The sequence below is a fragment of the Pseudomonas sp. P4_D7 genome (assembly GCF_056401755.1).
In genome coordinates this window covers 1-114,412 of sequence record NZ_JBFUIR010000012.1, presented here as the reverse complement: position 1 = coordinate 114,412, position 114,412 = coordinate 1, and the positions used below count along the sequence as shown (strand labels likewise).

The window sequence follows — 114,412 nt, the reverse complement described above, 5'->3', positions numbered from 1 at the left end:
TATCGATGGCCTACCTGAAAAACTTCTATGACCTGCCGACGACGTGGAGTGCGCTGGATGTTTTTCATGATTTGCAGGCGCGTCGTTACTACGTGCAGAACCTTGATAACGAAGAGGCGGAGACGGTGGATTTCGCGCAGCCGGTGCCGGAGGATGCTTATTTTATGCCGTCGGCGTTGCGGCAGCGTGGGACGCGCTGAGATAGCAGACCTGTCTATGCTTTTCTGGGGTTACAACCTGAAATCGTCGCAGCAAAAGCTTCATGGTAGCCTCCGCTGCTGCGGTTTCAGTAATGACGGAGAGCATTGTGGCAAGTTTGATCATCGACAATCTTGACCCTCAGTTCTATGAAGCGCTGAGGGTAGCGGCCGACCTCAATGGTCGATCGATGGAAGAGCAAGCGTGTGCGATTTTGAAGAACGCTCTTGAGCAGAATCAATCCACTGGCGGCTTGGGGACTGCGATCAAAGAGCGGTTCAGAAGCGTTGGCGGAGTTGAGCTGGATTTGCCTTCGCGTTGAAAGCGGGGCACGCAGTTTCACGGTATGACCACGCATCAGTAGCGCAGCCATAACGCAATCGCGGGCAAGCCCGCTCCCACACGTCATGAGTCGAACACAACATCTGTGAACGACTCAAAACCCTGTGGGAGCGGGCTTGCCCGCGATTGGTTTTTGGCTTCAGCGCGAAATCAGGATCAAACGCGGAAGTGGCTGACCATCTGCTGCAACTGACCACCCAGACGCGCCAGTTCAACACTCGACGCTGCCGTCTCATCACTCGCCGCTGCGGTCTGTTCCGACACGTCGCGTACGTTGATGATGCTGCGGCTGATCTCTTCAGCCACGGCGCTCTGCTGTTCGGCAGCAGCAGCGATCTGCTGGTTCATCGACTGGATGTTCGACACCGTGCGGGTGATGTTTTCCAGCGATGCGCCAGCCTTGCGCGTCAGCGCTACGCTGCTGTCGGTCAGCGCGCGGCTGTTGTTCATCACGGCGGAGACTTGCTGGGTGCCGTTCTGCAGACCGGCGACCAGGCCTTCGATTTCCTCGGTGGATTTCTGCGTACGCTGCGCCAGGCCACGCACTTCATCGGCGACCACGGCGAAACCACGACCGGCTTCACCGGCACGCGCGGCTTCGATCGCAGCGTTGAGGGCTAGCAGGTTGGTTTGTTCGGCAACGGCCTTGATCACGTCCATGACGCTGCCGATCTTGTCGCTTTCCTGTTGCAGCACGCTCATGGCTTCGGTCGAACGCACCACTTCGCTGGCCAGACGTTCGATCTGGGCGATGGCTTCGTTCACCACTTTGTCGCCTTCACGAGCTTCGCCGTCAGCGGCGGCGGCCGCTTGCGAAGCTTCTTCGGCATTGCGCGCAACTTCCTGCACGGTGGCGGTCATCTCGTGCATCGCGGTGGCAACCTGATCGGTCTCGACCTTCTGGCTGTTCACACCGGCGCTGGTCTGCTCGGTCACGGCCGAGAGCTCTTCAGCGGCGCTGGCGATCTGGGTGACGCCGTCGCGGATGCCGCTGATCAAGTCACGCAGGGTCACGCCCATGCGCGCGATGCCTTGTTGCAGCACGCCGAGTTCGTCGCGGCGGGTGACGGTGACGTTCTGGGTCAGGTCGCCGCTGGCGATGCGCTCGACCACGGCGAGGGTTTCTTGCAGCGGACGGGTGATCTGACGGGTGATGATCACCGCAGCAATCACGCCAACCAACAGCGCCAGCAGGGTGCTGATCAACTGGAAGGTGCGCGCCTGGGCGCTTTCGACATCGCGGCGGTCGAGTTGAATCTGGTACAGCTGCTCGCTGGTGTTGACGATCGCGGTGCCTTGATCGGTCATTTCCTTACGGGCCTGCACGGCGTCGGTGTTGGCGTTTTTGTACGCCATCAATGCGCTGCGATAGTTGACCAGTGCGGTTTCCAGTTGACGCAGGGCGTCTTGCTGAGAGTCGGCGAAATGCACGTTCAGTTGCTTGAGGCTGGCGATTGCGACATCCAGTTGGCCGACGGCTTTCTGCTCTGTTTCGGCGTTGGTGGTGGCGGTATAGCCGCGCACTTCGTAGCGCGCGAGGATGAACGCTTCCTTGGCGGCGGTGATCGCCTGGAACTGTTCGAAACGTTGCTCGCTCATGTCCATCTGCTGCACGCGTTTGCTGATCGACTCGATCTGGTTGTACGCGGTCTCGGCACTCACGCTCATGCTGTCGCGCGCGCTGTTGCCGGTGCGGTAAGCGTTGCGCATTTTGTTCAGCGAGGTCTGGTATTCAGCGATGGTCGCTGCCTGCTCCTTGAGCAGCTTGACGTTTTCCGGGCTCTTGAAGCTGTTGATCAGCTTCTGTTGTTGCGCGGCAAAACTTTCAAGGGTGGTCTGCACGTTCTGTGCGGCGGTTTCATCGCCATTGGTCAGCATGTATTGCAGGCGCACCACGCGCAGTTTGGTCAAGCCGGCATTGAGCTGGGTGATGTCGCTCATCCAGTTGCTGCGGTCGATCAGGCCACCGAGGCTGGTCCAGCCTGTCAGGGCCAGTACGCAGGTCAGGGCCAGCACCAGGCCGAAGCCCAGGCCCAGTTTCATGTTCACGCTGATGTTGCCGAACCAGCTATTCATCAAAAATCCTCCAGAAACGTTGGGTTTCTTGTCGTCGGTTAGGCTGGAAGATTGTTGTTTTTTTGAGCCAGCAAGGGTGTTAGCAGGTTTGTATCGGCCGCATTTCCCAGAGCTGAAAGGATTTTGTCCTACGGAGTTTGTAACAACGGATCCCAAGACTTTTTTCACATGGGTTTCACTGGTTGCCCACGCGCGCCTCTGTACCTTCGCCGCATCGAATAAACCCGAGATGCACAGTGGCGAGGCGGTTTTTGTGGAATTGAGACTGAGTCTGTTCGGCGTCAAACGCTCGATCGATTTGAGCTTTTTGGCGCGTTTTCGCAACACTTGGGTGGTGTTGGCGGCATCGGTATTGGTGATCCCACTGACCCTGTGGTTGCTGGCGCCGGCGGCGGTGCCGGACCTGGCCCACGGCAATGTCGCCGGTGCGCAAGCGTTGGCGACAGGTTGGGCCAAGGGCGAGATGATCGTGCTGGTGCGTCATGTCGAGCGTTGCGATCACTCCAAAGCCGCGTGCCTGAGTGGCAATGACGGCATCACCGATCGCTCGCGCAGTGTCGCGGTGGCGGTTGGTGCCCGGTTCGAACAACTGGGCCTGAACAACGCCGACATCTATAACAGCCCGTCGATGCGCACGGTGCAGACGGCCGGCTACATGTTCAATCATGCCGCCAGCGGCGACGACTGGTTGATCAACTGCCGGGGGCGCATGTTGCAGGATGCGCTGGCCCACAAGATCCCGGGGCGCAACCTGATTCTGGTGACCCACAGCGAGTGCATGGCGCAAATCGAGAAAGACCTCAAAGTTTCGGCCTCGGACATGGGTTACGGCTCGTCATTGTTTGTTTCCGCTGCCAGCCCGGCGGCTCCCAAGATGCTCGGCTTTATTGAAGCCTCCGACTGGCGCACGGTGACCACCCGATGAATTCCCGTTTCTACGCTTACAATTTTGGTATTCCGCTCGCCTGTGCGGCGCTGGTGTTCCTGATGTTCGACATGACCAAAATCGACATCGCCTTCAGCAACCTGCTGTTCGATCCGCTGACCCAGACCTTCCCGCTCGACAAAATCCACTTCTTTGAAAAGCTCACGCACAAATGGGCGCGGATCATTCCCAACTGGACGGCGGAAATCGCCCTGATCGGCGCGCTGCTATCGGTGGTCTGGCCATTGGTCAATCCGCACAAACGTCCGCGACTCGGCGCAATGCTGGAGCGCAGCAAAGTCGCGCCAGTGCTGCGATTTGCCGCTGATCACCGTAGGGATTTTCTGTTTGTGGTGGTCGCATTTGCCGTTTGCACCGGGGTGATTCACTTCCTCAAGTCCCACACCAGCGTTTACTGCCCGATCGAGACCACGCTGTACGGCGGGAAAATGGCCCACATCGAGTGGTACAGCAACTTTCAACTGTTCCATGAAGCCGGCAGTGGCCGTTGCTGGCCGGGTGGCCATGCGTCGGGCGGCTTCACCATGCTGGCGCTGTATTTCGTGGCGAGACGTTATCAATGGCGTTTTTCCAGTGCCATCTTGTGGGGCTCACTGTTGCTGGGATTGGTTTACGGCACTACTCGCGTCCTGCAAGGCTGGCACTACATGTCCCACACCTTCTGGGCCGGAATCTTCGTCTGGCTGGCGTGCTTGCTGACGGCGCTGGCTTTCTACGGGCGGGCGCGGCTGGATGTGCCGGTGCTGGGCAAGCGTGAGCAGAAAGCTTTCGGTGCTCAGCCAGAGGTATCTCTCTGAACCCGTTCGGATGAAATGAAAAACCCGCCAATCACCGGCGGGTTTTTTTATGCGGCTGCGCAGGTCTCAATAGCCGACGAAGTAATACGCCTGGCTCCCGACCATCATGGCTTTGAGCACTTTCAGTGGCGGCGCGGGCTCACTGTCACCAGCCATCACCACGACATGCGAGGGCGAGGCCGTGAGGAAATCTCGTAACTGCGCCTCGGTATCCAGCCCTTTGAGCACTTGCTGGGTATAGAAGACCGTGGCGCCACCGAGTCGCTCGTTGGCCTGAAACAGTGCGACTTGATGCCCGGCGGTTTGCAGCGTCTGAATCTCTGCACTCAACGGCAGGAACGAAAGCTTTTTGTCGGCATGAGGCAACGCCCACTGCGCGGCGGCTAGGTAACTGCCGATCACCAGCGTGAGCACACCGACTGCCAGTGTCTGACGCTGCCTGGCGATTCGGCCTACGAATCCATTACCGGATTCATACTGCTTCAAGCGCTCGAACAGCACGCCTGCATACTCCGCTGCGATCACCGCGGCGGCCGGTGTCATCGACATCAGGTACACCGTGCGTTTGCTCGACGCCAACGTCAGCATGATGAACTGCTCCACGATCCATAGGCTGAAAAACAGCAGGTAACGGTTGGCCTTCAGTTGTTTGCGGAAATGCCAGAGCCCCAGGTACACCAGAATGTTCCACGGCAGAAAGGCTTCCGGCAGTTTGGCGAGGTAGTAGTAGAACGGTTCGTAGTGCCCGGCCTCGACGAATGATCCGCTGAAGCGCCCGACGCTGTTGGTCAGCAGCACCTCTTTGACGGCCTGTGCGCCGCCGTGCTGGAAGAGGATGACGAGCCAGATCAGCAGCGGAATCAAACCGAGCAGGGTCAGGAAACCCGGTCGCAGCCAGTCCGCAAGTTTCAGGCGCTTGTCCATCAGATTGTCGGCCAGCAGATAGGCAAAAATCACCACTCCCGGCATCGCCAGCCCCAGCACACCTTTGCTCAACGTGGCGATGGCGATCCCGACGACAAACAGCAGCGAGTTGCCCAGAGTCGATGCCCGCTGCGCCTGATAAAAGGCCAGCAGTGCGGTGGTCACGCCGAGGGCGAGTAATGCATCCTCGCCGACGCCGCGCACATTGCTCCAATAACTGGCCATGGTCGCGAGCAGAATGCCTGCGGTCCAGGCAATCATTTTCGGTCGCTCGAAACGCCGTAACATGCCGTACAGCAGCATCACACTGAGCAAACCGGCAACCGCCGACGCCAGCCGCACGGCCCACGGTGAAACACCGAACACGCGCATGGCGCCAGCATCCAGCCACAGGCTCAGCGGTGGTTTTTCCAGAAACGGTTCGCCGAACAAGCGAGGCGTCACCCAGTCGTCGTCCAAGTGCATCTCCATAGCGATGCCGGCGACGCGGGCCTCGGTGGAACCTTGCAATTGATGGTTGCCCAGCGCGAAGAAAAACAGCAGGGCGGCAAGCAGAAACAGCGAAGTGACGGCACGCGACATAGGGTTCAGGCAACCGAAAGGGGCGGGAGGCCTGAGCATACGTCGGCAATCCTTAACAAATTGTGAAACTCACGCCAAAGGTTTCGACCAGCGCTTTTCCGGTGTCTCGAACCTTGAATTGACCCGCGCCGTCAGCACGTGATCCTGCCAGCGCCCGGCAATGTTCAGATACGCCTTGGCGTAACCCTCACGTTCGAAGCCCAGGCGCTCCAGCAAGCGTGCACTGCGTTCGTTGCCGGGAATGTAGTTGGCCATGATCCGGTGCAGGTTCTGGGTATCGAACATGTAAGCGATGCCAGCCTCCAGCGCTTCCTGCATCAAGCCCTGACCCTGTTGGGCCTCGTCGATGTGATAACCCAGATAACACGCCTGAAAGGCACCACGAATGATGCCGCTGAAGTTGCAGGCGCCGATCATCTGCTGGCCGTCCGGGGTCAGCAGCGCGAAATGCATGGCCAGCCCGGCCTCGAATGCGCTGGCCTGCACGTCGAGGCGCCGGCGAATTTGCTCGGTGGAAAAATATTCAGTGGTGCGGATCGGCGACCATGGCGCCAGGTGGCGCAGGTTGCGTCGGTAGAACTCGCTTTCAAGCTCGGCCTGCTCCGGTGCAAGTATCGCGAGCGTCAGGCGTTGGCAGGGCAGGGTCAACAGCGGCATCGGGCGCTCCGGAATGGGGTATCTTCCGGCAGAGTCGCGCAATCATCGGGGTTACGGCAAGTCGTGGCGACGCAGGGGCTTTGTTTCAGGCAAAAAAAAGCCCGCAGGAGCGCGGGCGAACCGTAGTTTCTTGAATGAGCGAGCGGACTGTACAAGGGTTGGCCGCGCAGCTGCAGTGAAGAAAAATTCATCTCGATGGGCGGCGCCAATGCAGTCCGATGCGCAACCGAGCGCCGGGGTTTCGCCCGTCAATGGCGGGTTTCAGGCCCGGTAGTGTTCAGCGGTTTCTGCGGATCCAGATTGTCCCGTGCCCGACAAATCAGGATCTCGGCCAGTGCGCTCAATTGCTTCATGGCCACCGCCACATGACGTTTCGAGCCGTCGAACTCATCGGCAAAGGTTGCGCTGATGGCCGCTAGGGAATCGAGGATCTCACTGGCGTGGGTGAGCAGGGTCAGGGTGTCGACATCGTCGCGCACCCTGATGAGCTGATTGAGCGGGATGCTACGGCGCCGCTTGTGCGCTTCGCTGCGTGCGCTGGTATTCGATTGCGGGTGGGTGCTGGACGCTGGCGCATCGGACGGTGCCGGGCCAACCAGCGAAAGGCGGGGGATTTTCTTCATGACGTAGCTCCGTGGAGTGAACATTCACTGCAATTGCGGCTGCCAAACCGTCCGCTGGATGGCAGTGGTCGTGGAGCGTAACGCCCTGAGGAACTGTGCACCAGTTCATCAAAGTCGACGCGTGTTGCGGGAATTTTCCTAGGACGTTCGATGTGGGAAGGAGGGCGTGGCGGCAAAACCAATGGCAATCACGGTGATCACGGACGTCATTTCAAGGCAGGTGATCAGCAGCAAAGTCAGCCTCTGACCGCGCGCGCAACTGCCCCTTGCGACAGGCCGTCTGGAAGCGTTCGAAATCACGTTCGTTTTGCGCGGTGTAATGTTGCGCGTACTTCAACAGCGCATCCGCCAGCGCATCGCCTTTGCCGATGTAGCCACTGATCTGCGCAGCGAGGCCGGAGGCCTTGGCATGTGCCCGGGCGAGGGCGCGGCCGCAAACGCGACCATAAGCGGCAAAGGTTTCAGCGTCGAAGTTTTCCAGTTCGGCGGAGATCTTCATGTCGCGTAATTGCCGCACGTAGAATTGCCGACCGCTGGGGCCGGTCGTCCAGCCCAGAAACAGGTCGCTGGCCGCCTGCATCAGGCGCTGCCCCTCGACCACGCGCTGCCCTTCATGGCGTACCCGCGCTTTGCTTTTGACGTAGTCGGCGAGCACCGAACGCCGGGCTTCCTTGAATTGCAGGAACAGCGGGAACTCCTGATCGTCCGTCAGCAGCGCCACCAGACAACGCGTGCCGACACTGCCGACGCCCACCACTTTGAACGCCAGATCCTGCACGTGAAACCGCGACAACAACTCGCGGCGGTCGGGTTGCAACGTGCTGCGATACTCGCGCATGAACGTGTCGAAGAGCGGCCGCCAGTCCGCGAGCCGCAGCCAGTCATCCTCGGCATCCAGCAGCGTGGTGTTTTTGTGCAGGTGAAAAATTTCCGGCAGGTCATCGCGAATGATCAGACGCCCGTGGGCATCGCGCTCGCTGATTTTCGGCAGCAGCTCGGCGTGTGTGCGCCGTTCGGCCTTCTCGATGGCGCGCTCCACATGTTCAAGGGTACTTTTGCGTGCCTGCGCCAGCAGGTCGTTGTAGCTGATCGACTCGTACCAGTTTTCCAGCACGCTCTGCTCGGCGCACTCCAGCAGCGTGGTCTGATAGGCACCGACCATTTCACGGCACACCTGTTCCTCGACCGATTCGCCGTGGCGCAAGTCACGGGCGGCCACCACGAAACTTGCCGCGAGACGCTTCAGATCCCACTCCCACGGCCCGGGATGTGCTTCGTCGAAATCGTTGACGCTGAACAGCAGATTTCGCTCAGGCGTGGCGAAACCGCCGAAATTCATCAGGTGGCAGTCACCACAGATGGGCAAGTTCAGGCCCATGTTCGCCGTGCCCGCCAGATCGTGCGCCTGCAACAAGGCATTGCCGCGAAAGAACGTGAACGGCGACACCAGCATGCGCCCGTAACGCAGTTCGACCAGCGACGCGACGCGGCCCTGGCTGGAGGCCTTGATCAACGGAATCGGGTCACGGTTCATTTTGCCGGTGGATGCCTGAGCGCTGCGCGAGCACTGCTTGCGGGCGTCCTTGCCTTGTTGCATGCGGTCTTTGAGAGAGGTCATTGGGGCTCGGTGTGGCGGAGGGGGCGCTGTGAGTGTAGAAGCGCTTTTGGGGTTTATCCGCTGGCGTGAGTCCGGTGACAATCCCCATCTCGATGTTCGCAACATAGAGGCTGTGTCGCCCCAGCGCCCTGGATTGCGCGGATCAAATGTTGCTGGAGGGGCGTGTGTGCTTGAAGGAGAGGGGATCCTTCAGGGAACGGTTCACATAATTCTCACCTGAGTTTTGCCATGATCGTTGCCAATATTTCATCAGCCCGAGCGAGTGATCCCTTCATGAATGTGAGCGTGCTCTACGCGTTGGTTGCAGCAGCGTTGTTTGGCGCCAGCACGCCACTCGCCAAGCTGCTGGGGGTACAGATTTCACCGATTCTATTGGCCGGATTGCTCTATCTGGGTAGCGGTCTGGGTTTGACCGTCCTGCGTTTTGCCCGCGATCGAGGCTGGCAGCGGTCCGGACTCGGAGCCGGCGAATGGCCGTGGCTGGTCGGAGCCATCGGCTTCGGCGGCGTGCTGGCGCCAGTGGCATTGATGTTCGGTTTGACCAGAACGTCCGGTGCGAGCGCGTCACTGATGCTCAACCTCGAATCAGTGCTCACGGCACTGCTGGCGTGGGTAGTGTTCAAGGAAAATGCCGATCGGCGAATCGTGATCGGCATGCTCGCCATCGTGGCCGGCGGTGTCGTGTTGTCCTGGCCGCAAGAGACCGTGTCGGCGCAGGACTGGACAGGCCCGCTGGCCGTCGCCTTCGCCTGCTTTTGCTGGGCCATCGACAATAACCTCACGCGGAAAGTCTCTGCCTCGGACGCACTGTTCATCGCCGGCAGCAAAGGCCTGGTCGCCGGTCTGGTCAACTGCGGCCTGGCCTTGCTCATCGGCACGCAAATGCCTGCGGCCACCACGCTGGTGCCCATCCTGCTGGTCGGATTTCTCGGCTACGGCGTCAGCTTGGTGATGTTCGTCCTCGCCCTGCGCGGGCTGGGCAGTGCACGCACCGGCGCATACTTTTCCACCGCACCGTTTCTGGGCGCAGCTATATCGATTCTGCTGCTGGGCGAGTCGGTATCGCTGATGTTCCTGCTCGCCGCAGCGTTAATGGGCGTGGGGGTATGGATTCACCTGATGGAGAACCATGCTCATGAGCATCAGCACGAATTGCTCGAGCATGATCATCGCCACACCCACGACGAGCATCATCAGCATACGCACGGGTTTGAATGGGATGGAACGGAGCCGCACAGTCATCCGCATGTGCATACGCCGATGCGGCATAGCCATGCGCATTTTCCGGATGTGCATCATCGGCATGAGCATTGATTGAATGTCTGAAGTCTGGCGATTGATATCATTGTGATATCATTTTTTGTCTTCAGTCTTTCATTCGAGTCATTCCATGAAACCCTTTTTCCTGCTGCCCCTTGTGACCCTGTTTTCTGCTTTCAGCGTTGCCGCTCCACCCTCACCGGTAGCGTCGTTTGCCGCTTGTGACGATCACTCACTGGCCGTTGTGCAATCACCTTTGATCAAGGATCTGGTGCCGAGCTCCGTCGAAAATGGCCAGATCAAATTGTCCGGCGGCACCAAGAGCGACATGGGCCAGCGCTGGATGTTTGCCAAGCCAGTCGAGATCGATGGCATGTCGTTGACCGGTTTTTACGCCGAAGACATGGACCTGATGGGCACGCGCATCATTAGTTGGGGCTTCTACGCCAAGCAGACGCCGAACGAACTTCACACTCAACTGGAAAAAGCGGGCGGCCCACGCCTGGACATGTCGCAGGGACTCTACGCTCGCGCGGAAATCTGGTCCCATGGCAAATCCAGCTGGCAGCCGGAAGATCCTGCCGCCACTGCCGGTAAGCTGGTGGTCGACAGTGCCGAGCGGGTGTTCTTGATCGAACCGGCTCCGGAAGAGCTGAGTGCTGGGAGTAAGGGGATGTTTACGTGCTCGATTCAAGGGAAGGTTAATGAGGCGATGCTTAAGTCTAGTCGTCCGGATTTGGTTAGTGTTGTTCGTTGATTGTTCAGGAATGTGGGTATGGAAAAGGACGACATTGTGTCGTCCTTTTTCGTAGCGTTTTCGAGATAGTCGAGCCTGATCAATTGCAGACTACGGTCTTGCGTGCCCGGTTTGGCTTATGCCCTGATGCGACAAAGCCCGCACTTTGGCGGGCTTTGTCGTTGAGAGTTGGTGGGCCGGGGTAATTTGAATTGATCGGGTATCTAACTGATTTTATGGGGCAAATTCAGTTGGATTGTTTCTATTGGAATACTTTATGGAATACCTTTGCTCGAGCATTTTGTGGGGAACACTATTGTATCGGCTCAGGTTGAGGTCAGCTTTTCAAGCATCCGGGAGCATCGGGTCGTTCATAGGGGTAGAACAGGGTCTCTGTCGTAACGCTTTTGAGGCCCTGTTTTGGCAGCTGTAATGTTCGAAAAGCAACTCCAGACTTGTCACATCTTTGTAGTTGGAGTAGATACAGCATGTCTTCCGACTCGGCGACCTGGCACCCCTCGTACTGATCAAGATTTGCATAGACCACACGACGCTTAACACATTCCGATGCCTGCTTCATCGCTGCAGAGCGGCCATCGTTTGAGGGCAACCTCACCAACAAGAACCAAGCAAAAATCAGCAGGCCGGCGATTATGCAGATCGATCCAACGCATACTGCAATCCCTCGGTTTTCGATCGCACGCTTGAGAACATGGGCAATCCATTTTGGGGGTGGCTGGAACTCGCCCGGCAGTTCTCTAGTTTTTTCCAGTAGAAGTAAGAGAAAAGCGACGATTCCGACTAGGGCCATGCCAAAAGCCAAAGCCCCAATGTAAGACCCAAATCTGGCAGCTCCGTAAGCAAGGATTTCCTGAGCGCCGATGCCCAAGCGTTCGATAGCAACATCCATCGTCAGGTAATACTTCTCAAGGTAAGCGTACCCGCTGAGCGTGAATGCTCCGATCATGCTAGCGATGAGTAGAGTGGCTTCGATGCGCAGGTATGTCCTGAGTCGTTTTGGGCTTGCGTCTTGCGTTGCCATGTCGGTCAAGCTGGCATTCCTGAAAAAGAGGTTAGAGAAAATTGTACCTCAGGCTTTTCATCAATCGAACGAGTGGCTGCCAACAGGTGTTTTAGATCTGCGCCTGACCGATCGAGAGGGTGCAGGCTCAGGTATCTAATGTCTGCCTCTGGCCGAAAGCGGTCGGCAGCACTAGGCCAAAAGCTGTCACTAATGATTAAGCTAAAGGCCGGCTTTAGCCGGTCCCGATTGAGCGAAACGAACGATCTGAACCAGGTGTCAGGGAATGTCATCGGGAGCTGGCTCTTTTAGGCTACCGCGCACCGAGCAAATATTATTTCGGGTAATGATGCTGAGTTTGAAAATTCTCAGATATATCCAGCGCCAAGTTATTGGGAGCATGGAGCGAAGCAGGCGGCGAGCGGGAGCTATCGGCAAAAGTAAGAGCCAGAAGATGCTGATAACAATACCTATGAAGAGGCCGATAGGCATCAAAAAAACTTGCGCAAGATCTTGGAGGAACTGGAGTATAGAAAAGGATCGCTCATAAGTATGGTGTTTCAGTAATGCATCGGAAATAACGTTGGTGCCAATTGCTCCTGATACGAATGGCAGCATGTAGGCGAATACTAGGTTGTAACGCTCAAGCCGAGATAGTACATCTTGTGACACATTACCTGAAGCTTCCAGTTCCCTACATCGCTCCAACATATCGAGAAAAGTAATGTGTCCAAAGACGCCGATACCAATAAAGCAAAGCCCAAGCGCAAATACGACCGGGCGCGTAAGACTAAAGCTAATCAGAAAGTTGAATAGGCAGAATAAACACATTGCAAGGCATGCTGAAATAACAAGCAAAATGGGTGGGGAGAATAGAAAGTCAAGATTCATGGGTATGTGCCTAAGAGTGTTTAGATAGTCTTCTTGATTGATGCATCAGTGGAGCGGGTGGTATAACCCCTTACTTTAGGCTTGGTCATTAGTATCGAGATGTGAGCTATTGCATTGCTTGCAGATGGTTCTGAGCTTACTACCGTTAGAAGATTTCACACCAATGATAGGCCCAGAATTGATTCCCATAGGCAAAATCGCCTCAGACCGAACCAACATGTTCAGTCGCTTGAACTAGGCGTGGGCGAGTGCGCTGGGGATACCAGTCGATCTAGTTGAAGGACTGGTAGAAATTTCAGATAACGCGACCTACCGAGTAGCCAGGGGAAAATCTGCGAAAGGATCTGGTGACGGTGGGCTTGGTTCGCTTTTCAGAAGGGCTAGCTACCTCTGCAAATCGGCTACCAAGGTCTACGGAGGCAGTCAGCATGGGTTTGGTTGCAATAGGGGGTGACGGTTTGGGTTCCCGACGCCGACGTAGAGCTGTCTGATTGGCTGGTAACAACAGCCAATCGACTGCTTTTCTCCCGCCCCGCAGCATTTAGTTRCCTGCCCACACCTTGCTTGGTAAACTCCCGGAATTTGGCGTGTACAAGACGCCGCCGCAGTCAAAAGGAATTTCCATGTCCGCCCTTGCCAGCCTGCTTGATAGTTATCGCAATGCTTCTGTAACAGAGCGCGAGAAAGGCACCTATTTCGAAGAGTTGATCTGCACGTACCTGCGCAACGAAGCCAAATATCGTGATTTGTACGAGCAGGTTTGGACTTATTCGGATTGGGCAAAGGAACACGGTGGTGACGGACGTGATACCGGTATCGACCTGGTTGCCAGGACTCAGGGGACCAAAGAATTTCATGCAATCCAATGCAAGCTGTACGCAACTAACTATCGCGTGCAGAAAGGCGATTTAGACAGTTTTTTCACCGCGTCCGGACAGAAACCATTCACTCACAGCATCATCGTGACTACCACGAACAATTGGTCTGAGCATGCAGACAATGCTTTGTTGAATCGTCATCAGACAGTTAACAAAATTGACCTGCAAGCCTTAGAAGACAGTCAAATCGATTGGGCGAAATACAAACCAAATCGGGTAGCGGCTCTCAAGGCCAAGAAGTCCCTTCGCGATCATCAAAAGCGTGCTCTGTCATCTGTTGCCATCGGCTTACAAGACGCAGACCGGGGCAAGCTGATCATGGCGTGCGGCACCGGTAAAACCTTTACCAGTCTCAAAATCGCCGAGCAATTAGCTGGCGCGGGCAAGCGCGTGCTATTTCTGGTCCCTAGCCTGTCCCTTCTGTCGCAAACCTTGACTGAGTGGACGCAAGAGAGTGAAGTACCTCTCCACAGTTTTGCTGTGTGCTCTGACAGCGACGTAGGTAAGAAGCGCAAAAAAGACGATGACGTCGTACAAACTTTTGCTCACGAGCTACGCTACCCGGCCACTACAAATCCAGCGCGTCTAGCGGCAGAGATGCTCAAGCGTCACGACGATCAGCACATGAGCGTTGTGTTCAGCACCTATCACTCCATTGCCGTCATTARCGACGCACAGCACCAGTTCGGTCTGGCAGATTTCGATCTGATCGTCTGCGACGAAGCCCACCGGACCACCGGGGCCACCTTCGATGATGACGAGAGTGCATTCGTTAAAGTCCACAACGCTGACTTCATACGCAGTGCCAAGCGCCTTTACATGACCGCCACCCCTCGTATCTATGGCGAGTTGGCGAAGGCCAGTGCTGAAAAAGATAACGTAGCTCTGTGCTCCATGGACGACGTAAGCCTGTACGGAAAAGAGTTGTTCGTCATCACCTTCAGCGAGGCGGTTAAGGCGGAGCTGTTGGTAGATTACAAGGTGTTGGTGCTGGCCATGGATGAAAAGCACATCAGCAGCCGCCTGCAAAAACTGCTGGCCGATGATGACAACCAAATCAAGCTGGAAGACGCAGCCAAATTAGTTGGCTGCTGGAAGGCTCTGAGCAAACAAGACACCCGCGAAGATCTTGTCGACGATGGTGACCCAATGCGCCGTGCCGTGGCTTTCTGCCAGGTGATCGAGTACCAAAAATTCGCCAAGACGCACAAGGTCAGCTCCAAAAATATCGCCAACATGTTTAAGCAGGTGGTTGAAGAGTACAAAGCCAGCAACCCGGACAACGATGATGCCGCTGCCAGCCTCATCTGCGAAGCTTCCCACGTTGATGGCGGTATGACAGCCGGTCAGAAAGAAGACGAGCTCAATTGGCTGAAGTCGGAGGTGCCCGATAACACCTGTCGAATTCTAAGCAATGTTCGCTGTCTGTCCGAAGGTGTAGACGTGCCTGCTCTAGACGCAGTGCTGTTCCTCACTCCGCGCAATTCACAAGTTGACGTTGTGCAATCGGTTGGCCGCGTCATGCGGAAAGCAGAAGGCAAGAAGCGTGGCTATGTGATTCTGCCGGTAGTCATTCCCTTCGGTGTGGCACCTGAGGAAGCGCTCAACGACAACAAGACTTACAAGGTCGTCTGGCAAGTGCTGCAAGCCTTGCGCTCACACGACGACCGCTTTGACGCCATGATCAACAAAGTCGACCTGATTGGTGGTGACCCCTCTAAAATGGAAGTCATCGCCGTTACAGAAAAACTCAACAAAAAAATAGACCGAGGTAACTCCGGTCAAGACAACGGCAAGAATACCTATGGTATTGGCGAGGCGCATGGCAAATATGACCATGGGCCGAAGCCTGAACAATTCGGGTTGGAGTTTGAGATTGGTGAAATCGAGCGCGCCATTTACGCCAAGGTGGTGCAGAAGTGCGGCAATCGCAGCCACTGGGAGGTCTGGGCCAATGACATTGCCGAGATTGCTCGCACCCACATTGTGCGCATCACCAGCATCATCGAAGACGAGGCCAACGTCCGAGAGCGCGAAGCGTTCTTTAGTTTTGCCGGTGAGCTTCGCGACGACTTGAACGACAGCATTGGCGACAGCGAAGTAATTGAGATGCTCGCCCAGCACCTGATCACGAAGCCTGTCTTTGACGCACTATTTAAAGATTACAGTTTTGCCAGCAACAACCCCATGTCCTGCGCCATGCAAAATGTCTTGGACGTGTTGCAAGAGCACCGCCTGGATAAAGAAGCTGACACCCTCCAGCGCTTCTACGACAGTGTGAAAATGCGCGCCGATGGCATCAACAACGCCGAAGGTAAACAGAAGATTATTGTTGAGCTGTATGACAAGTTTTTCCGTAACGCCTTCCCGCGTATGACCGAGCGGTTGGGTATCGTTTATACCCCGGTGGAAGTGGTTGATTTCATCATTCACAGCGTAAACGATATCCTCCAAAGTGAGTTCGGCCAAACACTCGGCAGTGACGGTGTGCACATCATCGACCCTTTCACCGGTACTGGCACTTTCGTTACCCGTCTGCTGCAAAGTGGTTTGATCAGCAAAGAGCAGCTACGGAACAAATACCAAGGACAAATACACGCTAACGAAATCGTGCTTCTGGCTTATTACATTGCCGCAATAAATATTGAAGCCGTTTACCACAGTATTGTCGGGGGAGACTACAAACCCTTCGAAGGAATCTGTTTAACCGATACCTTCCAGCTCTACGAAAAAGACGATCTAGTGAGTGAGCTGCTTGTGGATAACAGCTCCCGGCGGACTCGCCAGAAAGCGTTGGATATCCGGGTGATCATTGGCAATCCACCGTACTCTTCAGGCGACAAAGAAGACAACAATAATAAGAACGTAAAGTATCCAATTCTTGATAGTCGTATATCAGATACCTACGTATACAAATCCACTAAGAAAATGGGAAAGAGTAAAATATACGACAGCTATATTCGCGCCATTCGCTGGGCTTCTGATCGCATCGGCGACAGCGGTGTGATTGGCTTTGTCACCAATGCCGGCTTTACGGACTCGAACTCAGCAGACGGTTTGCGTAAATGTTTGGCGGAGGAGTTCAGTAGTGTGCACGTATTTCATTTGCGTGGTAATCAGCGCACCTCAGGCGACCTATCTCGCAAGGAAGGCGGCAAAATATTTGGTAGCGGTAGCCGCGCTCCGATTGCCATCTCGTTGCTGGTCAAAAATCCATCCGCAAAACAACAAGGACACATTTATTGGCATGACATTGGCGACTACCTGAGCCAAGCCGAAAAATTGGATAGAATCAAACAATTCAAAAGTATTTCAGGTATTACCGCTGCTAACGCTTGGCAGCTCATTACTCCCGATGCACATGGCGATTGGGTTAATCAGCGCGATAACAGCTTTGTCGAGTACATTGTTCTTGGTGATAAAAAGAACGAAAGTGCTAAGACGATATTTGAGATATTTTCAATGGGGGTTAAATCCAATCGCGATGACTGGGTTTATAACAGTTCCAAGATAAGGCTCGAAAAAAATATCACCAAAATGATTTCATTTTATAATGAGGAAGTCTCTAGGTATCATCGTGATGGAGAGGTTAATGTCAGTGTCGAGCAATTTGTATCTAGGGATAAAACCAAGATAAAGTGGACAACTGATATTCTGGGGGAACTAGAGAAAGGCGATAAGCACTCAATTCAAAAAGAGAGTATAGTTTTCAGTTTGTATCGTCCATTTTCAAAGCAGTGGGTATATTCCAACAAGAGTTGGAATTGGACTCGACACTTAATGCCGCGCATATTTCCTGACGCGACGGTGAGTAACCGGGTCATTTGTGTTACTGGCCAAGGAGCGACAAAAGGCTTTAGCGCTTTAATTACAGACACATTGCCTGATCTAGAAGTGATATCGAAAGGCCAATGCTTCCCGCTCTACCTTTATGACGGCTCACAAGGCAAAGCCAAAACCAGCAAAGCAGTTCCGGGCTTGCTTGACACGCCAGCAGAATCTAACTCTAGTAGCCGCCGCGATGCCATCACCGACGAGGGGCTTGCACACTTTTGCGTGGCGTATCCTGGCGAGGTCCTTAGCAAGGAGGATCTTTTCTATTATGTCTATGGCCTCCTGCATTCGCCGGAGTATCGCGAAAAGTACGCAGACAACCTGAGTAAGGAATTGCCTCGCATCCCCGCAGTAAAAGCCGCGAGTGACTTCTGGGCCTACTCCAGGGCTGGCCGCTCACTGGCTGATTTGCATCTGGGTTATGAAACCGTACCCATGTACCCCGCCAGCGTCCAGAGCAGCGCTAGCGCCGATAGTGACTATCGTGTTGACGAAATGAAGTACGGCAAGCGGGGCAAAGACAAAGACCTCAGTACCCTGTATTACAACGCCAAAATCACCGTCACTGGTATTCCACTGCAAGCCTATGATTACATCGTCAACGGCAAACCAGCTCTAGATTGGGTCGTCGAACGCCAATGCGTAAACACCTACAAAGACAGCGGGATTATCAACGACGCCAATGAGTGGGCAATTGAGACTATGAAAAATCCTAAATACCCATTGGAACTGTTTTTGCGTGTGGTTACTGTTAGTTTGGAAACCATGAAAATTGTAGAAGCTTTGCCTCCGCTGGATATTTAAATATATTCGCTTTTTAAATGGCTCGTTTTCTCTAGCTAGAGAAAACGAGCCAGCTAATCTGGCGTTATTTAGAGCAGCGCTTACAGAACATGGTTTATGGCGTTAATATGTCATGGAGGAAAAATGCCTCAGTCAATTGAGAATACAATTCAGGTATTGGAAGAGCTAAGTCGTTGTGAACCGCGAAAAATACAGCGAACGGGTATAGAAAGAAAGGCGCAATGGGTCGCTAATTGGTGTCTTGCCTGTTCTTTCTTTTTTCTTATTGTTAGCGGAGGGTTTGTCTTTTTTTATGATGTTAGACCGCCTTCTGTATACGCTCAGATATTTGTATTAGTGATGAGCTCTATCTCAATGCTGTTGGCTATTATTACTTTGATTGCGCCAATGGTAGCCTCTTTGTTACTTGCTTTTCGGTGGAAAAAATTAGCATTCGAAGGGTTGTGTGATGATATTCGTCATGAGCAGGCAATGGCTGATCGTTTAGCTGATTATGAATCTGCTGCTTTGAAAGATGCACATTTTTGGTTAAGTCGAAAAGTTAGACGCATCAGTGAGCGAACAGGCCGCTTTTTTGGCGAGAAGACTGCCGCGATTGGTCTATTGGCTACTGTGTATTCATTTACTGCTGAGTTCGGTGGTTTTGAATGGATTTCCCGAACTATGAGTGCAGGTCTTCAGGCTGGTAACGTAGGCAATACTATATTGTTAGGTGTRGGTGCGTTCTTGTTTGGCATGTCTATTGGATCTATCCTGATGGGGTATGTTGCCTCCCGTTATCGGTATCAGATTGAAATAATTGAGTTGGTTGATAGGTAGCGTTGAAGGGAAGCTGATTTGTCAGCTTGTATAGCCGGACACTTCAGTTAGGTCACGGTAAAACTCCATAACCTCACGCGGCTGGACAATTTGGTAGCGGTTGGATACTACGGACAGCGGAGCCTTGGTGTCGGAACGGTACAGTACTTTTTGTTCTGGGAATGAGTGAATACTGCCCATATGGCCGATGGCGTCGGCTTTGAAGTGGACGGGGCTTTCCTGGATCTGCCAGTCTATACCGGCTTCACGCTGCCAGATCTCGATAGGTTGTTTTTGCGTCAGTTGACTGCCGAGGCCATGCCACGGAGTCGCACCAACTTAAGCCATTTGTTCGATTTGATGAGCCATGATTACGATTCCTTAGGATGCGAGCCGGCATAAAGGCCACGCATCGCGTGGCCCCGTCCGGACGTATTAAAAGAGAGAAGTGGGAAACGGTTTAAGTAGGGAGGTTGAAACGATGCCCACAGATCAGGCAGAGGTTGTGGGCGAGTACATGTCGGTCAAGCTTGTCGCCGAGTTGAGCGCCTAATGCGCAACCGCCAGCTCCGCCAAAAAGCCCGCCAGAAACGGCCCCGAGAGTAGCGCCTAACGGGCCGGAAACTGCGCCCAAGGTGGTCCCGCCTGACCGCCAGCCAGTGCTGCACTGACGCAGCGTGCTGCACCGCCGACTGTACCGAGGACCGCTGTAATTTTCATGGCTTGGTGTAAGGAAGAAATTTTGAGCGACTTACAACGAGGGCACTGCAATGACATGGTTTGAGGCTCCATGGTGTGGATGTCATACCAGTGATGTAGTGCTGAATTTTTTTCGAGTTAACTTCGGCATGTTCGGCGGTTAATTGCTTGTTACTGGGTAATACTTTGCCGAAATACCTAGTCTCGAGGAGATATCTGAAGAGAGATGACCATAGGAGATACATCTACGTTACGGCTACACACGTCCTTTACACTCCGCAGGATGAAGGCGATGATGCTGAAAAGCTATTAAGACAGCCATCATTGGTGGCGCTAGTGCATAGGGAGCATGCCTTGACCATATCGGCTGGTGCCTCAGAGCTGCTGCTTGTGGCAAACAAACCTGGCCTCACTGAAACAGGAGGAGGTCACGGAGCTAAAGGCGTGGACTTTCAGCGCTGGTGGGCGGTGCTCAGGATGGTGGAAATGGAGCAGGCGAACGAGTTGGACTTCTTGCTCCTTTTCGAGGCAGTGCAGGATGTCACGGAGCTGGACTCAGTACGTACTCCCACACGCGCTCGTGTATATCAGGTGAAAAAGAAGGACCGTGGAGAGTGGTCTTGGTCCGTTCTCACCGGGACAACTGCCCCTCCCAAAAAGAAAAGTTCGACAGTGGTATCGAAGGCAGCAGCACCAACGTTTACAAAGGTCCCTGACAGCGCTCTAGGAAAGCTTCAGCTCAGTCTTGCTGCCTTTAATAACCTGTCCGTCGAGGCTTATTTCATTTCAAATGCCGGATGTGACATTCCCCTTGCAGCTGGAGGGAATGCGGCTACGTCTATGCCTTGCTCGCTTGCAGATTTCGCTCCTGAGCATTCGAAGTTGTTGGCTCAAGCTCTGCATTCGCTTAGTGCGGATGGGGCGCCTGCGCCGGACTTGACGAAGCTCAAACTGAAGAGAGTCGCTATTCATCCCGATGAGCCTAGCAGCTACGTCATCAAATCCGCTCTGGAGCTATTGACGCAGCGGAGCCCTCTTCATGCAGGCCAAGCTGCATCGTTCGTAGAATCTCTTGTAACGAAGATTTCTCCTCTGGGTCGTCACACTGATACTTGCGCATCTTTCGGTGATCTCGTCGAGCAGCGTGGGTTCGCAAGGCACGAATTTATTTCTGCACTGGGTGCACTGGAGACCATTCCAGATCACTCTGCATATCTGAATGACTGGCTCGTACAGCTGCAAAGCGAAGGTATGGATTTCATGATGGTGACCGCCATTCGCGCGCAAGCAGCGCGTGTTGTACGTGAGCAACTCACAGGCGCGACGCTGCCAATTGTTCAAAGTCTTCATGACTTTTGTGATATTTGGCTGGACGCTAACGTGCGTGGCTCGGGTCTTCGACTGTACTTCGAGGCGGGTTTAGTTGCGCTGAAAAAGGATTTCAGCAGCTTTCGTGATGCTGAACTTTTGGCGCGCTTTGCAATGAGGGCTATAAAAAAATGCGTGGACCCGAACTGAGATTCCTCGTCCGTAGCTTGAGAACTAAGAACTATGAAAAGCTTGCGATTCGAAAACATCTGGTTGCTCTCACACCGCGACAAGAAAGCGAGGCATGTGAGCTTCCACCCAAAGAAAAATCTGCTGAGGGGACGGAATCACACTGGCAAGACGAGTCTCATTCGGAGCATCTTTGAGACGCTTGGCGCCAAGCCACAGGGGAAGCTGGAGTCGTGGGATGAAAATACCGCATCTCTCCTTGAGTTTTCTGTCGATGGATGCCACTTCTTTGCGCTGCATCAGAATGGACGGCGCGCGCTGTTCAACGCCAATCGAGAGATGATTGTCGCGACCTCAAAATTCGGGGAGTGGTCTCAGGCCTTCTGCAATGTCACTGAATTCAATCTGGTGTTCACCGATAAGAAGGAGTCGGCTATTCAGCCAGCCGACCCTGCATGTTTCTTCCTACCCTTCTACGTAAATCAGGATGGCAGCTGGCAATCTGAGTGGAACACGTTTGGCGGGCTTAAAAGATTTAGCTCTCCTTGGAGCGCAATCTTGGAGTACTTCACAGGCGTGTGTCCGCCCGAGTATTACAGGGCTAAAGCCGAGAGAGCTCAAGAATCTAAAGCGCTTGAGGAGTCTCGACGAGAGTACAAGCTCCTGGAGCGTACTATAGAGCGGTTTAGCCGAACGCTGCCCTTATTCGGTCCCAAGCTCAACCCCGAGAACTTTGCCAATGAAATTGCTCTGCTGACCAAAGAGGTTACTGAGCTTAATGAACGGCAAGAGATACTTCGAAGTGCTGCTGTAAGGGAGCAAGATTTACTCTCCAGTCTAGAGCAACAGATTCGATTGGCCGATGAAGCTCTCGCGGCATATGACAATGATGCCAAGTACTTACGAGCTGGAAATTCGGAGCCCCTGATTTGCCCAACTTGCAATGCCGAGCACACAAAATCGTTTCTGGACTTGCTCAATTTTGCTGAAGATGCGCGCGTGCTCCGGGAGCTCGCAGGGCGTCTGAGGGACGACGCAAGCGAAGTGCGATATCGGTGCAGCACTGCGTCGGCCAGGCTCAGCACGGTAAACGAAAACTATAAGCGTATTTCTGTATTGTTGGATACGCGCAAGGGGGCGCTCAAGTTTGAAGATGTAGTGGGAAGTCTGGGGGCTGAAAGCGCGTTCGCCGCGTTTGAAGCAGAGCGCCAGCTTCTGCAGGAGGCAATTGATAAGACGCTGGGAGTAATCGACTCTCTAGATGAAAAAATGAAGTTGCTTCGTGCTCCAAAAAAAACGCGGGCGATATTGGAAGATTTTAGATCCCATTACATGACTGGGCGTGTCGCTCTACAGCTTCCCCCTGTAGATGTATCGAAGATGAAGCTTACCGGGCGTCCAGATCTATCTGGAAGCGGTGGTCCTCGGTCAATTTTGGCTTACTACGCCGCATTGTGGCAAACCTGCCAAGGCGTGATGGGGACTTTTGACGTACCGGTCGTAATCGACTCGCCGAACCAGCAGGCCCAGGATGATTTTAACCTGCCTGCTGTGCTTCAGTTTATTGCTAAAGACTTACCAGATGGAATGCAGCTGATTGTAGGTTTAGAGACCGAAACGGACTTCCCCTTCGACAGGGAGATCCACTTGGACGTGAAGTATTCGATGCTGCGGGAAGACCATTGGGCTGAGACCGAGCGCATTGTCGAACCGTTACTCGAAAAGATGTACGTCATGATGGAGTCCGACGTAGAGGAGGTCTAATAATTGCCGTGCGGAGAGTTGCTACTCTGCACGTCTCAGAGCCTTTGGTTTTGTTAGCCACTGGATCTAATTTCAGCGAATAGAAACGACTTTTCTGTCCCGATTTTCATTGATAGCTGACACAGACAGGTTGCCGGTTGCTGCTTCCTGGATATGGTTACTCCACCAAGCCATCATCGGGCGTCGGCGCTCGATGTAATCCGCCCGGTTATAGGCGCTGCGAACCTCGTCTTTATCGACGTGGGCAAGCGCTACTTCGATCAGCTCTGGCTCCCAACCGTGTTCGTTGAGGATAGTACTGGCCATGGAGCGCAAACCGTGACTCACCAATCTACCGTCAAATCCCATACGTTTCAGGGCCATATTTGCCGTCTGACTCTTGGAATGATCCCGTGGTTCTCTGTCGGCTGGAAACACGTATTCTCTGTGGCCGCTGTAGGGCTTTATCGTCTCCAGCAGAGCGAGTGCGTTTTCGGTCAGTGGTATGACGTGCGCACGTCGCTTCTTCATACGCTCCGCTGGGATCGCCCAGATTTTCTTTTCTAGATCGATGTCAGCCCAAGATGTCGTAGCGGCTTCTGTGGGGCGAGTCATCGTGTGAAGTTGCCATTCGATCAGGCAGCGCGTTGTTCTTTTTATGCTCGCGTTGGCGATGGCGACCATCAGTTCTGGCAGTTCTTCAGGGCGGAGGGCTGCCATATTCTGCTTTTTCGGTTTCTTAAAAACGGCCCGAATGTCGGTGAGTGGATTAGCAAAGATCATTCCCTAGTTCACGCCGTAGGTTATGATCTCGTTAAGTCGTTGGGTCAGTCGCTTCACTGTCTCCAGGCTACCTTTGGTTTCCGAAGGACGCAGCAGTTGGATGACCCTCGGGGCATTGATCTGCGGGATAGGTGTTGTTCCAAGTGACGGAAAGACATGTAGCGCGAGCAAGCGCCAGATGTCTTCGGCGTAAGCTTGAGTCACAGAATCCTTTTTCAGTTCAAACCAAGCAGACGCCACGTTCTCGAATGTGTGCTCGGTTGCCTGCCTTTTTGTTTGCTCTAGTGCACTACGTTGTTCTTTCGGGTCGATACCCTGGGCGAGAAGTTCCCCCGCTTCGACCGTCTTCTTCCTGGCTTGAGCGAGTGAGAGTTCTGGGTAGGTACCGAGTCCCATATTGATGCGATTTTTGGTGATCGGCTGGCGGTAGTTGAAATTCCATAACGTAGAGCCATTGGCCCTCACGCGCAGCTGTAAGCCGTCTCCATCGCTGAGGACATCCTTGCCTTTCGGTTTACCGCTTTGAGCTGGCGATCAGAGAGGCGGGTGGCTTGGGCGCACATGAGGTGTTCCGTGAGATCAATTGGTATTCCAAAAATTACCACTGAAGGGCTTGGAATACCCGATGTCGTAGATTGTGCTGGACGTCTATGGACGCCATCAGACCGTAAAGCCTTGATTTTACTGGATTTCAGGCACAAAAAAAGACGTCCGTGGACGTCTTTAGATGATGAAGTGGTGGAGCCGGGGGGATTTGAACCCCCGTCCGCCAGTACTCCGCTGTCGGTACTACATGCGTAGCCGTTTCTATTAAGTTAACCCTCAGCGACCCGAAGGGCAGGGTGCTTTGGGCGAGTTGTGTAAGTTTTAGCCGCTTCGTCCACAACGTACTGCACGGCGATTCTGTTCTATATGACAATCATTTTGGGTTTACAGACATCCCCTGATGATTGCTGGACCCGAAGGTACCAGGAGCATTGTCAGCTGCAATTAAGCAGCGAGAGCAACACCGTATTGGTCGTCATTGGCAACTATAAGTAGTTGCAACAGTGGATTTACGACTTCTGTTACCAAGTCGGCATGCACCTAAAGTTTCGCAACCGGCGTCGAATCCTAAACGGCCCCGAACTCATTGCTCAGTACATCTGTTTGAGCAACAAGCGTGTGCAGTGTACGCCAATCGGCCTGCAAGGCCAACCCGAAGGTTGGCCGGGACGCTGATCAGTTGTTGGTGCCGGTGGATTTGCGCAGTTCCACGATGGTTTGCGAGGTTTCCGCAATGCAATCGTCGATTTTGCCTTGAGCCTTCAGTGCCTTGGCCTTGGCCACACTGGTTTCAGCGCGCTGAGTCAGTTCAGGATTCGCTGACAGCTGCCCCTTGCCATTCTCAATGGTTTGAATATTGGCATCACACAGGTCGGCAGGCTTGCCGTCAGCAAACGAAGCGGACGCCATCATCGATGCAGTAACGAACAGACCTAACAGTACAGAACGTTTCATGTGTATCTCCTTGAACCGAGTGGGTCCAGACTTCGCTGGCCGTCAGGACGGGCAACCGTATGGAAGAAAAACCCCGATCAGCCGGGGTTATTCTGTGGACTACAGTCGAACTCAAGGGTTCTATTTTTCTTCAGCAGGCCTTCGCCCGGGTCACGCGATCCACCAGATAGACCAGCCCGTGGTAGTCAATTCCGCCATGTTGCGTCAGACCGATCTCACAAGTCCGACTGGTGGAAATCCCTTCGCTGCAATGCTGCACGGCATCCTTGAGCGTGCGCAGCGAATGGCTGTTCAGCTCCGGCGTGGTAAAGCCCTTGTCGCCGGCAAACCCACAGCAGTGAATGCCTTCCGGAATCACCACGTTGTTGCTGCACTTGCGCGCCAGATCGATCAGCGCCTGACTTTCGCCCAGATGCTGAGTGCTGCACGTTACGTGCACAGCAATCGGTGCTTCTTGTGGAGTGAAGTCCAGTCGATCAAGCAGATGCGTACGGATGAAGCGCACCGGGTCGTACAGATCCAGACGGTTTTCTCCTACGTCCTGCACCAGTCGCAACGTGCACGGGCTGGTGTCGCAGTAGATCGGATCGAGTCCGCCGCGACTCGCATGCAGCAGTGCGCTGATCAACTCTTGGCGTTTGTGTTCGGCCTGTTCGGTGTAGCCTTTTGAGGCGAAGGGCTGGCCGCAGCAGAGATTGTCCTGATTGTCCGGGAATACCACTTGGTAACCGGCCTTTTCCAGCAAGCCACGGGTTTTGTCGTACAGCGACATTTGCTCTTTATCACCGGCTGCCGGGCCCATCACTCGCGATACACACGCGGCCAGATAGACCACACGCGGGCGTTCGTCCGAGACGCTGGGGCTGAAGCGAATGGCCTTCTCCGGTTGCGGCATTGCATTCGTCCACAACGGCACCTGGCCTTTGGACAGGCGCGTAATGGTTGCCGAAAGTTTCGCCAGACGCGGCGCGCCGAGCATCATTCGTGCGCCGTTGGCCACATGCAGGGTGAAGCGCGCGCCTTGCAGGGTCTTGGCGAAATTTCCTTCGATCCAGTCAGCGGTTTTCTGATGCGTGGCGTGTCGGCCACGCAGTTTTTTCACCAGCTCACCGGTATTGATGCCTACAGGGCAACGTTGCGCGCACAGACCGGTCGCGGCGCAGGTGTCGATGCCTTGGTACTCGTAGGCTTTTTCCAGTTCGGTGGTGTCGACACCTGCACGTTTTTTCGCCTGAATATCGCGCCAGATGACGATGCGCTGGCGCGGGCTCAGGGTCAGGCCTTTCGACGGGCAGACCGGTTCGCAGAAGCCGCACTCGATGCACTTATCGACAATCTCGTCGGCTGCTGGCAGCGGCTTCAGGTGCTTGAGGTGGATCTGCGGATCTTCGCTGAGCACCACGTCGGGATTGAGAATGCCGTTCGGGTCGAGCAGACGTTTGAGCTGCCACATCAGTTGATAGGCGTCGCTGCCCCATTCCAGTTCCACGAATGGCGCCATGTTGCGCCCGGTGCCGTGTTCAGCCTTTAACGAGCCGCCGAACTCCACCGCCACCAGTTGCGCGACGTCGTCCATGAACGCTTGATAGCGTGCGACTTCTTCCGGGTTGTTGAAGCCTTGGGTGAAGACGAAGTGCAGATTGCCTTCCAGCGCGTGTCCGAAAAGGATCGCTTCGTCGTAGGCATGTTTGTCGAACAGCTCGATGAGGCGATTGACGCCGATGGCCAGTTGTTCGACCGGGAAGGTCACGTCTTCGATGATCACCGTGGTGCCGGTTTTGCGTACGGCGCCGACGGCGGGGAAGGTGTCCTTGCGGATCGCCCAGAGCTTGGCGTTCTCGGCAGGGTCTTCGGTAAAGTCGACCTGCTTCTCCACTGGGAAGCCGCTGAGCGACGCCATGATCTGCGCCATTTGCTCCTGCAGCAAAGTGGACGATGCGGCGCGGGATTCGATCAGCAGCGCGCAGGCATTATTCGACAGCTGTTGTACGAAAGCGGGCATGCCCGGTTTGTCTTGCACCGAGCGCAGGCTGCGCCGATCCAGCAGTTCTACGGCGGACACCGGTTGGCTTTTCAGCACGGTGACGGCGTTGCAGCAGGTTTCCACATCCGGGAATACGATCAGCGCCGAGGCCTTGTTCGGGTGGTCGATCACCGTGTTGTAAGTCACCGCGCTGATAAAGCCGAGGGTGCCTTCGGAACCGACCAGCAGGTGGCTCAAGATATCCACAGGCTCATCGAAATCCACCAAGGCATTCAGCGACAGCCCGGTGGTATTTTTCAGACGGTATTTGTGGCGAATTCTTGCAGCCAGTTCGGCGTTTGCGCGGGTTTCGCGTCCCAACGTCGCCAGGCGTTCGAGCAGATCACCGTGGCTGGCGTGAAACGTTGCAACACTGGCAGCGTCTTCGGTATCCAGACGTGTGCCATCGGCCAGCACCAAGCGAATCCCGGCCAGCGTGTGATAGGTGTTTTGCGCGGTGCCGCAGCACATGCCGCTGGCATTGTTAGCGACGATGCCGCCAATCTTGCAGGCGTTGATCGACGCCGGATCCGGGCCGATCTTGCGCCCGAACGGTGCCAGCCAAGCGTTGGCTTGTGCGCCAATCACTCCCGGTTGCAGGCGAATCTGCATGCCTTGGCCGCGAATCTCGCGGGCGTTCCAGTTATCCCCAAGCACGATCAAAACAGAATCGCTGATCGCCTGACCGGAGAGGCTGGTGCCCGCCGCACGGAAGGTCACTGGAACATGGTCGCGCTGAGCCAGTTTTAGCAGCGCCACCACTTCATCTTCGGACTCGACGCGGATTACCAGCTTCGGGATCAGTCGATAAAAACTGGCATCCGTACCAAAGGCCAGAGTCGATAACGGGTCATCAAAACGGCGTTCGGCTGGAATCAGTTGTTGCGCATCACGCAGGAAATTCACCGGAAGCGTCATTGGTCCTCCAGGATCAGCACCACGAGGTCTTTCGGGCCGTGGGCGCCGTAAGCCAGCACTTGCTCGATGTCCGCTGTTTTCGACGGGCCGGACACCAGCAACGCATTGGTCGGCATGCCCTGGGCCCACACGAATTCCTCTTGCACCTGATAGAAGTTGTCACGGATTTCGCTGGCCTTGAGCAGGGCGAAATGTACCGGCGGTACCAGGCTCATCAACCGCGGTTCTTCGCGGGTTGGCCAGAGGATCAAGCTGCCGGTGGCGGCGATGGCACCGAGGGTGCCGGTGAGGCTGGCCGGGGTGTCGTTGAACAGTTCGGCTTTCCACTCTTCCATCGGCCGGTCGTAGGATTTCAGTATCGGTAGATCAGGATTGTTCGCCCAATGCTGTGTGATTTTCTGCCCGTGCGCTGTCGTCGGCGCGATCAACAAACTCGGCAACTGGCGGTCGCGCAACAATTGTGCGAGCAACGCCGGCCATTCTGCGTTGGAGGTCAGGTGGATTTCGGTGTGCACCGCTTCCATCAATTTGCGCAGTTGCGGGATGCGTTGTTCGGCGCTGTAGGTGTAAGGCTGCGTCACCAGATCGACATCGAAGTTGTCGGCAATCGGTGTGGCGCCAGTCAGACTTTTCCGCAGTTTGCCGAGGATATTTTGCTTGGCGCTCATCAGCGGTCTCCCTGTTTGGCCAGATGCTCGCGGGCCATGTCGTGCAGTGAGCGGGCAGCGGGTTTCGGCGCGCTGTGGTTTTGTGTCCACGGGCCGACATTGCTCGGGGTCAGGGCACGCAGGCGCGTGGCGAAGAAGCCGAACAATCGATACAAGGTCGGCGAGCTGTTGAGCCTGGCCCAGGCGTTCCAGATGAAACGTTCCTTGCGCGAATACTTGCTGCCCTGACCGCGCATCACTTGATTCGGGCTGTCCGGGGCTTTGACGTTCTCTTCGCGCAGGCGCCGCAGGATTGCCGGGATCGGAATTTTTACCGGGCAGACTTCACCGCAGGCACCGCACAGCGACGAAGCGCTCGGGTGATCGGGGACTTTGGCCAGACCGACCATGTGCGGGGTGATGATTTTGCCGATCGGTCCCGGGTACACCTCGCCATAGGTGTGGCCACCGACGCGGGTGTAGACCGGGCAATGGTTCATGCAGGCGCCGCAGCGGATGCAGTTCAAGGTCTGACGCAATTCACTGTCGGCGAAAGCCTGGCTGCGACCGTTGTCGAGCAGCACCAGGTGCACTTCCTGCGGGCCGTCGAGTTCGTGCTCCTTGCGCGGGCCGGAGATCATGTTGACGTAAGTGGTGATCGGAATGCCCAGCGCCGAACGCGTCAGCAGTGACAGCAACGGCACCACGTCGCGTAGGTTTTCCACGACTTTTTCGATGCCGGTGACGGCGATGTGCACCGGCGGCACGGTGGTGGTCATGCGCCCGTTGCCTTCGTTTTCCACCAGCAGCAGGGTGCCGGTTTCGGCGACGGCGAAGTTGACACCGGAGACGCCGATGTCCGCTTCAAAGAATTTCTGCCGCAGGACCCTGCGACCGATCTGAATGAGTTGGTCAACGTCCTTGGTGTATTCCACGCCAAGTTTGTCGTGGAACAAGGACGCGACCTGACCGGCATTCTTGTGGATCGCCGGCATAATGATGTGTGAAGGCTTCTCGTGGTCGAGCTGGACGATGTATTCCCCCATATCGGACTCCAGACATTCAATGTCCCGAGCCTCGAGGAAATGGTTCATCTCCATCTCTTCGCTGACCATCGATTTGCCCTTGATCACTTGCCGCGCCTCGTGAGCGCGGATGATCGATAAGACGATGCCATTGGCCTCGTCCACCGTTTCCGCCCAGTGCACTGTCACACCGTTGCGGGTCAGGTTCTGTTCCAGTTGCTCGAGCAGGTCGGGCAGCTTGGACAGCGCGCGGGCCTTGATCGAATTGCCCAGTGCGCGCAAATGTTCTCTTTCGTGGGCATCACTGAAAGCGGCTGCCCGCTTGACCATCAGTGAGTCCATGGCAGTGCGGAAATTGTTCCGTAGCTGCTGATCGCCCAAGGCATTGTGTGCCCGGGTGCGGAAATCTTCTTCTACGGCGACCGTAGGAATAATCGCGGAAGTGCTCATTGCGCACCTCCGGTTCGTTGCCACAAGAAGCTCGCGAGATGTTGCCCGCGCAGCGCTTCTTTTTGTTTCTCCAATGCGCCGTTGATGTTCATCAAACAGCCACAGTCGGCGCTTAACACCTTGTGCGCGCCTGAATCCTTCAGCGCTTGGGTCTTGTCAGCCACCATCGCGCCGGAAATGTCTGGCATACGGACGCTGAATGTCCCGCCGAAGCCACAGCATTCGCTTTCGTGGTCGTGGTTGACCCGTTCCACGTTGCTCAACTGCGCCAACAACTCGCGGCCGTGCAGGTGGGTGTTCATTTCCCGCCGTGCCGAACACGAAGTGTGCAGCGCGACTTTGACCGGTTCGCCGCTGTCCTTGAGCTGCACCTTGCAGACGAACAGCAGAAACTCGGCCAGTTCATAGGTGCGGGCCGCGAGGGCCTGAACCTGTTTTAACGTCTCCGGCTCGTCCTTGAACAAGTCGGCGTAATGCTCACGCAGCATGCCGGCGCAGGAACCCGACGGCACCACTACCGGATAATCCCCGGCAAACAGCGCCAGTTGCGAGCGCGCTACCGTCCGCGCCTGCTCGGTGTAACCCGAGGTGTAGGCCGGTTGGCCGCAGCAACTTTGCCCTTGCGGATACTCGACCCGGATCCCTTCGCGCTCCAGCAAGTGGATCGCGTCCATCCCGGCTTCGGGGTAGAACAGGTCGACCACACACGTGCCGAACAGGTAGACCCGCGACGGTTTCTCGCTGGGGTATTGCCGAGGTTCGGGCAGTGGCGGTGCCACGCGGGTCGCGTTTGGCACAGCGTTGTAAAAAAGCTCGCTCATCAGGCGTGTCTCCGGGTGGGCCCGGTTATCCGTCTGTGGCGGCTGCTGAATATAAAGAGCGTTGCTTTCAGCAGCCTTACAGACCGGGTTGTGAATTGCTGACGCCGGCATCACGAACCGGCGTCGGTTTTTTCTGTGTTTCTTGTAGGTTTAGTGCACCAGCATGCCGGTGAACCAGTAGGCCTGAGCCAGGGTGATCAAACCGACAATCGTTGCAAAGAATAGGCTGTGCTTGAGGGTGAAGCGGAACAGATCCGACTCCTTGCCCACCAGACCGGTCGCGGCGCAGGCCACGGCGATCGATTGTGGCGAGATCATCTTGCCGGTCACGCCGCCACTGGTGTTCGCCGCCACGAGCAAGGTGTCGTTGACGCCGATCTGGTGCGCAGTGGTTGCTTGCAACGAACTGAACAGGGCGTTGGATGAAGTATCCGAACCGGTGAGGAATACGCCCAGCCAGCCGAGGAACGGTGAGAAGAACGGGAACGCGGCGCCGGTCGCTGCCAATACCAGCGCCATGGTCGAAGACATGCCGGAGTAGTTGGTGACGAAAGCGAACGCCAGCACCATGCCGATCGACAGGATGGGCCAGCGCAGTTCGTAGAAGGTCTCTTTCAAAGTGGTCAGACCAGTTTTGAAGTTTATCTTCAAGACCAGCATCGAGATCAGCGCGGAGAAGAAAATCGCCGTGCCGGTCGCGGAAATCGGGTCGAGTTTGAACACTGCTGGAATGGCGGTAGGGGTGGCCACGATCGGTGCGGTTTTGATCACCAGTTGATCAAGGTGCGGAATCGCGAAATTGAACACCCAGCTGTACATCGAACCGCCAGCGGCGAACATCGCTTTGAAAGGCTTCAGCGTCCAGATGGTCACCAGCACGGTGAGGATCAGGAACGGCGACCAGGCTTTGAAAATTTCCCCGAGGCTGTAAGGCGACGCTACGGTGGTGCGCTTTTGGCCGAAACCGCCGACGCTGGCGGTGATCGCTGCGCTCGATGTGGCGCCGGCGATTTGCGCGCCTGCGGTGCGTTTGGGCTGCCAGATTTTCAGGAACAGGGTCAGCGATATCAGGCTGGCCAGCGCCGAGGTGATGTCCGGCAATTCTGGCCCAATGAAGTTCGAGGTGAAGTACTGGGTGATGGCGAAGCTCAGGCCCGCAACCAACGCTGCCGGCCAGGTTTCACGTACGCCGCGCAGACCGTCCATCATGAACACCAGCCAGAACGGCACGAACAGCGACAGCAACGGCAGTTGGCGACCGGTCATGGCGCCGATCTTGAACGCGTCGATACCGGTGACTTGGCCGGCGACGATGATCGGGATCCCCAGTGCACCGAACGCTACCGGTGCGGTGTTGGCGATCAGGCACAAGCCAGCGGCGTACAGGGGGTTGAAGCCCAGTCCGACCAGCAACGCGGCAGTAATCGCCACGGGTGCGCCGAAACCGGCGGCACCTTCCAGGAACGCTCCGAAGCAGAAACCGATCAGCAGCACTTGCAGGCGCTGGTCGTCAGTAATCGATAACACCGAGCTGCGAATGACCTCGAACTGACCACTTTTGACCGTCAGTTTGTAGAGGAACACCGCCGCGACAATGATCCAGGCAATCGGCCACAGACCGTAGGCGAAGCCATATCCGGCAGCGGCGAAGGCCATGTCGACCGGCATCTGGAACGCGAAGATCGCCACGGCAATCGACAGGGCGAGGGTGATGCTCCCGGCCACATGGCCCTTGAGACGGAACACCGCCAATGCGAGGAAAAAGAACACGATGGGAATGACGGCCGCGAGTGCGGACACGCCGAGACTGCCGAGCGGGCTGTAGAGCTGTTGCCAGGTTTGCATATGGGGTGGCCCCTAATTGTTGTTGGTCAGGCACTGTCAGCGTTCTTGGATAATTGGTAAGACCAATTTACAATCGCTGTTGGCTAGGGTAAAAGCCTTGGTGTCGGTGTGTCAATTTGTCGCCCTGAAACTTTTGTCGAACAAGCGGTGCAGATCGCATCTGATCTGGTTTGCGCAAGTGGTGTCTGGTAGGTGTCGGCAAGGCGCCGATAGGCCAGAATAGAGAGCCCGGCGAGCGGTCGGGATCGTGGAGAAATGAGTTATGGGGTTTGATCAGATACGTCAGCGCCGTTTGTCTGACGATATTGTCGAGCGACTTGAGGGGATGATCCTTGAGGGCACGCTGAAGTCCGGTGAGCGGTTGCCGGCGGAGCGCACGCTGGCAGAACAATTTGGCGTATCACGGCCGTCGCTGCGCGAAGCGATTCAGAAACTGGCGGCCAAAGGTCTGCTGGTCAGTCGTCAGGGCGGCGGCAACTATGTCGTGGAAAGCCTCGGCTCGACGTTCAGTGATCCGCTGCTGCAGTTGCTCGAAAGCAATCCTGAAGCACAGCGCGATCTACTGGAGTTTCGGCATACTTTGGAGGCATCGTGCGCCTATTACGCCGCATTGCGCGCCACCGATGTCGATCGTGAGCGACTGACCGCCGCGTTTGAAGAGCTGCAGGACTGCTATTCGCGGCACGATGAAGTCAGTCGGGCGGAGGAGGGCGCGGCGGATGCGAAATTCCACCTGGCGATTGCCGAGGCCAGCCATAACGCCGTGCTGTTGCACACCATTCGCGGGCTGTTCGATCTGCTCAAGCGTAACGTCGTCACCAACATCGGCGGCATGTACAAGCAGCGCACGGAAACTCGCGACATGCTGATTACCCAGCATCGGGAATTGTATCTGGCGATTATTGAAGGTCGCGCGGAGCAGGCGCGAGAAGTCTCCAGCCGACATATCTTGTATGTGCAGGAAGTGCTGGAAGAGGTGCGGCAAGAGGTTCAGCGCATGGCCCGGGCGGAGCGGCGCAAGGGGATGTGATCAGTTGTTTTTGTGTTGATGCTGCAATAGCTTTCGCGAGCAAGCTCGCTCCCACATTGAAATGCATTCCAAGGTGGGAGCGACGGTGCGACGATTCGACCTGCTCGCGAATACGCTTTAAAGGCAGAAGAAATTAATCTTCCTTGCCCTTGTTGCGCACGGCACGCTGCAGTTCGCGACCGGCGTCGCGCTCGCGCTCGGTATCGCGCTTGTCGTATTCCTTCTTGCCCTTGCCCAGAGCAATTTCGCACTTGACCATGTGCTTGCTCCAGTACCAGGACAGGCAGACGCAGGCGTAACCCTTTTGCTGCACGGCGGCGGCGAGCTTTTCCAGCTCGCGGCGGTTGAGCAGCAATTTGCGTGTGCGCACCGGGTCAGCGATGACGTGGGTGCTTGCGGTCATCAGAGGCGTGATGTGGCTGCCGAGCAACCATGCTTCGCCATCCTTGAGCAGGACATAGCTGTCGACCAGCTGTAGCTTGCTTGCCCGCAGACTTTTTACTTCCCAGCCGGCCAGGACCAGACCAGCCTCGAACTTGTGCTCGATGAAGTAATCGTGTCGCGCCTTTTTATTCTGCGCGATGGTCCCTGTTGGGTGTTTCTTCTGTTTAGCCATAGGGGCGGCATTATATGGAGATAAACCGCCGTCGGCTACGGTGATGCTGCGTGCTTGAGCAGGTTGAGTGAATCCCGGACAATGCGGCCTCTTTTTCTAACGCTTGGGCGTGATAAACGATGTCGACAGACAAGGTTTCTGTCCACGGCAGTTGGGCTAGCCGCTGGGTATTCATACTCGCCGCGACCGGTTCGGCCGTGGGACTGGGTAGTATCTGGAAGTTCCCCTACATGGTCGGGGTCTACGGCGGCGGCGCCTTTGTGCTGATGTTTCTGGCGTGCATCGCGCTGATCGGCATCCCGGTCATGCTCGCTGAAACCCTGATCGGCCGGCGCGCCCGCCAGAGTCCGGCGAACGCCTTGAAGGTGCTGGCGCTGGAAGCCGGGCACTCGGGCAAATGGTCGTGGGGCGCATTTGCCGGGATGATCACAGCGTTGTTGATCCTGTCTTTCTATAGTGTGGTCGGCGGCTGGTCGCTGGACTACATTGTCGATATGGGTCGCGGCGACTTCCAGGGCGCCACAGCCGATCAGGTCGGCGCTTATTTCGGCAATGTCATCTCCAATCCATGGCGTCTGACACTTTGGCATACGATTTTCATGCTGCTGTCGGCCTTCGTCATCGCCAAGGGCGTGGTCGCCGGGCTTGAGCGCAGCCTGCGCATCATGATGCCGCTGCTGTTCGTGATGATTCTGGTGTTGCTGGGTTACAGCATGACCACCGGGCATTTCATGGAGGGCGTGCATTTCATGTTCGACTTCCACCCGGAAAAAGTCCTCGACGGCTTGTTGCCGGCCATGGGGCACGCGTTCTTCTCGCTGAGCGTCGGTGTCGGTTCGATCATGATCTACGGTGCTTATATGCCGAAGAGCTCATCGTTGTCGGGCACCGTTGTCGGTGTGGCGCTGCTCGATACCTTTGTTTCGCTGATCGCCGGTCTGGCCTTGTTCCCGATTGTATTTGCCGGAGGCCTGAACCCTAGCGAAGGACCGGGGCTGATGTTCGTCAGTCTGCCATTTGCCTTTGGTAATGTGGCGTTCGGGCAGTTGATGGGCGTGGTGTTCTTTGTGCTGGTGGCGATCGCTGCCTGGAGCTCGGCGATCTCCCTTCTGGAACCGATGGTTGCCTACTTGGTTGAGCGCACCAAAGTCAGCCGCGCGTGGGTGACTTTCTGGCTTGCCTTCACTTGCTGGTTCGTCGGTCTGGGCACGGTGTTCTCCTTCAATATCTGGAAGGAAGCCAAATTTTTCGTGAACGAAGGCGGGATGTTCCATCTCTACCAATGGGGTGCGCAGAGCGGTCTGGACTTCTTTGGTGTGATCGATTTCTTCACCTCACGGATCATGCTGCCGCTCGGTGGCTTGTGTTTCGTGCTGTTTGCCGGATGGGTGATGGGGCGTGAAGCGGTACGCGACGAGTTGTCGATCCGCAATCCGCTACTGTTCGCCCTGTCTTTGTTCTTGATGCGCTACGTGGCGCCCATCGGCATTCTTGTAGTGTTTGCCGCTCAGCTCTGGAAGTAACGCTCACATGACGACACATATTCAACGATCGGCGTTGCTGCCGTACCCGGCGCAATTTCTCTATGACCTGGTCAACGACGTGGCGCGCTACCCGGAATTTCTGCCGTGGTGCTCCTCGGCGGAAGTGCTGGAAAGCTCGCCGGAGCATATGCGCGCCAGTGTTGGCGTAGCCAAGGGCGGGCTCAGTCAGCATTTCGTGACGCGTAATACGCTGGTGCCGGGGCAGTCGATTGAAATGAACCTGGAAGAAGGCCCGTTCAATCAGTTGCACGGTGTGTGGGTGTTCAAGGTGTTGAACGAGAAGGCCTGCAAGATCAGTCTGGATCTGTCGTTCGATTACGCCGGACCGCTGGTGCGCGCGACGCTGGGGCCGCTGTTCAATCAGGCGGCCAATACGCTGGTGGACGCGTTCTGTCAGCGCGCCAAGCAGATGCATGGTTGAGCCGGTGATCGAGGTAGAGGTGGTATACGCGGCGGTGGATCGTCAGGTATTGCGCTCGTTCAGCGTCAATGAAGGTGCGACGGTGCGGGCTGCGGTGCTTGCGTCGGGTATCGCTAGCGAGTTTCCCGAGTTGAATCTGGCGGAGTGCCCGCTGGGCATCTTTGGCAAAGTGGTTGCTGACCCGGACTCGCGGGTTATTCATGCAGGGGAGCGCATCGAGATTTACCGCCCATTGCTTGCCGATCCGAAAGAGGTTCGGCGCTTGCGAGCGGCCAAGGCTGCCGAGGCCAAAGCGCGAAACGCGTAAAAAGCCAAATCGCAGGCAATAAAAAACCCGGAATTTCCGGGTTTTTTATTGCGTCGCAAATTATTGCGGCGAGGTGTCCAGCGGCTCTGGTGTTGGAACCGGAACGGTTTCCACACCATCGACGTCCTTCTGGATCTGATCCAGCAAGGAACCTGGCTTGACCGGTTTTTCCGGTTTTGGCTTCTCGGCGTTTTCAGCAGGAGCGGTCACGGTCGTGCCATTGTCCTTGCCGAGAATGGCTTCGTCACGGCTTACGCCCGGCATAAAGTCACCGGACAGGCTGACAAGCTGGTCGTTTGAGTTGAAAATAACGCTGATGCGTTCCTGTTGGCGTTCACCGCCACCCGGTTGCAGGCTGTACAGATAATCCCAGCGATCGGCATGGAACGTGTCGACAAGCAGAGGGTTACCCATGATAAACCGTACTTGCGGCCGGGTCATTCCCGGGCGTAACTGGTCTATCATGTCCTGCGTGACGACATTGCCCTGCTGGATGTCGATTTTGTAAACCCCGGGGAATGAACAACCGGCGAGTGCGAGCAGTCCCACAAAGGTGAAACTGGTTAGCAAGAGCTTGGTGTTTTGCATCGGTGGGCGACTTCCACTATCTTGGCTGGGACAACGTAAACGCCGATCATACCCGCATTAAGAGAAGCTGCGAAGCAGCATCGCGAGAAAGCTGACCATGGTTGAAAATAGCGAACTACGCAAAGCCGGCCTCAAAGTGACCCTGCCACGGGTCAAGATCCTGCAAATGCTCGACTCTACAGAGCAGCGTCACATGAGTGCCGAGGACGTCTACAAGGCGTTGATGGAGGCTGGTGAGGACGTCGGTCTGGCCACGGTTTACCGTGTTCTGACCCAGTTCGAAGCGGCTGGCCTCGTTGTCCGTCACAACTTCGACGGCGGCCATGCGGTATTCGAATTGGCCGACGGTGGCCACCACGACCATATGGTCAACGTGGAAACCGGTGAAGTCGTCGAATTCGTCAGCCCGGAAATCGAAAAGCTCCAGAAGGCAATTGCCGAGGAGCACGGTGTTGATCTGGTAGATCACAATCTGGTGCTGTACGTGCGCAAGAAAAAGTAAGCATGTCGCGCGAATTTCACATTCGCGAAACGAACGAAGGCGACCCAAGGGTCGCCTTCGTGCTTTCTGTCATTGCTAAACCTTGGCAGTGACCACCATTTTTTTCGCGTGGGCCAGGGATTCCTTGGTCAGATCGATGCCGCCGAGCATCCGTGCCACTTCTTCTATACGGTCATTCTTGCTCAGTTTGGAAACGGCAGTGTGCGTCGCCTCTTCACCGCGCACCTTGTGCACGAACAGATGCTGATGGCCTTGCGCGGCCACTTGCGGCAAGTGCGTGACAGTCAGTACCTGGCCGCGATCGCCGAGACGGCGCAACAGTTGGCCGACAATTTCTGCGGTCGGGCCACCGATGCCGACGTCCACTTCGTCGAATACCAGCGTCGGAACACGGGATGTCTGTGCGGTGATGACCTGAATCGCCAGGCTGATCCGTGACAGCTCACCGCCGGAAGCGACTTTCGCCAGCGCCTTCAGCGGCTGGCCCGGGTTGGCGCTGACCAGCAATTCGACCTGTTCCAGCCCGTTGGGCAATAACTCGTCGCTGCTGTTGGCCTTCAATTCGATGGTGAATCGTCCCCCCGGCATGCCCAGTCGCTGAATTTCCTGCTCAACAGCACTGGCGAGACTGCCGGCAGCCTGATGACGCAAATCGCTCAGTTCTCGGGCTTTCTCCTGATAGTGGCGGGCGTAGGAGGCCAGTTCTTCACCCAGGCGCTCAATGGATTCGTCATTGGCGTTGAGGGTTTCGATCTCATCCAGCAGTTTCTGCTGCATTTCGCCGACTTCGGTGGGTTGAATCCGGTGTTTGCGCGCCAGGGTATAAATAGCGTCGAGACGTTCTTCCAGATATTGCAGGCGCGCCGGATCGGCATCGAAGTTATCGAGGAAGCGATTGAGTTCGCCAACGGCTTCTTCGACCTGAATCTGTGCGCTGGTGAGCAAACTGCTCGCTTCGCCCAGTGCGCCAACGGAATTGTTCACGCTCGACAGGCGATTGAGGCTGGCAGTCAGTGCATTCAATACATTGCCGGAATCGCTTTCGCTGCATTGTTCGACCACTTGCCGACAAATGCCCAGCAAGGTTTCGGCGTTGGTCAGGTTTTTGTGTTCCTGCTCAAGTTGCTCCAGCTCGTTATCACCGAGGCCGAGGTTTTCCAGCTCTTCAAGTTGATAGCTCAGCAATTGATGGCGGGCGCGTTGTTCGTCGCCGGAATTGGAGAGGCGCTCCAGCTCCTGGCGAGTCTGGCGCCAGCGCTGGGCGGCGAGCTGAACCTGGCGGGCCAGGTCGGTAGCGCCGGCGTACTCGTCCAGCAGGCGGCGGTGAGTATCGGTTTTCAGCAGGGACTGGTGTTCATGCTGGCTATGGATATCGATCAACAACTCGCCCAATGACTTGAGGTCGCCGAGCGGGCAGGGGGTGCCGTTGATGTAGCCGCGTGAACGACCTTCGGAGGTGATCACCCGGCGCAGAATGCACGGGCCGTCGGTCTCCAGGTCGCGCTCGGCCAGCCATGCGCTGGCTTCAGGGATGTCCGCGAGATCGAAGGTCGCGAGGATGTCGGCCTTGTCGGCGCCGGGGCGCACCACGCCGCTGTCGGCACGATCGCCGAGGGTCAGGCCCAGCGCGTCGAGCATGATCGACTTGCCGGCGCCGGTTTCACCCGTGATCACGCTCATCCCGCGATCAAGTTCGAGATCGAGATGTTCAACGATGGCGTAGTTATGTACGGACAGGTGCACCAGCATAAAGGCCGCTCCCAAGCAAAAGGTCTGGTTATTTATACAGTGTTTTGTTTCGCGCTGACAATGCCCTCCCTTAGGTCGATTTGCTTGAACCGAAAATCTGCTTAGCGCATTGAGGAATGAAGATTCGACACTTTTTTGTAGGGTTAATGTTTGAAGGCCCTTGAAGCCTGATTTTGCGGCCCCATATATCGGGGCAGAAGCGCGAGTCAGGCTCGCGGACGAAATTGAAAGGAGAATTCTATGGCTGACGAACAGACAGTAGATACGCAAAACCCAGAAGCCAATCAGGCGCCCGAAGGTTCGGGTGATGACCTGGCGACCCGTGTACAAGTGCTCGAAGAGCAATTGGCCGCCGCGCAGGATCAATCTCTGCGTGTTGCTGCCGATCTGCAGAACGTCCGTCGCCGTGCCGAGCAGGATGTCGAGAAGGCGCACAAGTTTGCCCTGGAAAAATTCGCTGGCGACCTGTTGCCGATCGTCGACAGCCTGGAGCGCGGCCTCGAGCTGTCGAACCCGGACGACGAAAGCATTCGTCCGATGCGCGAAGGCATCGAGCTGACGCTGAAAATGTTCCATGACACCCTCAAGCGTTATCAGCTGGAAGCGATCGATCCGCACGGCGAACCGTTCAACGCCGTTCAGCATCAGGCGATGGCCATGCAAGAAAGCGCCGACGTAGAACCGAACAGCGTTCTGAAGGTGTTCCAGAAGGGCTACCAGCTCAACGGTCGCCTGCTGCGTCCGGCCATGGTTGTGGTCAGCAAGGCGCCTGCGCCAATTTCGCCTTCGATTGACGAGAAGGCTTGAAATTAGCCGCAAGGCCCCCATTTAGAAGTCAAGCGTTTAAGTATTACCGCAGTCAGCCACCACTGCTGCGGCAAAAAAATCCAAAGTTTCGGGAGAGTTAACATGGGCAAAATTATCGGTATCGACCTGGGGACCACCAACTCCTGCGTCTCCGTGCTGGAAAACGGCAAAGCAAAAGTTATTGAAAACGCTGAAGGCGCGCGTACCACGCCGTCGATCATCGCTTACGCCAACGATGGCGAAATTCTGGTAGGTCAGTCGGCCAAGCGTCAGGCTGTGACCAACCCGCACAACACCCTGTACGCAGTAAAGCGTCTGATCGGTCGTCGTTTCGACGAAGAAGTTGTGCAGAAAGACATCCAGATGGTCCCTTACAAGATCGTCAAGGCTGACAACAACGACGCCTGGGTTGAAGTGAACGGCCAGAAAATGGCACCGCCACAAATCTCGGCTGAAATTCTGAAGAAGATGAAGAAGACCGCCGAAGACTACCTCGGCGAGACCGTGACCGAAGCGGTGATCACCGTTCCGGCCTACTTCAACGACAGCCAGCGTCAGGCGACCAAAGACGCCGGCCGCATCGCTGGTCTGGACGTAAAACGCATCATCAACGAACCGACCGCAGCTGCTCTGGCTTACGGTATGGACAAGGCCAAGGGCGATCACACCGTGATCGTTTATGACCTGGGTGGCGGTACTTTCGACGTTTCCGTGATCGAGATCGCTGAAGTTGATGGCGAGCACCAGTTCGAAGTTCTGGCCACCAACGGTGACACGTTCCTCGGCGGTGAAGACTTTGACATTCGTCTGATCGACTACCTCGTTGACGAATTCAAGAAAGAAAGCGGCATGAACCTCAAAGGTGACCCGCTGGCCATGCAGCGCCTGAAAGAAGCCGCTGAGAAAGCCAAGATCGAGCTGTCGTCCGCTCAGTCGACCGACGTCAACCTGCCGTACATCACTGCAGACGCGACCGGTCCTAAGCACCTGAACGTGAAGATCTCGCGTGCCAAGCTCGAAGCACTGGTTGAAGACCTGGTTCAGCGCACCATCGAACCTTGCCGCATCGCCATGAAAGACGCCGGTCTGGACGTTGGCGCGATCAACGACGTGATTCTGGTCGGTGGTCAGACCCGTATGCCGCTGGTACAGAAGCTGGTTACCGATTTCTTCGGTAAAGAAGCTCGTAAAGACGTTAACCCGGACGAAGCTGTTGCCATGGGTGCTGCGATTCAGGGCGCCGTGCTGGCCGGTGACGTGAAAGACGTTCTGCTGCTCGACGTCAGCCCGCTGACCCTGGGTATCGAAACCATGGGTGGCGTGATGACCGCGCTGATCGAGAAAAACACCACGATTCCTACCAAGAAATCGCAAGTGTTCTCGACTGCTGACGACAACCAGGGCGCTGTGACCATTCACGTTCTGCAGGGCGAGCGTAAGCAAGCCACTCAGAACAAGTCCCTGGGCAAGTTCGACCTGGCCGACATTCCACCTGCTCCACGTGGCGTGCCGCAGATCGAAGTGACCTTCGACATCGACGCTAACGGCATCCTGCACGTTGGTGCGAAAGACAAGGCTACCGGCAAGACCCAGTCGATCGTGATCAAGGCCAACTCCGGTCTGTCCGACGAAGAAATCGAGCGCATGGTGCGTGACGCCGAAGCCAACGCTGAGGAAGACCGCAAGTTCGAAGAACTGGCCGCTGCCCGTAACCAGGGTGACGCACTGGTTCACTCGACTCGCAAGATGATTGCTGACGCGGGCGACAAAGTCACTGCCGAAGAGAAGACTGCGATCGAAGCTGCTGTGGTTGCTCTGGAAGCCGCTGTCAAAGGCGACGACAAGGCTGCCATCGAAGCCAAGGTTGAAGAGCTGTCGAAAGTCTCCGCTCCGGTTGCTCAGAAGATGTACGCCGAACAGGCTCAGCCAGCTGATGGCGCAGCCCCGCAAGGCGAATCGGCTGAGAAGGCTGACGACGTTGTCGATGCAGAGTTCGAAGAAGTCAAAGACCACAAGTAAGTTGTTGGTCGGCCGGTTGACTGCCTTTAGGCAGTGACTGGTAGGATGTCGCCGCGCGGGAGCTAGCTCCCGCGTTGGCGTATCTGGAATACGCGAATTTTTACAGCATGCGACAAGGTTCGGATGTTGGCGGTATGGCCGGGAATGCTCCTGCTTTTCGCGCCGCAAGTACCGCAAGAAACAAAGACCAGGATCGTTGAATTGACGTGAGTTGGGTCCKGGCCTGTATTGGGGCTCAACGAGTTTGGCGATCCTCAGGAGGGGTTTGCCGAACGTCCTCAAGAGTGCAGAAGACTTATGGCAAAGCGTGACTATTACGAAGTGTTGGGTGTTGAGCGTGGCTCAAGCGATGCGGACCTGAAGAAGGCTTACCGTCGTCTGGCGATGAAGCACCACCCGGACCGTAATCCCGATGACAAAGCATCGGAAGAAATGTTCAAAGAGGCCAACGAGGCCTATGAAGTGCTGTCCGACTCGAGCAAGCGTGCGGCGTACGATCAGTACGGCCATGCCGGCGTCGACCCGAGCATGGGTGGCGGTGGCGCCGGTTTCGGCGGTCAGAACTTCTCGGACATCTTCGGTGATGTCTTCAGTGATTTCTTCGGTGGCGGTCGCGGCGGTTCCCGTGGCGGCGCTCAGCGTGGCAGCGACTTGCGCTACACCCTGGAACTGAATCTGGAAGAAGCGGTGCGCGGCACGTCGGTGAATATCCGTGTTCCGACACTGGTCAACTGCAAGCCGTGCGATGGCTCGGGCGCCAAGAAAGGCTCCTCTCCATCGACGTGCCCGACTTGCGGCGGCATCGGTCAGGTGCGCATGCAGCAGGGCTTCTTCTCGGTGCAGCAAACCTGCCCGCGTTGCCATGGTCAGGGCAAGATCATTTCCGATCCGTGCGATTCCTGCCACGGTGACGGTCGCGTTGAAGAGTACAAAACCCTGTCGGTCAAAGTGCCGGCCGGCGTCGATACCGGTGACCGCATTCGTCTGTCCGGCGAAGGCGAAGCGGGTACGCAGGGCGGCCCGACGGGCGACCTGTATGTGGTTATCAATGTCCGCGAGCACGACATCTTCCAGCGCGATGGCAAGCATCTGTTCTGCGAAGTGCCGATCAGCTTCGTCGACGCAGCACTGGGCGGCGAACTGGAAATCCCTACCCTCGACGGTCGCGTCAAACTGAAAATCCCTGAAGGCACTCAGACCGGCAAGCAGTTCCGTGTACGCGGCAAAGGCGTGGCGCCGGTGCGTGGCGGCGGTGCAGGCGATCTGATGTGCCGCGTTGCGGTCGAAACGCCGGTCAATCTGAACCGTCGTCAGCGCGAACTGCTGGAAGAATTCCGCAGCTCGCTGGCCGACGACAATAGCCACTCGCCGAAAACCACCGGTTGGTTCGACGGCGTGAAGCGCTTCTTCGGCGATCTGTAAGGAGTCGGCATGCGACGTATAGCTGTGATGGGCGCTGCTGGGCGCATGGGTAAGATTCTGGTCGAGGCCGTGCAGCAGCGCGCGCCGCTGACCGGTTTGACTGCCGCCGTGGTTCGTCCTGGCAGCACGCTGATCGGCGTCGATGCGGGGGAGCTGGCCTCGCTGGGGCGTATCGGTGTGCCGCTGTCCGGGCATATCGAAGCCGTGGCTGAAGAGTTCGATGTGTTGATCGACTTCACGCTGCCGGAAGTGATGCTGAAAAACCTCGCGTTCTGCCGCAAGGCCGGCAAGGCCATGGTCATTGGTACCACCGGGCTGGACGCGGCGCAGAAGCAGTTGCTGGCCGACGCGGGCAAAGATATTCCGATCGTGTTCGCGGCCAACTTCAGTGTCGGTGTCAATCTGTCGCTGAAGCTGCTCGACATGGCGGCGCGCGTGCTGGGTGATGATGCGGATATCGAAATCATCGAAGCCCATCACCGGCACAAGATCGATGCGCCGTCAGGTACGGCGTTGCGCATGGGTGAAGTGATTGCCAGTGCGCTGGATCGTGATTTACAGAAAGTCGCGGTGTACGGTCGTGAGGGTCATACCGGCGCTCGTGAGCGTGAAACCATCGGTTTTGCCACTGTGCGTGGTGGTGATGTGGTCGGTGATCACACCGTGTTGTTCGCCTGCGAAGGTGAGCGCCTGGAGATCACGCACAAGGCGTCTAGCCGTATGACGTTCGCCAAGGGCGCGGTGCGTGCGGCGCTGTGGCTGGATGGTCGCGAGCCGGGTCTGTACGACATGCAAGACGTGCTCGACCTGCGTTGATACACTGCTGAACCCGGCGCAAACGCCCTGTTTGCGCTGGTTTTTCTCCGCTCGGCGACGACCTGTCGCATTCTCCGGCCTTTTCGGCTCTTTAGCGGTGGACCAAAAAAGGCTTTTTCTGTAAGCTACAGCTTTAGTGTGTCCACTAAAAGCGCGCAGAATAATTCRGYGAAGAAGCGGGGTGACGTGTCCATACGTCACTCCGCTTTTTTACAACCTGCGATCGCCCTTTCATGCGTTATTTACGGGAGGTCTTCTTGACTAAGCCAGCCATACTTGCCCTTGCTGATGGCAGCATTTTTCGCGGCGAAGCCATTGGTGCCGACGGTCAAACCGTTGGTGAGGTGGTGTTCAACACCGCAATGACCGGCTATCAGGAAATCCTTACCGATCCTTCCTACGCCCAACAGATCGTTACCCTGACTTACCCGCACATCGGCAACACCGGCACCACGCCGGAAGATGCCGAGTCCGACCGCGTCTGGTCCGCTGGCCTGGTTATTCGCGACCTGCCGCTGGTAGCGAGCAACTGGCGTAACACGATGTCCCTGTCCGATTACCTGAAAGCCAACAACGTTGTGGCAATCGCCGGTATCGACACCCGTCGCCTGACCCGCATCCTGCGTGAAAAAGGCRCACAGAACGGCTGCATCATGGCCGGCGACAACATCTCCGAAGAAGCGGCCATCGCCGCTGCGCAAGGTTTCCCGGGCCTGAAGGGCATGGATCTGGCGAAAGTCGTCAGCACCAAGACCCAATACGAATGGCGCTCGACTGTCTGGGATCTGAAAACCGACAGCCACGCGACCATCGACGCTTCCGAGCTGCCATACCACGTGGTTGCCTATGACTACGGCGTCAAGGTCAACATCCTGCGCATGCTGGTCGAGCGCGGCTGCCGCGTCACCGTGGTGCCTGCCCAGACTCCAGCCGCTGATGTGCTGGCACTGAAGCCGGACGGCGTGTTCCTGTCCAACGGCCCTGGTGATCCGGAGCCTTGCGACTACGCGATCAAGGCGATCAAGGAAGTCCTGGAAACCGAAATTCCGGTATTCGGTATCTGCCTCGGTCACCAACTGCTGGCTCTGGCCTCCGGCGCCAAGACCCTGAAAATGGGCCACGGCCACCACGGTGCTAACCACCCAGTGCAGGATCTGGACACTGGCGTCGTGATGATCACCAGCCAGAACCACGGTTTCGCGGTAGACGAAGAAACCTTGCCAGCCAACGTGCGTGCGATCCACAAATCGCTGTTCGACGGCACCCTGCAAGGCATCGAGCGCACCGACAAGAGCGCGTTCAGCTTCCAGGGTCACCCTGAAGCGAGCCCGGGCCCGAACGACGTCGCGCCACTGTTCGACCGCTTCATCAACGAGATGGCCAAGCGACGCTAAGCGTTCGCCTTGAGACTGTAGAGAGAAGCCCTCGAGGGCGGCCCCGACACCGGTGGCCCCCTTGAGACTTCAGAAATCGATCAAGACGGCTTGCCGACTGACCTGCGGATTTGAGTGACAAACCCATGCCAAAACGTACAGACATTAAAAGCATCCTGATTCTCGGCGCTGGCCCGATCGTTATCGGCCAGGCCTGCGAATTCGACTACTCCGGCGCCCAGGCCTGTAAAGCTCTGCGCGAAGAGGGTTACCGCGTCATCCTGGTGAACTCCAACCCGGCCACCATCATGACCGACCCGGACATGGCCGACGCGACCTACATCGAGCCGATCAAGTGGCAGACCGTTGCCAAGATCATCGAAAAAGAGCGTCCGGACGCGGTGCTGCCAACCATGGGCGGCCAGACTGCTCTGAACTGCGCCCTGGATCTGGAGCGCGAAGGCGTTCTGGAGAAGTTCGGCGTAGAGATGATCGGCGCCAACGCTGACACCATCGACAAGGCTGAAGACCGTTCGCGTTTCGACAAGGCGATGAAGTCCATCGGCCTGGCGTGCCCGCGTTCCGGTATCGCCCACAGCATGGAAGAAGCCAACGCGGTTCTCGAAACCCTGGGCTTCCCGTGCATCATCCGTCCGTCCTTCACCATGGGCGGCACCGGTGGCGGTATCGCGTACAACCGTGAAGAGTTCGAAGAAATCTGCGCCCGTGGTCTGGACCTGTCGCCGACCAAAGAGCTGCTGATCGACGAATCGCTGATCGGCTGGAAAGAATATGAAATGGAAGTTGTCCGCGACAAAAAGGACAACTGCATCATCGTCTGCTCGATCGAAAACTTCGACCCGATGGGCGTGCACACCGGTGACTCGATCACCGTAGCTCCTGCGCAAACCCTGACCGACAAGGAATACCAGATCCTGCGTAACGCCTCGCTGGCGGTACTGCGCGAGATCGGCGTCGAGACTGGCGGTTCCAACGTTCAATTCGGTATCTGCCCGAACACCGGCCGTATGGTCGTGATCGAAATGAACCCGCGTGTATCGCGTTCCTCGGCACTGGCTTCGAAAGCCACCGGTTTCCCGATCGCTAAAGTCGCGGCCAAACTGGCTGTGGGTTACACCCTCGACGAACTGTCGAACGACATCACCGGCGGCAAGACCCCAGCGTCCTTCGAACCGTCGATCGACTACGTCGTCACCAAGCTGCCACGCTTCGCCTTCGAGAAGTTCGCCAAGGCTGACGCACGCCTGACCACGCAAATGAAGTCGGTCGGTGAAGTCATGGCCATCGGCCGTACCTTCCAGGAATCCCTGCAGAAAGCCCTGCGCGGTCTGGAAGTCGGCGTTTGCGGTCTGGACGAGAAGCTCGACCTGAGCAACCCGGAAAGCATGAGCGTGCTCAAGCGCGAACTGACCGTGCCGGGCGCCGAGCGTATCTGGTACGTGGCAGATGCTTTCCGCGCTGGCCTGTCGGTCGAAGACATCTTCGGCATGAACATGATCGACCCGTGGTTCCTGGTGCAGATCGAAGATCTGATCAAGGAAGAAGAGAAGGTCAAGACCCTCGGTCTGTCCGCTATCGACCGCGACCTGATGTTCAAGCTCAAGCGCAAAGGCTTCTCCGATCAGCGTCTGGCCAAACTGTTGGGCGTGACCGAGAAGAACCTGCGCACTCATCGCCAGAAGCTGGAAGTGTTCCCGGTCTACAAGCGCGTTGACACCTGCGCCGCCGAGTTCGCCACTGACACCGCTTACCTCTACTCCACCTACGAGGAAGAGTGTGAAGCTGCGCCGTCGGGTCGCGACAAGATCATGATTCTGGGCGGTGGTCCGAACCGTATCGGCCAGGGCATCGAGTTCGACTACTGCTGCGTTCACGCTGCTCTCGCCCTGCGCGAAGACGGCTACGAAACCATCATGGTCAACTGCAACCCGGAAACCGTTTCCACCGACTACGACACTTCCGACCGTCTGTACTTCGAACCGGTAACTCTGGAAGACGTGCTGGAAATCTGCCGCGTCGAGAAGCCGAAAGGCGTGATCGTCCAGTACGGCGGCCAGACTCCGCTGAAACTGGCTCGTGCGCTGGAAGCCGCTGGCGTGCCGATCATCGGCACCAGCCCGGACGCCATCGACCGCGCTGAAGATCGTGAGCGTTTCCAGCAAATGGTTGAGCGCCTGAATCTGCGTCAGCCGCCAAACGCCACTGTGCGCAGCGAAGACGAAGCTGTTCGTGCTGCCGCGAAGATCGGTTATCCGCTGGTAGTGCGCCCGTCCTATGTACTGGGCGGCCGTGCGATGGAAATCGTTTACAAGGAAGACGAGCTCAAGCGTTACCTGCGTGACGCGGTGCAAGTGTCCAACGACAGCCCTGTGCTGCTCGACCACTTCCTCAACTGCGCCATCGAAATGGACGTGGATGCGGTCTGTGACGGCAAAGACGTGGTGATCGGCGCGATCATGCAGCACATCGAACAGGCTGGCGTTCACTCCGGTGACTCCGCGTGCTCGCTGCCGCCGTACTCGCTGCCGGCGCACATCCAGGACGAGATGCGCGAACAGGTCAAGAAAATGGCTCTGGAACTGGGCGTTGTCGGCCTGATGAACGTGCAGTTGGCGCTGCAAGGCGAAGACATCTACGTCATCGAAGTCAACCCGCGAGCTTCCCGTACCGTACCGTTCGTATCGAAGTGCATCGGTGTCTCCCTGGCGATGATCGCTGCCCGCGTGATGGCCGGTAAGACCCTGAAAGAAATCGGCTTCACCAAAGAAATCATCCCGAACTTCTATAGCGTGAAAGAGGCGGTGTTCCCGTTCGCCAAGTTCCCTGGCGTTGACCCGATTCTCGGCCCAGAGATGAAGTCGACCGGTGAAGTGATGGGCGTCGGCGACACCTTCGGTGAAGCATTCGCCAAAGCCCAGATGGGCGCCAGCGAAGTGCTGCCGACTGGCGGTACAGCATTCATCAGCGTGCGTGACGACGACAAGCCACTGGTTGCAGGCGTGGCCCGCGATCTGATCAACTTGGGCTTCGAAGTGGTAGCCACTGCCGGCACTGCCAAGCTGATCGAAGCCGCAGGTCTGAAAGTGCGCCGTGTGAACAAGGTGACCGAGGGTCGTCCGCACGTGGTCGACATGATCAAGAATGACGAAGTCACCCTGATCATCAACACCACTGAAGGTCGTCAGTCGATCGCTGATTCGTACTCCATTCGTCGTAATGCCTTGCAGCACAAGATTTACTGCACAACCACTATTGCTGCTGGCGAAGCTATCTGTGAAGCGCTGAAGTTCGGTCCTGAAAAAACCGTGCGCCGCTTGCAGGATCTACACGCAGGATTGAAGGCATGATCAAATACCCAATGACCGTCCAGGGCGCCAAAGCCCTGGAAGAAGAACACGCTCACCTGACCAAGGTCGTCCGTCCGAAGCTCAGCCAGGACATTGGTACGGCTCGCGAGTTGGGTGACTTGAAGGAAAACGCTGAATACCATGCTGCCCGCGAACAGCAAGGCATGGTCGAGGCGCGGATTCGTGATATCGAAGGCCGGATTCAGAATCAGGTCATCATCGATGTCACGACCATCCCGCACACCGGCAAAGTGATTTTCGGTACCACCGTCGAAATCGCCAATGTCGAGACTGACGAAAGCGTCACTTACCACATCGTGGGTGAGGATGAGGCTGACTTCAAACTTGGCAAGATTTCGGTCGGCTCGCCTTTGGCCCGTGCCTTGATTGGCAAGGAAGAGGGCGATGTGGTCGCCGTGAAAACGCCAAGCGGCGTGATCGAGTACGAGATTGTCGAAGTCCGTCACATCTGAAAAAGGGCGCCCGCTGCATGCGGGCGCCATGCTTTGGCAGCTGACCCAGATGCTTTGGGTTGGCGGTCTATGGCTGATTCATCTCGGTTTGCAGCCGGCGTTGGGCAAGATTGGCCTGGCACCGCTGCTGATCGATGAGGTGGCCAGTGCATTTGAAGTGCTGGTGGTAGGTTTTGCCGCCGTATGCGTTATTTTTCAGGCTTTGGTGCTGGTACAGGCCGAGGGCCTTGTCAGTCTATGGCGAGATTTTCGCGGTCAGGTGCTGCTGATGGCGTTGTATGCGTGTGCGATGTTTGTCGCAGTGCGTGTCGGCTGGCCGGATGCGCAGCGCTGGCAGGTCTTCAGTTATCTGGTTCTGGGTTTTTCCGGGCTGGTGCTGGTGATGCAGCCGGTGCCGGGATGGAGTGGCAGGGTGCGCGAAGCACACCCTTGACCCTTGTCATCACTTGAAGCGATGAACGTTCGACAGCTGCTTGTTGACGCTGAAGTTCTTGCGGTAAACCAGTGCCATCTTGCCGATGACCTGTACCAGGTCCGCTTTGCCGACCTTGCACAGTTCTGCGATATGCGCCAGGCGCGACTCGCGATCGAGGATGTTGAGCTTGATCTTGATCAGCTCGTGGTCCGCCAAAGCGCGTTCAAGTTCGGCTAAAACACCTTCAGTCAAACCGTTGTCAGCCACCGTCAAAACCGGTTTCAGGTGGTGGCCAATGGATTTGTACTGTTTCTTCTGCTCTGGAGTGAGCGGCATAATCTGACCCTTTCGTCTGGATTCTGTAAAATGGCGGCCATTTTACCCGAGGGCTCGTGGATCCGCCCAATTAATCACGACCCTAATCATCGAGGTGCCCAATGGCGCGTTCCAAGACAAGCCTTGGTTGGCTGAAACGACATGTCAACGATCCCTATGTGAAGCAAGCACAGAAGGATGGCTACCGCTCGCGTGCGAGCTACAAACTTCTGGAGATCCAGGAGAAATACAAGCTGATTCGTCCCGGTATGAGCGTTGTCGACCTGGGTGCGGCGCCCGGTGGCTGGTCGCAGGTGACTAGCCGGCTGATCGGTGGTCAGGGGCGTCTGATCGCCTCGGACATCCTGGAAATGGACAGCATTCCGGACGTGACTTTCATTCAGGGCGATTTCACCGAGGACGAAGTGCTCGGGCGGATTCTCGAAGCCGTGGGTAATTCGCAGGTGGACCTTGTGATTTCCGATATGGCCCCCAATATGAGTGGTACGCCTGAAGTGGATATGCCGAAAGCCATGTTCCTTTGCGAGTTGGCGCTTGATCTGGCGGAACGGATCCTCAAGCCGGGTGGAAATTTTGTGATCAAGATTTTTCAGGGCGAAGGGTTTGATGTTTACCTGAAGGACGCTCGCAAAAAGTTCGACAAGATCCAGATGATCAAACCAGACTCCTCTCGTGGCAGCTCACGTGAGCAATACATGCTGGCTTGGGGTTACCGCGGTCGTAGCGAGTAAAACGAGGTTTTTTGGTGGGGTGATAGGTTTTTCGTATTTCGCTCCGCGTGCATAAGCGAATATTGTGTAGAAAGTGTTTCACAAAGGGTTACAGACGGCGCCTGCCAGAGTTGTAGGTAATGTAGTAAGTTAGGCCGGTGAATATCATGCGAAGCGCGCGCCAGTAGCGGAGCTTGCTTCAGAGGGTAGTTAATTGAACGATATGGCAAAGAATCTGATCCTGTGGTTGATCATCGCGGCTGTCCTGGTGACGGTGATGAACAACTTCTCCAGCCCTAACGAGCCGCAGACCCTCAACTATTCCGACTTCATCCAGCAGGTCAAGGATGGCAAGGTCGAGCGCGTAGCCGTTGATGGTTATGTGATTACCGGCAAGCGCAATGATGGCGATAGCTTCAAGACCATTCGTCCGGCAATCCAGGACAATGGCCTGATCGGCGACCTGGTCGACAACCACGTTGTGGTTGAAGGCAAGCAGCCTGAGCAGCAAAGCATCTGGACTCAATTGCTGGTAGCCAGCTTCCCGATCCTGGTGATCATCGCGGTGTTCATGTTCTTCATGCGCCAGATGCAGGGCGGAGCCGGCGGCAAGGGCGGACCGATGAGCTTCGGCAAGAGCAAGGCGCGCCTGCTCTCCGAAGATCAGGTGAAAACCACTCTGGCTGACGTTGCCGGTTGCGACGAAGCCAAGGAAGAAGTCGGCGAGCTGGTTGAATTCCTCCGTGACCCGGGCAAGTTCCAGCGCCTGGGCGGTCGTATTCCTCGCGGTGTGCTGATGGTCGGTCCTCCGGGTACCGGTAAAACCTTGCTGGCCAAGGCGATTGCCGGCGAAGCCAAGGTTCCGTTCTTCACCATTTCCGGTTCTGACTTCGTCGAGATGTTCGTCGGTGTCGGTGCCAGCCGTGTTCGCGACATGTTCGAGCAGGCCAAGAAGCACGCTCCTTGCATCATCTTCATCGACGAAATCGACGCCGTCGGTCGCCATCGTGGCGCCGGCATGGGTGGCGGTCACGATGAGCGTGAGCAGACCCTCAACCAGTTGCTGGTTGAGATGGACGGCTTCGAAATGAACGATGGCATCATTGTTATCGCTGCAACCAACCGCCCAGACGTCCTCGACCCTGCGCTGCTGCGTCCGGGCCGTTTCGACCGTCAGGTTGTCGTTGGTCTGCCAGATATCCGTGGTCGTGAGCAAATCCTCAAAGTACACATGCGCAAAGTGCCAATGGGTGACGACGTCGCTCCGGCCGTTATCGCGCGTGGTACTCCGGGGTTCTCCGGTGCTGACCTGGCCAACCTGGTCAACGAAGCGTCTTTGTTCGCTGCACGTAGCGGCAAGCGCATCGTCGAAATGAAAGAGTTCGAACTGGCCAAAGACAAGATCATGATGGGCGCCGAGCGCAAATCCATGGTCATGTCCGAGAAAGAGAAACAGAACACCGCTTATCACGAAGCTGGCCACGCCATTGTCGGTCGCGTCGTGCCTGAGCATGATCCGGTCTACAAGGTATCGATCATTCCGCGCGGTCGTGCGCTGGGTGTGACCATGTTCCTGCCGGAAGAAGATCGTTACAGTCTGTCCAAGCGTGCGCTGATCAGCCAGATCTGCTCGCTGTACGGTGGCCGTATCGCTGAGGAAATGACCCTCGGTTTCGACGGTGTGACCACCGGCGCTTCCAACGACATTATGCGTGCTAGTCAGATTGCGCGGAACATGGTCACCAAGTGGGGCCTGTCGGAAAAACTCGGTCCGTTGATGTACGCCGAAGAAGAGGGTGAAGTGTTCCTCGGTCGCGGCGGTGGCGGTCAAGCTGCCAGCTTCTCCGGTGAGACAGCCAAGCTGATCGACTCCGAAGTGCGCAGCATCATTGATCAGTGCTACGGCACGGCCAAACAGATTCTCACGGACAACCGTGACAAGCTTGATGCGATGGCTGATGCGTTGATGAAGTATGAAACGATCGATGCTGAACAGATCGACGACATCATGGCGGGACGTACACCACGCGAGCCACGTGATTGGTCGGGGGGCACTGGTACACCACCACCTCCGGTGGTTCGTGACGAGCGTCCGGAAACACCGATTGGCGGTCCGGCTGCTGACGTTTAAGGTTTGAAATGACTTCTGTACAGTCCCTGACCCGGTTGCCTTGCGGCAACCGGGTTCTTGATTTGGCCCAGACGCATGTCATGGGTATTCTCAATGTCACCCCTGATTCTTTCTCCGACGGCGGCCAATACAGCCAGCTCGATGCGGCTTTGCGCCACGCCGAGGCTATGGTTGCAGCGGGTGCGACGCTGATTGATGTCGGTGGCGAGTCCACTCGCCCAGGCGCGCGCGCAGTGTCACCGCTCGAAGAGCTTGAGCGTGTGGCGCCGATCGTCGAGCTGATCAATCGCGAGTTGGATGTGATCATTTCGGTGGACACTTCTACGCCAGCCGTTATGCGCGAAACCGCACGATTGGGTGCCGGGTTGATCAACGATGTGCGGTCACTGCGGCGCGATGGCGCGCTGGATGCGGCGGCGGCTACGGGTTTGCCGGTGTGTCTCATGCATATGCTCGGTGAGCCTGGAGACATGCAGGACAATCCGCAGTATCAGGATGTCACGCGCGAAGTCGGTGATTTTCTAGCCGAGCGCATGGCGCAGTGTGCGGCGGCCGGTATTCCTGAGGGGCGGATCATTCTTGACCCGGGTTTCGGTTTCGCCAAAACCCTGCAGCACAACCTAAGCTTGTTCAAGCACATGGAAGCCCTCCATGCGTTGGGCCGGCCACTGCTTGTCGGTGTTTCCCGAAAAAGCATGATCGGGCAGGCCTTGAATCGTCCTGTCGGCGAGCGGCTGCATGGTGGTCTGGCACTGGCGGCGCTGGCATCGGTGAAGGGGGCGCGTATATTGCGCGTCCATGATGTAGCGGAAACGGTAGACGTGGTGCGCATGATCGCGGCCGTGGAATCAGCCGAATAAGAATGATGGAGCAGTTATGAGCAAGAAATACTTTGGTACTGACGGCATTCGTGGTCGAGTCGGTGAATACCCGATTACTCCTGACTTCATGCTCAAGCTCGGCTGGGCTGCCGGCATGGCGTTCCGCAAAATGGGCGCTTGCAAGGTGCTGGTCGGCAAGGACACGCGGATTTCCGGTTATATGTTCGAGTCGGCACTTGAGGCTGGTCTGACATCGGCGGGGGCTGATGTGATGTTGCTGGGTCCTATGCCGACGCCGGCCATTGCCTATCTGTCGCGTACGTTTCAGGCTGAGGCCGGTATCGTGATCAGTGCCTCGCACAATCCGCATGACGATAACGGCATCAAGTTCTTCTCCGGTAAAGGCACCAAGCTGCCGGATGAGCTGGAGCTGATGATTGAAGAGCTGCTCGATGCCCCGATGACTGTGGTCGAGTCGAGCAAGATCGGCAAAGTGTCGCGAATCAACGATGCATCAGGTCGCTACATTGAGTTCTGCAAAAGCAGTGTGCCAACCGGAACCAGTTTTTCCGGTCTCAAGATCGTTATCGACTGTGCGCACGGTGCGACCTATAAGGTGGCTCCGAGTGTCTTCCGCGAGTTGGGGGCAGAAGTCGTCGTGCTGTCAGCGCAGCCAAACGGTCTGAATATCAATGAAAACTGCGGCTCGACCCATATGGGTCAGTTGCAGGCTGCGGTGCTCGCCGAGCATGCCGACCTGGGTATCGCTTTCGATGGTGATGGTGATCGGGTGCTGATGGTCGATCACACTGGCGCCATCGTCGATGGTGATGAATTGCTGTTTATCATCGCTCGTGATCTGCATGAGCGGGGCAAATTGCAGGGCGGTGTCGTTGGTACCCTGATGAGTAATCTGGGGCTGGAACTCGCGCTGGCGGATCTTTCGATTCCATTTATTCGTGCCAATGTCGGCGACCGTTACGTGATTGCCGAGTTGCTTGAACGCAACTGGCTGGTCGGCGGAGAAAACTCGGGGCATATCGTTTGCTTCAATCACACCACGACCGGTGATGCGATCATCGCTGCGTTGCAGGTGCTGATGGCGCTGAAGACCCGTAATGAAGGTTTGGCGCAAACCCGCCAGGCATTGCGCAAGTGCCCTCAGGTACTGATCAATGTGCGTTTTGGTGGTGGCGAAAGTCCGCTGGAGCACCCGGCTGTCAAGGAGGCCAGTGCGCGCGTCACCCAGGCAATGGCGGGACGCGGGCGCGTGCTTTTGCGCAAGTCCGGGACAGAGCCTCTGGTGCGGGTAATGGTCGAAGGCGAGGATGAAACCCAGGTTCGCAACTACGCCGAAGAGCTGGCAAAACTGGTAACTGAAGTTTCTGCCTGATACGGCTTGCAAGCCATGATTGTGTTGGGTAACATCTGCGCCCACTTTGACCGACGAGGTACAGCATGCGTCGCCCTATGGTAGCTGGTAACTGGAAGATGCACGGTACCCGCGCCAGCGTCGCTGAGCTGATCAACGGCCTTCGTCATCTGGCCTTGCCAAGCGGTGTTGATGTCGCGGTATTCCCGCCTTGCTTGTATATCAATCAAGTGATTGACGGCTTGAAAGGCAAATCGATTTCGGTCGGTGCGCAGAATTCTGCGGTGGAATCCATGCAAGGTGCATTGACCGGTGAGATTGCACCGAGTCAGTTGGTGGATGCAGGTTGTTCCCTTGTGCTTGTCGGGCACTCCGAACGCCGCCAGATAATGGGCGAGCGAGACGGGATGCTGAATCGCAAGTTTGCAGCGGCACAGGCATGTGGCTTGATTCCGGTGTTGTGTATAGGGGAAACCCTCGAGCAACGCGAAGCTGGAAAAACTCTTGAGGTTGTCGGGCGTCAGCTGGGCAGCATCATCGAGGAGCTGGGTGTAGGTGCTTTTGCCAAAACAGTCATCGCTTACGAGCCTGTCTGGGCCATTGGTACCGGACTGACTGCAACGCCTCAACAGGCTCAGGATGTGCATAAAGCCATTCGCGAGCAGTTGGCGGCAGAGAATTCTGAAGTCGCACGAGGTGTGCGCCTTCTATACGGCGGCAGCGTGAAGGCGGCCAATGCGGTCGAACTGTTCGGCATGCCGGATATCGATGGGGGGCTCATTGGTGGAGCTTCCCTGAATGCAGATGAGTTCGGTGCGATCTGTCGCGCCGCGGGAAACTGAAAAAATGCTGGAAACAGTCGTAGTCGTTTTTCATCTGCTGGGTGCATTGGGCGTAGTTGCTCTGGTTTTGCTGCAGCAGGGTAAGGGTGCGGACGCTGGCGCGTCTTTCGGAGCAGGTGCTTCAAATACTGTGTTCGGAAGCCAAGGTTCCTCTACCTTTCTTAGTAAGTTTACTGCTATACTTGCCGCCGGTTTCTTCATAACCAGCTTGGGGTTAGGTTACTTTGCTAAAGAGAAGGCTCATCAGCTGACTCAGGCAGGTCTCCCAAATCCAGCAGTGTTGGAAGTGCCTAAGCAACAACAACCGGCTTCTGATGATGTCCCGGTGCTTCAAGAGCAAAAGTCGGCTACTCCAGCGACTGACGTACCTCCAGCTCAAGAGCAGAAGTAAGAAGGGTTTCAACGTAGTTTTGCCGAGGTGGTGGAATTGGTAGACACGCAACCTTGAGGTGGTTGTGCCCATAGGGTGTAGGGGTTCGAGTCCCCTTCTCGGTACCAATTAGTCAGGAGAGCCCGCTGTTGCGGGCTTTCTTGCAGGTGGAAGGTTACATTGACCCTATAAGGGATCGGTCGTATACTTCCGCCCCAGCTTTGTCGCGGGGTGGAGCAGTCTGGTAGCTCGTCGGGCTCATAACCCGAAGGTCGTCGGTTCAAATCCGGCCCCCGCAACCAGTTTAAGGAGCCCCTTTTAAGGGGCTTTTTGTTAGCTGGACACTTTCAACGCCGCTGTTCGACGGCGTTTCAAGGATGGGCGTTAAGCCCATTTTTTTATTTTGCAAAGCATGCACATATCATGCACTAGGGGGTTCAGGTGTCGAGCAAGCTAGAAGAGTTGCAGGCCTTGCTGGCCCCGGTGGTCGTGGCCCTGGGCTATGAATGCTGGGGTATCGAGTTTTCGGCTCAGGGTCGTCACTCGATGTTGCGCGTTTATATCGATAAAGAGGGTGGCGTGCTGGTGGACGATTGCGCCATTGTCAGCCGTCAGATCAGCGGTGTACTGGATGTTGAAGATCCAATTTCCGTTGAATACACCCTCGAAGTTTCCTCGCCTGGCATGGAGCGCCCACTGTTCACTCTTGAGCAGTTTGCAAAATTTGCCGGTGAACAAGTGAAGATCAAGCTGCGCTCGCCTTTTGAAGGTCGACGCAACTTTCAGGGCCTTCTGCGCGGTGTAGAAGAACAGGATGTCGTGGTGCAGGTAGACGACCATGAGTTCCTGTTGCCGATCGATATGATCGACAAGGCCAACATTATTCCCAGTTTTGACTGAGACGCGGATCCCGCGGATCCAATGGCTTGCGAAAGGCGAGGCGTACGATGAGCAAAGAAGTACTGCTGGTTGTTGAGTCGGTATCCAATGAAAAGGGCGTACCGGCAAGCGTAATTTTTGAAGCGCTGGAGCTGGCTCTGGCCACTGCTACCAAAAAGCGTTTTGAAGACGAAGTAGACCTGCGTGTGGAGATTAATCGCCACACCGGTTCTTACGAAACTTTCCGTCGCTGGACGGTCGTTGAAGAGAATGATCTCGACGATCCGGCCATCGAAACCTGGCCAACCAAGGTTGCTGAAACGCATCCTGGCGCCAAGGTTGGCGACGTCGTTGAAGAAAAGATCGAATCCATCGAGTTCGGCCGCATCGCTGCACAGACTGCCAAGCAGGTCATCGTGCAGAAAGTTCGCGAAGCCGAGCGCGCTCAAGTGGTCGACGCCTATCGCGAGCGCCTGGGAGAAATCATCTCCGGCACCGTGAAAAAAGTCACCCGCGACAACGTGATCGTCGATCTGGGTAACAACGCTGAAGCGTTGCTGGCCCGTGAAGACATCATTTCTCGCGAAACTTTCCGTGTCGGCGTGCGCCTGCGTGCGCTGCTCAAGGAAATCCGCACCGAGAACCGCGGCCCGCAGCTGATCCTGTCGCGTACCGCGCCGGAAATGCTGATCGAGCTGTTCCGCATCGAAGTGCCGGAAATTGCCGAAGGCCTGATCGAAGTAATGGCAGCGTCCCGTGATCCGGGTTCGCGCGCCAAGATCGCCGTCCGCTCCAAGGACAAACGCATCGACCCGCAGGGCGCTTGCATTGGTATGCGCGGTTCGCGCGTCCAGGCAGTGTCGGGCGAGTTGGGCGGTGAGCGTGTTGATATCGTCCTGTGGGATGACAACCCGGCTCAGTTCGTGATCAACGCCATGTCCCCGGCTGAGGTTGCGGCAATTATCGTTGAMGAAGATGCCCATGCAATGGACATCGCCGTTGGCGCAGACAATCTGGCTCAGGCCATCGGTCGAGGTGGTCAGAACGTGCGTCTGGCGAGCCAGTTGACTGGCTGGACCCTGAACGTGATGACCGAATCGGACATCCAGGCTAAGCAGCAAGCAGAAACCGGCGACATCCTGCGCAACTTCATCGACGAGCTGGAAGTCGACGAAGAACTGGCTCAGGTGCTGGTAGATGAAGGCTTCACCAGCCTGGAAGAGATTGCCTACGTACCGTTGGAAGAAATGCTCAACATCGACGGCTTTGACGAAGATATCGTCAACGAGCTTCGCGCTCGTGCCAAGGATCGTTTGTTGACCAAAGCCATCGCTACTGAGGAAAAGCTGGCAGACGCCCATCCGGCCGAAGACCTGCTCTCGCTTGAGGGTATGGACAAGGATTTGGCGATGGAACTGGCGGTGCGCGGCGTAATTACCCGCGAAGACCTGGCCGAGCAGTCTATTGACGACCTGCTCGACATCGACGGCATTGACGATGATCGTGCCGGCAAGTTGATCATGGCCGCCCGAGCCCACTGGTTCGAGTAATTAGGCGCGGCCTGAGGAGAGAAGTGCATGACGCAAGTCACGGTGAAACAACTGGCCGATGAGGTCAAAACACCGGTAGAGCGCCTGTTGCAGCAGATGCGTGAGGCAGGTCTGCCGCACACCGCCGCCGAAGAAAATGTGACTGACAGTGAGAAGCAGTCCCTGCTGACTCACTTGAAAAGCAGCCACAAGGCGAAAGTGGAAGAACCACGCAAGATCACGCTGCAGCGTAAAACCACCAGCACCCTGCGTGTTGCTGGCAGCAAAAGCATCAGCGTTGAAGTCCGCAAGAAGAAAGTTTTCGTACAGCGCAGCCCGGAAGAAATCGAAGCCGAGCGCAAGCGTGAACTGGATGAGCGTCGCGCAGTAGAAAATGCTGCCCGTCAGAAGGCTGAAGAAGAAGCCAAGCAACGCGCCGAAGTAGAAGCGCGTAATCAGCCTGCTGCTGCGCAGAACGCTACCAGTGACGCCGTTGCGGCGCCGGCTGCAGTTGCCGAACCTGTTCGCGAAAGCGCACCGGTGGTTGCCGCTGCTCCAGCTCCGTCTGCTGACGTTCGCAACAAGCAGAACGAACAGCGCCGTCCGGACAAGCCACGTGCTGACGATAACAATCGTCGCAGCGGTGGCGGTGATGGCGAGCGCAAAAACGCTCCGCATCGCGCCTCGGTCAAAGAAAAAGCGCCGGCTCCACGCGTGGCACCACGCACTACCGACGAAGAAAGCGATGGCTTCCGTCGTGGTGGTCGCGGCAAGGCCAAGCTGAAGAAGCGCAACGCACACGGTTTCCAGAGCCCAACCGGCCCTGTCGTGCGTGATGTGCAGATCGGCGAGACCATCACTGTTGGCGATCTTGCCAATCAGATGTCGGTCAAGGCTGCTGAAATCATCAAGTTCATGTTCAAACTGGGTACTCCAGCGACCATCAACCAGGTGCTTGATCAGGAAACTGCTCAACTGGTAGCCGAAGAACTGGGCCACAAAGTGACCCTGGTCAGCGACACCGCCCTGGAAGATTCCCTGGCCGAGTCCCTGAAGTTTGAAGGTGAGTCGTTCTCCCGTGCGCCAGTCGTGACCGTAATGGRCCACGTTGACCACGGTAAAACGTCCCTGCTCGACTACATCCGTCGTGCCAAGGTAGCTGCTGGCGAAGCCGGCGGTATTACTCAGCACATCGGTGCATACCACGTTGAAACCGAACGCGGCATGGTCACTTTCCTCGACACCCCGGGTCACGCCGCGTTTACCGCAATGCGTGCTCGTGGTGCCAAGGCGACCGACATCGTGATCCTGGTGGTTGCAGCGGACGACGGCGTGATGCCGCAGACCATTGAAGCTGTTCAGCACGCTGTAGCGGCTGGCGTTCCACTGGTTGTAGCCGTGAACAAAATCGACAAGCCGGGCGCCGATCTCGATCGCATCCGTAGCGAACTGTCGGTTCACGGCGTGACTTCCGAAGAGTGGGGCGGTGATACGCCGTTCGTTCCGGTTTCGGCGAAAGTCGGTACTGGCGTGGACGAGTTGCTTGAAGCCGTTCTGCTGCAAGCTGAAGTTCTCGAACTGAAAGCAACTCCATCGGCTCCTGGCCGTGGCGTTGTGGTTGAATCGCGTCTCGACAAAGGTCGTGGCCCGGTGGCAACCGTTCTGGTTCAAGACGGTACCCTGCGCCAAGGCGACATGGTTCTGGTCGGTTCGAACTATGGCCGCGTGCGTGCCATGCTCGACGAGAACGGCAAGCCAATCAAAGAAGCCGGTCCATCCATCCCTGTCGAGATCCTCGGCCTGGACGGTACCCCGGACGCTGGCGACGAGATGAGCGTGGTTGCTGACGAGAAGAAAGCCCGTGAAGTGGCTCTGTTCCGTCAAGGCAAGTTCCGCGAAGTCAAACTGGCTCGCGCTCACGCCGGCAAGCTGGAAAACATCTTCGAAAACATGGGTCAGGCCGAGAAGAAGACGCTCAACATCGTCCTCAAATCCGACGTCCGTGGTTCGCTGGAAGCGTTGAACGGTGCCTTGAATGGCCTGGGCAACGACGAAGTACAAGTGCGTGTAGTCGGCGGCGGCGTTGGTGGTATCACCGAATCCGACGCTAACCTGGCACTGGCTTCCAACGCTGTACTGTTCGGCTTCAACGTGCGTGCCGATGCTGGCGCACGGAAGATCGTCGAGCAGGAAGGTCTGGACATGCGTTACTACAACGTGATCTACGACATCATCGAAGACGTCAAGAAAGCCCTGACCGGCATGCTCGGCAGCGATGTTCGCGAGAACATCCTGGGTGTGGCCGAAGTGCGTGACGTGTTCCGTTCGCCGAAGTTTGGCGCGATCGCAGGCTGCATGGTGATCGAAGGTGTTGTGCACCGTAACCGTCCGATCCGTGTACTGCGTGAAGACATCGTTATCTTCGAAGGCGAGCTGGAATCCCTGCGCCGCTTCAAGGATGACGCTTCCGAAGTACGTGCCGGCATGGAATGCGGTATCGGCGTGAAGAGCTACAACGACGTCAAAGTCGGCGACAAGATCGAAGTCTTCGAGAAGGTTCAGGTTGCTCGCAGCCTCTAACTCGCACACTTCAGGAGCCGTGATGGGCTGCCGTACTCAACGGTGCGGCGCATCACCCGGACTCTAAACGCAACGCCCGGTCTGGCTTTTGTCAGGCCGGGCGTTTGCCGCTTTCAGACCTTGCGGGTTTCACCGCAGGGCAGTAACAGGTAACAAATCATGGCAAAAGAATACAGCCGTACCCAACGTATCGGCGATCAGATGCAGCGTGAGCTGGCCCAACTGATCCGTCGCGAAGTCAAAGATCCACGCGTGGGTCTGGTCACCATTACCGCTGTGGAAGTCAGCCGTGACGTCGGTCACGCCAAGATTTTCATTACCGTGATGGGCCAGGACAATGCTGAAGATATCGCGCAAAGCATCAAGGTGCTCAACGCCGCCGCAGGTTTCCTGCGCATGCAGCTGGCCCGTGAAATGAAACTGCGCAGCGTGCCGCAATTGCACTTCCACTACGACGAATCCGTCGTGCGTGGTGCGCACCTGTCGGCGCTGATCGAGCGTGCCGTGGCTGAAGACAATCAGCATCCGGTCGTTGCTGAACCTGAAGACACCAAGGAGTAATTCGGTGGCTCAGGTCAAACGTATCCGTCGTAATGTCAGCGGCATCATCTTGCTCGACAAACCGTTGGGGTTCACCTCCAACGCTGCGTTGCAGAAGGTCCGCTGGCTGCTCAATGCCGAGAAGGCCGGTCACACCGGTAGCCTAGACCCACTGGCCACCGGCGTTTTGCCGTTGTGCTTCGGTGAGGCCACCAAGTTCTCGCAATACCTGCTCGATTCCGACAAGGGTTATGAAACCCTGGCGCAACTGGGCAAGACCACCACCACGGCAGATGCCGAAGGTGAGGTTTTGCAGGAGCGCCCGGTGACCGTTGGTCGCGCCGATGTCGAAGCGGTTCTGCCGAAATTTCGCGGGCAAATCAGTCAGATACCGCCGATGTACTCGGCGCTCAAGCGTGATGGCCAGCCGCTGTATAAGCTGGCTCGTGCAGGCGAAGTAGTGGAGCGCGAACCGCGTTCTGTTACTATTGCGCGCTTGGAATTACTGGCCTTCGAAGGCGATACTGCGCGTCTTGCGGTGGATTGCAGCAAGGGCACCTATATTCGCACCCTGGTGGAGGATATCGGTGAGCAACTCGGTTGTGGTGCGTACGTCGCTGAATTGCGTCGTACCCAGGCCGGGCCTTTCACCCTGGCGCAGACGGTTACCCTCGAAGAGCTTGAAGCAGTACATGCCGAAGGCGGCAACGAAGCGGTTGATCGCTTCCTGATGCCATCGGACAGCGGCCTGCTGGATTGGCCGTTGCTGCACTTCTCGGAAGCGAGTGCGTTCTACTGGCTCAACGGCCAGCCGGTACGTGCCCCGGATGCTCCGAAGTTCGGCATGGTACGGGTACAGGATCACAATGGTCGCTTCATCGGTATCGGTGAAGTGAGCGAAGACGGGCGCATTGCACCACGTCGACTGATTCGGTCGGAATGACCGAAACCGGTCTGTGTCAAAGCAGGCTGGCGAGGGTGGCTGTTAACAGGCACGGTCACTACTCATTTATAGATACAGGGATTTGTCCCTGGCCTGTTGAAGCTGTTTCCCTGAAACAGTTTCCTGATAAAAAGGATTGCCTCATGGCTCTCGACGTTCAAGAAAAAGCTCAAATCGTTGCTGACTACCAGCAAGCTGTTGGTGACACTGGTTCGCCAGAAGTGCAAGTTGCACTGCTGACCCACAACATCAACAAGCTGCAAGGTCACTTCAAGGCCAACGGTAAAGATCACCACTCCCGTCGTGGTCTGATCCGCATGGTAAACCAGCGTCGCAAGCTGCTGGACTACCTGAAAGGCAAGGATCTGGGTCGTTATCAGACTCTGATCGGTCGCCTGGGTCTGCGTCGCTAATCAGCGATTGCGCTATGAGGTTGGTTGTCTGTCGGACGTCTGCGGTTTACCGCTGGCGGCTTGCAGGCTCCCAGCCTCAAGTTTTATCTGGATACACGTTTTACCCCGGACAACGGTTGGGCCGATTCCCGACATTGCCCAAGAATTCGCAAGAAACCAGTTCCCCCAAGAGCCACAAAGAAGGTAGGACACCGTGAACCCGGTAATCAAAAAATTCCAGTTCGGTCAATCGACCGTTACCCTCGAGACTGGCCGTATCGCCCGTCAGGCCTCCGGCGCAGTATTGGTCACCGTTGACGACGACGTCAGCGTATTGGTGACTGTAGTCGGCGCAAAACAAGCCGATCCGGGCAAGGGCTTCTTCCCTCTGTCCGTTCACTACCAGGAAAAGACTTACGCTGCCGGTAAGATCCCTGGTGGTTTCTTCAAGCGTGAAGGCCGTCCTTCCGAGAAAGAAACCCTGACTTCCCGACTGATCGACCGTCCGATCCGTCCACTGTTCCCTGAAGGCTTCATGAACGAAGTGCAGGTTGTCTGCACCGTCGTTTCCACCAGCAAGAAAACCGATCCGGACATCGCTGCGATGATCGGTACCTCGGCTGCCCTGGCCATCTCGGGCATTCCGTTCGACGGCCCGATCGGCGCCGCTCGTGTAGCTTTCCACGAAAGCACCGGCTACCTGCTGAACCCGACTTACGAGCAGCAAGCTGCTTCGAGCCTGGACATGGTCGTTGCCGGTACTTCCGACGCCGTACTGATGGTTGAATCGGAAGCCAAAGAGCTGACCGAAGACCAGATGCTGGGCGCGGTACTGTTTGCTCACGACGAGTTCCAGGTGGTGATCAACGCCGTTAAAGAACTGGCTGCCGAAGCTGCCAAGCCGACCTGGACCTGGGCGCCTGCGCCAGAAGCCACCGAACTGCTGGGCGCTATCCGTGCCGAGTTCGGCGAAGCGATCTCCCAGGCTTACACCATCACCGTCAAGGCCGACCGTTACGCGCGTCTGGGCGAGCTGAAGGATCAAGTCGTTGCCAAGCTGTCCGGTGAAGAAGGCCAGCCTTCGTCCAGCGAAGTCAAAGCCGCTTTCGGCGAAATCGAATACCGCACCGTTCGCGAAAACATCGTTAACGGCAAGCCACGTATCGACGGTCGCGACACCAAAACCGTACGTCCGCTGAACATCGAAGTCGGCGTTCTGCCGAAGACTCACGGTTCGGCGCTGTTCACCCGTGGTGAAACCCAGGCTCTGGTCGTTGCAACACTGGGTACTGCCCGTGACGCACAACTGCTGGACACCCTGGAAGGCGAGAAAAAAGACCCGTTCATGCTGCACTACAACTTCCCTCCGTTCTCGGTGGGCGAGTGTGGTCGCATGGGTGGTGCTGGTCGTCGTGAAATCGGTCACGGCCGTCTGGCCCGTCGTTCGGTTTCGGCCATGCTGCCAGCCGCTGACGTGTTCCCGTACACCATCCGTGTAGTTTCGGAAATCACCGAATCCAACGGTTCGAGCTCGATGGCTTCCGTTTGCGGCGCTTCCCTGGCCCTGATGGATGCTGGTGTGCCGATGAAGGCGCCGGTTGCCGGTATCGCCATGGGTCTGGTTAAAGAAGGCGAGAAGTTCGCCGTCCTGACCGACATCCTTGGTGACGAAGACCACCTGGGCGACATGGACTTCAAAGTAGCCGGTACCGCCAAAGGCGTTACTGCGCTGCAGATGGACATCAAGATCAAGGGCATCACCGAAGAGATCATGGAAATCGCTCTGGGCCAAGCCCTGGAAGCGCGCCTGAACATCCTCGGTCAGATGAACCAGATCATCGGCCAGTCGCGTACCGAACTGTCGGCCAACGCTCCGACCATGATCGCGATGAAAATCGACACCGACAAGATCCGTGATGTTATCGGTAAAGGTGGCGCGACCATCCGTGCGATCTGCGAAGAAACCAAGGCTTCGATCGACATCGAAGACGACGGTTCGATCAAGATCTTCGGCGAAACCAAGGAAGCGGCTGAAGCAGCACGTCAGCGCGTTCTGGGTATCACCGCTGAAGCCGAGATCGGCAAGATCTACGTCGGCAAGGTTGAGCGCATCGTCGACTTCGGCGCATTCGTCAACATCCTGCYGGGCAAGGACGGTCTGGTGCACATCTCGATGCTGAGCGACGCTCGCGTAGAGAAAGTGACCGACATCCTGAAAGAAGGCCAGGAAGTGGAAGTGCTGGTACTGGACGTGGACAACCGCGGCCGTATCAAGCTGTCCATCAAAGACGTGGCAGCGGCCAAGGCTTCGGGCGTTTAATCACCCCCAGGCTTTAGCGCAATGAAAATGCCCCGCCGTGAAAACGGCGGGGCATTTTTTTGTCTGCCAGAAAAGGTCAAGGTACAAAGTTGCCGGAGCCCGAGACCGGTGCTAGGTTTAGCCCACCGCCCGTGTAGCTCAGCCGGTAGAGCAGCGCACTCGTAACGCGAAGGTCGCAGGTTCGATTCCTGTCTCGGGCACCACCTTCTTGATCACTCTCACTTATCCCCATGTGGATTTATGTTCCGCAGGTCAGCTTTTTGTGGGAGAGATGTAAAGACCCGTGTAATTCGTCATGCAAACGTCCTATATTCGGTGCCTGCATGAGCATCGCTTAGCAGTTTTCAGATGATCCCGAATGGTTCCGAAGGCCGGTCAATCCGCGTCAGAGAGATCCTTGATGATCCAGATCCATCCTCCATTCCTAAGATCAGCGAGAACGCCATGACCGAATTAACTCAAGAGCAACGTCACGAACAGGCGCTGGAAAAGTACATTCTGGACGTACCGGACCTGAAGGAAGAGATCAAGGATCTCAGTCCCGATGATCAGAAAGATCAGATTCAGTGGGCCTTCGAAGACGAGGCCGAAGCCCAGGGCCTGCAGCCGTGGGAGCTGACACTCAAGTACACGAGCACGCCGGAGGAGTTCGAGGCACAGCGCCTTGTTCTGCACAAAGAGGCGGCCGAAGTGCTGGGTGTCGAGTGGGACGAGTACTGCGAGATGAATAATCTGGTGGTCTGAAACAAAAACGCCAGCCTCAACCGGGCTGGCGTTTTTTATTGCGTGAAACCTTCAGAGGCTCAAGCGCATTGACAGATCCACCGCTTTGACATCCTTGGTCATCGCACCGATCGAGATGTAATCCACTCCGGTTTCGGCGATCGGCAGCAGCGTGCTTTCGTTGATGCCACCACTGGCCTCCAGCTTCGCCTTGCCGCCATTCAGGCGCACGGCTTCGCGCATGTCATCCAGGCTCAGCTCGTCGAGCATGATGATGTCGGCGCCGGCGGCCAGTGCCTCCTTCAGCTCCCCCAGACTTTCCACTTCGACTTCCACCGGTTTGCCCGGCGCGATCTTGTGCGCGGCGGCAATGGCTTGTGGAATGCCACCGCTGGCGGCGATGTGGTTTTCCTTGATCAGGAACGCGTCGTACAGACCGATGCGATGGTTGTGGCAGCCACCGCAGGTCACCGCGTATTTCTGCGCCAGACGCAGGCCTGGCAGGGTTTTGCGGGTGTCGAGCAGTTTGACCTGGGTAGTACCGACGAAATCGGCCAGGTATTGCGCGCGAGTCGCCACACCCGACAGCAGTTGCAAGAAGTTCAGCGCACTGCGTTCCCCGGTCAGCAGCGAACGGGCCGGCCCTTCCAGATGAAACAGCGGCTGATTGGGTTTCACCCGCTCGCCATCGACCACTTGCCAGTGCACCGCAACCCGTGGATCGAGCTGACGAAACACGGCATCGACCCACGCCGTGCCGCAGATGACGGCGGCATCGCGGGTGATGATGGTGGCTTTGGCCAGACGTTCGGCCGGGATCAGTTGCGCGGTGATGTCGCCGCTGCCGATGTCTTCGAGCAACGCACGGCGCACGTTGGCTTCGATTTCGGCGGTCAAATCGGCGAGACGTAGATTCGGCATAACGGGCTCCACAAACAAAGTGGTTCGATTATAGGGGCATGGCGCGAGCCAACCCAAGGCGAGAACGCGCGTGCTTGCCTGCATCCGGTCGATTTTCTTTGAGTAAAACGCGCCCGGACAGGGTCATTGAGAGGGCATAGGGGAAACCCTGACGACTATGGCGCCGTGGGCAAGTTATGAAAGATAATCCGCCTTGCATTTGACGTCATAGCTTTGACGTGCAATGCGGCCGAAGTTGTTGAGACCTGTGGGAGCGAGCTTGCTCGCGAAAGCGCAGTGTCAGTCACCAACCATGTCACTGACAGATCGCCTTCGCGAGCAAGCTCGCTCCCACAGGAGGCTTATGTTGCAAGTGACCGAACGAATCACCGTTTAAGGAGGCTTGGATGCACAACGACGGGAAAGTGGTGCCTTTGCACAAGGGCGCTACCGATCAGGCGAATCACTCGCCGCTCGCCCGCCTGCCTGTGATTCTGCTTCAGGTTCGCGACAAGGCTGCCCAGCAACTGCGCCACGGCTTGCAGGAGCTGTTCGATAACGCTGACGACACGCTGTTCGAAATGGCCGACCGTGCGCGCAACGATGTCGAGCAGAATATCTTTTTCGAAGCCATGCGCGACTTGCGCCTCAAGCGCAAAAACATCGAGCGTGGCTTCCTTGAGCAATTTTTCGAAGCCTTCGTCGGCCTGACGCAATACGATCCCACGCACAACACGCTGCCGCACGCCCTGATCTACGACGAGCTGGCACCGCGCAGCGACGACATGGAGCGCAGCGTGGCGGTCGAGACCATGGTCGGTCGCGTGCTCAAGCGTGACGGCTTCGCCCTCGATCAACTGACCGCGCGCCTTAACGCGCTGCTCGGCAACACCCTCGACGATCAGCACAACCCGCTCGGCCCGGCGCGGCTCTGCGAGTTTTTCCTCCAGGCCGGGCGTAATCTGGGCGTGGAAATCAAGGTCAAGCTGATCCTGCTCAAACTGTTCGAGCGCTATGTATTGGCCGACACCGAGCAGCTTTACGCCGAAGCCAATCAATTGTTGCTCGCCACCGGTGTGTTGCCCGAGTTGAAAGCGGCCCCTGCACGTCGCGCAATTGATCGTGCGATCGCCAATGTGCACAGCGAGGAACGCGACGACACGCTGCCCGTCGACGAAGGCGTGCAGGAGGTTTTCGCCGCGTTGCAGCAGTTGCTCGCGCAGGTGCGCGGCAGTGTCGCGCCGACGCTGGAACCCAGCGTCGCGGCGCAACCGATTTCCTCCCGCGACCTGTTGCGTCTGCTCTCGCACTTGCAACAGTACGTGCCGGCGCTGGCGGCGCAGGATGACTTTGATCTGCGCAATCAGCTCGAACAACTGTTGACCCGGGTCAGCGTCAGAAGCGGCAAATCGCGGATCGTCGGCGATGCGGACGAAGACGTGATCAACCTGATCGCGATGGTCTTTGACTGCATTCTTGAAGACCGCAATGTGCCGGATTCGCTCAAGGCGCTGATCGCCCGGTTGCAGATCCCGATGCTCAAGGTCGCGGTACTCGACAAGAGTTTCTTCAGCCGCAGCACCCATCCGGCGCGGCGCCTGCTCAACGAAATCGCCGCGGCGGCCATGGGCTGGGGCGATTGCGACGGTGAGGCACGCGACAGCTTGTACCTGCGTATCGAACAAGTGGTGCAGCGCCTGCTCAACGATTTCGTCGACGACCCGGCGATTTTCTCCGAGTTGCTGGCTGACTTTCTCGCCTTCACCAGCGATGAACGCCGCCGCAGCGAACTGCTTGAACAGCGCCTGCGTGACGCCGAAGAGGGGCGAGCGAAAACCGAACTGGCGCGGCGCCGGGTCGAACGCGCGTTGAATCAAGCGCTGCTGGGCAAGACCCTGCCGCCGACCGTGGTCACCTTCGTCCAGGACGCCTGGAGCAAAGTACTGCTGCTGACGTGCCTTAAACATGGCGATCAGTCCGCTGAATGGCAGGCCGATGTGCAGACCATGGAGCAGTTGATCTGGAGTGTGCAGCGCCATGACGACGCTGAATCCAGCCTGCGCTTGCTGGCGCTGGTGCCGGGCTTGCTCAAGGCACTGCGTGATGGTCTGAGCAGTTCGGCGTTCGATCCGTTCGCCACCAGCGAGTTTTTCAGTGAGCTGGAAGCCTTGCATGTGCGGGTGCTGGAGCGCTCCGAGCAGGCCGAGCAGGCTTTGCCCATGGTGGAGGTGTCGCAACAGATCATCCTGCAAACCGCTGATGAAGGCAGCGCGGCGTTGACCTCGGTACGTTTGCCTCACGACGCCGTCGGTCTGCGCCAGGTCGAGCAACTGCGTCTTGGCAATTGGGTGGCGTTTCAGGAAGACGATGAAAACAGTCTGCGCTGCAAACTCGCGGCCATCATCGAAGTCACCGGCAAGTATGTATTTGTCGATCGCACCGGGATGAAGGTGCTGGAGCGCAGCCGCATTGCACTGGCCTTGGAATTCGAGCGCGGAGCGGTGCGTACGCTGGACGACACCTTGTTGTTCGATCGCGCGCTGGAGTCGGTGCTGGGCAATCTGCGACGACTCAATCACGGCAAGTGATCGCGCGTCGGGGGCCGATCACGGCATACTGGGCGCCAACACAGTCGGCGTTGAAGGAATCGGTATGCAGTTGGATCCCGCTAGCGGGTGGTGTCACGGGGTGCAGGTCTGCCCATCGCCCAACTTCAATGAGCGCCCAGCGGGCGAAATTTCCCTGTTGGTCATCCACAACATCAGCCTGCCGCCGGCGCAGTTCGCCACGGGCAAGGTGCAGGAATTTTTCCAGAATCGTCTGGATGTCACCGAACATCCCTATTTTGCAGGGATTGCTGACCTGCGCGTCTCGGCGCATTTTCTGATTGAACGTGACGGCAAGGTCACCCAGTTTGTCTCCTGTCTTGAGCGCGCGTGGCATGCCGGCGTGTCGGTCTTCGATGGACGGGAAACCTGTAACGATTTTTCCGTGGGCATCGAGCTTGAAGGCACCGATGATCTGCCGTTCACCGACGCGCAGTATCAGGCGTTGACGGCGTTGACCCGCCAGTTGCAAAGCGCATTTCCGGCCATCACCGGCGCCCGCATTTGTGGGCACAGCGACATAGCACCCGGGCGTAAGACCGATCCTGGCCCGGCATTCGACTGGGCGCGTTACCGCGCGGCCCTGGCACAAGAGGAAGGACAATGAGTTTTCTGGTGTTACTGCTGGCGTTGTGGATCGAGAAGTTTTCGGCCCTGCGTCATCGGGTTCAACGCGATGGCGGATGGATCCGCGAACTGAACAAACTCGAAACCAGCACGCGCCTGGCCAGACAGCCTTGGCTGGTGCTGACGATTCTGGTGCTGTTCCCGGTGGCGCTGTTGGCGTTGTTGCTCTTGGTACTGGAGCCTGTGGCCTACGGCTTGCTGGCGTTGCCGGTGCATTTGCTGGTGGTGATTTACAGCCTGGGGCGCGGCGATTTGCTCGGCGGTCTCGGGCCATTCCGTGATGCCTGGCGGCGTGAAGATCTGCAAGCCGCAGCGCATGTGGCCAAGCGCGATCTGGATATCTGCGCCGACAGCGGCGAGCAGTTGCTTGAAAGCGTGCAGGGGCATCTGCTGTGGCAGGCCTATCAGAGCTTTTTTGCGGTGATATTCTGGTATTTCGTGCTCGGCCCGGTGGCGGCTTTGGCGTATCGCCTGTTGGCGCTGGCGCAGGAGCACGGCCAGAACCCGGCGCTGGTCGAGCGCGCCGCGCAACTGCGGCATGCCTTTGACTGGCTGCCGGTACGCTTGCTGGCGGCGAGTCTGGCGCTGGTCGGCAACTTTGTCGCGGTCAGCCGGGTAATGCTGCATGAACTGCTGAACTGGAACATCAGCGCTGCACAATTGATCAACCGGGTCGGTCTGGCGGCGGGGGAGATTCCACCTCCCGTGGTCGGTCCGGACGGCATCAACACCCTCGATTGCCTGTGGGAATTGCTCTTGCGCGCGGCGGTGCTGTGGTACGCCGGGTTTGCCTTGTGGACCGTCTTGATCCACTGATTTCATTGATTTAAACAAAGATCCGAAGATCGCAGCCTGCGGCCGCTCCTACACAGGGATTGTGTATTTCCTGAAGGAGCTGCCGCAGGCTGCGAGGTTTTTTCGTTAACCTTAAGTTACAAAACCTCCCTCCGATTTGAGCTATACAGAGATGGCGCTCGATAGTGGCTATCTGCTGTCGCCCCGCGCCTGCCAATAAAAACAAGAAAAACCAAGGGAGACTTCCAGTGAAGAGCTTGCTCTATCCCGCCGTCTCGCTGATGAACCGTCTGAGCTTCGGCATGAAGTTCAGCCTGATCAGCGTGCTGTTTCTGGTGCCGATGCTGGTGACCAATTTTTATCTGGTGCGCGATTCCTATCGCGAATTCCAGGGCACTCGGGTCGAGCTGCAAAGCCTTGATCTGCTGGGCAGTAGCCTGGCCCTGCGTCGGGATCTGGAAACGCTCAACAATCTGGTACAGATCAACGTCACCCTCGGCCAGTCCGGCAAGGCCGGGAATATCGAGGCGCAGATCACTACGCTCGAACAAGCGGTTATGGCACGCCTGCAAGGGCTGACGGCGATGACCGACGATCCCGAGCAGATTCAGGTCTTCGATGGTAAACGCGACGAAATGATTGCCGCGTTCAAGGCCCAGCAAGCGGAAAACTCACTGCAGAGCAAAAGCGCGTTGATCAGCAAAGTGCTCGCCAGTGCGCAGATTTTCAGCCAGATCATCACCAGTCAGGCCGGCCTGAGCCGCGACAACCAGAGCGATATCCGTCAGCTCAGCGAACTGGTCACCCTGATCACCCCGACCGTCACGCAAACCCTTGGCGAAGGTCGGGCCATGGGCTCGTATTCATTGGGCCAGGGTTTTCTCAACAGTTCTTCGAGTACGCGTTTCGATGAGTTGCTGGTGCAGATCGAAAAACTCCAGGCTGAGTACGGTCTGAAGCTGCAGGACGCCCTCGGCTCGAGCAAAGCCGCGCGGGATACCCTCAGCACGGCGGCCGACAGCAGCAAGGCCTCGCTGAAACAGGCCAGCGAACTGTTCGAGGAACAGGTGGTGATGGCCGACACCCTCGATGCGCCTTGGCAGGCGTTTTACGATCAGGTCACCGCGCTGATCGACAGGACTTACCAGCTCAACGACGCCACGTTGACATTTCTCGACACGCAATTGCAGCAGCGTCTGGCGCAGAACCGCACACACATGGTCTTGCAGGCGGTGGCGCTGTCGGTGGTGTTCGTGCTGATTTTCTATCTCTACGGCGGTTTCTACGCCTCGACCCGCACCACACTGAAACGCCTCGGGGCGATGATGGACAAGGTCGCGGCCGGCGACATGACGGTCAACTTCAAAGCCAATAGCCGCGATGAGCTGGGCGAGTTGGGCGAAGTCTTCAATGGCACGGTGAGGAAGATTCACGACTTGATCGAGCGTGTAGGTCTGACTGTCGCTGAGGTCGAGCGCCAGGCCGGGCAGGTTGAAAACGTCTCTGCGCAGAGCAATCAGGCGGTCGCCGGGCAACGCACGCAGATCGAGCAAGTGGCAACGGCGATGAACCAGATGTCGGCGACTTCACTGGAGGTGGCGCGCAGTGCGGCGGCAGCGGTGAGCAGCGCCCATAGCGTCAATGACGAGACCATCAGTGGCCGTGGCCTGGTCGAGTCGCAGCAGGGCAGCATTGCTGCGCTGGCCAGCGAAATCGACCAGTCGGTGTTGGTGATCAACCAGTTAGCCAGCGACAGCCAGGCGATCAGTCGTGTACTGGAAGTGATCAAGAGTATTGCCGAACAAACCAACCTGCTGGCGCTCAACGCCGCGATCGAAGCCGCCCGTGCCGGCGAGCAGGGACGCGGTTTTGCCGTGGTCGCCGACGAAGTGCGCACGCTGGCCAAACGCACTCAGCAATCAACTGAAGAAATCGAACAGATGATCGCCAAACTGCACGGCGGTGTCGGCGCGGCCGTGAAGGCCATGGGCGTCAGCCATCAGATGGCCAATGGCACGGTCGGGCAGTCGGAAAAGGTCCAGCAGGCGCTGGAAAACATCCTTGGTGCGGTCGGCATGATCGTCGATCAGAACCAGCAGATCGCCGCTGCGGTTGAACAGCAAACGGCGGTGGCCCACGACATCGATCAGAACATCGTCGAGATCAACCGCGCCGGCGAGCGCACGGCGCAAGGTGCGCATCAGACCGAAGACGCCAGCCGGGCGCTGTCAGCCCAGGTCGTTGAGCTTAAACAACTGATCAGCGCGTTCCGCGTCTGAGGCACGCACGAAAAACTGTGGGAGCCTGCTCGCGAATGCAATCTGTCAGTGACATCTCTGTCACCTGACACACCGCCTTCGCGAGCAGGCTCGCTCCCACAGGGTTTGGGTTTTGTCAGAACCCTTTGTAGTACTTCTTCACTTCCGGCCGTAAGCCCAATCCTGTTTCCCTCCAGGCTCTGGCATTTCCCCATCAATGAGCCAGTATCCATACCCAATCGTTCGCGTAGAGGAGGTCGCTCATGTCTGCCGCAACCTTGGGGGTTCTGGGCCGTTGCGCTCATTGCCAGACCACGCTGCTGCTCAAACCCTGGCAGCTCAATGCCATCTCGATCAATGAACCGTTTACCTGCGAGCATTGCCAGAAAGCGCTCGAGCTGCGATGCCCGCAACAGATCAAGCGCTTCAAGTCGCTCGACTCACTGGCGCTGCTGCGTTTCAGTGCTTCGTTGACGGTGTGCACCGCGCTGCTGGTGGCGCTGGTGATGGAATGGGTGGGACTGCTTAGCGTCACTGAGCAACTGAACGCGTCACTGATCACGATCTTTGTGTACTTCGTGGTCGTCCGTTACGCGCGCCAGCGGCAACACCTGACGCTGATTCTGGAGGCGGCCAAGGCGCACGCCGACTGATTACCAGCCGAATACTTCGCAGCTGTTGGCGGTACTGGCCGTGGCCAGTTGTTGCGGGCTGATATTCATCAGTCCGGCCAGCGCCTCGCAGATCGCCGGCAAGTGCGCCGGGCTGTTGCGCTGACCGGGAAACATGACAGGTGCCATGTCCGGTGAATCGGTTTCCAGCACAATCGAATCCAGTGGCAGTTCCGCCAGCACCCGATGCATGCGCAACGCTTGTGGCCAGGTCGGTGCGCCGCCGAGGCCCAGTTTGAAACCGAGTTTGATGTATTCCCGCGCCTCTTCACGGCTGCCGGCAAAGGCGTGGATGATCCCCGCGCGTTTGAGCTTGAAGCGCTTGAGCGTCGCGATCACCGCCGCGTGGCTGCGTCGCACATGGATCAGCGCCGGCAACTGAAAGTCTGCGGCCAGTTGCAGTTGCGCCTCGAACAGCGCCTGTTGCCGCTCGCGGTCGAGGGTTTCGATGAAGTAATCCAGACCGATCTCGCCCACCGCACACAATTGCCGATGACCGCGCAATCGCGTCAGCCAATCACCGAGCGCCGATAAATCTTCGGGTCGATGCTGATCGAGATACACCGGGTGCAGACCGAATGCCGCGTACAAATCGACATCGCTCTGCACCAGATCCCACACCCGTTGCCAATTGCCCTCATAGACGCCCAAAACCACCATCCGCCGCACCCCGAGGGCGCGGCTTTCGGCGAGCAACGCTAAGCGATCGGCGTCGAAGTCGGGGAAGTCGAGGTGGGTGTGGCTGTCGATCAGCTCCACGGTTCAGTCCCGGTGAATACGTTGCTTGAAGGTTCGCGCGATGGCCTGCACGCCGGGCTTGTACTCCGACTGCTCGACCGCCGCCAGGGCCAGTTCCAGCGCCTTGTCGGCGATCAACTGGTGCTGCTGGGCCATGGCATTGACCGGCAGCGGCAGGAAATCCAGCAACTGCGTGTCACCGAAGGTGCCGAGGCGCAGCGGCCGCGATTTCAGCGGGAAGTCATGCAGCGCATCGAACACGCCTTGCAGCAGCACGTAGGACGTTGTCACCAGCGCATCCGGCAAATGTCCCAAACGCTGCAGGAGTTCTTCCATCAATTGCTTGCCGCATTCGCGACTGAAGGATTCGGCGTGTTCGACCAGCACTTCGCCTTTGAAGTCGACTAGCGCCTCTTCGAAACCGGCGGCACGCTCCTGGCTGATGCTCAGTTCCGGGCGCGCACCGAGCAGCACGATCTGCTTCGGTTGCGGATCGAGCAGGCTCTGGGTCAGGTGCAGGCTGGCTTCGCGGTCGTCACTGATCACCGAGCAGAAATGCTCGGGTTCCATGACCCGGTCGATGGCGATGATCGGCAGACCTTTGGCCTGCAACTGCCGATAACTGTCATCGCCGGCCGGAAGGCAACTGGCGACGATCAGCGCATCGCAGCGGCGCGCCTTGAACAGTTGCAGCAACTGCCGCTCGCTGTCTGGCGCATCGTCGGAGCTGGCGATCAGCAACTGATAGCCGCGTGCTCGCGCACCTTGCTCGAGCAGCTTGGCGATCCGCGCGTAACTGGGGTTTTCCAGATCCGGCAGAATAAAGCCCAGCGTGCGCGTGTGCCGACTGCGCAGCCCGGCCGCTTGTGGGTTTGGCGTAAAGCCGTGCAGATCGACCACTGCGCGCACCCGCTCGACGGTGGCGGTGCTGATGCGTTGCTGTTCGGCCTTGCCGTTGATGACGTAGCTGGCGGTGGTCACGGACACTCCGGCCAACCGCGCGATATCACTGAGTTTCAACCCGGGATTTCCTTGTTTTTTCGAGCTTGCCGCGACATTTTCGCCAATCCTACCCGATTAGGGCAGGCGACTATTGTCGCAGCGCATCCGACAAGTTGGACTTCAAGGATGGGACATTATCGAGTAACGTGCCGATCAATCTAGATTAAACGTTTCAGCAAGCGTATTTTCTACGTTTTAGACGTCTTTGGCCGGTTCTGCCGTGAAACCGCCAAAACTGCCGCTGAAAAGCAAAGCGGTAAAGCGCCTAAGCTGCAAACCATCCAAAACAATACCTGGCACTCATAAAGCGCCAAAAAGGAGATCGCATGCTCGAGCTCACTATAGAGCAGATATCCATGGGCCAATCGGCTGTGGATAAACCCGCTGCCCTGCAACTACTCGCCAATCACCTGGTGGCCGATGGTCTGGTTGCTGACGGTTACCTCGCTGGATTGCAGGCACGGGAAGCCCAGGGCTCGACCTTTCTCGGTCAAGGTATTGCCATTCCCCACGGAACGCCGCAAACCCGTGATCAGGTGTTCGCCACTGGCGTGCGCCTGATGCAGTTCCCGGAAGGCGTGGATTGGGGCGATGGCCAGATCGTTTATCTGGCCATCGGCATCGCCGCCAAATCCGACGAACACCTGCGCCTGCTGCAACTGCTGACCCGCGCCCTCGGCGAGACCGATCTGGGCCAGGCTCTGCGTCGTGCCAGTTCCCCCGAAGCGCTGCTGAAATTGCTGCAAGGCGCACCGCAAGAGCTGGCGCTGGATGCACAGATGATTGGCCTCGGCGTGTCGGCTGACGATTTCGAAGAACTGGTCTGGCGTGGCGCGCGTCTGTTGCGTCAGGCCGATTGTGTGAGCAACGGTTTTGCCGGTGTGTTGCAACAAGTCGAAGCGCTGCCGCTGGGCGATGGCCTGTGGTGGCTGCACAGCGAGCAGACCGTGAAGCGTCCGGGCCTGGCGTTCGTGACGCCGGACAAACCGATGCGCTACCTCGGTCAGCCGCTCAGCGGTCTGTTCTGTCTGGCCAGCCTTGGCGAAGCGCATCAGGCGTTGCTTGAACGTCTTTGCGCGTTGCTGATTGAAGGTCGCGGCCATGAGCTGGGCCGCGCCACCAGCAGCCGTAAAGTCCTTGAAGTGCTCGGCGGTGAATTGCCCGCCGATTGGCCGAGCGCACGCATTGCCCTGGCCAACGCCCATGGTTTACACGCGCGCCCGGCGAAGATCCTTGCGCAACTGGCGAAGAGTTTTGATGGCGAAATTCGTGTGCGCATCGTCGACGGCCAGGACAGCGCCGTGTCGGTGAAGAGCTTGAGCAAACTGCTCAGCCTCGGCGCCCGTCGCGGTCAGGTGTTGGAGTTGATCGCGGAACCGAGCATCGCCGCTGACGCCTTGCCGGCACTCTTGGCCGCGATCGAAGAAGGCCTTGGCGAAGAAGTCGAGCCGCTGCCAGCCGTAAGCCAGCAGCGCGAGGTCATTGCCGACATCGCCGAAGTGCTGATCGCCCCGGCGTCCGGCGCTCAGTTGCAGGCGATCCCGGCAGCCCCTGGCATTGCCATCGGGCCTGCGCATATTCAGGTTCAGCAAACCATCGATTACCCGCTGCGCGGCGAGTCTGCCGCCGTTGAGCGCGAACGTCTCAAGCAAGCGCTCAGCGACGTGCGCGGTGACATTCAGGGCCTGATCGAACGCAGCAAAGCCAAAGCCATCCGCGAGATCTTTATCACCCATCAGGAAATGCTCGACGATCCGGAACTCACCGATGAAGTCGACACCCGCCTCAAGCAAGGCGAAAGCGCCGAAGCGGCGTGGATGGCGGTGATCGAAGCGGCGGCCAAACAACAGGAATCGCTACACGACGCGTTGCTCGCCGAACGGGCGGCGGACCTGCGTGACGTCGGTCGTCGCGTGTTGGCGCAACTGTGTGGCGTGCAAACTCCGAGCGAGCCTGAGCAACCGTACATTCTGGTGATGGACGAGGTCGGTCCGTCCGATGTCGCACGGCTGGATCCGGTGCGCGTGGCGGGGATTCTCACCGCGCGCGGCGGCGCCACGGCGCACAGTGCAATCGTTGCGCGTGCTCTCGGGATTCCAGCGCTGGTCGGCGCTGGCGCAGCGGTGTTGTTGCTGGCGCCGGGCACACCGTTGCTGCTCGACGGCCAACGCGGTCGCCTGCACGTCGACGCCGATGCGGCGACCCTGCAACGCGCCACCGAAGAACGCGACACCCGTGAGCAACGCTTGAAAATTGCCGCCGAACAACGCCATCAACCGGCACACACCACCGATGGTCACGCGGTCGAAGTGTTCGCCAACATCGGCGAAAGCGCGGGCGTGATCAGTGCGGTGGAGCAGGGCGCCGAAGGCATTGGCCTGCTGCGTACCGAACTGATTTTCATGGCCCACCCGCAAGCGCCGGACGAGGCCACGCAAGAAGCCGAATACCGCCGCGTTCTTGATGGTCTCGCCGGTCGACCGCTGGTGGTGCGCACGCTGGACGTCGGCGGCGACAAACCGCTGCCGTATTGGCCGATCGCCAAGGAAGAAAACCCGTTCCTCGGCGTACGCGGTATTCGCCTGACCTTGCAGCGTCCGCAGATCATGGAAGCGCAATTGCGCGCCTTGCTGCGTTCGGCGGACAACCGTCCGCTGCGGATCATGTTCCCGATGGTTGGCAGCGTCGAAGAGTGGCGTCAGGCCCGCGACATGACTGAACGTCTGCGCCTGGAAATCCCGGTTGCTGATCTGCAACTGGGGATCATGATTGAAGTGCCGTCCGCCGCTCTGCTCGCGCCGGTATTGGCCAAGGAAGTCGACTTCTTCAGTGTCGGCACCAACGACCTGACCCAGTACACACTGGCCATCGACCGTGGTCACCCGACCCTGTCGGCGCAGGCGGATGGCTTGCACCCGGCGGTGCTGCAACTGATCGACATCACCGTGCGCGCGGCCCATGCCCACGGCAAATGGGTCGGCGTCTGCGGTGAGCTGGCGGCAGATCCGCTGGCGGTGCCGGTGCTGGTCGGCCTCGGTGTCGATGAACTCAGCGTTTCCGGTCGCAGCATTGCCGAAGTCAAGGCGCGCATCCGCGAACTCAGCCTGACCCAGGCGCAAACCCTTGCTCAACACGCCCTGGCCGTGGGCAGCGCGAACGAAGTGCGCGCATTAGTGGAGGCCCTGTAATGGCCAAGATTCTTACCCTGACCCTCAATCCGGCGCTCGACCTCACCGTCGAACTGCCACGCCTGGAGGCGGGTCAGGTCAATCGCAGCGACGAGATGCACACCCACGCTGCCGGCAAAGGCGTGAATGTTGCGCAAGTGCTGGCCGACCTCGGCCATCAACTGACGGTCAGCGGCTTTCTCGGCGAAGACAATCTGCAAGCGTTCGAAACCCTGTTCGCCAAGCGTGGTTTTGTCGACGCGTTTATCCGCGTGCCGGGCGAGACGCGCAGCAACATCAAAGTCGCTGAACAGAGTGGCCGCATCACCGACATCAACGGCCCTGGACCGGTGGTCGATGCCGCCGCGCAGCAAGCGTTGCTCGATCGACTGGTGCAGATTGCACCGGGTCACGATGCGGTAGTGGTAGCTGGCAGTTTGCCGCGTGGCGTGACGGCGCAGTGGTTGCGCGAGTTGATCGAACGGCTCAATCAGCTCGGTCTGAAAGTCGCTCTCGACAGCAGCGGCGCAGCACTGCGCGAAGCTTTGAAAGCCAGTCCATGGCTGATCAAACCGAACACCGAAGAACTCGCCGACGCGCTCGGTTGCGACGTGGTTTCCCACGCGGCGGAAGCGCAAGCAGCGGCGCGCTTGCATGCGCAAGGCATCGAGCACGTGGTGATCTCTCACGGTGCTGATGGCGTGAACTGGTTCAGCGTCGGTTCGGCACTGCACGCCACGCCGCCTAAGGTCAGCGTCGCCAGCACGGTCGGTGCCGGTGATTCGTTGCTGGCCGGCATGCTCCACGGTTTGCTCAGCGCCGACACACCTGAACAAACCCTGCGCACGGCCACCGCAATTGCGGCGATGGCGGTGACCCAGATCGGTTTTGGCATCAACGACGCGGCGCAACTGGCGCAGCTCGAACAGGGCGTGCGCGTGCGTCCCCTGACAGAACAATAAGAGGGTTTGTCATGAAATTAGCCATTGTTACGGCTTGCCCGAACGGCATGGTCACCAGTGTGCTGTGCGCGCGTCTGCTCGATGCGGCCGCGCAGCGTCAGGGCTGGAGCACCAGCGTTGAAGTGGTCGATGCGGCGCACCCTGAGCGCGAATTGTCGGCGGCGACCATTGCCGCGGCCGAATGGGTTTTGCTGGTCGCCACAGGCGCGATCGACATGACGCGTTTTGTCGGCAAACGGGTTTTCCAGATTGCTCCGGCGCAGGCATTGCAAGATGTCGAGGCGGTGCTGCGTCGTGGTGCTGAAGAGGCAGAAGTTTACGTTGCCAGTGAGGCTGAGCCGGCGACTGATGCGCCGCGTGCACCGCGCATCGTCGCCATCACTGCCTGCCCGACCGGTGTCGCGCACACCTTCATGGCCGCCGAAGCCTTGCAGCAAACCGCTAAGCGCCTGGGCTATGACTTGCAAGTCGAAACCCAAGGCTCGGTGGGCGCGAAAACCCCGTTGAGCGCAGTGGCGATTGCCGACGCAGACGTGGTGTTGCTGGCGGCGGATATCGAAGTCGCCACCGAGCGTTTTGCCGGCAAGAAGATCTATCGCTGCAGCACCGGGATCGCCTTGAAGCAGTCCGAAGCCACGCTGAAAAAAGCCTTGGCCGAAGGTGCAGTGGAAAGCGCCGCGAGTGACGGCCAGGCACCGGCCAGGCAAGAGAAAACCGGCATCTATAAACACCTGCTGACCGGCGTGTCATTCATGTTGCCGATGGTCGTGGCCGGCGGTTTGATGATCGCGCTGTCGTTCGTCTTCGGCATCACCGCGTTCAAGGAAGAAGGCACGTTGGCCGCTGCGCTGATGCAGATCGGCGGTGAGACGGCGTTCAAGTTGATGGTGCCGCTGCTGGCCGGTTACATCGCTTACTCGATCGCCGACCGTCCGGGCTTGGCGCCGGGGATGATTGGTGGTTTGCTTGCCAGTACGCTGGGCGCCGGGTTTATCGGCGGCATCATCGCCGGGTTTATCGCCGGTTATGCGGCCAAGGCTATCAGTCGATATGTCGCCTTGCCGCAAAGTCTCGAAGCGCTGAAACCGATTCTGATCATCCCGTTGTTTGCCAGCCTGATCAGCGGTCTGGTGATGATTTACGTGGTCGGTAAACCGGTCGCCGGCATGCTCGGTGCGCTCACGCATTTCCTCGACAGCATGGGCACCACCAACGCGATTCTGCTCGGTGTGCTGCTCGGTGGCATGATGTGCGTCGACCTTGGCGGGCCGATCAACAAAGCCGCGTACGCGTTCTCGGTAGGTCTGCTGGCGTCGCAGAGTTATGCACCGATGGCCGCGACCATGGCCGCAGGGATGGTGCCGCCGATTGGTCTGGGCATCGCCACATTCATTGCGCGGCGCAAATTCGCCCAGACTGAACGCGAGGCCGGCAAGGCTGCCTTCGTGCTGGGGCTGTGCTTCATCTCCGAAGGGGCGATTCCGTTTGCCGCGAAAGATCCGTTGCGGGTGATTCCGGCGAGCATCGCTGGTGGCGCGCTGACAGGTGCATTGTCGATGTACTTCGGCTGCAAACTGATGGCGCCGCACGGTGGCTTGTTTGTGCTGGCGATTCCGAATGCGATCAATCATGCGTTGCTGTATTTGTTGGCGATTGTCGCGGGGAGCCTCTTGACCGCCGTTGTCTATGCGACGGTCAAACGCCCGGAAGCCGTTGAGCTGGCGCTGGAACCGGCGAAGGCTTAACTGGCACCACAAAACCCTGTGGGAGCGAGCTTGCTCGCGAAAGCGGTGTGTCATCGAAGAAGATTTCGACTGATAGCACGCATTCGCGAGCAAGCTCGCTCCCACATGGGTTGTGTGGTGTGTCTGGTGTCATTTCCGAGTCATGTGAGCGTGCTTAAGTTTTCCTTTTTTCAGGGAGAACACCATGAGCGATTTCAACCCCGGTCGCCGGCGTGTCATGCAAGTCGTTGGTGCCGGTCTGCTGATGCCAAGCCTGGCGCCGGCGGTGATTGCGTCGGTCAAGGATCGCCCGCAGTTGACCGACGGCGTGCAGTCCGGCGATCTGCAAGGCGACCGCGCGATGATCTGGAGCCGCAGCGATCGCCCCGCGCATATGGTGGTCGAGTGGGACACCCGCAGCCAGTTTCGTCACCCGCGCCGGGTGGTCTCGGCGCTGGCCGATGCCCGCAGCGACTTCACCGCCCGCGTTGAACTGACCGGGCTGCCCGCCGATCAGGCGATTTTCTATCGGGTGTATTTCAAGGACGCGCGCACCGGCGTCGCCAGCGAACCGTGGTTGGGTCACCTGCGCAGCGCTCCGACGGCGCGGCGCAATATTCGTTTCGTCTGGAGCGGCGACACCGTCGGCCAGGGCTTCGGCATCAACCCGGACATCGGCGGCATGCGCATCTATGAAGCCATGCGTCTGCGCCTGCCGGACTTCTTTATCCACAGCGGCGACACCATCTACGCCRACGGCCCGGTACCCGCGCAGCTCACCACGGAAAACGGTCGCATCTGGCGCAACCTCACCACCGAAGCCAAGAGCAAAGTCGCGCAGACCCTCGACGATTATCGCGGCAATTACCGCTACAACCTGATGGACGAAAACATTCGCCGCTTCAACGCCGAGGTGCCGCAGATCTGGCAGTGGGACGACCATGAAGTGGTCAACAACTGGTCGCCGGGCAAGCAGCTTGATGAGCGCTACCAGGAGAAAGATATCCACACCCTGGTCGGGCGTGCACGCAAGGCGTGGCTGGAATATTCACCGATGCGTTTGCAGGCCGCTGACGGTGGCGGGCGGATTTATCGCAAGTTGAGTTATGGGCCGATGCTCGATGTGTTCGTGCTCGACATGCGCAGTTATCGCGGCGCCAATGACGACAACCTCGGCGCGGCGAAACCGTTCCTGGGGCGTGAGCAACTGAACTGGCTCAAGCGCGGCTTGAAGAAATCCAAAGCCCAGTGGAAGGTCATTGCCGCCGACATGCCGATCGGTCTGGGCGTGCCGGATGGTGAGGTCAGTCCGGGTGTGGCGCGTTGGGAAGCGGTGGCTAACGGTGATCCGGGACCTGCGCAGGGGCGCGAGCTGGAAGTTGCCGAATTGCTCGGCTATCTGCGTGCGCAGCAGGTGCGCAATTTTGTCTTCCTCACGGCAGATGTGCATTACTGCGCGGCGCATCACTATCACCCGGATCGGGCGGCGTTTCAGGATTTCGAACCGTTCTGGGAGTTTGTCGCCGGGCCGCTGAACGCCGGGAGTTTCGGGCCTAATCCACTGGATAAAACCTTTGGCCCGGAGGTTGTTTTCGAGAAGGCGCCGCCGGCGCAAAACACTTCGCCGTTTGCCGGGTTTCAGTTTTTTGGCGAGGTGAATATTGAAGGGGGGAGTGGGGAGATGAGCGTGGTGTTGCGGGATTTGAATGGGGTGGCGGTTTTTGAACAGAAGTTGCAGCCGGTTTGAAGATCAAAAGCTAACCCTCATCGGAACGCCGCCCGCCCAGCCCTCTCCCAGAGGGAGAGGGGGCCGACCGTGGTGTCTGAAGAGGTACGTCGACCTGAAAGACCGTATCGATTATGAGATTGGATACAAAGCCTTTCTCGATTATGGATTCGGTGAAGCACGTTCAGGTCGGCGTATTGCGTGAATCTCCCCCAATCAGTCCCCTCTCCCTCCGGGAGAGGGTTAGGGTGAGGGGCTTTTAATAGACGTCGCGGCGATAGCGGCCCTGTTCGATCAGGCGTTCGACTTCGGCGCTGCCGAGGATGTCATTGAGCACCTGATCAACCCCCGAAGCCATCCCCTGCAAGCTGCCACAGATATAAATCACCGCCCCGTCCGCCAGCCATTTCTTCAACTCTGCAGCCGACTCACGCAAGCGATCCTGCACATAAACCTTCTCAGCCTGATCCCGCGAAAACGCCAGATCCAGCCGTTCCAGATCACCATTGATCAACCACTCTTCCAGCTCCGCGCGGCAGAGGAAATCGTGCTCACGATTGCGCTCGCCAAACAGCAGCCACTGGCGCTGCTGACCATCGGCAATCCGCGCCTTGAGCAAGCTGCGCAACCCGGCTAGCCCGGTGCCGTTACCCAGCAGAATCATCGGTACGGGTTCGTTCGGCAGATGGAAACCACTGTTGCGTCGAACCCGCAGGCTGATGCTGCCGCCCACGGGCGCATGCTCGGTCAGCCAGCCAGAGCCGATGCCCAAGGTGCCGTCGGCATGCTTTTCCTGGCGCACGATCAACTCCAGCACGCCGTCGGCGGCAATCGAGGCGATCGAGTATTCGCGCATGGCCAGCGGCACCATCGCGTCGACCAGCGATTGCGCATGCAGACCGACCAGATGTGCACGGTGCTCGGGCAATTGCCGCGAGGCCAGCGCGACTTCCAGCGGCTCGTCGAGGCCGTTGATTTTCACGGTGGTTTCGCCACGAATGCCGAGGCCGTCGAGGAAATGCTCGATGGCCCACGGGCAGTTGCGCGGCAGTATTTCGACCAGATCACCGGCCAGCCAGCTGCTGGTGTTTGGTGCGCTCAGGCCTAATAGATAAACCGGTGAACCGCTGCTGTCCGGGTTCATCAGTTCGCGGCGTACCAGCGTCCAGTTGTCGTAACTCGGTGCTTGCCAGGTATCCACGGGCGCTTGCCCGGTGAGCAGGCCAAGTTGGGTTTGCCAATGGCGCAGGGCATAGGGATCACCGCTGTCGACTTCGACCGGCGCGAACAATGTCTTGCCGCCGTGCTCCGCCAACCATTGGTGCAGGCGTTTGGCGAAACCACAGAAGTGCTGATATTGACGATCGCCGAGACCGAGCACCGAGTAATTCAGACTGTCGAGGGTTGCCGCTTTGCCCAGCACTTTGCGCTCGAATCCGCGCGCGCTGTCCGGCGCTTCGCCGTCGCCGAACGTGCTCACCACAAACAGCGCGTTGTTCGATTCACGCAGATCCTGCTCGCTGACATTCGCCAGCGGCTGCACTTTCACCGGCAGTCCGGCAGCCTGCAATTGGCCGGCGGTCTGCCATGCCAGTTGCTCGGCGAAACCGCTCTGGCTGGCGAAGCCGATCAGCCATGCCGACGCATCGCCGGCCGGTTGAACGAGGCCTTTACGTGCATCCTTGATCTGCTTTTTCTTGCGGCGGCGGTCGAGGTACAGCAGCCAGCCGGTGATGAAGAACAGCGGCATGCACACTGCCGCGAGGGTAATGATGATCCGTCCGACCAGGCCGAAATAGCTGCCGACGTGCAGCGCATAAATGCTGGTCAGCAGTTGCGCCTTGAAGCTCTTGTCGGCGTAACGGTCGACGCGTGTGACCAGGCCCGTGGCCGGGTCGAGAGTGATCTGGTTCAACGCGCGATCGTGCGGCGAGCTGTCGAGCAGGTAGAACACGGTCGCCGGTTGGCCAGCGATGGCCGGCATGCGGATGTTGTACGCGGCCAGACCCGGGCCGGCGGCGCTGTAGATGCTGCTCCACATCGCCGCGTAATCGGCTGTCGGCGCAGGGCCTTCCGGTGCCGGGCCACGACCACCGCGCACGCGCTCGTTTTGTGGTGCGTCGGAAAGCAGCTTGGTCAGGCCTTTGTTGTACCACTCGTATGACCACGACAACCCGGTCAGTGCCAGCAGCAGATACACCAACAAGCACCATGTACCGGCTACCGAATGCAGGTCCCAATTGAAGGCGCGGCCCTTTTTCTTCCAGTCCAGCGTTAGCCACACGCGCCACCTGTTCCACTGCCGTGGCCAGCGCAGGTATAGGCCGGAGAGGCAGAAAAACAGCAGGATCAGCGTGCAAGCGCCAGTGATGTTGCGCCCGGTATCGCCCATGGCGAGGAAACGGTGCAGTTGCAGCATCAGGCCGAAGAAATTCTGGCCGACCGCGTCGCCCATGAACTCGGCGGTGTACGGATCGAAGTAGCGCATCTCGCCGCGACGTTCACCCTTGGGCGGGGTGAAGAACACTTTCGCCGCGTTGCCGCTGTCGGTTTCGACCCAGAGCATCGAGACTTTTTTGCCGGATGTGGCTTCGATACGCTCGACCAGTTCGACGGGCGGCAAGACACCGGCGACTTGTTTTTCCACCTGCAGGACGGAGGGATTCAGCGCCCGCAGGATTTCGTCCTGAAATGAATAGGCCGCGCCGGTGATGCCCATCAACGCCAGCACCAGGCCTGCGGTGATGCCAAAAAACCAGTGCAACTGGAACAGGGTTTTCTTCAACACGTCACTCGCCGTCCATTCGGAAATTGTCTTCACGGCGCGCATTATGCCGTGGGTTATCGAGAAGCGTTCTTTATTACGCACAAAAGCCCCGTTCAATGGAATGAACGGGGCCAAGCCTTGCGGCGCATACCTTGTGGGAGCGAGCCTGCTCGCGAAGGCGTCGTGTCAGTCAGCCTCTACTTGACTGACCCAGCGCTTTCGCGAGCAAGCTCGCTCCCACAGGTTTCCACATCGGTCAGAAGTGGAAGTTGGTGCTCAACAGTGCCGTACGGCCCGCCGCCTGGTTGGCGAAGTGGGTCGAGAAGGCTTTGTCGTAGTAGGTTTCGTTGGTCAGGTTCTGCACGTTGAGTTGCAGGTCGACGTTCTTGGTCAGTTTGTACGCAGCCATCGCGTCGTAGCGAACATACGAGTCAACCATGGTGGTGTTGGCCACGCTGCCGTACACGTCGTCGACGTAGAACGCGCCGCCACCGATGGTCAGCTTCGGCGTGACCTGGTAAGTGGTCCACAGGCTGGCGCTGTTTTTCGGCGTGTTAGGCAGTTCGTTGCCGTCGTTGGCCTTGCCCAGCGGGCCGCCGTCGACTTGTTCGCTGTCCATGAAGGCGTAACCGGCGAACACTTGCCACTTGTCAGTGATCTTGCCGCTGGCCGAGAGCTCGACACCTTGCACGCGGGTCTTGCCGGCGTTTTCGTACGACGTGGTGTCGACTTGCACACGAGCGTTTTCTTTCTCGGTGCGGAAGATGTCAGCGGTCAGCGACAGGCGATCGTTGAGCAGATCCCACTTGGTGCCGATTTCATAGTTCTTGGTGGTTTCCGGCTCCATGTCGCTGCTCAGCAGGTTGCCGCTGCGATCCGGGGTGCCGCCCAACGGGTTGCCTTCCTGACCTTCGCCCAAGGTGTTGCCCGGTGGCGTGGCCGAGGTGGCGTAGGAGGCGTAGATGCTGCCGTTTTCCGCAGGCTTGTAGACGACGCCGAACTGACCGGTGACGAACTCGCTGGTGTCATCGCCCTTGGACGTGGTGGTGCCAGCGGCGTTGTAGGTCTTGTAGTCGGTGTCGAAGTGGTCGTAACGCAGGCCCATGTTCACCAGCCACTGCTCATTCAGTTCCAGCGTATCGAACACATACAGCGCGTAGGTGTTGGCCTGGGTGTCGGTGCCGGCGTAGTTACGCGAAATCGCGCCGTTCCACGGATCGTTCGGGTTCGGGTTCGACAGCGAGGTGCAGTTGTAGTTACTCGACGCGCCGATCATCGACGGCGTGCAGTTACTGCTCGCGGCCACATTAGTGGTGCGCGGCGTGGTGTCGGTGTTGACGTTGTACGAAGACTTCTGGCTTTCCTCACGGGTGTATTCAACGCCGGTGGAGAAGCTGTTCTTGAAGCCGGCGACGTAGAAATTGCCGAACAGGTCAGTCTGGTTGGTGGTGGTCTCGGTGTTGCTCACCCGAGTGTTGGCACGACGCCAGACCGTGCCGTTGTTGACGTTGCCCTTGCTGTCGTCAGGTTGGGTCAGGATGTAATCCTGCATGCTGGTGCCGTGACGCAGGGTGTTCTTGATCGTCAGCGAATCGCTCAGGTCATGCTCGATGGCGAAGGTCGCGGTGTCGGTGCGGCCCTTGCGGAAGTCGCGATCCAGACCGTAGAAATTGCTGTGGTCACCGCCAGCGTAAGGCTTGTCCGGATTGGACTTGGTGCGTGCAGCGGAGCCGCCGGCCGGAATGGTGTACGGCACGCCCGAGTCCGGGGTGTCGTTGCTTTCGAGATGGTAGTAGTCGAGGTTGACGCGGGTGTCGGTGCCCAGGCCAAACGCCAGGGACGGGGCGATACCCCAGCGGTCGTAATCGACTTTGTCGCGACCGGCGACATTGCTCTCGTGGCTCATCAGGTTCAGACGGCCGGCGGCGGTGTCGCTGAACTGGTAGTTGCCGTCGAGGGTATAGCGCTGGGTCTGGTCGGAACCCCAAGTGAAACCACCGTCGAACGAGTTGCCCAAGTGCGCTTTCTTGCTCACCAGGTTGATGCTGCCGCCCGCTGCGCCGCGACCACCGATGGCGGAGTTCGGGCCCTTGCTGACTTCAATGTTTTCCACGGCGAAGATTTCGCGGCTTTGCGAACCGGTGTCGCGCACGCCGTCGAGGTAGGTGTCGCCCTGGGCGTCGAAACCACGAATGAACGGACGGTCGCCCTGTGGGTTGCCGCCTTCACCGGCGCCGAAGGTAATGCCCGGCACGGTGCGCAGCGCGTCCTGCATGTTCAGGGCGCCGGTGTCTTTGAGTACTTGTTGCGGAATAACGGTGACCGAGCGCGGCGTGTCGACCAGCGGCGCGGTGTACTTGGGCGAGGAGGCTTTTTCGACCTGATAGGACGTCGAATCCTGGGCTTCGCCGGTGATGGCGGTGGCGTCCAGGGCGATGGCATTGCCGGAGGCTTTGCTGTCGGTTTTTTCAGCGGCGAACACCATCTGGCCAGCGGAACCGGCGGTGATTGCCACACCGATTGCAGAGGCGAGCAGACGTGGTGAACTGACCGGTAATTGTGCGTGTTGACGTGCCATTTTTATTCCCCTCCCCAAGGATTTGAGGCCGCGGAATATAGGGTAAACAGTTATTCGTATCAATTGCGAAACATTGTTATTCGCACTGAATTTACATTCTTTACAATTTAACCTTACGGTTTTTGCCAGTTCATTCGTCTCTCGGGTTTTACACAGTCAATAAGAATCAATACCATTGCCGCCTCTTTGCCATCAGGTGACATCGCCATGCTGCTGCACATCCCCGGACTGTTCGCAAAAGACGAAGTGCAGCGCATTCGTGAGGCGCTAGAGCAGGCCGATTGGGCCGATGGCAAGATCACCGCCGGCTTTCAGTCGGCCAAGGCGAAGCACAATTTGCAGCTGCCCGAAGGCCATCCGCTGGCCAAAGAGATCGGCGCAGCGATGCTGGAACGTTTGTGGAAAAACCCACTGTTCATGTCCGCCGCGTTGCCGCACAAAGTCTTCCCGCCGTTAGTGAACTGTTACACGGCCGGTGGCAGTTTCGATTTCCACATCGATAACGCCGTGCGCCAACCCAAGGGCAGCATCGAGCGGGTGCGCACCGATCTGTCGGCGACGCTGTTCTTCAGCGAGCTCGAGGATTACGACGGCGGCGAGCTGGAGATCCAGGACACCTTCGGCACGCAACGGGTGAAGTTGCCGGCCGGCGACATGGTTTTGTACCCCGGCACCAGCCTGCATAAGGTCAACGCGGTCACGCGTGGCGCGCGTTATGCGTCGTTCTTCTGGACACAAAGTCTGGTGCGTGAAGATAGCCAGCGCGCGCTGTTGTTCGAGATGGACGGGGCGATTCAGCAATTGACTCAAGATCTGCCTGATCACCCGTCACTGATTCGCCTCACCGGCACGTATCACAACTTGCTCCGTCGCTGGGTCGAGGTATGAGTTTTCAACTGCGTCGGGAAGAAGTCCTCGACGGCGAACAACTTAGCGCCATGCTTGCCGAAAGCCCGGCCCGTGCTGCGCAGGCGATTTTGTTGGCGGCGGGTGAGGGCGAAATAGAGGCGCAGGCGTTGCTTGGGCAAATCCTGCTCGACGGCCAAGGCATCGCCCAGGATCAAGCGCTGGCGCTGCGCTGGTTCGGCATCGCTGCCGGGCGTGGGCACCTGATGGCGCGCAACATGCTCGGGCGTTGTCATGAGCATGGTTGGGGTTGCGCGGCGGATGCGTCGGTTGCTGCGCAGCATTATCGGATTGCAGCGGAGGCCGGACTGGATTGGGCGATGTACAACCTCGCCAATCTGCTGGCGACCGGGCGCGGTGTGGCGGTGGATCATCTGCAAGCGCTGGCGCTGTATCGCCGCGCGGCTGAACTGGGCCATGCGAAATCGATGAATCTGCTGGGGCGGTATCTGGAAGAAGGGCTGGTGTGCCCGGCGGATCCGTTGGCGGCGCGTGAGTGCTATCGGCGCTCGGCTGAGGGTGGGGATTTTCGTGGGCAATTCAGTTTCGCTGCAGTTTTAGCGGATGAGGGGCGGATTGATGAGGCGGTCGATTGGCTTGAGAGAGCTTTGGCCGGCGGCAATCTGAATTTTCTGCGGGTGGCGAGTCAGACGCTGTCAGGTGCGACAGATCCCAGGATTCAGGGGATGGCTGCTCAGTTCGCGCTTCGATGCACAGACTTGCAGCGCGTCTGAATTCGCAAAGCCCTCACCCTAGCCCTCTCCCAGGGGGAGAGGGGACTGACCGCGTCGTTCTGGCGCTATACATCGACCTGAGATATCCAGTCGAACTCAATTTTGAAAAGCTTACACATCGGCTCCCTCTCCCTCGGGAGAGGGCTGGGGTGAGGGGCCTCGGTYTCAAGTACCCGGCAAAACTTCAAGCCGAACGCACAGACACAAAAAAGCCCATGACACGTCATGGGCTTTTTGCATTACGGCTTCAGCGCTTACACGTAAAACGACTTCAACGGCGGGAAGCCATTGAACTCAACCGCGCTGTAACTGGTGGTGTACGCACCGGTCGACAGCCAGTACAGACGATCACCGATCGCCAGGTTCAACGGCAGACCGTACTTGTAGTTCTCGTACATGATGTCGGCGCTGTCGCAAGTCGGGCCGGCGATGACCACTTCTTCCATCTCGCCTTTTTTCTCGGTCCAGATCGGGAACTTGATCGCTTCGTCCATGGTTTCGATCAGGCCGGAGAACTTGCCCACATCGGTATACACCCAACGCTCGACGGCGGTGCGCGACTTGCGTGCAACCAGTACCACTTCGCTGACCAGAATACCGGCGTTGGCAATCAACGAGCGGCCCGGCTCGAGAATGATTTCCGGCAGGTCATCACCGAAGTCTTCCTTGAGGAAGCGGATGATTTCTTCGGCGTAGGTTTCCAGGCTGTTGGTGCGGGTGATGTAGTTGGCCGGGAAGCCACCGCCCATGTTGATCAGCTTCAGGTGGATGCCGTCTTCTTCTTTGAGACGCTCGAAAATCACTTTGACCTTGGCGATCGCCGCGTCCCAGACGCTGATGTCGCGTTGCTGCGAGCCGACGTGGAACGAGATGCCGTAAGGCACCAGACCGAGGTCGCGAGCGAGGATCAGCAGGTCCATGGCCATGTCGGTCTGGCAGCCGAATTTGCGCGACAGTGGCCAGTCAGCCGTGGTCGAGCCTTCGGTGAGGATGCGCACATAGACTTTCGAACCCGGGGCCGCCTTGGCGATGTTGCGCAGGTCAGCTTCGGAGTCGGTGGAGAACAGACGCACGCCCTTCTCGTAGAAGTAGCGGATGTCCTTGGATTTCTTGATGGTGTTGCCGTAGCTGATACGGTCCGGGCTGACGCCACGATCCATTACCTTGTCCAGCTCATAGATCGAGGCGATGTCGAAGCTCGAACCTTTTTCTTTGAGCAGGTCGATGATCTCGACGGCCGGGTTGGCCTTGACCGCGTAGTAGACCTTGGCGAATTCGAAACCGGCGCGCAGGTCATCGTAGGCCTGGGCGATCATCGCGGTGTCGATCACCACGAACGGGGTTTCCTGTTTGTCGGCGAACGCCTTCATTTTGTCGAATGTAGCGCGCGCGAAATAGTCTTCGACCTGGATCGACATGCTGGGAACTCCTACTGGCAAACTAAGTTAAACAATGGGTGCAAATGAACGCCCTCCGTATCCCCACTTTGGTTCGCCTACTTCCCAAGGCATGTCGCCGAAAGCAAAAAGGCCACGGGTGGTTTTACCCTTGGCCTTGCTGTCTCGTCGTCAGTACTTGAGCCGGATGGATCGTTTCCAGCATGGACGTTCGGCGCGAACTTTAGGGCGTGAGGGGCGTGAGATCAACTAAAAATGTCGCGTTTTTGCACGCTTCTGACGTACGTCGCGTTCATCACTCTTTGTAGCCGACCGAGATGACGGGCAGATGTTCCCCGGGAATTTTCCAGTGTTAAAAATACCTGCACGTTCGTGGATTTTGTCGGCGAAGTCGTGGGTAAGTGTGATGGCGGCAACTTCGGCGACGTTGGCCGCGAGAGGAAGGATTGAGGGGGATTTTGGTTGTTTGGAAGGCTGTCCAGAGCATGCTGCCTGGTTCTCAGGTGTTGAGATTCTTTTCCGCCTGATGAGTGAAGAAAAAATCACCCGGATCCTGTGGGAGCGAGCTTGCTCGCGAAGGCATTTTCACAGTCGACATCGTTGTTGACTGATATTGCGCTTTCGCGAGCAAGCTCGCTCCCACAGGTTGTGTATTTTTTAGGCGACTACCGCTTCAGCCGGCGAGACGATATTGGTCTTCATCCCGCGCGAACGACCCGAACTCAGATAAGCCGCGATCGACTCCTGCGTCACCTCGCCAAGGAACACCCGCTCGGCATCCATCACCGGCAGCCACGAACGGTTGAACTCGTACATCCGCGACAGCAGGATGCGCAAATGCTCGTCGTACGCGGCGGTGGCATTGAACTCACGCAGGAACTGCGCGCACGTACCGGTCTGACGGTGCAGATCGCGACGACGCACATAACCCAGCGCCTTGTTCTCGGCACAGGTGACCACCACGTAGCGACGGTCATGCTCATCCATCAATTCCAGCGCATCGGCCACCGGGGTTTCCGGGCTCACCGATGGCGCGTTGTCCGCCGCATCTTCAGCCTTCACCAACAGCAGGCGCTTGAGCGTGCTGTCCTGGCCGACGAAGTTGCTGACAAAATCGTCCGCCGGATGCGCCAGCAGCGTGTCCGGGTGATCGATCTGCAGCAGTTTGCCGGCGCGGAAGATCGCGATCTTGTCGCCGAGTTTGATCGCTTCGTCGATGTCGTGGCTGACCATGATCACGGTCTTGTTCAGCGCGCGCTGCATTTCGAAGAACTCGTTCTGGATCATCTCGCGGTTGATCGGGTCGACCGCACCGAACGGCTCGTCCATCAACAATAACGGTGCATCCGCCGCCAGTGCGCGGATCACACCGATGCGCTGTTGCTGACCACCGGACAATTCGCGCGGATAGCGATGCAGATACTGCTTGGGCTCCAGCTTGATCATGCTCATCAATTCGCGGGCGCGGTCGTGGCATTTCTGTTTGTCCCAGCCGAGCAGTTTCGGCACGACCACGATGTTCTCTTCGATGGTCATGTTCGGGAACAGGCCGATCTGCTGGATCACGTAGCCAATGTTGCGACGCAGGGTCACTTCGTCGAGATCGGTGGTGTCTTCGCCGTTGATGAGGATCTTGCCCGAAGTCGGTTTGATCAGGCGGTTGATCATCTTCAGCGTGGTGCTTTTGCCACAACCCGAGGGCCCGAGGAACACGCAGATTTCGCCTTCATTGACGGTCAGGCTTACCGAATCCACAGCTTTGACGTCTTTGCCGTTGCTTTGGAAGGTCTTGCTGAGATTTTGAAGTTCGATCATTTCAGGAGTCCTTTTGGAGTCAGCGAGCGTTGCAGCCACTGCAAAACGAGGTCGGCGAAAATCGCCAGAAGACTGACCAGCAGCGCGCCGACGATCAGCATCGACATGTCACTGCGGCTGATGGAAGCGAGGATCAACACACCGAGGCCGCCGGCGCCGATGGTCGCGGCGATGGTCATCACGCCGATGTTCATCACCACGGCGGTGCGTACGCCGGCGAGGATCACTGGCACCGCAATCGGCAACTCGACCATGCGCAGGCGCTGGCCGAAGGTCATGCCGATGCCGCGTGCTGCTTCACGGATGCCCGGTTCCACGCCAGTGAGGGCGAGGTAGGTGTTGCGCATGATCGGCAGCAGTGAATAAAGGAACACGGCGGTGATCGCCGGCATCGGCCCGAGGCCCTGGCCGAACTTGGAGTAGAACGGCAACAGCAGACCGAACAGGGCAATCGACGGCACGGTCAGCAGCACCGTGGCGCTGGCCTGCAACGGCCCGGCAAGGGTCGGAAAGCGGGTCATCAGAATGCCCAGCGGCACGCCAACGACAATCGCCAGGGTCACGGCGATGCCGACCAGGGTGATGTGCTGCCAGGTCAGGTGCATCACCTGCTGCCAGTCGAGGTGGGAAAAGGCGTTCAGAAATTCCATGACTTTTCCTCCTTAATCAAGTGGGTGCTGGCGCAGAAAATCGGCGGCCACTTTCGATGGGCTCTCGTGATCGACGTCGACCCGCGCGTTGAGCTGGCGCATGGTTTCGTCATCGAACAGTTCGGCTAATGGCTTGAGTTGCTCGGCCAGTTGCGGGTGCGCGTCGAGGTAAGCCTGACGCACCACCGGTGCGGCGGTGTAGTCGGGGAAGTAATGCTTGTCGTCTTCCAGCAGTTTCAGGCCGAAGGCGTTGAGGCGACCGTCGGTGGTGTAGACCAGACCGGCGAACACCTGACCGTTGCGCAATGCCGTGTAAACCAGCCCGGCATCCATCTGGCGGATATTTTTGCGGGTCAGGTTCATGCCGTAGAGATCGACCATGCCGATCAGACCGTCGGAGCGGTTGGCAAACTCGGTGTCCAGCGCCACCAGATGATTGGTCTTGGCCTCGGCGCGCAGCACTTCGTTCAACTGGCTGATGTTGTTGATCTGCGGATATTCCTCGGCGACCTTTTCAGGGAGGGCGAGGGCGTAGGTGTTGCTGAATTTCGACGGGGTCAGCCAGACCAGGCCTTTTTTCGCGTCGAGTTCTTTTACCCGGGCGTAGGACTGGGCGCTGTCGAGTTTTTCAGTGACATGGTTGTAGGCCACCAGCGACACGCCGGTGTATTCCCAAAGCATGTCCAGTTGTCCGCTTTCGTGGGCGCTGCGGGCGAGGTTGCTGCCCAGACCGCCGGTAATCTGCGCGTCGTAACCTTTGCTGCGCAGGTATTGCGCGGTGATTTCGGCGAGCAGGGTTTGCTCAGTGAAGACTCGGGCGCCGAGGCGGATAACCGGTTTTTCAGCGGCTTGGGCGACACCTGCGAACAGCAGGATGCAGCCCACTATCAATCCCAAAGACGAGCTAAATCGTTTCATAAATATTCCTTCGCAAAAGCCTTAAGACGGGCGCAAACCGCGTTCCAGCCAGAGACGGCTGGCGAGGGTGACGACGCCATCGAGCAGCAAGGCCAGCAGCGCGGTGCACGCGGCGCCGAGCAGCAGTTGCGGCTGATTGTTCAGGGCGATGCCAGGGAAAATCAGGCTGCCGAGGCTGTTGGCGCCGATCAGGAACGCCAGCGGCGCGGTGCCGACGTTGATTGCCAGCGCCACGCGCACACCACCGACGATGATCGGCACGGCGTTGGGCAATTCGACTTTCCACAGCACCTGGCGCGGGGTCATGCCGATGCCGACGGCCGCTTCTTTCAGCGAACCCTGGACATTTTTCAGGCCTTCGTAGGTGTTGCGCACAATCGGCAGCAACGAAGCGAGGAATAAAGCAAAGATCGCCGGGCCACTGCCAATGCCGAGGACGCCCAGAGCAATCGCGAGCACGGCCAGCGGCGGCACGGTGTTACCGATATTGAAAATCTGCATGAAGCGTTCAGCGCGACCGACCATGGTCGGACGACTGAGGAAGATGCCGGCGGGGATGCCCACGACAAGGGCGGCCAGCATTGAAGCGAGGACGAGAATCAGATGAGCTTGCAGGTAAAACAACAAATCGTCGCGGTAGTGTTCGATCGTGTTGATGCCGATCCAGTGGACCAGCAGGGCCAGGAGCGCGATCACCACCGCACCTCCCATCAGCCCTTTGCCATAGCGGATAGCCACAGGCGGACTCCTTTTTTTGTAGTCGGCGAACGCCCTCCCGTGTGGCATGCCATACATGGCTGCCGGGAATAAACGTTCGCGAGAAGCAGCTCCCTCAGCACCGGCAAAAAGCGGTCTGAAAGCGAGCCATGAGCGCAGCCTCGTCAGGCTAACTTGCTGATTTTTCAGCCCCTGACGAAAATTCGTAACAGGGGATGGACGTCTCCGGGCTTTAAAAGGTTCCCATCTGCGGCAGCATTTGGCCACCCTTAATGTGCTCAACGGTTCGGTTATTGCATCGAGTTGGGCTATAATCGCGGCCCTTTTTTGAATCACCGCCAGGCGATTTCCCATGACCAACCAGGCCGCCGAAGTCGCGAAACGCCGCACTTTCGCCATTATTTCCCACCCCGATGCCGGTAAAACCACGATCACCGAAAAGCTCCTGTTGATGGGCAAGGCGATTGCAGTGGCCGGTACGGTGAAATCCCGTAAATCCGATCGCCATGCGACATCCGACTGGATGGAGATGGAGAAGCAACGGGGTATTTCCATTACCACGTCGGTCATGCAGTTCCCGTATCGCGAGCACATGATCAACCTGCTCGACACCCCGGGCCACGAAGACTTCTCCGAAGATACCTACCGCACCTTGACGGCGGTGGACTCGGCATTGATGGTCCTCGACGGCGGTAAAGGTGTCGAGCCACGGACCATTGCGCTGATGGACGTCTGCCGTCTGCGTGACACGCCGATCGTCAGCTTCATCAACAAACTCGACCGTGACATCCGCGACCCGATCGAACTGCTCGACGAGATCGAAGCCGTTCTGAAGATCAAGGCTGCGCCGATCACCTGGCCGATCGGTTGCTACCGTGACTTCAAGGGCGTGTACCACCTGGCTGACGACTACATCATTGTCTACACCGCCGGTCACGGTCACGAACGCACCGAAACCAAAATCATCGAGAAGCTCGATTCCGACGAAGCCCGCGCGCATCTGGGCGACGAGTACGACCGCTTCATCGAACAGCTGGAACTGGTTCAAGGCGCCTGCCACGAATTCAACCAGCAGGAATTCCTCGACGGTCAACTGACCCCGGTGTTCTTCGGTACGGCACTGGGCAACTTCGGTGTTGACCATGTACTCGACGCCGTCGTTGATTGGGCGCCGCGTCCGCTGGCCCGTGTCGCTAACGAGCGTACCGTTGAGCCGGTGGAAGAGAAGTTCTCGGGCTTCATCTTCAAGATCCAGGCGAACATGGACCCGAAACACCGCGACCGTATCGCCTTCATGCGCATTTGCTCCGGCAAGTACGAGAAAGGCATGAAGATGCGCCATGTGCGTACCGGCAAGGACGTGCGCATCGGCGATGCCCTGACGTTCTTCTCCTCCGAGCGGGAACAGCTTGAAGAAGCCTTTGCCGGCGACATCATTGGTTTGCACAACCACGGCACGATCCAGATTGGCGATACCTTCAGTGAAGGTGAAACCCTCGGTTTCACCGGTATTCCGCACTTTGCGCCGGAGCTGTTCCGTCGTGTGCGTCTGCGTGATCCGCTGAAGTCCAAGCAGTTGCGTCAGGGTCTGCAGCAACTGGCTGAAGAGGGCGCGACGCAGGTGTTTTTCCCGGAGCGCAGCAACGACATCATTCTGGGCGCCGTGGGTGTACTGCAGTTTGATGTGGTCGCCAGCCGTTTGAAGGAGGAATACAAGGTTGAGTGCTCGTACGAGCCGATTACTGTGTATTCCGCGCGCTGGATTGAATGCAGCGACAAGAAGAAGCTTGAGGAGTTTTCCAACAAGGCTGTGGAGAACCTGGCGGTCGATGGCGGTGGTCACCTGACTTACCTTGCGCCGACTCGGGTTAATCTGGCGTTGATGGAAGAGCGTTGGCCGGATGTGAAATTCCGTGCGACGCGTGAGCATCATTAAGTTCTGAATTGGTTTGTCCGAAGCCCTCTAGGTGTATGCCTAGGGGGCTTTTTTTGTTTGGTTGGTTTTGGGGGTATATCCGTTTCTGCGGGTGTTGCTGATTACGGTTTCGCCCTTACGGCGACTCACTTTTTTTACAAACGCCTAAAAAAAGTAAGCAAAAAAACGCTTGCTCCTACGTACGGCCCGCTCGCTGGGGCTCGGGGTTCCTTCGCTGCGGGATCGATCCGGGCGCAGCGCCTACGGTTTGCTTCGCTGCACCTCCTCTCGCTGTGTTTGGCTGCGCCAAACGGTCGCTGCGCTCTCTCGCCCGGATCAATCCCTCCACTCAGCCTTCCGACGTCGCCCTACAGATCAAGATCAAGATCAAGATCAAAAGCAGGCGAGCTGACACTCGGCCTATTGAGTGGTGAAGAGCACGGCGTGGTCGGCTTTGGATTTGTGTTGGATTTGCCCCTCACCCCAGCCCTCTCCCGAGGGAGAGGGGGCCGATTTGTGTGTTTTTCAAAGCCTCAGTTCGACGCGGTATCGCACGTCGGCGTAGCTCTCCCAAACACTGCGGTCAGTCCCCTCTCCCTCCGGGAGAGGGTTAGGGTGAGGGGCTTTTGATCTTCGGAACGGTTTTAACGCGCGCAATGGCTGTAGGACGACTCGGTTTTTTGTGGTCTCGATGTTCTTGAACGCGACAACCCGCCTGCTGGCCGTTAGTGTTCCAGCTCCACGCAAGTCGCTTTGAGAGGTCAATGGAATGACGAGTCGGCTGACTCACCTGCTACGGCTGAACGGCTATTTCGGCGTGATGGCCTGGGTGCTCGCGGCGCTGTTGTTCATCAATCGCTTGAGCAGCATGGTCAAGCTGTTCATGGCGTTGTACCTGCGTCAGGAACTGGGGCTGGCGATCGAGACGGTTGGCTGGTTGCTGTCGGCGTACGGCGCGGGTTTGCTGCTGGGGTCGATGCTCGGTGGCTGGCTCAGTGATCATGTGCGCACGGCGCGGCTGACGGCAACGCTGTTCTTTATTTCGGTGTGGGTGCTGATCCTGCTGGGGCTGGTGACGCAGGTGCCTTTGCTCGCTGCATTACTGTTGCTTAGTGGGATGATCGATGGGGCCATCCGCACGCTGCATCAGCGGCTGATCATGGAGTATTGCGAGGTGACGCAGCGCTCGCGGGCGCAGGCGTTGAGTCGGGTTGCGCGCAACCTTGGGATGGCCGCCGCCGGTGTGGCGGGCGGGGTGTTGGCGCAGACCGATTTTCGCTGGGTGTTTTTCGGCAGCGCGGCGATGACGTTGTTGGCGCTGCTCTGGTTTGTTCGTACCACGTGGCAGCGTCCGGTGCTGATCAATGAAGAGTCATCGATAGTCGGCGCCGGTGGTCCGGGTGTGCCGTATCGCGACAAACCGTTTCTCTGGTTGCTGGCAGCGACGGCCGTGCTCGGCATCGCGTTCGACACGGTCTACAGCACGCTGGGCAATTACCTGCGTGATTACTATCACTTGAGCACCGAGGCGATCGGCTGGCAGTTCGGGCTCAATGCGTTGTTGGTGATCGCCCTGCAGATTCCGCTGTCGCACTGGGGCGAGCGTTGGGGGATGCGCCGGCAAATGCTGCTCGGCAGTGTGTTGCTGGCCTGCGGACTCGGTATGTTGCCGTTCGGCTCCGGGCTGTTTTACGTCTGCCTGTCGACGCTGATCTGGACCTTGGGCGAGGCCTTTTTCATGCCGCCGCTGAATGTGCTGGCCATGCGTTTTGCCCAAGGCGGTAAAAGCGGTCAGTACTTCGGCCTGTTCTTTATGAGCTGGAGCGCCAGTGCGCTGTTGTCACCGGTACTCAGTGGCCAGTTGTACGGTCATTTCGGCGGCCACAGTGTGTGGCTGGCGAGTGCGCTGATGGTGTTGATTTCCATGCCGTTGACGTGGCAGGCCACGCGATCACGCGGCGGCGCTTAGCTGTTGCGGCTATGAGCATTATTCGAAAACTGTCTTTCCATGAAGGGCATTTCTGCCTGCTCCTTAGCGTCCTATCTGGTGAACCCGATGGATCGGAACTAGATTTCACACAGCGCCAGTCAGGCACGAATGTCTCACCTGAAAATGGATGGAGTCAGCTATGAAAAGCAGGTTGCTACGGGTTTTATTGCTGTTGAAAGTGATGGTCATGCTGTCCCTCGGCACCGCGACGGCCTGGGCCGAGTGCGAGGATCACGATTCCCAGGCCTTCAACGGCCAGGTCGGGCACAGCGGCTTGATGCTGGCCAAGTCTGAGTCCGAGCCGGGCGATCAGGACCAGGGCGGCAGCGCCGATGATGACGACTCGACCACTGATGAGCCGGACACTGATGATCCGGATGACGAAGGCGATGGCCAGACGTAAATCGCAGACAAAAGAAAACCCCTTCTGCCTCGACTGATGCGCAATCGGGGGGGAAGGGGTTTGGTTAACACGTCACTTTCTTTGAAATGCGATCCCTGTGGAAGCGAGCTTGCTCGCGAAAGCGGTGTATCAGGCGACATCTATGTTGAATGATTCAATGCCTTCGCGAGCAAGCTCGCTCCCACAGTGTTTTGTATCGCTCTCCAGTTTTGCTTACGCCGCGCCGTCGAGGAACTGCTCGGCGTAGTGGCAAGCCACCTGTCGGCTATCGAGCTGGCGCAAGGCTGGTTCTTCAGTGCTGCAACGCTCGGTCGCGTACGGGCAGCGCTTGTGGAAAGCGCAGCCCGGTGGCGGGTTCAGCGGGTTAGGCAGTTCGCCGACGATCTTGATTTTCGGCTTGTTCGGGTCCGGGTGAATGGTCGGGGTCGCCGACAGCAGCGCCTGGGTATATGGGTGCAACGGACGCTCGTAAATGTCGTTCTTCGGACCCAGTTCCACCGGGCGACCGAGATACATCACCATCACGTCGTCGGCCACGTGTTGCACCACCGCAAGGTTGTGCGAGATGAACACGTACGCAGTGTTGAACTCCTGCTGCAGATCCATGAACAGGTTCAGCACCTGCGCCTGAATCGACACGTCCAGTGCCGAGGTCGGTTCATCCGCCACCAGCACTTTCGGTTGCAGCATCATCGCGCGAGCCAGGGCGATACGCTGACGCTGACCGCCGGAGAACATGTGCGGATAGCGCTGGTAGTGCTCAGGGCGCAAGCCGACCTGCTTCATCATCGCCTGGACTTTCTCGCGACGCTCGGCGGCGGAGAGGTTGGTGTTGATCAGCAGCGGTTCGCCGAGCTGGTCACCGACTTTCTGCCGTGGGTTCAACGACGCGTATGGGCTTTGAAAGACCATCTGCACGTCTTTGCGCAGTTGCTTGCGCTGGGCCTTGTCGGCGCCGGCGACTTCCTGGCCGGCGATTTTCAAGGATCCGGAAGAAGGGTCTTCAATCAGCGTCAACGCACGGGCGAGGGTGGATTTGCCGCAGCCCGACTCGCCAACTACGGCGAGGGTCTTGCCGGCTTCCAGTTCGAACGACACGCCGTTGAGGGCGCGCACGGTCGCATGGCCCTTGAACAGGCCACGGGAAACTTCGTAGTGACGGGTCAGGTCGCGGGCGGTAAGTACGACGGCCATTACGCCACCTCCTGGTTCAGCGGGAAGAAGCAGCGGGCGAGGCTGTGGCTTTTCGGATCAAGGCCTGGACGCTGCGCGCGGCAGCTGTCCTGCACGTACGGGCAGCGCGGCGACAGCAGGCAGCCCTGCGGACGATCGTAGCGGCCCGGGACGATGCCCGGCAGGGTCGACAGGCGTGCGGCGCCGAGGCTGTGCTCGGGAATCGCCTTGAGCAGCGCTTCGCTGTACGGGTGCGCCGGGATGTCGAACAGTTGCGGCACCTGACCGACTTCAACGGCTTGCCCTGCGTACATCACGCAGACGCGCTGGGCGGTTTCGGCCACGACCGCGAGGTCGTGGGTGATCAGCACCAGGCCCATGTTCTGTTCTTTCTGCAACGCCAATAGCAGATCCATGATCTGCGCCTGAATCGTTACGTCCAGAGCAGTGGTCGGTTCGTCGGCGATCAGCAGTTTCGGTTCGCCGGCAATCGCCATGGCGATCGCAACGCGCTGGCTCATACCGCCGGACAGTTGATGCGGGTAGGCGTCCATACGGCTGGCGGCGCCCGGGATTTCGACTTTTTCCAGCAGTTCGATCGCACGTTTGCGCGCTTGCTTGCCGGACATTTTCAGGTGCAGACGCAGCACTTCTTCGATCTGGAAACCGACGGTGTAGCTCGGGTTCAGCGCGGTCATCGGGTCCTGAAAGACCATCGACAAGTCTTTGCCGACGATTTGCCGACGCTGACGGTTGCTCAGCTTGAGCATGTCTTTGCCGTCAAAGCTGAGCGAGTCGGCGGTGACGATGCCGGGGTGCTCGATCAGGCCCATCAGCGCCATCATGGTCACGGATTTACCCGAACCCGACTCGCCAACGATGGCCAGTACTTCGCCTTTGTCGACTTTCAGGTCGAGGCCATCGACCACCGGGGTCGCGGTCTTGTCGCCGAAGCGAACGTTGAGATTCTTGATTTCTAGCAGTGACATGGGAATCTCCTCAGGCGGCGTTCTTGAGTTTCGGGTCCAGCGCATCGCGCAGACCGTCGCCCATCAAGTTGATTGCCAGCACGCTGAGCAAAATGGTCAAACCAGGCAGGCTCACCACCCACCAGGCGCGTTCGATGTAGTCACGGGCCGAGGCCAGCATGGTGCCCCACTCAGGGGTTGGCGGTTGTACGCCAAGGCCGAGGAAGCCCAACGCTGCGGCATCGAGAATCGCCGACGAGAAGCTCAGGGTCGCCTGCACGATCAGCGGCGCCATGCAGTTGGGCAGCACGGTGATGAACATCAGACGTGGCAGACCGGCACCGGCCAGGCGCGCGGCGGTCACGTAGTCGCGGTTCAGTTCGCCCATCACGGCCGCACGGGTCAGACGCACATAGGACGGCAGCGAAACCACAGCGATAGCGATCACGGTGTTGATCAGGCCAGGGCCGAGGATGGCGACAATCGCCACCGCCAGCAGCAGCGACGGCAGGGCCAGCATGATGTCCATCAGACGCATGATGGTCGGGCCAATCATCTTCGGGAAGAAACCGGCGAACAGACCGAGCAGGATCCCCGGAATCAGCGACATCACCACCGACGACAAACCGATCAGCAGCGACAGGCGCGAACCCTGGATCAGACGCGACAGCAGGTCACGACCCAGTTCATCGGTGCCGAGCAGGAATTGCATCTGCCCGCYTTCCAGCCACGCCGGCGGCGTCAGCAGGAAGTCGCGGTATTGCTCGCTCGGGTTATGCGGCGCAACCCACGGCGCGAACAGCGCGCAGAAGATGATCAGCAGCATGAACATGAGGCCGGCAACTGCGCCCTTGTTCTTCGAGAAGGCTTGCCAGAATTCTTTGTACGGCGACGGGTACAGCAGACTTTGATCCGCGTTGGCGGCGGTGGCTACTGAGGATGTTGGAGTGCTCATGGTTATTGACCTCAGCGCTGATGACGGATGCGTGGGTTGGCAAAGCCGTAGAGGATGTCCACTACGAAGTTGACCAGAATCACCAGGCAGGCGATTAACAGGATGCCGTTTTGCACAACCGGGTAGTCCCGGGCGCCGATGGCTTCGATCAGCCATTTACCGATGCCGGGCCAGGAGAAAATCGTTTCGGTCAGAACCGCACCGGCCAGCAGGGTGCCGACTTGCAGGCCGACCACGGTGAGTACCGGAATCAGTGCGTTACGCAGACCGTGCACGAACACCACGCGCGACGGCGACAGGCCTTTGGCCCTGGCGGTGCGGATGTAGTCTTCACGCAGCACTTCGAGCATCGACGAACGGGTCATTCGCGCGATCACCGCCAGCGGAATGGTGCCGAGGACGATGGCCGGCAGGATCAGGTGATGCAGGGCATCGAAGAAGGCGCCAACGTCATCGGCCAGCAGCGTGTCGATCAGCATGAAACCAGTGCGCGGCTCGATGTCATAGAGCAGGTCGATGCGCCCGGAAACCGGGGTCCAGCCCAGGCTCACCGAGAAGAACATGATCAGGATCAGGCCCCACCAGAAGATCGGCATCGAATACCCCGCGAGGGAGATCCCCATCACCCCGTGGTCGAACAGAGATCCTCGCTTGAGTGCCGCGATCACCCCGGCCAGAAGCCCGAGAATGCCGGCGAACAGCAGGGCGGCCATGGACAGTTCCAGGGTCGCCGGGAAAAGGGAGGTGAACTCGGTCCATACGCTTTCACGCGTGCGCAGGGATTCGCCGAGATCGCCGTGAGCCAGTTTGCCGATGTAGTCCAGGTACTGGGCATACAGCGGCTTGTTCAGACCTAGGCGTTCCATTGCCTGAGCGTGCATTTCGGGGTCGACCCGACGTTCGCCCATCATCACTTCCACGGGGTCGCCCGGAATCATGCGAATCAACGCGAAAGTCAGCAAGGTGATGCCGAAAAACGTGGGGATCAACAACCCCAGTCGGCGGGCAATAAAACTAAACATCGTGTGTGGTACCTCATCAGCCGGTTAGGCGTGCCCGGCATCCCTGGGGTCAGGGACGCCGGGAGTTTCTTATCTACTTCACCTGGGTAGTGGCGAAGTTATTAGTGGTGAGAGGGCTGATGTGATAGCCCTCTACGTTGTTACGCATTGCAGTAAACATCCTGGTGTGGGCCATGCTGATCCATGGCTGATCCTGATTAAACAGCACTTGCGCCTGTTCGTAGAGCTTTGCGCGTTCGGCCGGATCTACTTTAGCCCGTGCTTCATCCAGCAGTGCCTGGAATTTCTCGTTGCACCAGCGAGCGTAGTTCTCGCCATTTTTTGCCGCTTCGCAACTGAGCATAGGCGTCAGGAAGTTATCCGGGTCGCCGTTGTCGCCCGCCCATCCGGCCGAGACCATATCGTGTTCGCCGGCCTTGGCGCGTTTAAGCATTTCGCCCCATTCCATCACGCGAATGTCGATCTTGATCCCGACTTTCGCCAGGTCAGCCTGCATCATTTGCGCGCCGAGCATCGGGTTGGGGTTGGTCGGACCGCCACCGTTGCGGGTAAACAGGGTAAACACGGTGCCCTCCGGAACCCCGGCTTCCTTGAGCAGCTTGCGGGCGGCATCGAGGTCACGTGGCGGGTTCTTCAGGTCGTGGTTATAGCCGAGCAGGGTCGGCGGGTACGGGTTGACCGCGACCGACGCATTGCCTTTGCCGAACAGCGCGTTGACATAGGCTTCCTTGTCAAAGGCGATATCGATGGCTTTGCGCACGCGCACGTCACTCATGTACTTGTGCTGGGTGTTCATGGCGACGTACGAGACGGTCATCGCGTCGAGCTCATCGACTTTCAGGTTGCTGTCTTTCTTGATGCTCGGGATGTCATCCGGTTTCGGATACAGGGCGATCTGGCACTCGTTGGCCTTGAGCTTCTGCAGGCGCACGTTGTTGTCGGTGGCGATCGCCAGGATCAGCGCGTCAGCCGGCGCCTTGCCACGGAAGTAATCCGGGTTGGCCTTGAAACGCACCTGCGCGTCTTTTGCATAACGCTGGAAGATGAACGGGCCGGTGCCGATCGGCTTGTTGTTCAAGTCACCTGTCTTGTTGGCCTTGAGCAATTGGTCGGCGTATTCGGCCGGGTAGATCGAGGAGAACGCCATCGCGATATCGGCCAGGAACGGCGCTTCGCGGCGGGTCAGGGTGAACTTGACCGTGTTGTCGTCGACTTTCTCGACATTCTTCAGCAGTTCCTTGAAACCCATGCTTTCAAAGTACGGGAAGCCCACGCTCGACAGTTTGTGCCACGGGTGATTCGGGTCCAGTTGACGCTGGAAGCTCCAGACCACGTCGTCGGCGTTCATGTCGCGGGTCGGCTTGAAATATTCGGTGGTGTGAAACTTGACGCCTTTGCGCAGGTGGAACGTGTAGGTCAGGCCGTCTTCGCTGATGTCCCAGGACTCGGCGAGTGCCGGGATCACTTCAGTGGTTCCGGGCTTGAAGTCAGCCAGGCGGTTGAAGATGGTTTCGGCCACAGCGTCCGCCGTGACTGCAGTTGTGTACTGGACCATATCGAAGCCTTCCGGGCTGGCTTCGGTGCAGACCACCAAGGGTTTGGCCGAGACGCCAACAGCGACACTCAGCAACGCAGCCGCGATGGCCGCACGTAGGGGAAGCATTTTCATCGATAACCCTCTGCAATCGGTTGAAGACAAAAAGCCGAACGGCCGACTCATCATGAGTCAGCCGTCGGCTGGCGTTTTTACAGGATGTTGAATGGAATCGTGGTCACGAGACGGAACTCGTTGATGTTGCCGTCAGCCTGATGCTCGCTGGCGCGGTGCGTGGTGTAAGTCGCCCGGATTGCGGTGGCTTTGAGCGGGCCGCTTTGCACGGCGTAGGAAGCGCCGATGCCGTATTCGTAGTGAGTTTCGCCGTCCATCAGGCTCAGATCGCCGCGCTTGGCGCCCGGGTCGGTGTAGGCAGTGCCACGGTAGTGAGTACCGTCGATGCCCCAGCCGCGAGCCTGGTAGATGTTGAACTTCAGGCCTGGCACACCGTATTCGGCCATGTTGATGCCGTAAGCGATCTGGAAGGACTTCTCGTTCGGGCCGTTGAAGTCCGACAGCAGGGAGTTGGCCAGGTAGATGCCGTTGGTTTCATGCAGGTAGTCGAAGTAGGTGTCGCCATTCACTTCCTGGTACGAGAAAGTCAGGCTGTGAGCCTGGTGCGCCAGACCCAGCGACAGCGAGTAGGTATCGTTGTCGATCTCGCCCATCAGCTTTTTGCCTTCATCGACGGTCTTGTAGTAGTTCAGACCGGTGGTCAGGCTCAGCACCTGGCTGTCACCCAGTTCGTGGGTGGCGCCGAAGTAGTACTGATTCCAGAAGTCTTCGACGTTGGAGCCGTACAGGCTGGTTTTCAGACTTTTGAACGGCTGGTAGTTGACGCCAGCGATGTAGACCTTGTCGGTCTCAACGCCAGTGGCCGAGTACTCGGTGCGGAATTTCGACAGGCTCTGCTCGGTACGTGGCGAAACACGGTCGAAGCCACCCAGGTCGAACGACAGGTTGTTGAACTCTTCGCTGTGCAGGGTAATACCTTCAAAACTCGAAGGCAGCGGACGGTTGCCGATGACGTCAACGATCGGCGTGCTGAAGTTCTGGCGACCGGCGGTCAGTGTGGTGTTGGAGACACGCAGCTTGACGTTGGCCAGACCCAGTTTGCTCCATTGGTCGACAGCGTCGCCGTCGGAGTGCGCCAGGGTGCGGTTGGAACCGCCGGCGATGTCCTTGCGGTCACGGTCCAGGACAATTGCGTTGTAAGCGGCGACTTCAGTGCTGACGCCAACGGTGCCTTGGGTAAAGCCCGAGGTGTAGTTGACGATGGTGCCCTGAACCCAGTTGATACGACGCGGGGTCGGTGTCTTGACCACTGGCGAAGTGTTCTTGTCGCTGTTTTTCACGTAGCTGAAACGGTCATCACGACGCTTCAGCTCATTGGCGTACCAGTTACGGGTTGTGCCGCCCAGGCTTTGTCCATCGATAAAGCCTTTGGCCTCGCTTTGGGCGCTACTGCCGGCCAATGTGGTAGGGACGAACTCCTGACTTGCAGGTTCTGCGTACGCCGTGGCGGTGACGCTGCTGATGGCCAGGGCCAGTATCGCGGTGCTGCTCAGTTTCATGGGTGAAGCTCCTTTACTTTCTTTTTATGCCGGCTTTTTTTGGTATGCCGGTTATTGGTTTAGAACTCGTTCACACATCGCAAACGTTTGCCAGAAGCCGGATTGGCGAATTTCGGCAAAGCGCTTGCGTGAGGGGCTAGACAGCGCCCCCCAGCATTGCGGCTAATCGTCTGGTTTAATCGATACCGACACCCGAGAACACGTTGCGACCGAACGGGCTGACTTTGAAACCCTCGATCCTGGCGCTTAACGGTTGGTTGACCGTCGAGTGGGCGAYAGGCGTGATCGGCACTTGCTGTTTAAGCAATTGCTGAGCCTGTTTGTAGAGCACGGTGCGTTGGTCACGGTCGGTGACGACCTTGGCCTCTTTGATCAGCTTGTCGTAAGCCGGATCGCACCACATGGAATAGTTGTTGCCGCCAATGGCATCGCAGCTGTACAGCGTGCCGAGCCAGTTGTCCGGATCCCCGTTGTCACCGGTCCAGCCGATCAGGCTGACGTCGTGCTCGCCGTTCTTGGTGCGCTTGATGTACTCGCCCCATTCGTAGCTGACGATTTTCACTTTCAGACCGATCTTGGCCCAGTCAGCCTGGAGCATTTCGGCCATCAGTTTGGCGTTCGGGTTGTACGGGCGCTGCACCGGCATCGCCCACAGGGTGATCTCGGTGCCTTCTTTGACACCGGCAGCCTTGAGCAGCTCTTTGGCTTTTTCCGGGTTATAGGCGGCGTCTTTGATGCTGTCGTCGTAGGACCACTGGGTCGGCGGCATGGCATTCACGGCCAGTTGGCCGGCGCCCTGATAAACAGCGTTGAGAATCCCTTGTTTATTCACCGCCATGTCCAGCGCCTGACGCACTTCGAGCTGGTCGAATGGCTTGTGGCGAACGTTGTAGGCGATGTAGCCGAGGTTGAAACCCGGCTTGGAGATCAATTGCAGTTTCGAATCGGCCTTCAGCGCTTCAACATCGGCAGGGCGCGGGTGCAGGGTGATCTGGCACTCGCCGGCCTTGAGCTTCTGCACGCGCACCGAGGCGTCGGTGTTGATCGCAAAGATCAGATTATCGAGTTTGACTCGGCTCGGATCCCAGTAATGTTGATTACCGGTGTAACGAATGTTCGAGTCTTTCTGATAACTCTTGAACACGAACGGCCCGGTGCCGATCGGTTTCTGGTTGATGTCGCTTGGCTTGCCTTCGGCCAGCAGCTTGTCGGCGTATTCGGCGGACAGGATGGCGGCGAAGCTCATGGCGATGTTCTGGATGAACGCGGCGTCGACGCTGTTGAGCGTGAACTCCACGGTCAGCGGCCCGGTCTTCTCGACCTTGGCGATGTTCTTGTTCAGGCTCATCCCGTTGAAATACGGGAACTCGGTTGGATAAGCCTTACGGAAAGGTTGTTGCGCATCGAGCATGCGATTAAACGTGAACAGCACGTCGTCGGAGTTGAAATCGCGAGTTGGCTTGAAGTACGGCGTTGTATGAAATTTCACACCTTCACGCAGGTGAAAGGTGTACTTGAGACCATCCTCGGAAATGTCCCACTTGGTCGCCAGACCGGGTACGACATTGGTCGCGCCTTTTTCGAACTCGACGAGACGGTTGTAGATCGGTTCGGCGGCGTCGTTATCGGTCGCTGTTGTGTACTGCGCGGTATCGAAACCGGCCGGGCTGCCTTCAGAGCAGAACACCAGGCTTTTGCTGGCGGCGAAACTGGCGGACGAGGCGGCCAACAGGCCGGCACCCAGCAATGCGGAATAAATCAAGGTATGGCGCATGACGCTCCCTCTTTTTTTAGTGTTGTTCAATGCACCGTCACCTCATCCAGAGACGTTTTGGTTGCATCGAGCTCAATCCAGTACGTACGGCAAACCGGTGGCCCACGCAGACACTGGTCAGTACCCGACGGTAGGGGCCGCGGTTCTGGCAGTAAATGCGTAAATGCCTTAAATCTCGTAGGAAAAGGCGACGCGTCCTATACCTCTGCGGTAATCCGCAGCGGAATTGGTTGTAGGCAATTTCCTAACTTCTCGGCAGGTAAAACAACGGCGACGTTATAAACGTCGCCGCTGCAGTGCCTTATTTGCTGACGCTGACGCCGTAGAAGGAGTTCAAGCCGAATGGGCTGATCTTGAAATCCTGCACGTTGGCGCGCATGGGTTGGTACACCGTCGAGTGAGCGATAGGTGTCATCGGGACTGCATCTTTGAGGACGTGTTGCGCCTCTTTGTACAGTTCGGTGCGCTTGGCCTGGTCGGTTGTACGCTTGGCTTCTTTGACGAGGCCGTCGAACTTCTTGTCGCACCACTTGGAGAAGTTGTTGCCGCTGAGCGAGTCGCAACCGAACAGCACGTTCAGCCAGTTGTCCGGATCACCATTGTCACCGCTCCAGCCAATGATCATGGCCTGGTTCTCGCCACCTTTGGAACGCTTGATGTACTCGCCCCATTCGTAGCTGGTGATCTTCACTTTCAAGCCGATCTTGGCCCAGTCGGACTGGAGCATTTCAGCCATCAGTTTGGCGTTCGGGTTGTACGGACGCTGCACCGGCATCGCCCACAGAACGATTTCGGTACCTTCCTTGACGCCAGCTTCCTTCAGCAGTTGCTTGGCTTTCTCAGGATCGTACTTGGCGTCTTTGATGGTGGTGTCGTAAGACCACTGGGTCGGCGGCATGGCGTTGACCGCCAGTTGGCCTGCGCCCTGGTAAACCGAATCAATGATTTGCGGCTTGTTGACGGCCATGTCCAGCGCCTGACGGACGCGCAGATCAGCCAGTGGGTTGGCTTCGTTGCTGCCCTTGACCTTGTCCATCACGTTGTAGGCGATGTAACCCAGGTTGAAACCAGCCTGGTCAGGCATCTTCAGGGTCTTGTCTTCTTTCAGCGCTTTCAGATCGGCCGGACGCGGGAACAGGGTGACCTGGCACTCGTTCTTTTTCAGCTTCTGAATACGTACCGACGGGTCAGTGGTGATGGCGAAGATCAGGTTGTCGATCTTCACATCCTCAGGCTTCCAGTAATCCTTGTTGCCGGTGTAACGGATGTTGGAGTCTTTCTGATAGCTCTTGAACACGAACGGACCAGTGCCGATCGGCTTCTGGTTGATGTCGGCAGCCTTGCCTTCTTTCAGCAGCTGCGCTGCGTATTCGGCGGACTGTACCGAGGCGAAGCTCATGGCCATGTTCTGGATGAACGCCGCGTCGACTTCTTTCAGAGTGAACTTGACGGTGTGGTCGTCGACTTTATCGATCTTGGTGATGTTGGTGTCCATCCCCATGTCGGTGAAGTACGGGAATTCGGTCGGGTACGCCTTACGGAACGGGTCATCCTTGTTAATCATGCGATTGAAGGTGAATAGCACGTCGTCGGCGTTGAACTCACGAGTCGGCTTGAAATACGGGGTGGTGTGGAACTTGACGCCTTCACGCAGGTGGAAGGTGTAAGTCAGGCCGTCATCGGAGATGTCCCACTTGGTCGCCAGACCAGGAATCACGGCGGTGCCGCCGCGCTCGAACTGGGTAAGACGGTTGAACATGGTTTCGGCTGAGGCGTCGAAGTCGGTTCCGGTGGTGTACTGGCCTGGGTCGAAACCGGCCGGGCTGCCTTCGGAGCAGAACACCAGGTTAGTCGCAGCGGATGCGAAAGGTGCGGAGGCTAACAAGCCTGCGCCGACTAAAAACGGAATGACCGCGTGTTTAAGCATGTTGGCCTCATGATTTGTTGTCATTTTTTAGTTGTGAGGTACGACCTCGTGAGTCGTGCCTGCGGATACTTATGCAGGGGCCATACCCATTGCAAGATCCAGAACGACTGCCGGCCACAAAGCGTGGCACGAACGTACCTTAATGTCGCATCTGTGTAACTTCTGACGCATTTGACCGTTTGCGGGTGGTTTTTACGGTGCAAATGAAGCCCCAAAACGGTGCACTGGTCACGTTGTGCGCGCCGCCTTGGGGCTTGGTGTTACTTATTTATACCCACGCCATAGAAGGGGGTAAGACCGAACGGGCTGATCCGGAAGTCAGTGACTTCCTTGCGCAGCGGCTGGAACACCGTGGAGTTGGCAATCGGTGTGATCGGCACCTGCTGTTTGAGGATCAGTTGCGCCTGTTGATACAGTTTTACCCGTTGATCTTTGTCGGTGTCCAACTTGGCCTGTTGCACCAGTTTGTCGTAGGCCGGATCGCACCATTTGGCGTAGTTGCTGCCTTTTACCGCCGCGCAGCTGTAGAGCACGCCCAGCCAGTTGTCCGGGTCACCGTTGTCACCTGTCCAACCATAAATCATGGCGTCGTGTTCGCCATTTTTCGCGCGTTTGATGTACTCGCCCCATTCGTAGCTGACGATGTTGGCCTTGATGCCTATTTTTTCCCAATCCTGCTGGATCATCTGCGCCGACATCCGCGCATTCGGGTTTGAGGCGCGTTGCACTGTCATCGCCCAAAGGTTGATGGTTGTACCCGGCGCAACCCCTGCTTCTTTCAGTAGCACCCGTGCTTTTGCCGGGTCGTAGGGAGCGTCCTTGATGTTCGGGTCATACGACCATTGCGCCGGCGGCAAGGCGTTTTGGGCCAGCTGGCCGGCGCTTTGGTAGACGGCTTTGATGATTGCCGGTTTGTCGATGGCCATGTCCAGCGCCTGCCGCACCTTGAGCTGGTCGAGTGGCGCGTGGGTGGTGTTATAGGCGAGGAAGCCGAGGTTGAAACCGGCCTGCTTGAGCACACGCAAGTTCGGGTCTTTTTCCATCACTTCGATATCGGCCGGGCGTGGGTAGCCGCTGACCTGGCATTCGCCGGCCTTGAGTTTTTGCAGGCGCACGGCGGCGTCCGGGGTGATCGAGAAAATCAGGTTGTCGATCTTCACGTCTTCGGGTTTCCAGTAGGCCGTGTTGGCGGCGTAGCGGATTTGCGAGTCCTTTTGGTAGCGCTTGAACACGAACGGGCCGGTGCCGATCGGTTTCTGGTTGAGGTCGGCGGCTTTGCCTTCCTTCAACAGTTGCGCGGCGTATTCGGCTGATTGCACCGAGGCGAAGCTCATGGCGAGGTTTTGCACGAACGCGGCGTCGACGTTGTTGAGGTTGAAGCGCACGGTTTGCTCGTCGAGTTTTTCTAACGATTTGATTGTGGTGTTGAGGCCCATGTCGGTGAAGTAGGGGGATTCGGCGGGGTAGGCCTTGCGGAAGGCGTTATCCGGGTCGAGGAGGCGCTGGAAGGTGAAGAGCACGTCGTCGGCGTTGAAGTCTCGGGTCGGTTTGAAGTAGTCGGTGGTGTGGAATTTTACGTTTTGGCGTAGGTGGAAGGTGTATTGCAGGCCGTCGCTGGAGACGTCCCATTTTGTCGCCAGGCCGGGTTCGATGTCGGTGCCGCCGCGTTTGAATTGGGTGAGGCGGTTGAAGACGGTTTCGGCGGAGGCGTCGAAGTCGGTGCCGCTGGTGTATTGGCTGGGGTCGAAGCCTGCGGGGCTGGCTTCGGAGCAGTAGACCAGGGTTGTGGCGGCGTTTGCCAGCGGGGCTATGGTTGTTAGTGCGAGGGTGATTAATAGTGGTTTTAGAGTGAATCTTGGCATGGAGTCCCCGCGGAGATTGGAGGTGGTGGTTTTTTGAGGGTAGCGGGGATTTGGGGGTGTTCGGAAATATCGTTTTTCCTGTTGGAGTGTCTATCTCGGTATATGTAGGGGCTTTTTTGGGTACATATCCGTTGCTGCGGTAACGTCTGCTTAGGGTTTCGCCCTGACGGCGACTCACTTTTTTTCAAACGCCAAAAAAAGTAAGCAAAAAACGCTTGCTCCTACGTTCGGCCCGCTCGCTGGGGCTCGGGGTTCCTTCGCTGCGGGATCGATCCGGGCGCAGCGTCTCCGGTTTGCTTCGCTGCACCTACTCCCGCTGTGTTTGGCTGCGCCAAACGGTCGCTGCGCTCCCACCCCGGGATCAATCCCTCCACTCAGCCTTCCGACGTCGCCGGTGGGTCAAGATCAAAAGCAGGCGAGCTGACACTCGGCCTATTGAGTGGTGAAAAGCGGGTGTTCGGCTTTGGTTTTGTGGTGGATTTGCCCCTCACCCCAGCCCTCTCCCGGAGGGAGAGGGGGCCGATTTGTGTGTTTTTCAAAGCCTCAGTTCGACGCGGTATCGCACGTCGGCGTAACTCTCCCAAACACCACGGTCAGTCCCCTCTCCCTCTGGGAGAGGGCTAGGGTGAGGGTTGGCTTTTGGCTGTTTAAATCTGATGCAAATAACCAGAACCTTCCCACAAGGTTTTCAGGTTGTCCGTCGGACGTGCGCTCTTTAGGCTC

Annotated in this window: 88 protein-coding genes, 3 tRNA genes, 1 other RNA gene and 4 pseudogenes; 55 read left to right on the top strand and 41 right to left on the bottom strand. The window is 57.8% G+C overall.

Annotation, left to right across the window (positions count from 1 at the left end; all coding sequences use genetic code 11):
• Together AC1DVF_RS10740 and AC1DVF_RS10735 are read left to right on the top strand one after the other, a co-directional pair.
• Positions 1-200, top strand: a 200-nt coding sequence (locus AC1DVF_RS10740; RefSeq protein ID WP_477782441.1) for a DUF1329 domain-containing protein, incomplete at its 5' end; no start/stop codon positions are given.
• Between the two features lie 107 nt (positions 201-307).
• Complete coding sequence (locus AC1DVF_RS10735; protein WP_477782440.1) at positions 308-520, top strand: FitA-like ribbon-helix-helix domain-containing protein; 213 nt, start codon at positions 308-310, stop codon at positions 518-520.
• Positions 521-696: 176 nt separating this feature from the next.
• On the opposite strand, the gene AC1DVF_RS10730 is transcribed toward AC1DVF_RS10735, so the two are convergent.
• Together AC1DVF_RS10730 and AC1DVF_RS10725 are read right to left on the bottom strand one after the other, a co-directional pair.
• Entirely contained in the window at positions 697-1,410 is a 714-nt protein-coding gene (locus tag AC1DVF_RS10730; RefSeq protein WP_371915160.1) for a methyl-accepting chemotaxis protein, read from the bottom strand.
• 144 nt (positions 1,411-1,554) lie between these two features.
• Positions 1,555-2,481, bottom strand: a pseudogene (locus AC1DVF_RS10725) (methyl-accepting chemotaxis protein); the annotation flags it as partial.
• 388 nt (positions 2,482-2,869) lie between these two features.
• Between AC1DVF_RS10725 and pmrG the strand changes: the two are divergent.
• Positions 2,870-3,541, top strand: coding sequence for a lipopolysaccharide core heptose(II)-phosphate phosphatase PmrG (gene pmrG, locus AC1DVF_RS10720; RefSeq protein WP_477782439.1), 672 nt, complete (start codon positions 2,870-2,872; stop codon positions 3,539-3,541).
• Positions 3,538-4,359, top strand: coding sequence for a phosphatase PAP2 family protein (locus tag AC1DVF_RS10715; RefSeq protein ID WP_477782438.1), 822 nt, complete (start codon positions 3,538-3,540; stop codon positions 4,357-4,359). Before pmrG ends, AC1DVF_RS10715 begins: the two co-directional genes overlap by 4 nt.
• A 66-nt stretch (positions 4,360-4,425) precedes the next feature.
• On the opposite strand, the gene AC1DVF_RS10710 is transcribed toward AC1DVF_RS10715, so the two are convergent.
• The 4 genes from AC1DVF_RS10710 to AC1DVF_RS10695 all read right to left on the bottom strand — a co-directional run bounded on the left by AC1DVF_RS10710 (position 4,426) and on the right by AC1DVF_RS10695 (position 8,763).
• Positions 4,426-5,904, bottom strand: coding sequence for an ArnT family glycosyltransferase (locus AC1DVF_RS10710; protein WP_477782437.1), 1,479 nt, complete (start codon positions 5,902-5,904; stop codon positions 4,426-4,428).
• Positions 5,905-5,934: 30 nt separating this feature from the next.
• The gene (rimJ, locus tag AC1DVF_RS10705; RefSeq protein ID WP_099757950.1) at positions 5,935-6,522 is read right to left on the bottom strand and encodes a ribosomal protein S5-alanine N-acetyltransferase; all 588 of its coding nucleotides are present in this window, start codon (positions 6,520-6,522) and stop codon (positions 5,935-5,937) included.
• A gap of 248 nt (positions 6,523-6,770) precedes the next feature.
• The gene (locus tag AC1DVF_RS10700) at positions 6,771-7,145 is read right to left on the bottom strand and encodes a DUF6124 family protein (RefSeq protein WP_477782436.1); all 375 of its coding nucleotides are present in this window, start codon (positions 7,143-7,145) and stop codon (positions 6,771-6,773) included.
• Positions 7,146-7,356: 211 nt separating this feature from the next.
• On the bottom strand, positions 7,357-8,763 hold the full coding sequence (locus AC1DVF_RS10695; protein WP_477782435.1) for a DUF2252 domain-containing protein: 1,407 nt from the start codon (positions 8,761-8,763) through the stop codon (positions 7,357-7,359).
• 273 nt (positions 8,764-9,036) lie between these two features.
• Between AC1DVF_RS10695 and AC1DVF_RS10690 the strand changes: the two genes are divergently transcribed.
• Together AC1DVF_RS10690 and AC1DVF_RS10685 are read left to right on the top strand one after the other, a co-directional pair.
• Positions 9,037-10,077, top strand: coding sequence for a DMT family transporter (locus AC1DVF_RS10690; protein ID WP_477782434.1), 1,041 nt, complete (start codon positions 9,037-9,039; stop codon positions 10,075-10,077).
• A 76-nt stretch (positions 10,078-10,153) separates the two neighbouring features.
• Positions 10,154-10,780 (top strand): hypothetical protein, encoded by a 627-nt coding sequence (locus AC1DVF_RS10685; RefSeq protein WP_477782433.1) that lies wholly within the window; start codon positions 10,154-10,156, stop codon positions 10,778-10,780.
• Between the two features lie 316 nt (positions 10,781-11,096).
• Here the strand turns inward: AC1DVF_RS10685 and AC1DVF_RS10680 are convergent, their stop codons facing one another.
• Together AC1DVF_RS10680 and AC1DVF_RS10675 are read right to left on the bottom strand one after the other, a co-directional pair.
• Complete coding sequence (locus tag AC1DVF_RS10680) at positions 11,097-11,801, bottom strand: hypothetical protein (protein WP_477782444.1); 705 nt, start codon at positions 11,799-11,801, stop codon at positions 11,097-11,099.
• A 258-nt stretch (positions 11,802-12,059) separates the two neighbouring features.
• Entirely contained in the window at positions 12,060-12,671 is a 612-nt protein-coding gene (locus AC1DVF_RS10675; RefSeq protein WP_477782432.1) for a hypothetical protein, read from the bottom strand.
• Between the two features lie 253 nt (positions 12,672-12,924).
• Between AC1DVF_RS10675 and AC1DVF_RS10670 the strand changes: the two genes are divergently transcribed.
• The 3 genes from AC1DVF_RS10670 (at position 12,925) to AC1DVF_RS10660 (ending at position 19,006) form a co-directional block, all read left to right on the top strand.
• Complete coding sequence (locus AC1DVF_RS10670; RefSeq protein WP_477782443.1) at positions 12,925-13,125, top strand: YagK/YfjJ domain-containing protein; 201 nt, start codon at positions 12,925-12,927, stop codon at positions 13,123-13,125.
• A gap of 169 nt (positions 13,126-13,294) precedes the next feature.
• On the top strand, positions 13,295-18,187 hold the full coding sequence (locus tag AC1DVF_RS10665; RefSeq protein WP_477782431.1) for a DEAD/DEAH box helicase: 4,893 nt from the start codon (positions 13,295-13,297) through the stop codon (positions 18,185-18,187).
• A gap of 123 nt (positions 18,188-18,310) precedes the next feature.
• A complete protein-coding gene (locus AC1DVF_RS10660; protein ID WP_477782430.1) occupies positions 18,311-19,006 on the top strand; it encodes a hypothetical protein in 696 nt (231 codons plus the stop codon).
• A gap of 30 nt (positions 19,007-19,036) precedes the next feature.
• Here AC1DVF_RS10660 and AC1DVF_RS10655 read toward each other — a convergent pair.
• Positions 19,037-19,354 (bottom strand): annotated as a pseudogene (locus tag AC1DVF_RS10655) (DUF932 domain-containing protein); the annotation flags it as partial.
• A gap of 91 nt (positions 19,355-19,445) precedes the next feature.
• A pseudogene (locus tag AC1DVF_RS10650) lies at positions 19,446-19,705 on the bottom strand (hypothetical protein).
• A 333-nt stretch (positions 19,706-20,038) separates the two neighbouring features.
• Between AC1DVF_RS10650 and AC1DVF_RS10645 the strand changes: the two are divergent.
• Together AC1DVF_RS10645 and AC1DVF_RS10640 are read left to right on the top strand one after the other, a co-directional pair.
• On the top strand, positions 20,039-21,202 hold the full coding sequence (locus AC1DVF_RS10645) for a dsDNA nuclease domain-containing protein (protein ID WP_477782429.1): 1,164 nt from the start codon (positions 20,039-20,041) through the stop codon (positions 21,200-21,202).
• Between the two features lie 33 nt (positions 21,203-21,235).
• Positions 21,236-22,945: a hypothetical protein gene (locus AC1DVF_RS10640; protein WP_477782428.1), complete on the top strand. Its 1,710-nt coding sequence runs from the start codon at positions 21,236-21,238 to the stop codon at positions 22,943-22,945.
• Positions 22,946-23,017: 72 nt separating this feature from the next.
• Here the strand turns inward: AC1DVF_RS10640 and AC1DVF_RS10635 are convergent.
• The 8 genes and pseudogenes from AC1DVF_RS10635 to AC1DVF_RS10600 all read right to left on the bottom strand — a co-directional run bounded on the left by AC1DVF_RS10635 (position 23,018) and on the right by AC1DVF_RS10600 (position 32,936).
• Positions 23,018-24,270 (bottom strand): annotated as a pseudogene (locus tag AC1DVF_RS10635) (integrase domain-containing protein).
• Positions 24,271-24,443: 173 nt separating this feature from the next.
• Positions 24,444-24,832: a transfer-messenger RNA gene (gene ssrA / locus AC1DVF_RS10630) on the bottom strand.
• 96 nt (positions 24,833-24,928) lie between these two features.
• Entirely contained in the window at positions 24,929-25,207 is a 279-nt protein-coding gene (locus AC1DVF_RS10625; protein ID WP_150749600.1) for a hypothetical protein, read from the bottom strand.
• A 130-nt stretch (positions 25,208-25,337) separates the two neighbouring features.
• Positions 25,338-28,148 carry an FAD-binding and (Fe-S)-binding domain-containing protein gene (locus AC1DVF_RS10620; RefSeq protein ID WP_477782427.1) on the bottom strand — a complete coding sequence of 937 codons (2,811 nt, stop codon included), beginning with the start codon at positions 28,146-28,148 and terminating at the stop codon, positions 25,338-25,340.
• Entirely contained in the window at positions 28,145-28,816 is a 672-nt protein-coding gene (locus AC1DVF_RS10615; RefSeq protein ID WP_477782426.1) for a LutC/YkgG family protein, read from the bottom strand. Before AC1DVF_RS10615 ends, AC1DVF_RS10620 begins: the two co-directional genes overlap by 4 nt.
• Positions 28,816-30,270, bottom strand: a complete 1,455-nt coding sequence (locus AC1DVF_RS10610; RefSeq protein WP_007915200.1) for a LutB/LldF family L-lactate oxidation iron-sulfur protein — start codon at positions 30,268-30,270, stop codon at positions 28,816-28,818. The genes AC1DVF_RS10615 and AC1DVF_RS10610 overlap by 1 nt, the downstream gene beginning before the upstream one ends.
• Positions 30,267-31,091, bottom strand: a complete 825-nt coding sequence (locus AC1DVF_RS10605; RefSeq protein WP_099757966.1) for a (Fe-S)-binding protein — start codon at positions 31,089-31,091, stop codon at positions 30,267-30,269. Before AC1DVF_RS10605 ends, AC1DVF_RS10610 begins: the two co-directional genes overlap by 4 nt.
• Positions 31,092-31,241: 150 nt before the next feature.
• Positions 31,242-32,936 carry a lactate permease LctP family transporter gene (locus AC1DVF_RS10600; protein ID WP_116256446.1) on the bottom strand — a complete coding sequence of 565 codons (1,695 nt, stop codon included), beginning with the start codon at positions 32,934-32,936 and terminating at the stop codon, positions 31,242-31,244.
• Positions 32,937-33,198: 262 nt separating this feature from the next.
• Here AC1DVF_RS10600 and AC1DVF_RS10595 point away from each other — a divergent pair, with 262 nt between their 5' ends.
• Entirely contained in the window at positions 33,199-33,966 is a 768-nt protein-coding gene (locus AC1DVF_RS10595) for an FCD domain-containing protein (RefSeq protein ID WP_007915207.1), read from the top strand.
• A gap of 133 nt (positions 33,967-34,099) precedes the next feature.
• Here the strand turns inward: AC1DVF_RS10595 and smpB are convergent, their stop codons facing one another.
• The gene (gene smpB, locus AC1DVF_RS10590; RefSeq protein ID WP_007915208.1) at positions 34,100-34,582 is read right to left on the bottom strand and encodes an SsrA-binding protein SmpB; all 483 of its coding nucleotides are present in this window, start codon (positions 34,580-34,582) and stop codon (positions 34,100-34,102) included.
• Between the two features lie 119 nt (positions 34,583-34,701).
• Between smpB and AC1DVF_RS10585 the strand changes: the two genes are divergently transcribed.
• From AC1DVF_RS10585 to AC1DVF_RS10575, 3 genes are read left to right on the top strand one after another with little or no spacing between them, the layout of a single operon-like run.
• Positions 34,702-36,105 (top strand): sodium-dependent transporter, encoded by a 1,404-nt coding sequence (locus AC1DVF_RS10585; protein ID WP_093435729.1) that lies wholly within the window; start codon positions 34,702-34,704, stop codon positions 36,103-36,105.
• A 7-nt stretch (positions 36,106-36,112) separates the two neighbouring features.
• Positions 36,113-36,547: a type II toxin-antitoxin system RatA family toxin gene (locus tag AC1DVF_RS10580; RefSeq protein ID WP_016986510.1), complete on the top strand. Its 435-nt coding sequence runs from the start codon at positions 36,113-36,115 to the stop codon at positions 36,545-36,547.
• The gene (locus AC1DVF_RS10575) at positions 36,540-36,854 is read left to right on the top strand and encodes an RnfH family protein (RefSeq protein WP_093435738.1); all 315 of its coding nucleotides are present in this window, start codon (positions 36,540-36,542) and stop codon (positions 36,852-36,854) included. The genes AC1DVF_RS10580 and AC1DVF_RS10575 overlap by 8 nt, the downstream gene beginning before the upstream one ends.
• A gap of 60 nt (positions 36,855-36,914) precedes the next feature.
• Here AC1DVF_RS10575 and AC1DVF_RS10570 read toward each other — a convergent pair whose 3' ends face one another.
• Positions 36,915-37,442, bottom strand: a complete 528-nt coding sequence (locus AC1DVF_RS10570; RefSeq protein WP_093435741.1) for an outer membrane protein assembly factor BamE — start codon at positions 37,440-37,442, stop codon at positions 36,915-36,917.
• 97 nt (positions 37,443-37,539) lie between these two features.
• Between AC1DVF_RS10570 and fur the strand changes: the two genes are divergently transcribed.
• Positions 37,540-37,944 (top strand): ferric iron uptake transcriptional regulator, encoded by a 405-nt coding sequence (fur, locus tag AC1DVF_RS10565; RefSeq protein WP_003221515.1) that lies wholly within the window; start codon positions 37,540-37,542, stop codon positions 37,942-37,944.
• 75 nt (positions 37,945-38,019) lie between these two features.
• On the opposite strand, the gene recN is transcribed toward fur, so the two are convergent.
• Positions 38,020-39,693, bottom strand: coding sequence for a DNA repair protein RecN (gene recN, locus AC1DVF_RS10560; protein ID WP_007915217.1), 1,674 nt, complete (start codon positions 39,691-39,693; stop codon positions 38,020-38,022).
• Positions 39,694-39,933: 240 nt separating this feature from the next.
• Here recN and grpE point away from each other — a divergent pair, with 240 nt between their 5' ends.
• The 8 genes from grpE to AC1DVF_RS10520 all read left to right on the top strand — a co-directional run bounded on the left by grpE (position 39,934) and on the right by AC1DVF_RS10520 (position 50,404).
• Positions 39,934-40,500: a nucleotide exchange factor GrpE gene (gene grpE / locus AC1DVF_RS10555; RefSeq protein WP_007915219.1), complete on the top strand. Its 567-nt coding sequence runs from the start codon at positions 39,934-39,936 to the stop codon at positions 40,498-40,500.
• Positions 40,501-40,602: 102 nt separating this feature from the next.
• Complete coding sequence (gene dnaK / locus AC1DVF_RS10550; RefSeq protein ID WP_007915221.1) at positions 40,603-42,519, top strand: molecular chaperone DnaK; 1,917 nt, start codon at positions 40,603-40,605, stop codon at positions 42,517-42,519.
• Positions 42,520-42,816: 297 nt separating this feature from the next.
• Entirely contained in the window at positions 42,817-43,941 is a 1,125-nt protein-coding gene (gene dnaJ, locus AC1DVF_RS10545) for a molecular chaperone DnaJ (protein ID WP_016986506.1), read from the top strand.
• 9 nt (positions 43,942-43,950) lie between these two features.
• Positions 43,951-44,757 carry a 4-hydroxy-tetrahydrodipicolinate reductase gene (gene dapB, locus AC1DVF_RS10540; RefSeq protein WP_116256444.1) on the top strand — a complete coding sequence of 269 codons (807 nt, stop codon included), beginning with the start codon at positions 43,951-43,953 and terminating at the stop codon, positions 44,755-44,757.
• 257 nt (positions 44,758-45,014) lie between these two features.
• The gene (gene carA, locus AC1DVF_RS10535) at positions 45,015-46,151 is read left to right on the top strand and encodes a glutamine-hydrolyzing carbamoyl-phosphate synthase small subunit (protein WP_477782425.1); all 1,137 of its coding nucleotides are present in this window, start codon (positions 45,015-45,017) and stop codon (positions 46,149-46,151) included.
• 125 nt (positions 46,152-46,276) lie between these two features.
• Positions 46,277-49,498 (top strand): carbamoyl-phosphate synthase large subunit, encoded by a 3,222-nt coding sequence (carB, locus tag AC1DVF_RS10530; protein WP_007915231.1) that lies wholly within the window; start codon positions 46,277-46,279, stop codon positions 49,496-49,498.
• Positions 49,495-49,971 carry a transcription elongation factor GreA gene (gene greA / locus AC1DVF_RS10525; RefSeq protein WP_003221530.1) on the top strand — a complete coding sequence of 159 codons (477 nt, stop codon included), beginning with the start codon at positions 49,495-49,497 and terminating at the stop codon, positions 49,969-49,971. The genes carB and greA overlap by 4 nt, the downstream gene beginning before the upstream one ends.
• Positions 49,972-49,999: 28 nt before the next feature.
• Complete coding sequence (locus tag AC1DVF_RS10520) at positions 50,000-50,404, top strand: MFS transporter (RefSeq protein WP_093435749.1); 405 nt, start codon at positions 50,000-50,002, stop codon at positions 50,402-50,404.
• A gap of 9 nt (positions 50,405-50,413) precedes the next feature.
• Here AC1DVF_RS10520 and AC1DVF_RS10515 read toward each other — a convergent pair whose 3' ends face one another.
• The gene (locus AC1DVF_RS10515; RefSeq protein WP_003221534.1) at positions 50,414-50,722 is read right to left on the bottom strand and encodes a YhbY family RNA-binding protein; all 309 of its coding nucleotides are present in this window, start codon (positions 50,720-50,722) and stop codon (positions 50,414-50,416) included.
• A gap of 101 nt (positions 50,723-50,823) precedes the next feature.
• On the opposite strand from AC1DVF_RS10515, the gene rlmE reads away from it, so the two are divergent.
• From rlmE to AC1DVF_RS10430, 17 genes are all read left to right on the top strand, one after another.
• Positions 50,824-51,453, top strand: a complete 630-nt coding sequence (gene rlmE, locus AC1DVF_RS10510; protein WP_007915237.1) for a 23S rRNA (uridine(2552)-2'-O)-methyltransferase RlmE — start codon at positions 50,824-50,826, stop codon at positions 51,451-51,453.
• A 202-nt stretch (positions 51,454-51,655) separates the two neighbouring features.
• Entirely contained in the window at positions 51,656-53,563 is a 1,908-nt protein-coding gene (ftsH, locus tag AC1DVF_RS10505) for an ATP-dependent zinc metalloprotease FtsH (RefSeq protein WP_016986501.1), read from the top strand.
• An 8-nt stretch (positions 53,564-53,571) separates the two neighbouring features.
• A complete protein-coding gene (folP, locus tag AC1DVF_RS10500; protein WP_093435757.1) occupies positions 53,572-54,423 on the top strand; it encodes a dihydropteroate synthase in 852 nt (283 codons plus the stop codon).
• 16 nt (positions 54,424-54,439) lie between these two features.
• Positions 54,440-55,777, top strand: a complete 1,338-nt coding sequence (gene glmM / locus AC1DVF_RS10495) for a phosphoglucosamine mutase (protein ID WP_257357000.1) — start codon at positions 54,440-54,442, stop codon at positions 55,775-55,777.
• 65 nt (positions 55,778-55,842) lie between these two features.
• Positions 55,843-56,598 carry a triose-phosphate isomerase gene (gene tpiA, locus AC1DVF_RS10490; protein ID WP_477782424.1) on the top strand — a complete coding sequence of 252 codons (756 nt, stop codon included), beginning with the start codon at positions 55,843-55,845 and terminating at the stop codon, positions 56,596-56,598.
• A 4-nt stretch (positions 56,599-56,602) separates the two neighbouring features.
• The gene (gene secG / locus AC1DVF_RS10485; RefSeq protein ID WP_016986497.1) at positions 56,603-56,989 is read left to right on the top strand and encodes a preprotein translocase subunit SecG; all 387 of its coding nucleotides are present in this window, start codon (positions 56,603-56,605) and stop codon (positions 56,987-56,989) included.
• A gap of 21 nt (positions 56,990-57,010) precedes the next feature.
• Positions 57,011-57,096: transfer RNA gene (locus tag AC1DVF_RS10480), tRNA-Leu, on the top strand.
• A 97-nt stretch (positions 57,097-57,193) separates the two neighbouring features.
• Positions 57,194-57,270 (top strand) — tRNA-Met (locus AC1DVF_RS10475).
• Between the two features lie 139 nt (positions 57,271-57,409).
• Complete coding sequence (gene rimP, locus AC1DVF_RS10470) at positions 57,410-57,868, top strand: ribosome maturation factor RimP (protein ID WP_007915250.1); 459 nt, start codon at positions 57,410-57,412, stop codon at positions 57,866-57,868.
• A gap of 47 nt (positions 57,869-57,915) precedes the next feature.
• Positions 57,916-59,397 (top strand): transcription termination factor NusA, encoded by a 1,482-nt coding sequence (gene nusA, locus AC1DVF_RS10465; RefSeq protein WP_477782423.1) that lies wholly within the window; start codon positions 57,916-57,918, stop codon positions 59,395-59,397.
• Between the two features lie 27 nt (positions 59,398-59,424).
• Positions 59,425-61,956, top strand: coding sequence for a translation initiation factor IF-2 (infB, locus tag AC1DVF_RS10460; protein ID WP_477782422.1), 2,532 nt, complete (start codon positions 59,425-59,427; stop codon positions 61,954-61,956).
• A 159-nt stretch (positions 61,957-62,115) separates the two neighbouring features.
• Positions 62,116-62,517, top strand: a complete 402-nt coding sequence (rbfA, locus tag AC1DVF_RS10455; RefSeq protein ID WP_093435767.1) for a 30S ribosome-binding factor RbfA — start codon at positions 62,116-62,118, stop codon at positions 62,515-62,517.
• Positions 62,518-62,521: 4 nt separating this feature from the next.
• Entirely contained in the window at positions 62,522-63,439 is a 918-nt protein-coding gene (gene truB / locus AC1DVF_RS10450) for a tRNA pseudouridine(55) synthase TruB (protein WP_093435771.1), read from the top strand.
• Positions 63,440-63,582: 143 nt separating this feature from the next.
• A complete protein-coding gene (rpsO, locus tag AC1DVF_RS10445; RefSeq protein WP_003177875.1) occupies positions 63,583-63,852 on the top strand; it encodes a 30S ribosomal protein S15 in 270 nt (89 codons plus the stop codon).
• Positions 63,853-64,045: 193 nt separating this feature from the next.
• Entirely contained in the window at positions 64,046-66,151 is a 2,106-nt protein-coding gene (pnp, locus tag AC1DVF_RS10440; RefSeq protein ID WP_477782421.1) for a polyribonucleotide nucleotidyltransferase, read from the top strand.
• 127 nt (positions 66,152-66,278) lie between these two features.
• Positions 66,279-66,354, top strand: a tRNA-Thr gene (locus AC1DVF_RS10435).
• Positions 66,355-66,595: 241 nt separating this feature from the next.
• Positions 66,596-66,895: a DUF6388 family protein gene (locus AC1DVF_RS10430; protein ID WP_034154593.1), complete on the top strand. Its 300-nt coding sequence runs from the start codon at positions 66,596-66,598 to the stop codon at positions 66,893-66,895.
• Between the two features lie 51 nt (positions 66,896-66,946).
• Here AC1DVF_RS10430 and nadC read toward each other — a convergent pair whose 3' ends face one another.
• On the bottom strand, positions 66,947-67,795 hold the full coding sequence (gene nadC, locus AC1DVF_RS10425; RefSeq protein ID WP_099757973.1) for a carboxylating nicotinate-nucleotide diphosphorylase: 849 nt from the start codon (positions 67,793-67,795) through the stop codon (positions 66,947-66,949).
• A 386-nt stretch (positions 67,796-68,181) separates the two neighbouring features.
• Here nadC and AC1DVF_RS10420 point away from each other — a divergent pair, with 386 nt between their 5' ends.
• The 5 genes from AC1DVF_RS10420 to AC1DVF_RS10400 all read left to right on the top strand — a co-directional run bounded on the left by AC1DVF_RS10420 (position 68,182) and on the right by AC1DVF_RS10400 (position 74,713).
• Positions 68,182-70,362 (top strand): DUF1631 domain-containing protein, encoded by a 2,181-nt coding sequence (locus tag AC1DVF_RS10420; RefSeq protein ID WP_477782420.1) that lies wholly within the window; start codon positions 68,182-68,184, stop codon positions 70,360-70,362.
• Between the two features lie 64 nt (positions 70,363-70,426).
• A complete protein-coding gene (ampD, locus tag AC1DVF_RS10415; RefSeq protein ID WP_460089857.1) occupies positions 70,427-70,987 on the top strand; it encodes a 1,6-anhydro-N-acetylmuramyl-L-alanine amidase AmpD in 561 nt (186 codons plus the stop codon).
• Complete coding sequence (gene ampE, locus AC1DVF_RS10410; RefSeq protein WP_093435791.1) at positions 70,984-71,823, top strand: regulatory signaling modulator protein AmpE; 840 nt, start codon at positions 70,984-70,986, stop codon at positions 71,821-71,823. The genes ampD and ampE overlap by 4 nt, the downstream gene beginning before the upstream one ends.
• A 227-nt stretch (positions 71,824-72,050) precedes the next feature.
• Positions 72,051-74,081 (top strand): methyl-accepting chemotaxis protein, encoded by a 2,031-nt coding sequence (locus AC1DVF_RS10405; protein ID WP_477782419.1) that lies wholly within the window; start codon positions 72,051-72,053, stop codon positions 74,079-74,081.
• A gap of 242 nt (positions 74,082-74,323) precedes the next feature.
• Positions 74,324-74,713 carry a hypothetical protein gene (locus AC1DVF_RS10400; RefSeq protein ID WP_093435799.1) on the top strand — a complete coding sequence of 130 codons (390 nt, stop codon included), beginning with the start codon at positions 74,324-74,326 and terminating at the stop codon, positions 74,711-74,713.
• Here the strand turns inward: AC1DVF_RS10400 and AC1DVF_RS10395 are convergent, their stop codons facing one another.
• Together AC1DVF_RS10395 and cra are read right to left on the bottom strand one after the other, a co-directional pair.
• Entirely contained in the window at positions 74,714-75,490 is a 777-nt protein-coding gene (locus AC1DVF_RS10395) for a TatD family hydrolase (protein WP_477782418.1), read from the bottom strand.
• A gap of 3 nt (positions 75,491-75,493) precedes the next feature.
• Positions 75,494-76,489, bottom strand: coding sequence for a catabolite repressor/activator (gene cra, locus AC1DVF_RS10390; protein WP_477782417.1), 996 nt, complete (start codon positions 76,487-76,489; stop codon positions 75,494-75,496).
• A gap of 308 nt (positions 76,490-76,797) precedes the next feature.
• Here cra and ptsP point away from each other — a divergent pair, with 308 nt between their 5' ends.
• The 4 genes from ptsP (at position 76,798) to AC1DVF_RS10370 (ending at position 84,071) form a co-directional block, all read left to right on the top strand.
• The gene (gene ptsP, locus AC1DVF_RS10385; protein WP_460130779.1) at positions 76,798-79,659 is read left to right on the top strand and encodes a phosphoenolpyruvate--protein phosphotransferase; all 2,862 of its coding nucleotides are present in this window, start codon (positions 76,798-76,800) and stop codon (positions 79,657-79,659) included.
• Complete coding sequence (gene pfkB, locus AC1DVF_RS10380; RefSeq protein ID WP_093435812.1) at positions 79,659-80,600, top strand: 1-phosphofructokinase; 942 nt, start codon at positions 79,659-79,661, stop codon at positions 80,598-80,600. Before ptsP ends, pfkB begins: the two co-directional genes overlap by 1 nt.
• An 11-nt stretch (positions 80,601-80,611) precedes the next feature.
• On the top strand, positions 80,612-82,345 hold the full coding sequence (locus AC1DVF_RS10375) for a PTS fructose-like transporter subunit IIB (protein ID WP_477782416.1): 1,734 nt from the start codon (positions 80,612-80,614) through the stop codon (positions 82,343-82,345).
• A gap of 184 nt (positions 82,346-82,529) precedes the next feature.
• On the top strand, positions 82,530-84,071 hold the full coding sequence (locus AC1DVF_RS10370; RefSeq protein WP_477782415.1) for an alkaline phosphatase D family protein: 1,542 nt from the start codon (positions 82,530-82,532) through the stop codon (positions 84,069-84,071).
• Between the two features lie 238 nt (positions 84,072-84,309).
• Here AC1DVF_RS10370 and AC1DVF_RS10365 read toward each other — a convergent pair whose 3' ends face one another.
• Both AC1DVF_RS10365 and AC1DVF_RS10360 read right to left on the bottom strand, forming a co-directional pair.
• Positions 84,310-86,838 (bottom strand): PepSY domain-containing protein, encoded by a 2,529-nt coding sequence (locus AC1DVF_RS10365; protein WP_477782442.1) that lies wholly within the window; start codon positions 86,836-86,838, stop codon positions 84,310-84,312.
• A 235-nt stretch (positions 86,839-87,073) separates the two neighbouring features.
• Positions 87,074-89,395: a TonB-dependent receptor gene (locus AC1DVF_RS10360; RefSeq protein WP_477782414.1), complete on the bottom strand. Its 2,322-nt coding sequence runs from the start codon at positions 89,393-89,395 to the stop codon at positions 87,074-87,076.
• A gap of 207 nt (positions 89,396-89,602) precedes the next feature.
• On the opposite strand from AC1DVF_RS10360, the gene AC1DVF_RS10355 reads away from it, so the two are divergent.
• Both AC1DVF_RS10355 and AC1DVF_RS10350 read left to right on the top strand, forming a co-directional pair.
• Positions 89,603-90,283 carry a Fe2+-dependent dioxygenase gene (locus tag AC1DVF_RS10355; protein WP_477782413.1) on the top strand — a complete coding sequence of 227 codons (681 nt, stop codon included), beginning with the start codon at positions 89,603-89,605 and terminating at the stop codon, positions 90,281-90,283.
• Positions 90,280-91,035: a tetratricopeptide repeat protein gene (locus AC1DVF_RS10350; RefSeq protein ID WP_477782412.1), complete on the top strand. Its 756-nt coding sequence runs from the start codon at positions 90,280-90,282 to the stop codon at positions 91,033-91,035. Before AC1DVF_RS10355 ends, AC1DVF_RS10350 begins: the two co-directional genes overlap by 4 nt.
• A gap of 254 nt (positions 91,036-91,289) precedes the next feature.
• Here the strand turns inward: AC1DVF_RS10350 and AC1DVF_RS10345 are convergent, their stop codons facing one another.
• From AC1DVF_RS10345 to AC1DVF_RS10325, 5 genes are all read right to left on the bottom strand, one after another.
• Positions 91,290-92,453, bottom strand: coding sequence for a type III PLP-dependent enzyme (locus AC1DVF_RS10345; RefSeq protein WP_007915304.1), 1,164 nt, complete (start codon positions 92,451-92,453; stop codon positions 91,290-91,292).
• Between the two features lie 636 nt (positions 92,454-93,089).
• Positions 93,090-94,247, bottom strand: a complete 1,158-nt coding sequence (locus AC1DVF_RS10340) for an osmoprotectant ABC transporter ATP-binding protein OsmV (protein ID WP_047291222.1) — start codon at positions 94,245-94,247, stop codon at positions 93,090-93,092.
• Entirely contained in the window at positions 94,244-94,897 is a 654-nt protein-coding gene (locus tag AC1DVF_RS10335) for an ABC transporter permease (protein WP_320335793.1), read from the bottom strand. Before AC1DVF_RS10335 ends, AC1DVF_RS10340 begins: the two co-directional genes overlap by 4 nt.
• 12 nt (positions 94,898-94,909) lie before the next feature.
• Positions 94,910-95,815: a glycine betaine ABC transporter substrate-binding protein gene (locus tag AC1DVF_RS10330; protein ID WP_460089865.1), complete on the bottom strand. Its 906-nt coding sequence runs from the start codon at positions 95,813-95,815 to the stop codon at positions 94,910-94,912.
• Between the two features lie 21 nt (positions 95,816-95,836).
• On the bottom strand, positions 95,837-96,526 hold the full coding sequence (locus AC1DVF_RS10325) for an ABC transporter permease (protein WP_169844036.1): 690 nt from the start codon (positions 96,524-96,526) through the stop codon (positions 95,837-95,839).
• Positions 96,527-96,884: 358 nt separating this feature from the next.
• Here AC1DVF_RS10325 and AC1DVF_RS10320 point away from each other — a divergent pair, with 358 nt between their 5' ends.
• The 3 genes from AC1DVF_RS10320 to AC1DVF_RS10310 all read left to right on the top strand — a co-directional run bounded on the left by AC1DVF_RS10320 (position 96,885) and on the right by AC1DVF_RS10310 (position 100,840).
• Positions 96,885-98,468, top strand: a complete 1,584-nt coding sequence (locus AC1DVF_RS10320; RefSeq protein WP_095049730.1) for a peptide chain release factor 3 — start codon at positions 96,885-96,887, stop codon at positions 98,466-98,468.
• Positions 98,469-99,216: 748 nt separating this feature from the next.
• A complete protein-coding gene (locus AC1DVF_RS10315) occupies positions 99,217-100,416 on the top strand; it encodes an MFS transporter (protein ID WP_257357008.1) in 1,200 nt (399 codons plus the stop codon).
• Positions 100,417-100,576: 160 nt separating this feature from the next.
• A complete protein-coding gene (locus AC1DVF_RS10310) occupies positions 100,577-100,840 on the top strand; it encodes a hypothetical protein (RefSeq protein ID WP_460089868.1) in 264 nt (87 codons plus the stop codon).
• 213 nt (positions 100,841-101,053) lie between these two features.
• Here the strand turns inward: AC1DVF_RS10310 and AC1DVF_RS10305 are convergent, their stop codons facing one another.
• From AC1DVF_RS10305 to AC1DVF_RS10265, 9 genes are all read right to left on the bottom strand, one after another.
• On the bottom strand, positions 101,054-102,034 hold the full coding sequence (locus AC1DVF_RS10305) for a peptide ABC transporter ATP-binding protein (RefSeq protein WP_007917625.1): 981 nt from the start codon (positions 102,032-102,034) through the stop codon (positions 101,054-101,056).
• Positions 102,034-103,002 carry an ABC transporter ATP-binding protein gene (locus AC1DVF_RS10300; protein ID WP_093435852.1) on the bottom strand — a complete coding sequence of 323 codons (969 nt, stop codon included), beginning with the start codon at positions 103,000-103,002 and terminating at the stop codon, positions 102,034-102,036. Before AC1DVF_RS10300 ends, AC1DVF_RS10305 begins: the two co-directional genes overlap by 1 nt.
• Before the next feature lie 10 nt (positions 103,003-103,012).
• Positions 103,013-103,936: an ABC transporter permease subunit gene (locus tag AC1DVF_RS10295; protein ID WP_477782411.1), complete on the bottom strand. Its 924-nt coding sequence runs from the start codon at positions 103,934-103,936 to the stop codon at positions 103,013-103,015.
• An 11-nt stretch (positions 103,937-103,947) separates the two neighbouring features.
• Complete coding sequence (locus AC1DVF_RS10290; protein WP_075947650.1) at positions 103,948-104,958, bottom strand: ABC transporter permease subunit; 1,011 nt, start codon at positions 104,956-104,958, stop codon at positions 103,948-103,950.
• A gap of 73 nt (positions 104,959-105,031) precedes the next feature.
• Entirely contained in the window at positions 105,032-106,627 is a 1,596-nt protein-coding gene (locus tag AC1DVF_RS10285; protein WP_093435859.1) for an ABC transporter substrate-binding protein, read from the bottom strand.
• Positions 106,628-106,704: 77 nt separating this feature from the next.
• Positions 106,705-108,126 carry an OprD family porin gene (locus AC1DVF_RS10280; protein ID WP_477782410.1) on the bottom strand — a complete coding sequence of 474 codons (1,422 nt, stop codon included), beginning with the start codon at positions 108,124-108,126 and terminating at the stop codon, positions 106,705-106,707.
• Positions 108,127-108,301: 175 nt separating this feature from the next.
• Positions 108,302-109,900: an ABC transporter substrate-binding protein gene (locus tag AC1DVF_RS10275; protein ID WP_477782409.1), complete on the bottom strand. Its 1,599-nt coding sequence runs from the start codon at positions 109,898-109,900 to the stop codon at positions 108,302-108,304.
• Between the two features lie 301 nt (positions 109,901-110,201).
• Complete coding sequence (locus AC1DVF_RS10270; RefSeq protein ID WP_093435868.1) at positions 110,202-111,827, bottom strand: ABC transporter substrate-binding protein; 1,626 nt, start codon at positions 111,825-111,827, stop codon at positions 110,202-110,204.
• A gap of 260 nt (positions 111,828-112,087) precedes the next feature.
• Positions 112,088-113,689: an ABC transporter substrate-binding protein gene (locus AC1DVF_RS10265; RefSeq protein ID WP_477782408.1), complete on the bottom strand. Its 1,602-nt coding sequence runs from the start codon at positions 113,687-113,689 to the stop codon at positions 112,088-112,090.
• Between the last annotated feature and the right edge of the window lie 723 nt (positions 113,690-114,412).

Bases quoted from the DNA above. Each gene is read 5' to 3' on its own strand.
- AC1DVF_RS10300 (WP_093435852.1), bottom strand. From the start codon at position 103,002: ATGTCACTGCTAGAAATCAAGAATCTCAACGTTCGCTTCGGCGACAAG.
- greA (WP_003221530.1), top strand. From the start codon at position 49,495: ATGATCAAATACCCAATGACCGTCCAGGGCGCCAAAGCCCTGGAAGAA.
- AC1DVF_RS10420 (WP_477782420.1), top strand. From the start codon at position 68,182: ATGCACAACGACGGGAAAGTGGTGCCTTTGCACAAGGGCGCTACCGAT.
- nadC (WP_099757973.1), bottom strand. From the start codon at position 67,795: ATGCCGAATCTACGTCTCGCCGATTTGACCGCCGAAATCGAAGCCAAC.
- rbfA (WP_093435767.1), top strand. From the start codon at position 62,116: ATGGCAAAAGAATACAGCCGTACCCAACGTATCGGCGATCAGATGCAG.
- AC1DVF_RS10700 (WP_477782436.1), bottom strand. From the start codon at position 7,145: ATGAAGAAAATCCCCCGCCTTTCGCTGGTTGGCCCGGCACCGTCCGAT.
- AC1DVF_RS10325 (WP_169844036.1), bottom strand. From the start codon at position 96,526: ATGGGAGGTGCGGTGGTGATCGCGCTCCTGGCCCTGCTGGTCCACTGG.
- smpB (WP_007915208.1), bottom strand. From the start codon at position 34,582: ATGGCTAAACAGAAGAAACACCCAACAGGGACCATCGCGCAGAATAAA.
- AC1DVF_RS10730 (WP_371915160.1), bottom strand. From the start codon at position 1,410: ATGCACGAGATGACCGCCACCGTGCAGGAAGTTGCGCGCAATGCCGAA.
- rimJ (WP_099757950.1), bottom strand. From the start codon at position 6,522: ATGCCGCTGTTGACCCTGCCCTGCCAACGCCTGACGCTCGCGATACTT.
- AC1DVF_RS10675 (WP_477782432.1), bottom strand. From the start codon at position 12,671: ATGAATCTTGACTTTCTATTCTCCCCACCCATTTTGCTTGTTATTTCA.
- AC1DVF_RS10580 (WP_016986510.1), top strand. From the start codon at position 36,113: ATGACGACACATATTCAACGATCGGCGTTGCTGCCGTACCCGGCGCAA.
- AC1DVF_RS10595 (WP_007915207.1), top strand. From the start codon at position 33,199: ATGGGGTTTGATCAGATACGTCAGCGCCGTTTGTCTGACGATATTGTC.
- AC1DVF_RS10315 (WP_257357008.1), top strand. From the start codon at position 99,217: ATGACGAGTCGGCTGACTCACCTGCTACGGCTGAACGGCTATTTCGGC.
- AC1DVF_RS10265 (WP_477782408.1), bottom strand. From the start codon at position 113,689: ATGCCAAGATTCACTCTAAAACCACTATTAATCACCCTCGCACTAACA.
- AC1DVF_RS10340 (WP_047291222.1), bottom strand. From the start codon at position 94,247: ATGATCGAACTTCAAAATCTCAGCAAGACCTTCCAAAGCAACGGCAAA.
- AC1DVF_RS10620 (WP_477782427.1), bottom strand. From the start codon at position 28,148: ATGACGCTTCCGGTGAATTTCCTGCGTGATGCGCAACAACTGATTCCA.
- AC1DVF_RS10605 (WP_099757966.1), bottom strand. From the start codon at position 31,091: ATGAGCGAGCTTTTTTACAACGCTGTGCCAAACGCGACCCGCGTGGCA.
- dapB (WP_116256444.1), top strand. From the start codon at position 43,951: ATGCGACGTATAGCTGTGATGGGCGCTGCTGGGCGCATGGGTAAGATT.
- ampE (WP_093435791.1), top strand. From the start codon at position 70,984: ATGAGTTTTCTGGTGTTACTGCTGGCGTTGTGGATCGAGAAGTTTTCG.
- grpE (WP_007915219.1), top strand. From the start codon at position 39,934: ATGGCTGACGAACAGACAGTAGATACGCAAAACCCAGAAGCCAATCAG.
- AC1DVF_RS10360 (WP_477782414.1), bottom strand. From the start codon at position 89,395: ATGGCACGTCAACACGCACAATTACCGGTCAGTTCACCACGTCTGCTC.
- ftsH (WP_016986501.1), top strand. From the start codon at position 51,656: ATGGCAAAGAATCTGATCCTGTGGTTGATCATCGCGGCTGTCCTGGTG.
- AC1DVF_RS10685 (WP_477782433.1), top strand. From the start codon at position 10,154: ATGAAACCCTTTTTCCTGCTGCCCCTTGTGACCCTGTTTTCTGCTTTC.
- AC1DVF_RS10615 (WP_477782426.1), bottom strand. From the start codon at position 28,816: ATGAGCGCCAAGCAAAATATCCTCGGCAAACTGCGGAAAAGTCTGACT.
- AC1DVF_RS10575 (WP_093435738.1), top strand. From the start codon at position 36,540: ATGGTTGAGCCGGTGATCGAGGTAGAGGTGGTATACGCGGCGGTGGAT.
- pfkB (WP_093435812.1), top strand. From the start codon at position 79,659: ATGGCCAAGATTCTTACCCTGACCCTCAATCCGGCGCTCGACCTCACC.
- ptsP (WP_460130779.1), top strand. From the start codon at position 76,798: ATGCTCGAGCTCACTATAGAGCAGATATCCATGGGCCAATCGGCTGTG.
- rlmE (WP_007915237.1), top strand. From the start codon at position 50,824: ATGGCGCGTTCCAAGACAAGCCTTGGTTGGCTGAAACGACATGTCAAC.
- fur (WP_003221515.1), top strand. From the start codon at position 37,540: ATGGTTGAAAATAGCGAACTACGCAAAGCCGGCCTCAAAGTGACCCTG.
- dnaJ (WP_016986506.1), top strand. From the start codon at position 42,817: ATGGCAAAGCGTGACTATTACGAAGTGTTGGGTGTTGAGCGTGGCTCA.
- secG (WP_016986497.1), top strand. From the start codon at position 56,603: ATGCTGGAAACAGTCGTAGTCGTTTTTCATCTGCTGGGTGCATTGGGC.
- AC1DVF_RS10345 (WP_007915304.1), bottom strand. From the start codon at position 92,453: ATGTCGATCCAGGTCGAAGACTATTTCGCGCGCGCTACATTCGACAAA.
- AC1DVF_RS10285 (WP_093435859.1), bottom strand. From the start codon at position 106,627: ATGAAAATGCTTCCCCTACGTGCGGCCATCGCGGCTGCGTTGCTGAGT.
- AC1DVF_RS10430 (WP_034154593.1), top strand. From the start codon at position 66,596: ATGACCGAATTAACTCAAGAGCAACGTCACGAACAGGCGCTGGAAAAG.
- recN (WP_007915217.1), bottom strand. From the start codon at position 39,693: ATGCTGGTGCACCTGTCCGTACATAACTACGCCATCGTTGAACATCTC.
- AC1DVF_RS10310 (WP_460089868.1), top strand. From the start codon at position 100,577: ATGAAAAGCAGGTTGCTACGGGTTTTATTGCTGTTGAAAGTGATGGTC.
- AC1DVF_RS10520 (WP_093435749.1), top strand. From the start codon at position 50,000: ATGCTTTGGCAGCTGACCCAGATGCTTTGGGTTGGCGGTCTATGGCTG.
- glmM (WP_257357000.1), top strand. From the start codon at position 54,440: ATGAGCAAGAAATACTTTGGTACTGACGGCATTCGTGGTCGAGTCGGT.
- AC1DVF_RS10625 (WP_150749600.1), bottom strand. From the start codon at position 25,207: ATGAAACGTTCTGTACTGTTAGGTCTGTTCGTTACTGCATCGATGATG.
- AC1DVF_RS10375 (WP_477782416.1), top strand. From the start codon at position 80,612: ATGAAATTAGCCATTGTTACGGCTTGCCCGAACGGCATGGTCACCAGT.
- carB (WP_007915231.1), top strand. From the start codon at position 46,277: ATGCCAAAACGTACAGACATTAAAAGCATCCTGATTCTCGGCGCTGGC.
- ampD (WP_460089857.1), top strand. From the start codon at position 70,427: ATGCAGTTGGATCCCGCTAGCGGGTGGTGTCACGGGGTGCAGGTCTGC.
- AC1DVF_RS10280 (WP_477782410.1), bottom strand. From the start codon at position 108,126: ATGAAACTGAGCAGCACCGCGATACTGGCCCTGGCCATCAGCAGCGTC.
- AC1DVF_RS10400 (WP_093435799.1), top strand. From the start codon at position 74,324: ATGTCTGCCGCAACCTTGGGGGTTCTGGGCCGTTGCGCTCATTGCCAG.
- AC1DVF_RS10355 (WP_477782413.1), top strand. From the start codon at position 89,603: ATGCTGCTGCACATCCCCGGACTGTTCGCAAAAGACGAAGTGCAGCGC.
- tpiA (WP_477782424.1), top strand. From the start codon at position 55,843: ATGCGTCGCCCTATGGTAGCTGGTAACTGGAAGATGCACGGTACCCGC.
- AC1DVF_RS10290 (WP_075947650.1), bottom strand. From the start codon at position 104,958: ATGTTTAGTTTTATTGCCCGCCGACTGGGGTTGTTGATCCCCACGTTT.
- AC1DVF_RS10690 (WP_477782434.1), top strand. From the start codon at position 9,037: ATGAATGTGAGCGTGCTCTACGCGTTGGTTGCAGCAGCGTTGTTTGGC.
- AC1DVF_RS10515 (WP_003221534.1), bottom strand. From the start codon at position 50,722: ATGCCGCTCACTCCAGAGCAGAAGAAACAGTACAAATCCATTGGCCAC.
- dnaK (WP_007915221.1), top strand. From the start codon at position 40,603: ATGGGCAAAATTATCGGTATCGACCTGGGGACCACCAACTCCTGCGTC.
- AC1DVF_RS10640 (WP_477782428.1), top strand. From the start codon at position 21,236: ATGAAAAGCTTGCGATTCGAAAACATCTGGTTGCTCTCACACCGCGAC.
- AC1DVF_RS10600 (WP_116256446.1), bottom strand. From the start codon at position 32,936: ATGCAAACCTGGCAACAGCTCTACAGCCCGCTCGGCAGTCTCGGCGTG.
- AC1DVF_RS10305 (WP_007917625.1), bottom strand. From the start codon at position 102,034: ATGGCCGTCGTACTTACCGCCCGCGACCTGACCCGTCACTACGAAGTT.
- AC1DVF_RS10680 (WP_477782444.1), bottom strand. From the start codon at position 11,801: ATGGCAACGCAAGACGCAAGCCCAAAACGACTCAGGACATACCTGCGC.
- AC1DVF_RS10320 (WP_095049730.1), top strand. From the start codon at position 96,885: ATGACCAACCAGGCCGCCGAAGTCGCGAAACGCCGCACTTTCGCCATT.
- AC1DVF_RS10715 (WP_477782438.1), top strand. From the start codon at position 3,538: ATGAATTCCCGTTTCTACGCTTACAATTTTGGTATTCCGCTCGCCTGT.
- AC1DVF_RS10335 (WP_320335793.1), bottom strand. From the start codon at position 94,897: ATGGAATTTCTGAACGCCTTTTCCCACCTCGACTGGCAGCAGGTGATG.
- AC1DVF_RS10710 (WP_477782437.1), bottom strand. From the start codon at position 5,904: ATGCTCAGGCCTCCCGCCCCTTTCGGTTGCCTGAACCCTATGTCGCGT.
- folP (WP_093435757.1), top strand. From the start codon at position 53,572: ATGACTTCTGTACAGTCCCTGACCCGGTTGCCTTGCGGCAACCGGGTT.
- AC1DVF_RS10585 (WP_093435729.1), top strand. From the start codon at position 34,702: ATGTCGACAGACAAGGTTTCTGTCCACGGCAGTTGGGCTAGCCGCTGG.
- AC1DVF_RS10570 (WP_093435741.1), bottom strand. From the start codon at position 37,442: ATGCAAAACACCAAGCTCTTGCTAACCAGTTTCACCTTTGTGGGACTG.
- AC1DVF_RS10695 (WP_477782435.1), bottom strand. From the start codon at position 8,763: ATGACCTCTCTCAAAGACCGCATGCAACAAGGCAAGGACGCCCGCAAG.
- AC1DVF_RS10270 (WP_093435868.1), bottom strand. From the start codon at position 111,827: ATGCTTAAACACGCGGTCATTCCGTTTTTAGTCGGCGCAGGCTTGTTA.
- rpsO (WP_003177875.1), top strand. From the start codon at position 63,583: ATGGCTCTCGACGTTCAAGAAAAAGCTCAAATCGTTGCTGACTACCAG.
- AC1DVF_RS10330 (WP_460089865.1), bottom strand. From the start codon at position 95,815: ATGAAACGATTTAGCTCGTCTTTGGGATTGATAGTGGGCTGCATCCTG.
- AC1DVF_RS10610 (WP_007915200.1), bottom strand. From the start codon at position 30,270: ATGAGCACTTCCGCGATTATTCCTACGGTCGCCGTAGAAGAAGATTTC.
- AC1DVF_RS10350 (WP_477782412.1), top strand. From the start codon at position 90,280: ATGAGTTTTCAACTGCGTCGGGAAGAAGTCCTCGACGGCGAACAACTT.